Genomic DNA, 100,478 nt, shown 5'->3' with positions numbered 1-100,478 from the left:
AGACTTCCTCCACACCTACAACCACCACCGCTGCCACACCGCACTGGGCGGACACCCACCCATCAGCCGCGTTAACAACCCTGCGGGTCAATACACCTAGGTCGCGCCTTCGGGCGAGCGGCTGCGGCTTCCGGATCGGGCCGGATCGGGCCGGATCGGGCCGGATCAGGCCGGATCAGGCCGGATCAGGCCGGATCAGGCCGGGCGCTCGCGGAGGTAGGGGCTGATCATGTCGAGGAAGCGGATGTCGAAGTCCGTCTGCAGGTACTCCATCCGCCGCTCCCAGAAGTCCTGCATGTGCGGGAGGGCGAGGTGGGCCTCCAGGTCCGCCTCGGAGCGCCACGCCTCGTAGAAGACGAAGACGCCCGGCTCGGCCCGGTCCTCGTGGAAGTGGTACTCCAGGCAGCCCGGCTCCTCACGGGTGGGCTCGACGAACGAGGCCAGTACGGTGCGCAGTTCGTCGACGCGCTCGGGCTTGGGACGGGCGAAGCCGACCAGGGTGAACGGCTGGTCCATGGGTGTGGTCCCCCTTCTCCACAGGTAAGATCGTTTTCGTACCTGGTGGACGCTACAAGGCACCCAGGTACGACGCAAGCCATACCTTGAGGAGATGTCAGATGCCCGACGAGGACGGCCACCCGGCTCCGGAGGAGATCGAGCTCGGCGCGGTGCTGGCCGCGCTCGCCGATCCGCTGCGCCGCCGCGTGGTGCGGGACCTGGCGGCCGCACCGCAGGGGACGGCGCGGACCTGCAGCTCCTTCGCACTGCCCGTTTCGAAGGCGACGACCACCCACCACTTCCGGGTGCTGCGCGAGGCCGGCCTGATCCGGCAGGTCAACCGGGGCAACAGCCGGATGGCGAGCCTGCGGCGGGAGGACGTCGAGGGCCGCTTCCCCGGGCTGCTGGCGCTGGTTGCGGCCGAGGCGGTGTAACGGGGGCGGGTCCGGTGGGGCCGGGGCGGGCGCCGGGGCGGAAGCGGTGGCACCCGTTCGAGGGATTACGCTCCGTAATCGCTTTGGCTACCTTTGGTGACGTGAGCCGGGAGGGTCCCGGCCACCCACCCGAGGAGAACGCCATGCGCAAGACCCTGGCCGTACGCCGGACCCTGCCCCTGCCCCTGTCCCTGCTCAAGGCCGCGACGCTCGTCGCAGCCGCCGCAGTCACGGGAGTGCTGGCGGCCGGCGCGCCGGCCTCGGCCGGACCTCCGCCCGCCCCGTCCGCCTTCTCCGCCCCGTCCGCCTTCTCCGTGCCGTCCGCCTTCTCCGTGCCGGCCGGCTTCGAGGAGGTCGTCCACGAGTGCCGGGAACGGGGCCGCGCGGCGCTGGGGCTGGGCGCGCCCTGCACGGCGTACTTCACGGAGGGGGACGGAGCGGTCTGGCTGTCCCAGAGGTTTGCCGAGCTGGACGCCGAATACGCCGCCCTGCTGGACGGGCTCCGGAGGCGCAGCCCCGGGGCGAAGGCGGCTCTCACCGGATATCCGGCCCTCGCGCAGCCGCCCGACGGCTGCCCGGTGCGGGCGTACGGCCCGGTGGCCAGAGCGGACCTGCCGTGGCTGGGCGCGCTGGGGAGACGGCTGAACGACCTGATCGGAGACCAAGCCGCCCGGCACGGGGCGGACTTCACCGTGCCGGGCGGTGGCTACGGGGGCCGGACGGTGGGATTCGGGGACCGGCGGCGCGACGGATGCGATCAGCGGACGGGCCTGCCGGTCCCGGCGCTGTTCACCGGTCCGGGCGCGGCTTTTCCCACTATCGGGTGACACGCTCCGGCCCGCAACCGGGAGCGGACGGGCTGTGAGCGGGCCGCGGGCGGGCCCGGGGCGGCGGTGGACTAGCGGTCGCCGAGGCGGCGGTCGGACTCGGCGATCGGGATGTCGTTGATGCTGGCCTCGCGCCGTCGCATCAGGCCGTCGTCCGCGAACTCCCACTGCTCGTTTCCGTGGCTGCGCCACCACTGGCCCGCGGCGTCGTGCCACTCGTACTCGAAGCGCACCGAGATGCGGTTGTCGGTGTAGGCCCAGAGCTCCTTGCGGAGCCGGTAGTCGAGTTCGCGCTCCCACTTCTCCGCGAGGAAGGCGCGGATCTCCTCGCGGCCCTGGAGGAAGCGGTCCCGGTTCCGCCACCGGGAGTCCTCGGTGTAGGCGAGCGCGACGCGTTCGGGGTCGCGGGAGTTCCAGGCGTCCTCGGCGGCCTGGACCTTGGCCCGGGCGGTCTCTTCGGTGAAGGGGGGCAGCGGCGGGCGGGTCACGGTCATGGTTCCGTCCTTCGAGCGTGAGGGATACACGGTTCACGGTTCAGTGCACGGTTCACGGTTCACGAAGCGAGAACGGGCGTTCTCGCCACGGGGGTGACGATACGAGAACGGGCGTTCTCTGCACAAGGGGATTCGGGCTAGGCTGCCTTCATGGACGACGAAGAGGCGCGGACCCGACTGCTCGACACGGCCGAGGAGTTGTTCTACGCGCACGGGATCCAGGCCGTCGGCATGGACCGCATCCGCACCGCCTCGGGGGTGCCGCTGAAGCGGCTGTACCGGCTCTTCCCCGCGAAGGAGTCCCTGGTCACCGCGTACCTGGAGCGCCGGGACCGGCGGTGGACGGACTCCCTGCGGGCAGCGGCCGGCCGGCCCGCGGAGCCCCGGGAGCGGGTGCTCGCGGTCTTCGACTGGCTGGCGGACTGGTTCACCGAGCCCGGCTTCCGCGGCTGCGCCTTCGTCAACACCCATGGCGAACTGGGCGCGGCGGCACCGGAGGTGGTCCGCTCCCACAAGGCGGAACTCCGCTCCCTGCTGCTGGACCTGGCGGACGGCAGGGCGGACCTGGCGGACCGGCTCCTGATCCTGGTCGAGGGCGCGACGGCGGTGGCCGCCCTCTCCCCCGGACCCGACCCCGCCCTCCGGGCCCGCGAGACGGCGGAGTTGGTGCTCACCCACGCGGGCCTCTGACGCACGGCGCGCCCCGCCCCGGGTGACGGAGCAGGGCACGGTGCGGGACCGAGCGGGACGGGAGCGGTCAGTCCGTCCCGAGGCCGAAGGTCTGCGTGTTGACGTTGCTGCCGTTCGGGCTCTGCACGTTGTTGTTGATGCTGATGTTGTTGAACATCGGCAGGACGCCGTTCAGGTTGATCGGCAGGATCGAACCTCCGCCGCCGTCGCCGTCGCCGTCCCCGTCGCCGTCGCCATCGTCACAGGTTCCACCGGTGACCGTGGTCGGGTCGTCCGCGGTGTCGGAGGCGCTGCCACCGCCCGAGACGGTGGCCGTGTTGTTGAACGAGCACGCGGCTGCCGCGCCGACGCGGACGGTGGCGGTGATCTGCGGGTAGCTGCTTCCGGCCGGGAGCGCGTCGGTCCGCACGCAGCTGAAGGTCTGCGTGCCCGGCGTGCATTCCCATCCGGTGCCGGTGGCCGACTCGAACGTGACGCCGGCGGGCAGGGAGTCGGTGACGGAGACCTGGCCGCTCGTCGGCCCCGCGCCGGAGGCGTTGGAGACGGTGATCGTGTAGGGGAGGGTGCCGCCCTGGGTGGCGTTCCCGGAGTGGGTCTTGGTGATGCCCAGTTGCGCGGGGACGGGGTCGGGCGTGTCCTCGACCGGAGTGCTGATGATGTGGTCCTGGGCCGCGGGGCCGCCACCGCCCGTGACACGGACGCCGTTGGTGACCAAGCCCGGGGCGTCCTGGGCGATGTTGACGTCAAGGACGATGACCGGGTAGCTGGAGCCCGCGCCGAGCGCGTCACTTCTCGTGCAGGTCAGCGTCACGAGCGTGCAGTCCCAGCCCGAACCGGCGAGGGAGGTCGCCGTTTGGCCGGGGCCCAGGGAGTCCATGACGGTGACCGTGCCCGAGCTGGGGCCCGCACCGCTGTTGCCCACGGTGATGCCGTAGGTGCCGGTACCCCCTTGGGCGAAGGCGCCCGCCGCCTCCTTGACGACGTACATCTGGGGGTCCCCGGGAGGCTGGGCATGCGCGGACGCGGCGCCCGCGGTGATCGGCAGCGCGAGACCCAACCCCAGCACCGCGGCAGAGCCCACCGCTCTCCGTCTCAGTTGTCCGAATCTCATGCGCTGCCTTCTTCCGTCGTCTGGAGGGGCCGGTGTTCGCCTGGCGACCCTGCCAGGACGACGGGCGCGCTCCCGCGGAAAGGGGGACCGACGCAGCGGAATTCACCGGGATCCCCGGCAGAACGCACCCGTACGGCGCAGGTGGTCGCGGACTCCCCGTGCGCCCGCCGGTGTCGACCCTGCGCCCCCCGGGCGCCGGTATGACTGGTTCCGCTTACGGGCACACCAGCGATGTGCTCCAGCGAATCGTGCAGAGGCTCCGCCCCCGCAAGACGTCCCAAGTTCCCGTCTTCACCGCTGACTTCGGCTCGGAGAGCCAGTGGGTCGCGGGCCGCTCCTGGGCCTATCCGAACGGCGGCCCGATCAATCCGGGCGACAACAAGTTGGACTATCTGGTCTCCGATCCCGCCTACAGCCGCAGTGGCGTCTTCCGTGCCACCCGCCGCCCCGACGGCAAATGGAACGCCGGCCTGCTCACCACCGAGGGGAGCGCCGAGTCCTTCATGGTGCAGACCGAGGACGTGCTGGAGGCGCGGGTCCGGCTGCCGGAGGAGATCGGCGCCTGGCCCGCCATCTGGACCTGGCGGGACGGGGGCCAGGAGATCGACGTCTTCGAGTACCACCCCGACAACCCCGACCTGCTGGAACTCTCCAACCACGTCCGCCAGGCAGGTCACTACCACCGCGACGCGGCCGTCGTGTCGCCCGGTGCGTGGATCGACCTCAAAGTGCAGTTCGGGGCGCGGTCGGTGACCTGGTGGGTGAACGGCAAGCGGGTGTTCGACGACCGGCGCGGAGTCGGCCGCCGCTGGCGGGCCCATCTGATCGTGAACCTGTCGGTCAGCGCCGGCCGCTACCACCCCGCCCCGGAGCCGGACTGCGAGGAGATGTCGTACGAGGTGGCCGCGCTGCGGGTGTACCGGACGGCGGTGAGGTGACCCGGGCCGGACGGCTCCGGGGCAGGGAAACAGAACGGCCCCGCCGTCCCCGATCGGAGAGATCGGGGACGGCGGGGCCGGCCGCTTGCTGCAGGTACCGCTCGACCGGAGTCGGCGATCACTTGATCTGCGGCGCCACGGTCTTCGAGTACCAGCTGTACTTCACGAAGACGGGGTAGGAGCCCTTGGCGGTGCAGCCCAGGCCCGAAACGAAGGAGTTGATGCCGACGACGCGGCCGTTGACGACCAGCGGACCGCCGGAGTCACCGTTGCAGATGGTGTTGGTCATCGCGTCGCTGCCGGAGGCCGGCTTGCCCGCGCAGACCATGTGGCCCTTGATGTAGGTGTTGCCCCAGTACTTGTTCTTGCAGGTCCAGTCGGACTGGATCGGCAGGTCGACCTTCTTCAGCCACGGCGACAGCGGCGAGTTGGCCTTGCCGCTGGTGCGGCCCCAGCCGAGGGCGGTGGCCTTCGTGCCGGGCTTGTAGGACGCCGTGTCACCGGACCAGGTGGTCTTGATCGGCTTGGCGGCGGTGGCCTTCGACAGCGTGACGACCGCGATGTCGTTGTCGATCTTCTTGGCGTTGTACGCCGGGTGGACCCAGTGCTTGCTGGCCGCGTACAGCTTGCCGCCGTAGAGGCTGCTGGAGTCGGCACGGTGCTTGGCACCGGTGACGACGACGGTCTTCTTCGCGTCCCGGCCGGCCAGGCAGTGCGCGGCCGTCAGGATCTTCTTGGGACCGACGACGGAGCCGCTGCAGAAGTACCCGTTGCCCTTGGAGTCCTGGGTGAAGATCTGGGCCATGTACGGGTACTGCTTGATGTCGGCGTAGGCCCCGCCGATGATCAGCGAGTCCTTCTCCGGTCCGGTCGGGTTGGCGTCCGCGTAGCTCTTGATGACGCTGAGCATCTCGGCTTCCGTCATGTCACCGGACGCGGTGGCGGCGTTGGCCGGCGCCGAAACGGCGGCGAGCATCGCCGCAGAGAGCACGGCACCCGCGATGGCGGCCGGACGGCTACCCACGAACTTCTTGAACTGCATTCAGTCTCTCCCCGTAGAGAAGTCGGATCGGACACGCGCAGGGGGAGGCTGTGGAAACGCGGAATTGCGCGGAAACAGTCACTGCACAACAGCAGGACCGGCATCAGATGCCGGCCGTGGTCCCCCGACGTGTGCGATGTGAAGATCCTATGACATGGGTACGACAACGCCGATCGAGTTGAGCGCCGTTATCGACAACCTGTTACAGAGCACGAACAACCCGGGCCCGCTGTTCTGCGTGAGGCCCAAGGGGCTTGGAAACACGCTCGGTTCATCCGTGCAGACCGGTGGGCCGGCGGTCCGGGGCGGGCCGGGAGGTGGCGGCCAGCGCCGCGCCCACGGCGACCGCCGCCGCGCCGATCAGCGGCAGGGCCGTGCGGTGGTCGACGGCGCCGACCAGTGCCGGGCCCAGGGCGAGGGCCAGCGCGTTGGGGGCGTAGAGGAGGGTGTTGGCCCCGGCGGCGGCACGGCCGACGAGCGCTCCGGGTACGTCCTGCTGTACGGCGGTCAGCGCGGCGATGATCACGCAGGGCAGGCCGGCTCCGATGGCCGCGCTGCAGGCCAGGGCGGTGGCGTCGTACGGGAGGGACCGCAGGGCGACCGCCGCGCCGAAGAGGGTGATGCCGGCGGCCGCGTAGCGGCGGGGCGGGTACCGGTGCATCAGGGTTCCGGCCGCTGCTCCGGCGGCGATGGAGCCGATGCCCTGGGCGGTGTAGAGGAGGCCGAGGAAGGCGGGCGAGTGGTGCAGGCCGTCGTCGACGAGGGCGTAGAGGAAGGAGCTGCCCAGGCCGGCGCAGGCCATGGCGGCTCCGGCGGCGAGGGTGAGGGCGCGGAGGTGCGGACGGCCCCAGAGCGCGCGGACCCCCTCGGCGGTGTCGGCGCGCCAGGACTGTCCGGCGCGGCATGCGGGGCTCGGCTCGCCGACCTTGACCCGGCTGAGGATGCAGGCGGCGAGGAGGAAGGTGACGGCGTCGAGCACCGCCACCCATCCCCCGCCGAAGCGGACGCAGAGCACGGCACCGGCGAGCGGCGCGAGCAGCTTCATCCCCTCGTGCGCCGCCATCCGCAGACCGTTGAAGTCGGCCAGCAGCCGCCGGTCGACGGCAGCGGAGACGAGTGCGGCCTCCGCGGCGTCCTGCACCACACCGGCGGCGCCGTAGGCGAGGAGCACGGCGAAGAGGATCCACAGGCTGTCGGCGGAGCCGACGGCACCCAGGGCGGTCAGTACGGCGGCGAGGGCGAGGTTCAGCCCGATGAGCAGCGGCTTGCGCCGGACCCGGTCGGCGATCGTGCCCAGCAGCGGGCCGAAGGGGGTGGCCGCCCACATCGCGAGGAAGGTGAGCGCGGCGAGGCCGTCGGAGCCGGTGAGGGTCTTCACCCACACGCCGGCGGCGAGCCAGAGCGCCGACGTACCGAATCCGGACACGAGGGCGGCGCCGAGACAGAGCCGCGCGTTCCGGTCGCGCAGCACCGCCCGCCGCCCGCCACGACCGCGCCCGTGGCCGTGGCCGTGCTCACCACCGCCGCCGCTGCCGTTGCCACCACCACCGCTGCCGCCCGTGAGCCCGGCTTCCGTGTCGCGTTCAGTCACCGTCTCACGATGCGGAATAAGGCCCCCGCTCCGGATCGGTCAGCTGCCTTAGATGGCGTCTCATGTGTACCGGCTCCGCTGCCGCCGGCGAAGGCGAGCAATCCGCCCCGGGGCGCCGCAGGAGCGGCTAGCGTGCGCAGGTATGGGTGAGCTGATGGTGATCAGGCACGGCCAGACCGAGTGGAGCCTGTCCGGCCGGCATGCCGGCCGCACCGACGTGCCGCTGACCGACGCCGGTGAGGCGACGGCCAGGGCCCTCGCGCCGAAGCTGGCCGGCCGTCCGCTGGTCGCCGTGTTCAGCAGTCCGCTGGGCCGCGCCATGCGGACGGCGGAGTTGGCGGGCCTGACCGGCGTCGAGCCCGATCCCGACCTGCTGGAATGGGACTACGGCGGCTACGAGGGCCTGACCGCCGAGCAGATCAGGGCGTCGAGACCAGGCTGGGACCTGTGGCGCGACGGAGTCGTTCGCGGCGGTGCCGATCACCCCGGCGAGCAGCTCCGGCAGGTGGCCGCGCGCACGGACGCGGTACTGGACCGCATCCGTCCGCTGCTGGACGACGGCGACGTCGCCGTCGTCGCCCACGGCCACCTCGCCCGCGTGCTCACCGTGCGCTGGCTCGGGCTGGACCCGTCCGCGAGCCGACTGCTCGGTCACCCCCATCCGGGCACCCTCGGCTTCCTGGCCACCGAGGACGGGCAGCCGTTCATCTCCGCCTGGAACGTCCCGTAGCGCCGGACCGCTCCCTCACTGCGGACACGGGCGACGCCGGAAGCACACGAGCGCTACGGCTACTGCCGGGGTGCTTCGGCGGCCAGGGCGTCGAGATGGGCCGCGACCCGCTGGAGCAGTTCCATCAGCACCTCGTGCTCGCCGGTCGAGAGGCACTCCATCATCCGGATCCTCAGCGCCCCGGACCGCTCGGAGACCTGCCCGTAGGCACCTCGCCCCTCCTCTGTCAGCGTCACTTCGCCGTCGTCCGCCGGCTGCGCCCAGCCACGCTCGACGAACCGCTCGACGTGCGGCCGCATGGTCGGCTCGTCGGCGGACAGGAACGCCGCCATGGTCTCGTCGAGCGCGGCGATGGTGGTCGGGCCGTACGAAATCGTGTTCAGCACCTGCCAGGTGCGCCGGTTCAGGCCGTCCTCGGCGAACAGCCGGCCCAGGCTCTCGGTGATGGCTCCGTCGATGTGCTTCAGCCAGTAAAAGCCGGTCGACCCCACGCTGTTCGGCGTTCTGGACGCCATCGACGCCCGTGACCGGGACCGGGCATGTGCGGTCAGCGATGTCGCCGCCCTCGGCGTGGACCAGCCCAGGGCGAGCCGTCTGGTGCTGCGCGCCAAGGAGGAAGGGTGGATCACACGTCGCACCGACCCTTCCGACGCCCGGCGCACGCTGCTCAGCCTGACCGAAGAGGGCCAGGAACAGGTGAACCGCGCACACCGGTTCCGGCAGGAGGTCTTCGCCCGCGTGATGGAGGAATGGCCGGACGCCGACCGCACCGAATTCACCCGGCTCATCACCGCGTTCGTGAACTCGTTGGCGGAGGTGGCCACCGACGCCGGGTGACGGGGACCAGGGGGTGGGCTTCGCGGGGTCGGGGCAGCAGACGGACATCCAGTGCAGGTGTGGCCGGCAACAGCCCGCTGCGCCGTCCCGGTCGAAGAGGTCCTCGTCCGCCCGGAACGTCCGAGGGCGGCAACCCGACCGCCACCGGCATGTTCCACACCGCCCTGGACGCGGCCCTCCCGGAGGAACGCGACCCGGCGGGCAGCGCCCTGGTCACCGGCGAAGCCATGCCTCTGGCTGGCCGTGATCGGGATCGCCTCCCCCTACCACTGACCCCAGGGCGGATCAGGGGGCGGTGAGCTTCGCGAGGTCGGGGCAGTAGACGGTCATCCAGTGCGGGTGCAGCCGGTAGTAGACCACTTCGTTGTCCCAGTCGAAGAGGTCCTCGCCGTAGAACTCCTTGAAGTACGCGAGCAGGTACGGCCAGTCCGCCGACGGTTCCCCGCCCTCGGGGTTGAGGACCTCCACGCTGCCGTGGGTGAACACGCCGAGGTCCTCGCCGCGCAGGTGGGCAACGCTGGCGGCCGGCCGCGCGGCGAGGTGCCGGGCCTTGGCCGCACCGCGCGCCGTACCGAAGTGCCACTTGCCGTGCAGGAAATGCCCGTCCACGCCGCTGATGCGCGGCTCGCCCTTGGCCGTCACGGTGGACAGGGCGAGCGTGCACATTCCGGTGAGGACCCGGGTGACCTGCTCCGCGGTCAGGGTGCGCTCGGTGTTGATGATCGAGCGGAGGTGCGCGGTGGAACGGGAGAGGGAAGCGTCGAGAAGGGCCTGGAGTTCCTTGAGTTCTTCCGGCGTTTCACGCATCCCGCCACCCTAGCCACCCGTGCCGTGTTCCGGCCGCTGCTTTCAGCCGGGCAGGCTGACCCAGCTCCGGTTCCCGCCACCGGGCTCCCGCGAGGGCCCGAACCCCCAGTTACCGCCATGGTCGCGCACCACTGCGGCCAGCACCCGGAGGGTGGCCCGGCGGCGGGCTTCGCAGTGCGCGGCGAGGCGGGGGTGGGCGTGTTCGGGGTGCCCGTCGTAGGAGATCAGGCGGAGCGAGCCGTCGCGGTAGCGGACGGACAGGTAGAGCTCCCCCTCGGGATCCATCCGCCAGGCGGAGCCGACGAGTTCGGAGGCGGCCTGTACGGCGGCCGGTTCGAGCGGGGCGAGTGCGTAGGCGTACAGCGCGGCCCGTACGGTCTGCCGCGCGACGGCCGCGGCGCGGGGCCCGGCGGGCAGGGTCACGCTGCACGTGAGCTGGTCCGGCGACGCGGCCGGCGGCACGGCTCCGGTGTCCCGGGCGATCGGGCACAGGGTGGCGGCGGGGTGGGTGAAGGGCAGGATCATCTTCGGCTCCCAGGGGTCGTCTGCGGTGACGGCGTTGACGGTTCGGTGCGGAAGCTCGACGCGCACAGGGGCCTACGCGGACCGGTTCGTGTGCGGCATGGCGGCGAGTGTGGCCTGTCTCCCCTTGCGCGGACCCGCCCCTCCGGGGGAGGGAGCGTGCGGGCAGGACAGCGCGATGCACTTCAACTCGCCGTGCGTAAGCAGTGCGCTACCGACTGTAGGGGGTTGGGTGGTGTCATTGCCACCCTTACGGTGACATCCGCGCCCCGCTGGACCGTGCGCGTGGGTTGCGGGCAGACTGCCCACATGCCACCGAGGACGTCGCCGACCTACCGCCAGACCAGGCTGGGCGCCGAACTGCGCCGAATGCGCCTGGACGCCGGGGTCACCGCGGAGTTCGCGGCCGGACTACTGGGCCTGGACCGCGGAAAGATCCCCAACATCGAGTCGGGCGTGCGGACTTTGAGCCCCGAACGCCTCCGCGCACTGACCGACCACTACGGCTGCGACGACGAGACATACATCGCCGAGCTCATCGCCATGACCGGACAGCGCAAGCGCGGCTGGTGGGACGAGTTCAGGGGCAAGCTGGCAGCCGGAATGCTCGACATCTCCGAACTGGAATGGCACGCAAGGGGGTTGCAGACGGTCCAGACCGTGCACATTCCCGGCCTGCTCCAGACCGAGGAGTACGCGCGCACCATCTTCAGCGCGATACTGCCGGACCCGCCCAGGCTGGACATCGAGCTGCGCGTGGCTCATCGGATGGGCCGACGGCGCGTACTGGACCAACCCAAACCCCTGCCGTACATCGGATACGTCCACGAGGCCGCCCTCCGAATGCAGTTCGGCGGACGCGCCGCCACTCGCGAGCAGTTGGACTACCTCTGTGAGCGCAGCACCGAGGAGCACATCACCATCCGCGTACTGCCGGTGTCCGGCGGGATCTTCCCGGGCGCAGGACACGCTTTGCTGTATGCCGAAGGACCCGTGCCGCAGCTCGACACTGCTCAAGTCGACTCGGTTCACGGACCGGACTTCATGCATTCGACCGACCAACTGGGGCGATACCGTCGACTGCTCGAATGGATGAGCAAGAACGCGCTCGACGCCGCCGCCTCCCGCGACTTCATCCACCGCATCCGCGGCGAACTGTGAGGAGCCCGAGTCGATGACGGACATCCGCTGGGAAGAGCCCTACTGCCAAGAGGGCAACAACTGCTACCGGATAGGCGTGGACGGTGACGGCAACAGCTACATCGCCGTCGCCGGGCAGGAAGACCGCCCGCTCACGGACAGCCTCGCCGCCCTCCAGACGCTGATCCGCGACATCAAGGCCGGCAAGGCGGACCACCTGCTCTAGGCGCCGCGTGCACGGCGTCCAGCACCAGATCCAGCAGGAGCTCCGGCTGTCCGATCCGGTCGCTGTGGGCGGTGGAGAGCGCGATCCCGACGACGAGCTGGAGGAGGTCGTCGGCGGTCAGGTCGGCGCGCGCCGTTCCGTGTCGTTGAGCGCGGACGAGCAGGCCGTCCGCCATGTCCAGGATGCGCCGATGGCAGTCAAAGCCCAGCTCGCCGGCTGATTCCACCAGCAGGGCGCTGCCCATGCCCTGGTTCACGCGGGCATGGGCTAGGAAGGCGCGCAGCCATTCCTCCAGGGCGTCGTCGGCGTCCTCCGAGGCGAGCAGCCGGTCCGCGTGCGCGCCCAGCGTCTCGATCCGGTCCCCGAGCACCGCGGTCAGCAGGGCCGAGCGGTTGGGGAAGTGGCGGTACAGGGTGCCGGGGCCCACCCCTGCCCGGCGGGCGATCTCGTTGAGGGACGCGCCGGGCCCGGATTCGGCGAACACTTCCCGCGCAGCCGCCACCAGACGTTCCCGGTTGAGTCGGGCGTCCGTGCGTCGCGGAGCATCGGCCGGGGTGTGCGCATGCCCGTTCGTCATCGTTCCGCCCTTCGATCGGCTTCCGGGATGGCAAACCGGAGAGGTTCTCCGTATCCTACGCGACAAGGAAACGGAGAACCTCTCCGGAAAGCTGCCCGAGGAGTACGTACGGATGACTGAAAACACGCGGACCGGGCTCGGCCGGGTCGGGATCTGGACCTTCGCCTACGAGGGACAGCCCGCCGGACGCGTACGCGAATCGGCCGCGGAGCTGGAGGAGTTGGGTTACGGAGCGATCTGGTACGGCGAGGCGTTCGGCCGCGACACGGTGGGCCAGGCGTGGTTACTGCTGTCCGCGACCCGCCGGATCACGGTCGCGTCCGGTATCGCCAACATCGCCTACCGGGAACCGATCGACATGGCCAACGCGACGCGCACGCTCGGTGAGGCGTTCCCCGGACGCTACCTGCTCGGCCTGGGCGGACACCGGGTGGACGACACGGTGCATGTGGTGGACGGCTATCCCGTCCCGGCCCGGGGCAGGGCGCTGACCACGATGCGCGCCTACCTCGACGCCATGGACGCCGCCCCCGCCCACGGTCCCGTACCGGACCCGGCACCCCGCCGCGTCCTGGCCGCCCTCGGCCCGAAAATGCTCGGACTGGCCGCCGAACGCACCTGGGGCGCGCACCCATATTTCGTGCCCGTCGAGCACACCGCGCGGGCCCGGACGATCATGGGACCGGACGCGTTTCTCGGGGTCGAGCAGGCCGTCGTCCTGGACACCGACCCGGGCCGGGCCCGGGAGGTCGCCACGGCGCACGTCGCCGGATACGTCGCCATGGCGCCGCACCAGCAGGCGAACGTCCGAAGGCTCGGCTTCGGCGACGAGGACATCACGGGCGGCCCGAGCCGCCGACTGGTGGACGCGATCGTCGCGTACGGCGACACGGAGGCGATCCGCCGCCGCGTACAGGAGCACCTCGACGCCGGAGCCGACCACGTCTGCCTCCAGGTACTGAGCGCCGATCCGGCCGCGCTGCCGGAGCGGGAGTGGCGCGAACTCGCCCCCGCCCTCATTGCGCCTTCTCCCTGAGTGGATCCCGCTGTCACATGGCTCCGCGTCTCTCCTCACGTTAACTCGGGGGTTAACCGTCGTTGCGGGCTTCGCCGTTGTTCCACGTCGCGCCTGGGCCAAACATGGGCGAGGGACCAATCCGACGAACCTGGAGTGACGACATGACCCACCTGACCGGTAAGACCGCGCTGGTGACCGGGGCCTCGCGAGGGATAGGCCGCGCCATCGCCCTGCGACTGGCAGCCAGTGGTGCGCTGGTGGCAGTGCACTACGGCAGCAACGATGCCGCCGCCGCCGAGACGGTGCAGCTGATCGAGAAGGACGGCGGCCAGGCATTTCCGGTGCGCGCCGAGTTGGGGGTGCCCGGCGACGTCGACACCCTGTTCGCCGCCCTGACGGCCGGCCTGGAGGCCATGAGCGGCCGGGCGCGGCTGGACATCGTGGTCAACAACGCCGCCATCAACACCGGCGGAACGGTCGAGGCCATCACCCCCGAAGCCTTTGACCGGCTCGTCGCGATCAACACCAAGGCTCCGCTGTTCATCCTCCAGCGAGCCCTGCCCCTGCTGAACGACAACGGCCGCATCATCAACGTGACCTCGGCAGCGACCCGGATCGCGATGCCGGAGGCGCCGTACGCGATGACGAAGGCTCCCGTGGAAGTGCTCAGCCGCTCCCTGGCCCAGACCCTGGGCGCACGCGGTGTCACGGTCAACGCCGTGGCGCCGGGGCCGACGGTCACCGACATGAACCCCTGGATGCTCGGCAACCCCGATGTCCAGGAGATGGTCGGTTCCGGCAACGCGATTCCCCGCATCGGTCAGCCCGACGACATCGCCGGGGTGGTGGCCTTCCTGGCGTCCGAGGCCGGCCGCTGGGTGACCGGACAGGTCATCGACGCCTCCGGCGGCTGCTTCCTCGGCCCGCGCATCTGACCTCCACCTCCGAAAGGAGCCGGCGCGGGCCGGCGCGGTGCTCGATGCGGCTGGGGCTGGGGCTGGGGCAACAGGGTCCGGGAACGTTCCGGCGGGCCGTCCCGTTGAGCCGGGGCCAGTGCTTCTGCTTCGCACACGAGACGAGGAGTACCTTGCCCGTGCCCGAAACCGGTTCCGTTGACGCCGTCACCCCGCTTCCGCCCCTGCCGTCTCTCGCCGCCCAGGCCGAGCGCCTGATCGAGCTCGGGGTGCCCGAGCTCGCCGGCATCTCCGCCGCCGAGCTCCGGGCTTTCGCCGAGGGAGCCGGTGGCGGGGACGGCCTGGACGGCGGGGACGGCGGTGTCCTGCTCGCCGTCCACCCGGACCGGGCGCCCGCCTCCGCCCTTGCACCGCTGCTCCGCCGCGAGGGCAAGCCCGGCTTCGTCGTCGTAGACATGACGGACGTCGACGAGTTCGTGCCCCATGGCATCGAGCTGCCCGACGCGCCCCTCTACCTGGTCACCGGACTCGACCGCGGCGACCACATGGCCAACTGGAGCCCGGACGAGGCACTCCCGGCCCTCACCAAGGAGGACCGCACCCCGCTCGTGCTCACGGAAGGCATCCACTGGCTGCTCCAGCAGCCCGCGGTGCTGGAGCAGAACCACTGCTTCATGACCATCGGCTCACGGCTGCGCAAACCCAACGGGACCCTGGACGCCCGCACCCCGGCGATCTGGATCAGCAACGGCACCGGCCGGGACGGCCGCGAGCGGCGCGGCGCCCCCAAGGTGGGCTGGTGCTGGTGGAACAACCGGCACACATGGCTGGGCTTCGGCTCGGCGACCGGTCGACGCGGGTAGGGCGGGTCCGGGTCATGACCACGTACGAGACGATGCCCTTCCACCTGGAGACCGAGCGGCTGGTGCTGCGGCCGTGGGCCGAGTCGGACGCCGCCGAGCTCCGCGCCCTGAAGTCCGAACGCGGCGGGGGGACGCCGACGCCAACACTCGATGACACCCGGGCACTCATCGCGAAGCTGCTCACCGCAACGGCGACGACGGGGATCGCCCTGCTGCCCGTCCAGCGCCGGGACGAGGGCGACTTCATCGGCTACTGCGGCTTGATCATCGGCCGCTCCTCTCTGGAGGAGCCGGAGATCGCGTACGAGCTGTTCCGCCACGCGCACGGGCGCGGCTACGCGACCGAGGCGGCCGGCGCTGTACTCGAAGCCGCCGCGGCGACCGGGCGGAAACGGCTCCGGGCGACCGTCGACGCCGGGAACACCCCATCGTTCCGCGTCCTGGAGAAGCTCGGGTTCGCGCGGGACCACGTTTCAGTAGAGGACAGCGGGGAGATCGTCTGGCTCACGCGCTCTCTGCGGTAGCCCGACCAGGCCGAGCACTAATCCCACTCCGGCGGAATCAGCGTGAAGTCGGGGATGGTCCGCTCGGGCTCCGCTTCCTTCCAGCTCCGCACCTTGCCGGCCTTCGGCCTGATGGCATTCCCGAAGGCGATGCCGTGGAGGCACGCACCGCACCAGAGTGCGGCCATGACCTTCTCGCCGAACGTCTCCCACTCCGTGAAAGCCAGGTTGAGGCCGGCTCGTCCGCACTCCGGGCACAGCCGTCCCGCCAGGGTGGTCTCGTCCCTCCAGGCGTCCTCGTAGATGTCGTCCCACTGCGTGAAGCTCACCGAACCCACCTTTCCTTCTCGACCTCGCCGAGACGGTTCCCTGTCAAGCCCCGACTTTCCGTCGCTTGGAAATTCCCTACGGAGGGGCGATGGTCTCAAGAACGACTATTCGGTTCCGGGGAACGGGACCATCGACCGGAAAGGGAGAACATCATGTCGATGACAACCCTGAAGCACATATCCAAGATCGCCGGCATTTCTGTTGCCGCCGCGCTGCTCAGCGGCGCCGTGGGAGCGGTGAGTGCTCAGGCGGCTACACAGGCGTCGGCGTCTGCGGTGGCATCACCCGAAAGCGGGGGAAAGCAGTGCTATGCGAGGCAAGATCCCGTGACCGGCAGGTTCGTCAGTTTCCCCAATGACTGCACGACCAGCTCCATCCTTTTCGTGGATGCGCATGGTCACATTCTGAAGAATCAGAACAGGCCGTATACCCCGAACACTCCCAACACGCCGAACAGCCCGAACACCCCCGCCACCCCGGCCACGCCCGCGACCCCCGGTGGCGGCAACACCCCGAACACGCCGAACACCCCGAACTGAGGAATCCGCGAGCGTTTCCGTCTTTTGCGGGTGAAGCCCCTGGCGAACGGCCTTCTCGACCTGGAGATCCGTCTTCGCCAGGGGCTTACGCGTGGGCCACGAGCACCGCGCTAGTTGGTCGCGCCGCGCGGGAAGGTGATCTCTACGCGGCGGTTCTTCTTGCGGCCTTCCTCGGTCTTGTTGTCCGCGATCGGGTAGTCCTCGCTGTAGCCGCGGATGTCGAAGGTGACGGAGGGGTTGGTGACCGTCTTGGCCAGCTCGCGCTGGACCGAGTCGGCGCGCTTCTTGGAGAGCACCTTGCCGTGCTCGTAGCTGCCCTGGTCATCGGTGAAACCGAAGACTCGGACCTGGACGGCCTTCTGCTGGTTGATCTCCTGGCCGATGGCCTGGATGCGGGCGGCGGCCTGCGCGTTGAGGACGTCGCTGTCCTCGGGGAAGAGCACCTCTGCCTGGAGGGCCATCATCACGTTCTGATTGGTCTCCTGGCGCCGCTCCTCACCGCCGAGGTCTTCGACCACTTCGGCGATGTCCAGCACTTTGGGCGCCGCGAGGATGCCGCCCTGGGGCATCTTGAGCCCCGGCGAGTTCGAGTCGATTTTGACCGGCGCGACGGTCGATGGCTCTGTGCCGGGCGGAACGGAGGGCGGCGGGTCGTCGGCGTATGCGCTCGTAGCCCCGATGAGGTGTGCCCCGGCGATAACCAGGCCGGCTATGGCCGTGACAGCAGCTGCGCGGTGGCGTGTGGTCATGGGGTCATCACCCGGAGATCTTGACGTTTACCGAGGCGAAGGTCGGCAGACCGAAGTCGACCTCCGTGGTGGTCGCCGGCGGCGACGGGAACTGGGCCATGATGGATACGGTCTTCCCCACGCCGATCGGAGGTAGGTCGGTCGTGCACAGGCAGCGTCCTTCCGTGTCCCGCAGCACGTAGTAGCGCTTCTTTCCGGCGCGGTCGACGAGCGTGGCGCCAGCAACCGACCCAGGGCTTGCGTTCTTCTCAGTTCCACGTAGTACGGCAACACCGCCGAAGACGCCTGAGCCGTTGTTCTTGATCTGACCGCTCACAGTGACGAACCCGCCAGAATCACGAACGACCGAGTTGATCACCAACACCGTGTTCGCCGGGCCGTTCGAAGTACCAAGCGTTTCAAGAGGTGTTTGGGCCGACGGCGCTGGGCCTGTCGCCGAGCCCTGCGGCGGAGCGGTCTGGCTCGCTGCCGTTTGCTTCGGCTGCTCCCCCTTGGGCTTCTCATCATCGCCCATGCCACATCCGGCCAACGTCAGGGCCAAGACCGCCGCCATCGCTGCCCCACTGACCTTCACCGTCTGCCGAACACTCATGTGCGCCGCTTCCTCATCTCTCGTCTCGCCGTTAGTCGTCCAGCCGCACCTTGAACAGTTGGCGAGCCAGATCTCTGAGCTCACCAGGGTGCATGGGGTCCAGCTTGATCGTTCTTGCGTCGTCGCACTCGAAGTTGACCGGTTCGGGATCTGTCTTGTCCGAACCGTCATCCGGCGGTGATGTAGGCGAGGGCGTCGGAGTGGGATCTGAGGTAAGCCAACAGGCGCCTTCAATCACGGCTGTGGCTCTGGCGGTGGCGTGTACCTGGTCTGTGCCTGCGACTACAGAGCTACCGACTACGTCATCCGTCTGCAGAGCAACGGTGAAGCGCGGCAGGTCAGCCCCGCACTCGACACCACCCTCAGCAGAGGCATTCAAACCAGCAAAGGTCTGGGCTGCGCGGCACCCGGCTTCAGCGTCAAAAGAGCCGCCTTCGAGGATCTTCTGCCAGTCTTCGCGTTTAAGACCCTCCAGGTCGATTCCTTCGAAGACTCGATCTCGGGCATCACGGGCTGCCGCCAACGCTGCGGCATCGGCGGCTCCCTGGCCCTGACTGCGTGTGGCTCCAGCCATGCCAACGGCGACAAACGCGAACGCAGCGAAGAGCAGGATGGCGACCATGCCAACGTAGAGAGGAAATGCCTGCCCCTGGTCTTCGCCCGCTTTCAGGCTCAGCTGCCGCCGCCACCCGTGATGTTCCCGACCGCGGTCGTAATCGCGGTAGCGATCATGCCGGCAACTCCTGAGCCAACGATCGCGCCAATGATCAGCACGACCACGACGATAATGCCCAGGTACTCGAAGGCCGTCTGGCCTTCGTCTCTTCCCAACCGCCGTCGCCACTTGAGGTTCCGCATCTGGGTCCCCTCCCGGTTCGGTCCCGCTGTTGACTCGCGGACGGTACGGAACCCCACCCGCGGGTGCAAAGGGTCCGGGGACCCATCTGCGGACCCAGTGCGCACAGCCCCTACCCATGACCCGGCACCCCCGAACGGATCGTTCCCAGCCACCTCGCTATTGCCTCGCTGCGGCTCGCGCTCTGCAGCTTCGCGAAGATGCGGTTGATGTGGTTCTTGACCGTCTTCTCGCTGATGAAGCAGGTGGCGGCGATCTGCTGGTTCGACATCCCGGACGCGATCAGATTCATCACCTCCGCCTCCCTCGAACTCAGGCCGAAATCACGGTGGTTGGTGACCCCCTCCGTCGACTGTGCCACAATTCGTTGCGGTTGCGAAGACCCTCGGGTGCGGAGGTCCGCCAGCAGGGCACTCGCTGCCGTCGGCGTGAAGTAGGCAAGGCCCGTGCAGACCTCGCTGATCGCGCGGGCCAGGTCGTCCGGCGTGAATTCGCCGTGCACGAGGTAGCCGTTCGCGCCCAGGAGTAACGACTCGCGGATGACCTCCTGCTCTCGGCTGTAGGTGAGCATCAGGACAGTGGTCAGCTGCACGAGGTGGGGCAGTGCCGAGATGCCGTCCACGCCCGGCAGGCGGACGTCCAGCAGGACCACGTCAGGACGGTGCCGTCGGGTGAGTGCCAGGGCCTCGCCGCCGTTCGTGGCCTGGGCGATGACCTGGAGGTCGTCGTACCGGGAGAGCAGGGCTGTCAGGCCGGCTCTGATGACCGGGTTGTCGTCGGCGATCAGTACACGGATCATCAGCCGCCTCCGAGCAGTGCGCCGAAATCGATGTCCGCTCCGTAGATGAATCCGCCGAGGAGCAGGATCACCGTGCCCGGGAGCATGAAGGTGGTCACCACGAATGTGGCTTTGGGGATGGCGCGGGCTGCGCGGCGGCGTGCGTTCTGGGCGTCCGTGCGGCGCATGTCTTCCGCGATGGCGATGAGGGTTTCCACGATCGGGGAGCCGAGTTCCTCACCTTGCTGGAGGGCCGTGACGAACTGGGCCACCTGTTCGCTGTCGTTGCGGCGGCGGAGTTCGGCGAATGCCTCACGGCGGCTCACGCCCATGTCCATCTGCTGGAGGGTGATGCGGATTTCGTCCGACCAGGGCCCCTTATAACGGTCCGCGACGCGTTCCAGGGCCTGGCGGAAGCCCAGGCCGGCGCTGACGACGACCGCCAGGACGTCCAGGAAGTCCGGCAGGGTGCGTTCGATGTTGTCCCGACGGATCCGGATCGCGGACCACAGGCCCGCTTCAATCCAGAACAGGCCGAAGGCGACCATCAGCAAGGCGAGCAGGAGTTGGCCGTTGATCAGCGTCGCGAAGGCACCGACCGCGCCGAGGAAGCCGTATACCGCGCGGCGCGCCGCATAGCGGTCGATGGTGAGTCCCGAAGGGTTCCCTGCGCGGTCGATCTGGAGGCGTTTCGCCGCGACCCGCTTGGGCCCCATCAGGCGCAGGACCAGAGGGGCGTAGCGGATGCCCATGCGGTCGACCACCGAGCCGACCGCGGTGGTGCGGGTGGAGCCGACCTCCAGGGCGAGGGCCAGGTCCGGGGGCAGGGCGACCTCGGCGCGGTAGAGGCGGATGCCGTGGAAGATGCCCAGGACGGAGAGGGACGCGGCGAGGGCGAGGGCGAGGAGGACCATCGGCTCACACCTCGATCTTCGAGAGGCGGCGGATGGTGACGAAGCCCAGGGCGAAGAGGCCCAGGGCGACGAGGACGGCGATCTGGCCGGGAATGGCTCCGGTCATGCGTTCCAGTGCGCCCGGCATCATCGCGTCGACCAGGAGGAGCGAGCCCAGGCCGATGAACGGCATCAGGTACGCGGTCACCGTCACCTGGGAGAGCTGGGTGCGGACCTCCCGCCGGGTTTCCTTGCGCTGTTCCAGCGTGATGGTGAGGTTGCGGAGGCTGCCCACGATCGCGCCGCCCGCGCGGGAGGAGAGGACGAGGGTGGAGACCAGGACCGAGAGTTCGCGGGAGGGGAGGCGGTCGGCCAGTTCGCCCAGGGATTCGTCGATGGAGTGGCCGACGGCGAGGCGGTTGGCCACGCGGGCCAGTTCCTCGCCCGCCGGGGCTTCGAGTTCCTCCGCCGCCATGCCGATGGCCGTACGGAGGGCCAGGCCGGCCTGGGTGGCGTTGGCGAGGATGCGGGCCAGTTCGGGGAGCTGGTTGATGAAGCGCTCGGTACGGCGGGCCCGCTGCCAGTTGAGGAAGGCGTTCGCCGACCACAGGCCGATCAGGCCGGCCACCGGGCCGAAGAAGGGGGCGAGGAGGGAGGACGCGACGATCCAGACGCCTGCGACCGAGGCGGCCATGTAGACGAAGAACTCGCCGGGGGTGAGGTCCAGGCCGGTCGTGGCCAGTTTCATTTCGATGCGGCGGCCCAGGGCGGTGCGGCGGAGGCGGCGGTCCACCCCGCGGAAGCGGCGACGGCGGCCCGTCGGCTCCTGTTCACCGGAGTCGGAGAGACGGTTGATCAGCGCGGTGCGTTCCGCGCGGCCCTTGACGTACGCGTGCAGGCCGTGGACCAGCAGTACGGCGGCCAGCAGGGCGGCGGTGAGGGTGAGGGCGACGGGAAGGGTCACAGGGCGGTCCGGGTGGTGAGCTGGTCGTCGGTGGCGGCGACTCCGAAGGCCGGCGGAATCGGCTGGTTGTTCATGTAGAGGCGTTCGGCGATGCGGCGCGGCAGCGGGAAGTACTGGAACCAGCCGTGCACCCGGCCGTCGGCGGCCACCGGCTGGGCCGCGAACCGGCAGACGGTGATGATCCGGAACGGCTCGCGGCCGTGCGAGTCGAGGACGGAGATCTCGGTGATGCGGCGCGTGCCGTCGGCGAACCGGGTGAGCTGGACGACGATGTTCACCGCGCTGTTGATCTGGTCCTGGAGGGCCTCGAAGGGGACCTCGACCTCCGACATGGACGCCAGGGTCTGGAGGCGCATCAGGGCGTCCTCGGCGCTGTTGGCGTGCACGGTGGCGAGGGAGCCGTCGTGGCCGGTGGACATCGCCTGGAGCATGTCGAGCGTCTCGCCGCCGCGGACCTCGCCGACGATGATGCGGTCGGGGCGCATGCGGAGGCTGTTGCGGACGAGGTCGCGGATGGTGATGCGGCCCTTGCCCTCGACGTTCGGCGGGCGGGATTCGAGGCGGATCACGTGGGACTGCTGGAGCTGGAGCTCGGCGGAGTCCTCGATGGTGATGATCCGCTCGCTCTCCGGGATCAGGGCGGAGAGGGAGTTGAGGAGGGTGGTCTTGCCGGTGCCGGTGGCGCCGGAGACGATCACGTTCATCTTGGCCTGGACGAGGCCGGAGAGGAGCAGGAGCATCTGCTCGTCCAGGGTGCCGAGGGCGATCAGCTCGGGGAGGGTGAAGGCCCGCGGGAACCGGCGGATGGTGAGGGTGGCGCCGGTGAGGGAGAGCGGCGGAATGATGACGTTGACGCGTTCGCCGGTGGGGAGGCGGGCGTCGACCATGGGGTTGGCCTCGTCCACGCGGCGGTTGACGGCGGAGACGATGCGCTCGATGGTCTGCATCAGCTGCTCGTGGCTGGCGAAGCGGAGCGGGAGCTGTTCGACGCGGCCGGCCCGCTCGACGTAGATGTGGTCGGGGCCGTTGACCATGATCTCGGAGATGGTGGGGTCTTCGAGGAGGGGTTCGAGGACGCCCAGGCCGAGGGCTTCGTCGACCACTCGGCGGATGAGCGCGGTGCGTTCGGTGGTGGAGAGGACCGGGCCCTCGCGGCTGATGAGGTGGCCGAGGACGCGTTCGAGACGGGCGCGGCGTTCGGCGGGCGCGAGCGCGGACATCTCGGCGAGGTCGATCTCTTCGAGGAGCTTGGCGCGGTAGGAGGAGACGAGCCGGCCGTCCTCGCCGGGGCGGGGGGTGTGGCGGTCGTCGGGGGTGTGCACGCGGCTGCGCAGGCTCATGGGCGTGCTGCCTCGCTTCGGCGGGTGGGGGCGGGTCGGCCTGCGCCGCGCGGGGGTTCCGGGGCGGGACGGCCCTCGCCGCGCGGGTGTTCTGGGGCGGGTCGCCCCGGTACGCGGGTCATGGGTCAGGGTCCCTTCTTCCGGTCGGTGGGCATGGTGGCGGTGCGTATGCGTGGGCCGACGTCGAGGCCGGGGATGAGGGAGTTGACCCGGATGGTCACGGTGGCCGTGGTGGTGTCGGCGCCGGTACCGACCTGTACGTCGGTGGCGCCGCGGATGCTCGCGCGGACGGCTGCCTCCCCGGCCGCGATGCCTGCGGCTTCCGGGCCGTCCGCCCACTCCGTACGGGCGGCGACGCGCGCGGCGGTGCGGGCGGCGGTTTCGGCTTGCTGCTCGCAGTAGGCGGTCCAGCCGAGCTGGATGCCGGCGAGGCCGACGAGGAGCAGGATCGGCAGGAAGCCGAGGTACTCCAGGGCGACCTGGCCGCGGTCCCGGGCTCGGCCCTGGCCCCGGCCCTGGTGCCGGCTCCAGTCCGCGTCCTGGTCTCGGCCCCGGTCCGGGTCCCGGCGGGCGTTGGGTCCCTGCGGGGCCACTTCCCCTCCCCGCCCCTTCCCGAAACCGGGGCTCCGCCCCAGCCCCCGTCGGGGCTCCGCCCCGGACCCCTCGGGGCTGCGCCCCGGACCCCCCTGGGGCTCCGCCCCACCCTCGGGGCTGCGCCCTGCGCCTCCGGCCGGGCTCGGCCGGACACCCGTGTTCGCGTCAGCGTGTTCCGGGAGGGCGGTCATCGGTCCTCCTCCTTTTCCACGGCTGCGCCGGCCTCGCCGGTGATTTCCAGGCCCGTGTTGAGGCCGGGGACCAGGACCGGGATCCTGAGGGTGACCCTGGCCCGGTAGAGGTTGCCTTCCTGGCCACAGACCGGGGTGCCGACGTTCCAGCCGCCTCCGATGTGCTGCGTCGCGGCTGCGCCGCAGTTCCCGCCCACCGCGCCCGCCCGCGCACCCTCGTCCGCCGCGTTGCCCGCCAGGGAGAAGGCGTAGCCGATCAGGACGCACTCCCAGACCGCTGCGATCAGGAGCAGGATCAGCGGGAGCATGCCGGCGAACTCGATCGCCACCTGGCCCTGGTCGCCCTTGCCCCGGCGGGCTTCGCGGCGCATGCCTCAGCCCTCCCGGGAGCCGCGGCGGGAGCGGAGGCGGGTCGCCTTGCCCGGTGTGCGGAGGGCCAGGCCGGTGCCCGGGGCTCCCGCCGTCGTGGCTTCGGCGGCGTCCGTCGGCGCGCGGAGGAGGTCCAGTTCGGCCGCCAGTTTCCACAGGGCTTGTTTGACGGAGGACTTCGCGTCCAGGTCCTGGACCCGGCCCGCGTCCAGGACCGGGGCCAGTTCCTTGTAGTTCGCCGGGACGGGGGTGCGGGTGGGGCGGGTGCGGGTGATCTTCTCGATGAGGGAGGGGCTTATCTCCGTGGTGCGGGACCAGCGGTTGACCACCATCGCCGTGTCCTCGGGCTTGCGGACCTGGAGGCGTTCCCACATCCGGACCATGCGCTTGGCGGCGCGGACCGCCACCACGTCCGGGGTCACGACGAGGGCGGCCGTGTCCGCGAGTTCCACGGCGGTGGCGTTGGCGCCGGTCATCTGGGTGCCGCAGTCCACCACGACCAGTTCGTAGCGGTGGCGGAGGGCGGAGAGGACCAGGCGGGTGGTGCGTTCGTCGACCTCCTCGCCCCGTTCGCCGTCCGAAGGGGCGAGGAGGAGGGCGAGGCCCGTGGGGTGTTCGTACACCGCGTCGCCCAGGACCCGCGGGGAGATGTCCTGGATGCCGGCCAGGTCCACCATCGAGCGGCGGAACTGCACGTCCAGGTAGGAGCCGACGTCCCCGGCCTGGAGGTCCAGGTCCACCAGGGCCGTACGGCGGCCCGCCGCGGCCGCCGCCAGGGCGAACTGGACGGCGCAGAAGGTGGTGCCGACCCCGCCCTTGGCCCCGGTGACGGTGACCACCCGGCCGTTGCCCCGGCCGGTGAAGCGGTCGTCGGCGGCACCGCCGGCCGGGCCGCCGGCCCCGCCCAGGTGGCGGCGTACGCCCGTCGCCCACTGGGCCACGGCCTGGATGCGCGCGGCCAGCTCGTCGTAGGAGAGGGGAAGTCCGACCAGGCCGCGGGCGCCTGCGTCCATCGCGGCCGAGAACAGGCCGGGGCCGGTGTCGGAGGTGGCCAGGACGACGCCCACCGCCGGGAAGCGGAGGGCGATCTCCCGGATGAGTTCGAGGGCGGGGAGCGGGCCGATCCGTTCGTGGACCAGGACCACCTCGGGGAGGTGGTCGACGGATTCGGCCGCCAGGCCCGCCAGTACGTCGAGGAGGGTGGCGGAGTCCGCGACCGGACGGGCCGGCTCGACGGACGGGAGCTGGCTGAGCAGGGTGACGGCCGTGCGGGCCGCGTCCGGATCCCCGGTGGCGGGGAGGATTCGGGTGGTGGTCATGCCGGCCTCACTTGTCCCCGTCGAGGGTGTACCAGCGGTCGGTGCCCGGGGGTGCCGTCTCGGTGCCGGGGGCGACCAGGGCGAGGCGGACGTGCTCGGCGAAGGACTCGGAGAACGCGACGCGCTGGGCGTCCTTGGCGTTCACGGCGAAGGTGATCGGGACGGCGTCCACGGTGCCGGTGCCCTTGCGCTCGCCGGACTTCTCCACCGGGGTCAGCCGGCCCACGTCGATGACCCGGGCGTTCGACACCATGATCACGGAGCGGTCGGGGTCGGTCGGCCGCTTGCCCTTGAAGGTGCCGAGGATGTTGACCTTGTCTCCGGAGCGGACCTTGCCGGCCACCCCGGTGGACGCGTCGATCATGATGGCGATCTCCTGCTCGCCGGGCTGCAGCCGGGGGCGGTCCACGAACATGTCCGTCTGGAGCAGCGAGCCCTTCTTGAGCGTGGTGAGGGTGATCTTGCCGTTGACCGCGCCGAGGTCGGTGACGGCGGTCGTGGGGCGCCAGCGCTCGGGGATGGTGACCTTCTCGAACTTCCCGGGGTCGAGTGCGGTGTGCGGAGCTATGTCGGCCTTCACGCGGTACGCCTCCACCTCGGGCCCGACCTTGGAGTTGACGTCGCCGACCACCGCGGCCACTCCGGCGAACGCGCCGATCGCGCACAGGACGGAGAGGAGCAGCAGGATGACGCCGCGGCGCTGGCGTGAGTTCATGAGCCGTGGGACCTCGTCGTTCGGAACGGATCGGGGCTGGGAGGTGTCGGGGCTGGGAGGTGTCGGGGCCGGGAGGTGCTGGGGGCGGGAGGTGCTGGGGGCGGGGCGGCGGGTGCTCCGGTCAGGGGCGGGCGGCCGCCGACGGGGCGCCCGAGGGCGATGCCGCCGGTGAGGGCGAGGCGGCCGCCGACGGGATCGGGGTGGCGCAGAAGCCGCAGCGGTCGCCGATGAGTTCGAGGCCGCACCAGCGGCACTCCTCGCGGCGGACGGAGGCGACGAGCTGGTAGAGGACGCCGATGTCGGGGATGGCCGCGGCGAACTCGATCAGCTTGGGCGTGCCCCACCAGGCGGGTGAGCCGGCGGGCAGGGGGTGTTCCATGACGCCCTGGACCTGCCAGGCGGGGCCGAGTTCGGCGGCGGGCCAGTCCCCGGCGAGTTTGCCGCGGGCGAAGGCGAGGTGGGTGCCGAATCCGGGGCCGGGCGGCGGTTCGGCGGTGGGGCCGAGCCGGGCCAGGTGGGGTGTGGGGTTGGCCAGTACGGAGAACTGGGCGCTCGGCGACCAGGAGCGGGCGTGTGCCTTGAGGTCGACGGGGACCCGGTCGAGCCGGGCGACGGTGCCGAGGACCGCGCCGGCGTAGATGTAGTGGGAGAGCAGCCGGGCGGCGGACGCGATGACGCCGGGGCTGAAGTCGCAGACGGTGAGCTGGCTGAGCTGACGGGCCAGCAGGGCGGTTCCGAGCGGCGGGAGATCGACCGGGAGCAGCGCGATCCGGTCGGATTCCAGAAGGGCGCGGACGGTGTGCAGCCGGCGGGCCGTGGGTGCGGGCAGCCAGTCGGGGAGGAGGACCAGCAGGTGTCCGTGCCGGTCCAGCAGGGCGGTGGTGTCGGCGAGGGTGCGTTCCAGGTCCTGCCCGTCGGGCGGGTGCAGGACGGCGGCCGGCGGGGTGTGCCGGTCGGGGGCGGGCAGCACCAGGTCGGCGCTGGTGACGGCGATGGCGGTCGGCACGCGAATCCCCCTGTTCCCCTGGCCCGCGGGCGTGTCCGGCGGCCGTACCCGTACGGGCACCGCACGTGCCCGACGGCGCGCACGCGCAGCGCGACCGCGAGCGGCCGACGCTCCCCCAGCTGCCGCTGGAGGTGCCCCCATCCCTCCTGCGCAGCACCATAACCGCGTCTTCCCCGGTCAGGCAGGGCCTTGCCGATTCCCATGCCGGGAGCACATGTCACAGGTGGCCGGAAAACCGGACATCCGGGAAGGCTCCTCCGATCGTTTCCGGCCACTTTGCGCAGACTCTTGACACCGCGATTGGTCTGGACCAACCCTGGAGCAACTCGGCTGCGGGATCCCCCACTTGCTCCCCCGCGCCGCCTGCTCCACCCCCCTCCCCCTCCCCCCACGGAGCCCTCGTGAACCGCATGCGCCCGCTCGCCCTCCCGGTCGCCGCCGCCCTCGCCGCGGCCGGCCTGACGGCCTTCGCCACCGGCACCGCACAAGCCGCCGACGTGAACAACGTCCGCAACGGCGGCTTCGAATCCGGCCTCGCCGACTGGACCTGCTCCGGCGGCACCGGCGCTCCCGTCTCCTCCCCGGTGTACGCCGGGGCGGGCGCGCTCAAGGCCACCCCGGCCGGGCAGGACAACGCCCGCTGCAGCCAGACCGTCAAGGTCAGGCCGAATTCGACGTACACGCTGAGCGCCCAGGTCCAGGGCTCGTACGTCTACCTCGGCGCGACCGGCACCGGCACCCAGGACGTCTCCACCTGGACCCCCGGCTCGGGCGGCGGCTGGCAGAAGCTGTCCACCACCTTCACCACCGGGGCGAACACCACCGAGGTGACCGTCCACACGCACGGCTGGTACGGGCAGCCGGCATTCCTCGTGGACGAGTTCAGCGTGTTCGGACCGGACGGGGGCGGGGGCACCGGACCCGGCCCCTCCGTGCCGGGCGCACCGGCCGGACTCACCGTTTCCGGCCAGTCGGAGACCGCGCTCACCCTTTCGTGGAACGCGGTCGGCGGAGCCGACGGCTACCACGTCTACAAGGACGGCACCCGGGTGGCCACGGTCACCGGGGCCACCGCGCAGATCACCGGGCTCAGCCGGGCCACCACGTACTCCTTCCAGGTGAGCGCGTACAACCAGGCGGGCGAAGGCCCGAAGTCGGCGCCGGTCGGCGGCACCACGACGGGCGGCGGCAACCCGGACCCGGGCAATCCGTCCGTGCCGCGGCACGCGGTCACCGGCTATTGGCAGAACTTCGACAACGGCGCGACCGTCCAGCGGATCTCGGACGTCCCGAACGCGTACGACATCATCGCGGTCTCCTTCGCCGACGCCACCACCACGCCGGGCGGGATCACCTTCAACCTGGACTCGGCCGGCCTCGGCGGCTACACCACGGCGCAGTTCAAGGCGGACGTCGCGGCGAAGAAGGCGGCCGGGAAGTCGGTCGTCCTCTCGATCGGCGGGGAGAAGGGGACCATCACGGTCAACGACTCCGCCTCCGCGAACAACCTGGCGAACTCGGCGTACGCGCTGATGCAGGAGTACGGCTTCAACGGGATCGACATCGACCTGGAGAACGGGCTCAACGCCACCTACATGACCCAGGCCCTGCGGTCGCTGTCGCAGAAGGCCGGGCCCTCGCTGGTCCTCACGATGGCCCCGCAGACCATCGACATGCAGTCGACCTCGAACGCGTACTTCCGGACGGCGCTGAACATCAAGGACATCCTCACCGTCGTCAACATGCAGTACTACAACAGCGGCTCCATGCTGGGCTGCGACGGCAAGGTGTACTCCCAGGGCTCGGTGGACTTCCTGACCGCGCTGGCCTGCATCCAGCTGGAGGGCGGGCTCGACCCGTCGCAGGTGGGGCTGGGCCTGCCGGCCTCGCCGAGCGGGGCGGGCAGCGGATACGTCTCCCCGAGCGTGGTGAACAACGCGCTGGACTGCCTGGCCCGGGGCACGGGCTGCGGATCGTTCAAGCCCTCGAAGACCTACCCGGGGCTGCGCGGCGCGATGACCTGGTCGACGAACTGGGACGCGAAGGCGGGCAACGCCTGGTCGAACGCGGTGGCGCCGAAGGTCCACGGGCTGCCGTAGCCGGCCCGCCGGCCGCACGGGCCGGGTCCGCGGCGGGACGGCCGCTCCGCGACGGGCGGGGCGGCCGTCACCGGTTCCGGTGGGGCCTGCGCGAGCGGGACCGGTGGTGCCCGAGCCGGACCCGCCAGCCGCCAGCCGTCAGCCGTCAGCCGTCAGCCGTCAGCCGTCAGCCGTCAGGAAGTTTCGTCGCGTCAGGAAGCTTCGTCCGCACGGGCGTAGTGCCTCCGGGTCGCGGTGTGGTTTCCGGATAGCGGGCATGTGTGGGGATGGCCGGTTGGCGTTCTTGACCGGGCCATGTCAGGAGCGCACGCTGTGCGCGTCCGCACGGCTACCCCCACCTCCCGACCCAGGAGATCGCATGCGGCTACACACCCGTCGGAGGTCCGTCGTCACGGCGGCCCTGCTGGCGCTCGCGCTCGGCGCACCCGCCTACGGCATGAGCGCGACGGCCTCGCCACCCCCGACCCCGTCCACAGCCACCCAGGACGAGGCCATCGTCCAGTACCGGATCCACGGCCCGTCCACCCCGGCCGACCGGACCGCGCTCCTCCGCCACGGCGTCTCGATCGACGAGGTGGACGACCACACCGTGGTCGTGAGCGCCGACACCGTGCAGGCCAGGACGCTGCGCTCGCTCGGCTACAAGCTGGAGGCCCTGGCCGGGCCCCCGGACCGTTCGCTGCCCGGTATCGCGGCGAGCCCCATGGACTTCCCCTCGGCCGACTCCCGCTACCACAACTACGCTGAGGCGAGCGCCGAGATCGACCAGCGGATCGCGCAGTACCCGAACATCATGAGCAAGCGCGTGATCGGCAAGTCGTACCAGGGCCGCGACCTCGTCGCGATCAAGATCAGCGACAACGTGGGGACCGACGAGAACGAGCCCGAGGTCCTCTTCACCGCCCACCAGCACGCCCGCGAGCACCTGACCGTGGAAATGGCCCTGTACCTGCTGCGCGAGTTCGGCGAGGACTACGGGACCGACGCCCGCGTCACCAACATGGTCAACGGCCGCGAGATCTGGATCATCCCCGACCTCAACCCCGACGGCGGCGAGTACGACATCGCCACCGGCTCCTACCGGTCCTGGCGCAAGAACCGGCAGCCGAACTCCGGCTCCTCCTACGTCGGCACCGACGAGAACCGCAACTGGAACTACAAGTGGGGCTGCTGCGGCGGCTCCAGCGGCAGCAAGGGCTCCGAGACCTACCGCGGGGCGGCCGCCGAGTCGGCGCCCGAGGTGAAGGTGGTCTCGGACTTCGTCCGCAGCCGGGTGGTCGGCGGCAAGCAGCAGATCAAGGCCGCCATCGACTTCCACACGTACAGCGAGCTGGTGCTCTGGCCGTTCGGCTGGACGTACAACGACACCGCGCCCGGCCTGACCGCGGACGACCTGGGCGCCTTCAAGGCGGTCGGCCAGAAGATGGCCGCCAGCAACGGCTACACCGCCGAGCAGTCCAGCGACCTGTACATCACGGACGGGACGATCGACGACTGGCTGTGGGGCAACCAGAAGATCTTCGCCTACACCTTCGAGATGTACCCGACCGGCTCGGGCGGCGGCGGCTTCTACCCGCCCGACGAGGTGATCGACCGCGAGACCGCCCGGAACCGTGACGCGGTGCTGCAGCTGCTGGAGAACTCGGACTGCATGTACCGCTCGATCGGCAAGGAAGCGCAGTACTGCACGTGACACGGACCGGGCGCCCCTCCGCCGGAGGGGCGCCCGCCGCCGCACCTCAGCCCAGGACGGCCAGGGCGTCGATCTCGATCAGCAGGCCGGCGGGCAGGCCCACGTAGACGGTGGTGCGGGCGGACGGCGCGTCCGGGTACTCCTTGAGGTGCTCCGCGAAGTACGCGTCGTAGATCTCGTTCAGCTCGGCGAAGTGCGCGGTGTCGGTGAGGTAGACGCGGATCATCACCACGTCGTCCCAGCCCGCGCCGCCGGCCTCCAGCACGGAGCGGACGTTCTCCAGGGTCTGGAGGGTCTGCTCGCGCAGGGTGGGACCGGCGACGGCCGGCGGCCGCCCCCCGGCCGCGGGCAGGTAACCGACCTGGCCGGCGACCTGGAGGATGTTCCCCCTGCGCACGCCGTGCGAGAACCGGGCGGGCGGGGCGGGATGGGTGGCGGGGCTGATGGCCCTCTTCTCGCTCATGCTTCTCTCCTGGAGTCGGGGCAGTGCCGGTCCTGGGGCAGCAGAGCCGGGCGTTGACCGGGTGTCAGCCGGATGTTAGACAGCATGGCACCGGCACCGGAAACAACCGTTGCCCCGGGGCAGCCACCGTTGCCGCGGGCGACACCTACGGAGGACACCCATGGGCAGCGAAGCGACCCGACGGCTCGCCGACGAGCCGGTCGACCACCGGTTCAAGGGCCTTCCGCCGGACGCACAGGCCGCCGGGCTCACCGTCGGGCAGCTGGCCGCCGAGCGGCGGAACCTCCACGACGGCGGGTTCACCACCCCCGTGCTCACCCTCGACGCCGAGGCGCTGGAGCACAACCTGAGCGCCCTCGCCGCCTTCTGCGACCGGCACGGTCTCGGTTTCGCGCCGCACGGCAAGACCTGTATGGCCCCGCAGCTGTTCGAGCGGCAGATCGAGCTGGGCGCGCTGGGCATCACCGTCGCCATGCCCCACCAGGCCCGGGTCTGCCGCGCCTTCGGCATCGAGAAGATCTTCCTCGCGAACGAGCTCGTCGACGCGCCCGCCCTGCGCTGGGTCGCCGCGGAACTCGCCGCCGACCCCGACTTCCGCTTCGTCTGCTACGTCGACTCCGTACGCGGGGTCGAGCTGATGGACGCCGCCCTGCGCGGCCACACCGGGCGCCGGGTCGACGTGGTGGTCGAGCTCGGCGCCGGCGAGGAGGGCCGGACCGGGGTGCGGACCGAGGCCGAGTGCCACGAGATCGCCGCCGCCGTCGTCGCCACCGACACCCTGCGGCTGTCCGGTGTGGCCGGCTACGAGGCGACCATGCCGGGTGCCGACGCGGCGACGGTCCGGGCCTGGATGGAGCGGCTGGTGGCGCTCGCCGCCGACTTCGACAAGTCCGGCCTGTTCGCCGGGCGGGACCTGCCCGAGATCATCGTCAGCGCGGGCGGCAGCGAGTGGTTCGACGTCGTCGCGGACGTGTTCTCGGCCGTCCCGGAGCTCTCCCTGCCGGTCCTGAAGCTGCTGCGCTCCGGCGCGTACCTCTCGCACGACCACGGCTGGTACTCCGGCCTGACCCCCTTCAAGGACCGGATCCCCGAGGAGGGCGGCCTGCGTCCCGCCTTCCGGCTGTGGACCCAGGTCGTTTCCCGGCCCACCCCCGGCCAGGCGTTCGTCAACGCCGGCAAGCGGGACATCGCGTACGACCTGGGGCTGCCGCAGGTGCTGGCCGTGCGCGGGGCGGACGGCCGGGAGCGGCCCGGCACCGGCATCACCGTGACCAAGCTGTCCGACCAGCACGCCTGGCTGGAGACGGAGGAGGGCACCGCTCTGGAGGTCGGCGACCGGGTGGCCCTGGGCATGGCCCACCCGTGCACCATCTTCGAGAAGTGGCCGCTGATCCCCGTGGTCGAGCCCGACGGGACGGTCACCGACTGCATCCGGACGTTCTTCTAGCGGGCGGACGGGGGCGAGGGCGAGGGGCGGCCGGCCGGTGGACCTGGTGCTGCGCGGGGCCCGCGTCGCCGACGGGACCGGCGGGCCCTCGTACCGCGCCGACGTCGGCGTGCACGAGGGCCGGATCGCCGTCATCGGGCGGGACCGCCGGGTCCCGCCCGGACGGGTCACCGTCGACGCCGACGGGCTCGTCCTGGCGCCCGGCTTCATCGACATGCACGCGCACAGCGACCTGGCTCTGCTCCGCGACCCGGACCACGGCGCCAAGGCCGCGCAGGGCGTGACCCTCGAAGTGCTGGGCCAGGACGGGCTGTCGTACGCCCCCGTCGACGACCGGACCCTGGAGGGGGTGAGCGCCGCGATCGCCGGGTGGAACGGCGACACCGCCGGCACCGGCGACAGCGGCGGCATCGGCCTCACCCGCGGCGCCGGCCCCGACTGGCGGACCGTCGGCGAGTACCTCGACCGCCTCGACCGCGGCTTCGGCGGCCGGGGCATCGCCGTGAACGCCGCCTACCTGGTCCCCCAGGGCACCGTACGGGCCCAGGTGCTCGGCTGGGCGGACCGGCCCGCGACCCCCGCGGAGCTGGACCGGATGCGCGCGCTGGTCGCGGAGGGCCTGGCCGACGGCGCCGTGGGCATGTCCTCCGGCCTCACCTACACCCCGGGCATGTACGCGGACGACGCCGAACTGACCGAGCTGTGCCGGGTGGTGGCCTCGTACGGCGGCTACTACTGCCCGCACCACCGCTCGTACGGGCGCGGCGCGCTCGCCGCCTACGCCGAGACGGTCGCGCTGGCCCGGCGGTCCGGCTGCGCCCTGCACCTGGCCCACGCCACCATGAACTTCCCCGAGAACGCGGGCCGGGCCGGGGAACTCCTCGCCCTGCTGGACACGGCCCTGGCGGACGGCGCGGACCTCACCCTGGACACCTACCCGTACACCGCGGGCTGCACCACGCTGGCCGCGCTGCTGCCGGGCTGGGCGCACGAGGGCGGACCGGACGCGCTGCTGGCGCGGCTGGCCGACCCGGTGGCCGCCGGGCGGATCCGGCACGCCCTGGAGGTGACGGGCTCGGACGGCTGCCACGGGGTACCGGTGGACTGGTCGGCGGTGGAGGTCTCGGGCGTCGGGGATCCCGCGCTCGCCGGAGCGCACGTGGGCCGGCGGCTCGACGGCTGGGAGACGGCACGGCAGTTGCTGCTCGCGGACCGGCTGGGCACGGCGGTGCTGCAGCACGTGGGCCACGAGGACAACGTACGGGCGATCATGCGGCACCCGGCGCACACCGGGGGCTCGGACGGCATCCTGCAGGGCGCCAAGCCGCACCCGAGGGCGTACGGCACCTTCCCGCACTACCTCGGCCGCTACGTGCGCGAGCTGGGGGTGCTGGGCCTGGAGGAGTGCGTGGCCCACCTGTCGGGCCGCCCGGCGGCCCGGCTGCGGCTGCCCGACCGGGGGCTGGTGCGCGAGGGCTACCGGGCCGACCTGGTGCTCTTCGATCCGGAGACGGTCGCGGCGGGATCGACGTACGAGCGGCCCCGGCGGCTGCCGTACGGGATCCCGCACGTGCTGATCGACGGGCGGTTCGTGATCCGGGACGGGCGCAGGACGGACGTACTGGCGGGGCGTTCGGTACGGCGGACTCCCATCGCCCTTTCCCCCCGGGCCCGTTGAGCCGGCCGTCGGCCGTCGGCCGCCTGCCGTCGGGCCGACCGCCCGCCGGGGACGATTCGTAGGATTGGCACATGCTCGCATTCGTCCCGGCCGCGGTCCTGTTCCTCGTCTTCCTGGTGAGCGTGCGCGAGGACCGGCGCCGGTTCCGCAACGCGGTCCTGCTCGGGCTGGCCTTCCTCAGCCTGCTGCCGGCCCTGCTGTTCCAGTTGCGGCACCTGCCGGGGGCGGTCGCGGTCACGGTGGTGGTGCTGCTGTTCCTCGGGCCGGCCGTCGGGATCCTGGTGCTCGGCGCGCTGCTGATCGCCAACGGGCTCACCATGGTCCGCAAGGAGGGCCGGCGTCCGGCGAACCTGCTCTCCGGGCTGGTGGGCCTCGCGATCTACGGGATGGTCGCCCTGCTGGTGGTGGTCGGCACCCGGGGCTCACCGGCGCTCGACGCGGCGGTGCTGGCCCTGCTGCTGCTCTCGCTGTACGTCTCCTTCATCTTCGTGTGCTTCCTCGCGTACGCGTTCCTGTACGGCCGCATCCGGGTGCGGGGGGACGTGGACTACGTGGTCATGCTGGGCTCGGGCCTGATCGGCGGCGAGCACGTGCCGCCGCTGCTGGCGTCACGGCTGGAGAAGGGCCGCCGCATCCACGCCGCCCAGCTGGAGCGGGGCGGGCGGGTGCCGCTGCTGCTCACCTCGGGCGGGCGCGGGCCGGACGAGAAGGTCGCCGAGGCCCGGGCGATGGCGGACTGGCTGATCGCCCGGGGGGTGCCGGAGGAGCACGTGCGGGTGGAGGACCGGTCGCGGACCACCACCGAGAACATGATCTTCAGCAGGGAGATGATGGAGGCGGACCGGCCGGACTACCGGTGCGTGGTGGTCACCAACAACTTCCACGCCTTCCGGGCCGCCATGACCGCCCGCAAGGCGGGGGTGAACGGGCAGGTGCTGGGGTCGCCGACGGCCCGGTACTTCTGGCCGAGCGCGACGATCCGGGAGTTCGTGGCGGTGTTCTGGGAACACCGGGTGGTCAACCTGGGCATCTGCGCCCTGCTGGCGGGCCTGGCGGTCTTCGGGGTCCTGGGCGGCCTCGGCGCCTGAGCCGGCCACCGTCCGGGCCGCCGTCGCCTTCCGGCGTGCGTTCATGTCCACTCGGCCGGAGGATGGGGTTCCGGGGGGATCCCGGGGGACCCGATGGAGGTTCGAGATGACGAGTGAAGCGGACAAGCAGCCCGGCAAGGAGAGCCGCCCGGCCCATCTGTGGACCGGTGGAGAGCGGCCGTACGACCCCGAGGACCTCGTGATGGCCACGGGCGCCGACCCGACTCCGGAGCGGGTCGAGAAGGCCCGGAAGCTGATGGAGGAGAAGGGGATGACGGTCATCGAGCGCTACCTCCCGTAGCCGCCCGATCCGTCCCCGGGGCCCGGGTGCGGGGCCCTGCGCCTCCCCGCGCCCGGGCCCTCCCGGCGCTTGCTCCGCCCCGGCGGGGCCCGACCCCTGAGCGGGATCGGGGCGAAGGCACGCGCTGCGCGTCCGGCGCGGGCCGGCGTGCCGGCGTGCCGTGTGCCCACCCGTGCCGCCCGTGCCGCCCGTGGCACGTCTGCCCACACGGCGACGGCTTCGCGAACGCGCCGCCCGTCCCGCCGGGGCGCGTCAGCGCCTGGCGCGGAACGTGGCGCGGTATGCCAGTGGCGCCACGCCGATCGCCGCCGCCAGGTGCCGCCGCAGTGACGCCCCCGTCCCCATCCCGGACTCCGCCGCGATGCGGTCCACCGGCCAGTCCGTGACCTCCAGCAGCCGCCGCGCGTGCTCGACCCGCTGCCGGGTCAGCCACTGCCCCGGCGTCGTCCCCGTCTCCTCCCGGAAGCGGCGCGAGAACGTCCGTACGCTCATCCCCGCCCGCCGCGCCAGCTCCGCGAGCGCGATCGGCTCGCCGAGCCGGTCCAGTGCCCAGGCGCGGGCGGCCGCCGTACTCTCCGCCGACGGCTCCGGCACCGGCCGCTCGATGAACTGCGCCTGCCCGCCCTCCCGCCACGGCGGCACCACGCACAGCCGGGCCACCCGGTTGGCGACCGCGCTGCCGTGGTCGCGGCGCACCAGGTGCAGGCAGAGGTCCACCCCGGCCGCGACCCCGGCAGCCGTCAGCACGTCCCCGCCGTCCACGAACAGCACGTCCGCGTCCACGTCCACCTGCGGGAACGCCCGCCGGAAGCTCTCCGCCTCGTTCCAGTGGGTGGTGGCCCGCCGCCCGTCCAGCAGACCCGCGGCGGCCAGGACGTAGGAGGCGGTGCACATGGACACGATCCGGGCCCCGGCCGGGAGCCGCCGCAGGGCCTGCGCGAGCTCGTCCGGCAGCCAGTCGCGGGTGGTCGCGTCGGGGCCGACCCCGCAGGTGAACGGCGGGATCACCAGGGTGTCGGCGGTGCCGATCAGTTCGCCGCCGTGGTCGACGGCCACGCCGAAATCGGCGCTGGTGCGGACCGGCCGCCCGTCGAGACTGCAGGTGAGGACCTCGTAGAGCGGCGCGCCGGCCGGCCCCTCCACCGTCCCGAAGATCCGCACCGGGATGCTCATCTCGAAGGGGTAGACCCCCTCCAGTGCCAGTACGACGACCCGGTGCATGCGCTGCTCCCCCCGCTCCCCCGTCCGCGGCCGTCCGTGGCCGGATCTGTTCACATCGTGTCAGTCCGGCCACTGGCCGGGCCCGTCGGCCCCCGACAACCTTGATCACATGACGACGACGAAGACGGCAGAGACGACAACGAAGACAGAGACGGCGAAGACAGCGAAGACGACGAAGACAGAGAAGACGGCGAAGACCATGCTGGCCGTCACGCAGACCGGCTTCGGCGGGCCCGAGGTGCTCCGCGTCACCGAGACCGCCCGCCCCGAACCCGGGCCCGCCGAGGTCCTCGTGCGGGTCCACGCGGCCGCCGTCAACCCGACCGACGTCTGGCACCGCGCCACCGGCGGGCTCGCGGGCACCGGCGGGCCGCCCGTCCCGCTGGGCTGGGACCTCTCCGGCACCGTCGAGGCCGTCGGCATCGGCGTGACCCTGTTCCGGCCGGGCGACGAGGTGTTCGGCATGCCGCGCCACCCCGTCCCGGCCGGAGCGTACGCCGAGTACGCCACCTCCCCGTCCCGCCACCTCGCCCACAAGCCGGCCGGCCTGGACCACGTCCGGGCCGCCGCCCTGCCGCTGGCCGCCCTCACCGCCCGGCAGGCCCTGGTCGACACCGCGGACGTACGGCCCGGGCAGCGCGTGCTGGTCCATGCCGCGGCCGGCGGGGTCGGGCACCTGGCCGTCCAGATCGCCAAGGCCAGGGGTGCGTACGTGATCGGCACCGCGAGCGCCGCCAAGCACGGCTTCGTCCGGTCCCTGGGCGCCGACGAGGTGATCGACTACCGCACCACGGACTTCGTCACCGCCGCCACGGACATCGACGTCGTCGTGGACACCGTCGGGGGCGAGTACGGCCCGCGGTCGCTGCGCACCCTGCGGCCCGGCGGGATCGTCGTCTCCCTGGCCTCGCCCGCCGAGGCGGCACTCGCGGGCGAGGCGGAGCGGCTCGGCGTCCGGGCGGTGTTCATGGCGGTGGAGGCCGACCACGCGGGAATGGCGGAGATCGCCGCGCTGGCCGCCGACGGTCGGCTGCGCCCGCACATCGCAGGGACCTTTCCGCTCGCCGAGGCGGGCAAGGCGCACGAGCTGTCCGCCTCCGGCCGGACCGTCGGCAAGATCGTCCTGACCACCTCCGGGCCGACCGGCCCGTGAGCCGGGGATGGCCGGGCATACAACCCGACGACCGCACAAAATGGAATGATTGACGTTACTCCGGACGTTGCCTGTCGTTAACCGCGCAAGTCGCCCCCCGCGGAGAGAGGCATCACCCATGTACGAGGCCGATGTGGACTGGGACCACCCCAGGGACCCCCAGCCGGGCGGGCAGCTGGACCACGTGCGCGAGTACGTGGGGACGGGCGGTGCCGGAGGACATCTCTGGCGGGGCGTCCCCACCCTCCTGCTCACCACCGTGGGGCGCGTTTCCGGGCGGGCGGTCCGCACCCCGCTGATCTACGGCCGGGACCCGGACGACGGCTCCTACGTCCTGATCGCCTCGAACGGCGGCGCCGACCGGCACCCCGACTGGTACCTGAACCTGGACGCCGACCCCGAGGTCCGCCTCCAGGTCGGCCCGGCGGTCTTCCAGGCGAAGGCCCGTACGGCCACCCCGGAGGAGCGGGAGGCGTACTGGCCCCTGATGACCGGCCTCTGGCCGGCGTACGACGACCACCGGGAGCGGACGACCCGCGAGATCCCCCTGGTGCTCGTCCACAGCTGACCCGCAGCCGATCCGGATCCCCCGCCGGGGGATCCGGGTTGACCGGGGTCGGCATCCATGCATTAATAAATGCACAGTCATTCATTAATGGCGACGGGACACGACGGGGAGGTGCAGGGGCATGGCAGGACGTCCACGCAGGATCGAGGACGCCGTCATCCTGCGGGCGCTGGTCGAGGTGATGGGACGCGTCGGGCCCGCCGGGCTCACGCTGGCCGCGGTGGCGCAGGAGGTCGGGCTGGTCCCGGGGACCCTCGTCCAGCGCTTCGGCTCCAAGCGCGGCATGCTGCTGGCGCTCGCCGAGCACAGCGCGCAGGACGCGCGCGGCCATGCCGAGCGGGCCGGGGCGGAGCACACCTCGCCCCTGGACGCCCTCGAAGCACTGGTCGCCGAGACGCACGCACCGCTCGCCTCCCCGACCGCCTTCGCCAACCACCTCGCTTTCCTCTGCGCCGACCTGGTCGACCCGGAGCTGTACCGGCTCGCGCTCGCCGCCCAGCAGGCGCAGACCGAGGCCGTACGGACCCTGCTCGACCGGGCCGCCGACTCGGCCGGGCTCCTCCCGGGTACCGACACCGCCGCCCTGACCGCCGCCGTCCAGGCCGCCGTGAACGGCGCGGCGATGCTGTGGGCGGTGGACCGCGAGGGCACCCTCGCCGACCGCCAGCGGCAGGCGCTCCACTTCACGCTCGCCCCCTACCGGAAGGACACCCCGCGCACATGACCACGATCCCGGCCACGACCGCCGACACGACCACGGCCACTGCCGCCGCCACGACCCCGGCCACCTCCGCCCCCGCGGGCCGCTCCTTCCGCACCGCCACCACCCTCGGCGTCAGCCTGGACGGATACATAGCCCGCCCCGACGGCGACATCGACTGGCTGACCGAGCGCGGCGCCGAGGCCGGCGACACCGGCTTCGAGGAGTTCATGGCGGGCATCGACACCCTCGCCATGGGCCGCAACACCTACGAGAAGGTCCTGACCTTCGGCTTCTGGCCGTACGAGGGCAAGCACGTGGCCGTGCTCAGCACCACGCTGGAGGCCGACGACCCGCGCATCAGCGTCCACCGCTCGCTGCCCGAACTGCTGGCCGCCCTCACCGAGCGGGGCGCGGAGAACGTCTACGTGGACGGCGGCGTCACCGTCCAGACCTTCCTCCGCGAAGACCTCCTCGACGAGCTCACGCTCACCACCGTGCCCGTCCTCATCGGCTCGGGACTGCCGCTCTTCGGCGAGCTGGACCGGGACGTGGACCTCACCCTCCGCTCGGCCCGCACCCTGGGAGCGGGCTTCACCCAGGCGACGTACGCCGTCACCCATCGAGCGTAGGGTGGAGTGACGAGGGCAACACCGGCGCCCGCGGTCCCGGCCCTGTGCACCCGTTCCGCAGGTCGGAGCGGTGGTCGGGCCGGTCAATCCAAGGGCAGCCGGGGCCCCCGCCTCCCCATCCCCCGAAACCGGACATAACGCCGCACCGGACCGGGCCGCAAAGCACGGGCGGGCGCGGCGGCGGACCCGTAAGCTCCCGTCATGCAGGTGATCCAGTCAACGAAGCTCGCCAATGTCTGCTACGAGATCCGCGGCCCCGTGCTCGAAGAGGCCATGCGACTCGAAGCAGCAGGTCATCGCATCCTCAAGCTCAACACCGGCAACCCCGCGGCCTTCGGCTTCGAGTGCCCGCCGGAGATCCTTGAGGACATGCTCCGCAACCTGGGCACCGCCCACGGCTACGGGGACGCGAAGGGGCTGCTCTCCGCACGCCGGGCAGTGATGCAGCACTACCAGACCAAGGGCATCGACCTGGACGTCGAGGACATCTACCTCGGCAACGGCGTGTCCGAGCTGATCCAGATGGCCATGCAGGCCCTGCTGGACGACGGCGACGAGGTGCTCGTCCCGGCCCCGGACTACCCGCTGTGGACGGCGTCCGTCTCGCTCGCCGGCGGCACCGCCGTGCACTACCGGTGCGACGAGCAGTCCGACTGGATGCCGGACCTCGCCGACATCGAGCGCAAGGTCACCGACCGCACCAAGGCGCTGGTGATCATCAACCCGAACAACCCCACCGGCGCCGTCTACGACGACGAGATGCTGCGCGGCCTGACGGACATCGCGCGCCGCCACAACCTGGTGGTCTGCTCGGACGAGATCTACGACCGGATCCTCTACGACGGCGCGACCCACACCAACACCGCCGCCATCGCCCCCGACCTGCTCTGCCTCACCTTCAACGGCCTCTCCAAGAACTACCGCGTGGCCGGCTACCGCTCCGGATGGATGGCCGTCTGCGGCCCCAAGAAGAACGCCGAGTCCTACATCGAGGGCCTCACCATCCTGGCGAACATGCGCCTGTGCGCGAACATGCCCTCGCAGCACGCGGTCGCCACCGCTCTCGGCGGACGGCAGTCGATCGACGACCTGGTGCTCCCCGGCGGACGGCTGCTGGAGCAGCGCGACACGGCGTACGAGCTGCTCACCCAGATCCCGGGGATCAGCTGCGTGAAACCCAAGGGCGCGCTGTACCTCTTCCCGAGGCTCGACCCGTCCGTCTACAAGATCAAGGACGACCGGCAGATGGTCCTGGACCTGCTCCGGGCCGAGAAGATCATGGTGGTCCACGGCACCGGCTTCAACTGGCCCGAGCCCGACCACTTCCGCATCGTGACCCTGCCCAACGCCACGGACCTCGCCGACGCGGTGACCCGCATCGGGAAGTTCCTCGACGGGTACTCCCAGCACTAGCCGGACACCGGCCCGGTTCGGACCCCTTCCGGGGGACCCCGAACAGGATCAAGCTCAACTTTAGACCGAATCCAATGTAGGATGGCCTCCTGACCACGCAGGAGGCCATCCTCATGTACGAGCCGACCCGGACCAAGCCGGCGGCTGCGGTCCGCACGGACCGTGGCCGCAAGGACATCCCCCACCGCAGCCGCGCCGAGGAGCTGGACATCCAGCTCGCCGGACACCTGACGACCCTGCTCTCCGCCACCGACGAGCTCGGCCTGGACGAAGCCGCCGAGCGGATCGCCGTCCAGGTGGCCCGCCTCCGCGGCACCCCGCCGGCCCGCCACGCCGCGCTCGGCGGCGAGGACCGGAACACCCTGCACCGCCGCGCCCACGAGCTCGCCGCCCGGGTCCTGCTCGTGGCCGCCTCGCGCGCCGACACCGCCGTCGCGATCCTCGCCGCCCAGCAGATGGACGCGCACACCGCAGCCCTCGCCGAGCACGACCTCGCCGGGGCCCGCTGACCGGCCCCGGCCCGGGGCCGCGGAGGCCCCGGGCCGGGCGCCATGACACTCCCCTTACGGGGGCGCCGTACGGACACCGCGCGCCCCCGCGCGCAAGACGTACGGACGCCTACGGGGTGCTCACCCCGCGCCCGTGAACCGCGCGCCCGCCACCCCGCACCACGGCGCCACCCCGGCCGGCCACACCGGGCCGACCGCCTCGCCGCGCACCGTGGCGCCCGGCTCGACCCCTTCCAGCCGTACCAGCGCCTGCACCGTGCCCACCGGCGGCTCCTGGCGGAACTCGACCGTCAGCACGTAGGAGCCCGGAGCCGGAGCCCGGCTCGTGACCTCGACCTCCGCCAGCAGCCGCCTGCTTGCCGGATCGATTCGGCAGCCGGACACCGCCGCGTCCCGGGCCGGTTCGTACGCCGCACCCGGCGGCGCCGACGCGTCCCCCGCCCACACGTACAGGGCCAGCGGGGCGAAGACCAGCAGCGCCGCCACCCCCACCAGACCGGTGAACCACCCCTGCCACCGCGGCGGACCTGACGGATCCGGAGGATCCGATGGATCCGATGGATCCGATGGATCCGATGGATCCGATGGATCCCGTGCACCCGCCGCATTCGACGTACTCATGGGCCCATCCTTCCCTGTTGAAGTGGGACCACCTCGTCACCGGGTGTTCATTCACCCCACCGCGGAATGTGGGTTTCCGCGAGCACGCTGCCCCCGTGAGACGCATCCTCGGAATCGTCCTGGCAGTCCTGCTGATCGGCGGCGTGGTAGCCGTCATCCTCGCAGGAGGCGGCCCCCAGGACCCTGAACACACGGCAACGAAGACCGTGCACGGCGTGATCGGCTCCGAAAAGGCCGAGTTCTTCGCCGACCCCGACGTGGTCAAGGCCCTCGCCGCCAAGGGCTACACCGTCAAGACGGAGACGTCCGGCTCCTGGGCCATGGACCAACTCCCCCTGAAAAACTACGACTTCGCCTTCCCGAGCAGCAGCGAACCGGCCAAGGAGGTCAAGGCCAAGTCCGGCACGCAGGGTTCCCAGACCGTCCCGTTCTTCTCCCCGCTCGTCGTGGTCGCCCGTACGGGCACCGCACAGGTGCTCGCCGACAACGGCCTGGCGAAGCTCACCGGGAAGAACACCGGCACCCTGCTGATGGGCGAGTTCGTCAAGGCCGCCCGCGAAGACCGCACCTGGCAGCAGCTGAAGGGCTCCGCGGCCCACCCCGAGCTGCTCGGCAAGGTCCTCATCCGGTCCACCGACCCCGCCTCCTCCAACTCCGGCGCGCTGTACCTCGCCGCGCTCTCCAACGTCGCCAACGGCCACACCGTGGTCTCCGACGACCAGGGCGTCGAGGCGACCGCACCGCTGCTCAACAAGCTGACCGCGCCGCAGGGCCAGCAGCCGCCCAGCACCGACGCCCCGTTCCGGGAGTTCATCAGCGGGGCCGGACAACCCCTGGTCCTCGTCTACGAATCCCAGGTCGCGGCCCTGCTGCTGCGCGGGCAGCCGGCCGGGGACACCGTCGTCCTCTACCCGGACACCACCGTCAACAGCGACCACACCTTCGTCCCGCTGAACGACACGGCCAAGGAGCTCGGCGAGCTGCTCGCCACCGACCCCGCCCTGCGCGAACTGGCGGTCCGGCACGGCTTCCGCCCGCAGAACGGCGTCCGGGAGTTCACCAGCGCGACCGCGCCGCACACGAACTACCTCAACCAGAACCTGGCCGGCATCAACCAGGTCGGCACACCCACCGTCAGGATCCTGCAGAAGCTCGCCGAGCGGGCCAAGGGCTAGGGGACGTACGCACATGACACTCACGCCACCCGAGGACGCACCCCTGGTCCTCACCGCGCCCGAGCCCGTCGCCCCGGTCCGCCGGGAGCAGGCCGCCGGCCTGGTCCCGCTCCAGGACGAGGTGCGCGAGGAGATGGCCCGGAAGGCCGGCGAGTACGTCGGCTCCCTCGCCGGACTCGACACCCGCTCGCCCGAGTTCGCCGGCCGGATCGGCGAGATCACCGCCCTGGGCACGGCCGACATCCGCACCGCCGCGCAGCAGTCCAACCGGATGCTGGACCGGGCCGTGCGCTCCCTGGGGGACGGCGGCGGCGACGCACAGGGCCGGGTCGCCGGGTCCCTGGTCGAGCTGCGCCGGACCGTGGAGGACCTGGACCCGAAGGACACGCCCGCGAAGGGCGCCCGCAAGCTGCTGGCCAGGCTGCCCGGCGGCAACCGCTTCCGCGACCACGTCGCGAAGTACGCCTCCTCGCAGGCGACGCTGAACCGGATCGTCGGCGCACTGCGCGGCGGCCAGGACGAACTGCGCCGGGACAACGCGGCGCTGCACACGGAGCGGACCCGGCTGTGGGAGACCATGGGCAAGCTCCAGGAGTACGCGGTGCTCACCGAGGCGCTGGACGCGGCCGTCGGGCAGCGGGTGGCCGAGCTGGCGGCGGCCGATCCGCAGCAGGCGGACGCCATGCGGGCGGACGTGCTGTTCCCGGTCCGGCAGAAGCACCAGGACCTGCTGACGCAGCTCGCGGTGTGCGCGCAGGGCTACCTGGCGATGGACGTGGTCCGGCGGAACAACGACGAGCTGATCAAGGGCGTGGACCGGGCCGCGACGACCACGGTGTCGGCGCTGCGGATCGCGGTGATGCTCGCGTCGGCGCTGGACAACCAGCGGAAGGTCGTCGAGCAGGTCAACGCGCTGCGGGGGACGACGGAGGACCTGATCCGCGGGAACGCGGAGATGCTGGGCTCGCAGAGCGGGGAGGTCCAGCGGATCGCCGCCGATCCGGCGGTGGGGGCGGAGACCCTGCGGGTGGCCTTCGGGGAGATCTACCGGACGCTGGACGCGATCGACACGTACAAGGTGCAGGCGACGGAGTCGATGGCGGCGACGGTGGAGTCCCTGACGGGCGAGCTCCGGGCGGCGTCGGCGTACCTGGCCCGGACGCGGACGTCGGGCGCGCTCGAAGGGGGTGCGACGCCGTGAGGGCGGCCCGGCTGGTCGCCGGCCTCGCGTGGGTGACGCTCGTCGGCGTCACCGGGTGCTCCTCCGGGGCCGAAGGGCCCGGCGAGGAGAAGAGCGTCTACAAGGAGGGCACGCTGCGGGTGCTGGCCTCCAGTGAACTGGCCGACATGGAGCCGGTGCTGAAGGGGGCCGAGAAGGCCACCGGGGTGCGGGTGGAGCTGACCTGGAGCGGGACGCTCGACGCCGTCGAGACGGTCGCCTCGGGGAAGGCCGACGGGCGCTACGACGCCATCTGGCTGGCCTCCAACGACTATCTGCGGCTGCGGCCGGAGGCGGCGGGGAAGCTCAGCTCCGAGACCTCGGTGATGTCCTCGCCGGTGGCGATCGGGGTGAAGGCCGACGCGGTGGCGCGGCTCGGGTGGAAACCCGAGGAGGTCACCTGGTCCGCCGTGCACGAGGCAGTGGCCGCCGGCCGGCTGGGGTACGGGATGACCGACCCGGTGCGGTCCAACTCCGGTTTCGCCGCGCTGGTGTCCGTGGCCTCCGGGCTGTCCGGGGCGCAGGCCGCGCTGTCCGCGGAGGACGTCGGCAAGGTGACTCCGCGGCTGAAGGAGTTCTTCGGCGGGCAGAAGCTCACCTCCGGCTCCTCCGGCTGGCTGGCCTCCGCCTATGCCCGGCGCGGCGACGTCGACGCGCTGGTCAACTACGAGTCCGTACTGCTGTCGATGAACCGGGACGCCAAGGCCGGACTGGCCGTGATCCGGCCCCGCGACGGGGTGGTCACCGCCGACTACCCGCTGACCCTGCTGACCTCGGCGCCCGCCGGGGCCCGCGAATCGGGCCGGGCGCTCACCGAGCACCTGCGGGGCCCGGCGGCGCAGAAGGAGATCACCGACCGGACGTTCCGGCGCCCGGTGGCCGCCGGGGTGGCCCTCGCCCCGGGTCTGGCGGCCGAGCCGCGCCGGGAGCTGCCGTTCCCCGGCACCCGGACCGTCGCGGACGGGCTGCTGGCCTCGTACGAGCACCAGCTGCGCCGCCCGTCGCGGACGGTGTACGTGCTGGACACCTCCGGATCGATGGCGGACGGCGACCGGATCGGGCGGCTGAAGAAAGCGCTGACGGAACTGACCGGCACGGGCGGCTCCCTGACCGGCCGGCGGTTCCGGGACCGCGAGGAGGTCACCCTGCTGCCGTTCGGTTCGCAGGTGAAGGAGGTGCGGACGCACGTGGTCGAACCGGGCCGGGCGGACGCCGCGCTGGACGCGATCCGCAAGGACGTCCAGGGGCTGGAGCCGGAGGGCGGTACGGCGGTCTACAGCAGTCTGGAGGCCGCGTACGAGCAGCTCGGCAAGGGCGGTGCGGACGGCTTCACCTCGATCGTGCTGATGACGGACGGGCAGAACACCCAGGGCGTCGGCGCGGAGCACTTCGACCGGTTCTTCGCCGGGCTCCCCGAGACACGGCGCCGGACGCCCGTCTTCGCGGTGCTGTTCGGGGACTCGGACCGCAAGGAGCTGTCGCACATCGCGGAGCTCACCGGGGGCCGGGTGTTCGACGCCACCGACGGGAACGGCTCGCTGAACGGCGCCTTCGAGGAGATCCGTGGCTACCAGTAGGGCACCGATGGCCGGCCGGGCACTGACGTACCTGGAGTCGAAGAAGAACCTGGCCGGCAGCGCCGGCGGGCTGCTCGGTGTCGGGCTGGCCCTCACCGGGGCGGCCGGTGCGTTCTGGCCGGCCGTGGTGGCCGGGCTGTACGCGGCGGGGGCGCTGATCGCCCCGCCCGAGCGGACCCCCGTACCGGACTTCGACCCGCGGGAGCAGCTCGGCGTGCTGCGGGAGGACTTCGGGCGGCTGCGGGCCTACCTGGCCGAGGTGGAACTGCCGCCGGCGGGCGGCGGGAAGCTGACCGAACTGCTGGGGCTGTACGAGGCCCTGCTCGACCCCGGCTGGGTCGCGGACGTGCTCCGGGCCGAGCCGGAGGCGGTGCACGCGCTGTCCCGGGCGGTCCGGCAGGACGTGCCGGAGTGCGTGGACACCTACAACCGGGCCCGCTGGTGGAGCCGGCTGCAGCCGGGGTCGGTGCCGCCCGAGCGGCACCTGGAGCGGCAGCTGGGGCTGCTGTTCGAGGAGGCGGAACGCCTGACGGCGGGCCTCCAGGACAGGGAGGCCCGCCGTCAGCAGACGCACACGACCTATCTGGAGGAGCGCGGACGCTCTTCCTGACAGTTGGACAGGCCGGGTGCTGCGGTGGGAACCGCTTGGTCGGGGGTTCCCACGTTCAATCCGCGCAGTGCGGAGGTCTCGGCGGACGCCGACCGGCTGGTCACCGGTCGGCGAATCGTTCAGCCGAGGCGCTCCACCAGCGCGTGGTACTGGTCCCACAGCTCCTTGGGAGTGTGGTCGCCGTAGGTGTCGAGGTGCTCGGGGACCAGGGCGGCCTCCTCGCGCCAGACCTCCTTGTCGACGGTGAGGAGGAAGTCCAGGTCGGCGTCGGAGATGTCGAGGCCGTCCAGGTCCAGGGCCGCCTTGGTCGGCAGGACGCCGATCGCGGTCTCCACGCCCTCGGCGGTGCCGTCGAGCCGGCCGACGATCCACTTCAGGACACGGGCGTTCTCGCCGAAGCCCGGCCAGACGAACTTGCCCGCGTCGTTCTTGCGGAACCAGTTCACGTAGTAGATCTTCGGGAGCTTCGCCTGGTCCTTGTCGGCCGCGACCTTGACCCAGTGGGCCATGTAGTCGCCCATGTTGTAGCCGCAGAACGGCAGCATGGCGAACGGGTCGCGGCGCAGCTCGCCGACCTTGCCCTCGGCGGCGGCGGTCTTCTCGGAGGCGATGTTCGAGCCGATGAAAACGCCGTGGTTCCAGTCGAAGGACTCGGTGACCAGCGGGACGGCGGAGGCGCGGCGGCCGCCGAAGAGGATCGCGGAGATCGGGACGCCCTTGGGGTCCTCCCACTCGGGGGCGATCGTCGGGCACTGGGCGGCCGGGACGGCGAAGCGGGCGTTGGGGTGGGCCGCCGGGGTCTCGGACTCCGGGGTCCAGGCGTTGCCCTTCCAGTCGATGAGGTGCGCGGGCGCCTCTTCGGTCATGCCCTCCCACCAGACGTCGCCGCCGTCCGGGGTCAGCGCGACGTTGGTGAAGACGGTGTTGGCGAACATCGTCTTCATGGCGTTGGCGTTGGTGTGCTCGCCGGTGCCGGGGGCGACGCCGAAGAAGCCGGCCTCGGGGTTGATCGCGTAGAGGCGGCCGTCCTCGCCGAAGCGCATCCAGGCGATGTCGTCGCCGATGGTCTCGACCGTCCAGCCCGGGATCGTGGGCTCCAGCATGGCCAGGTTGGTCTTGCCGCACGCGGACGGGAACGCAGCCGCAATGTACTTGGGGGCCTCCGCCTCGCCCTGCGGCGGGGTGAGCTTGAGGATCAGCATGTGCTCGGCGAGCCAGCCCTCGTCACGCGCCATGACGGAGGCGATGCGGAGCGCGTAGCACTTCTTGCCGAGCAGGGCGTTGCCGCCGTAGCCGGAGCCGAAGGACCAGATCTCGCGGGTCTCGGGGAAGTGCGAGATGTACTTGGTGGTGTTGCACGGCCACGGGACGTCGGTCTCGCCCTCGGCGAGCGGAGCGCCGAGGGTGTGCACGGCCTTGACGAAGAAGCCGTCGGTGCCGAGCTCGTCCAGGACCGCCTGTCCCATGCGGGTCATGGTGCGCATGGCGACCGCGACGTAGGCGGAGTCGGTGATCTCGACGCCGAGCGCGGAGAGCGGCGAGCCGAGGGGGCCCATGCAGAACGGGACGACGTACATCGTCCGGCCCTTCATCGAGCCGCGGAAGATGCCCTTCTCGCCGGCGAAGAGGTCCTTCATCTCCGCCGGGGCCTTCCAGTGGTTGGTCGGGCCGGCGTCCTCCTCCTTCTCGGAGCAGATGAAGGTGCGGTCCTCGACGCGCGCGACGTCGGAGGGGTCGGAGGCCGCGTAGTAGGAGTTCGGCCGGAGAGCCGGGTCGAGCTTCCTGAAGGTTCCCTTCGCGACGAGCTCCTCGCACAGGCGCTCGTACTCGGCCTCGGAGCCGTCACACCAGACGATCCGGTCGGGCTCGGTCAGGGCAGCGATCTCGTCGACCCAGGTGATCAGTTCCTGGTGGGAGGTGGGAAGGGAGGTGGAGGGAGCCGCGTTGTCGCGCGCCACGATTGCTCCTTGTAGAGGGGTTTTTGATGTCTGCCCCGTGGGGGCCGCGACCCGGACGCTTCGCGCTCCGCTCATCCGGTGCCGGCAACACTCATCTGATCATCCGGTGCGACTGCGCATATGTCCAGGGGGCCTCTCACGTGAGCATCGCCACTCGATTCAATCTTCGGTAAAGCCGACGATCTACGCCAGATTCAACGGAAGCTCAAGGGGGCCAGCCCCATAATGACCCTACGGACCCGTAGGTAGCATGTTCGCCATGACTGCAGAAGCCCTGGCCAAGCCGGTGATGCGCGGCTGGCTGCACGCCGGGATGTTCCCCGCCGTGGTCGTCGCCGGCCTGGTCCTGATGGCGTTCACCGACTCCACCCGGGGCCGGGTGGCGTGCGGGGTCTACGTCCTCACCGCGTGCCTGCTCTTCGGCGTCAGTGCCGTCTACCACCGGGGCACCTGGGGGCCGCGCGGCGAAGCCGTGCTGCGGCGCCTCGACCACGCCAACATCTTCCTGATCATCGCGGGCACCTACACACCGCTGACCGTGCTGCTGCTGCCGCCCTCCACCGGGCGGACCCTGCTCTGGGCGGTCTGGCTCGCCGCCGCCGCCGGCATCGCGTTCCGCGTGTTCTGGGTCGGCGCCCCGCGCTGGCTCTACACCCCCTGCTACATCGCGATGGGGTGGGCCGCGGTCTTCTTCCTGCCCGACTTCCTGCGGACCGGCGGCATCGCCGTCCTCGTCCTGGTGATCGTCGGCGGCCTGCTGTACAGCGCGGGAGGGGTCATCTACGGGATGAAGCGACCCAACCCCTCCCCGCGCTTCTTCGGCTTCCACGAGGTCTTCCACTCACTGACCCTGGTCGCCTTCATCGCCCACTACGTGGGCATCTCACTCGCCGCCTACCGGGCTTAGGGCCTGGGGGAACCGCCCCGGCCGCCGACGATCACGCGCCCCACGCGGTTCCCGAGCAGCTCCGTGAACCACATGTTCCCGTCGGGCCCCCTGGCGATGTGGAAGGGGGTGTTGTCCGGGTTCGGGGTCGGGATGTCGAACTCGGTGACCTTCCCCCGCGGGGTGATCCGGCCGATCCGGTTGCGGTTGGCCTCGGCGAACCACAGGTTCCCGTCCGGGCCCGCCGCGATGCCTACGGGCCCGGTGTTCTGCGGCGAGAGCGGGAACCGGGTGACCTCGCCGCGCGGGGTGATCCGGCCGATCTCGTGGTCGAGGCCGCCACTGTCGGTGAACCAGAGGTTCCCGTCCGGACCGGCGGCGATGTTGAACGGGGCACCGTTCGGGTTCGGCAGCGCGAACTCGGTGACCTTGCCGCGCGGCGTGATCCGGCCGATCTCGTTGCTGAAGGGCAGCGTGTACCAGAGGTTGCCGTCCGGGCCCGCCGTGATCCGGTACGGGAGGCTGTCGGCGGGCAGCGGGAACTCCTTGATCTTCCCCTTCGGGGTGATCCGTCCGATCCTGGCGGCCCCGTTCTCGGTGAACCACACGTTCCCGTCCGGCCCGCGGGTGATGCCGAACGGAAAGCTGTCCGCCTGCGGCAGCGGGAAACCGGTGAACCTGCCCCGCGGCGTGATCCGCGTGATCCGGTTGCCGAAGGGCTCGGTGAACCAGAGGTTGCCGTCGGCACCGTCGGTGATGTCGTCCGGGAAGCTCTCGGGATCGGGCAGGGGGAACTCCCTGATCGTGCCGCGCGGAGTGATCCGGCCGATCTTGTTGGCCCCGACCGCCTGCACGGTGAACCACACGTTCCCGTCGGGGCCGCCGGTGATGCCGACCGGGTTGGCGCCCGCGGTCGGCACCGCGAACTCCGTGATCGTTCCGACGGCGGCACTGTCGGTCCGGTCGGTCCGGTCGGTCCGGTCGGTCCGGTCGGTCCGGTCGGTCGCGTGCGGCCCGGCGAACGCCGGCGCGGGAACGGCGAGCAGACCGACGGCGAGCAGGACGGCGAGGCGCCGCCACCGGCCCGGAGGTCGGTGGCGGCGCGGGCTGGGCAGGGCGGTCTCGGGCATGCGCCCAGACTAGGAGGAACACCCCATCCCGGACGGTGGTGACGAGCCGTCAAACGGGTGCTGTCCCCGCCCCGTCCGGGTGCGGATCAGCAGGCGCGGCCGTCCCCGTCCGGGTCCAGCCGGAGCGGATCGCTGCCGTTGACCTTCATCCGCTGCGGGTACTTGTGCGCGGCCAGCCACGCGCAGCGGGCCTTGCCGCTGTTCCCGACCTCCGCCGGGAACACCGTCGGCACGCACACCGTCGCCGTGCCGTAGTGCCGGTCGCAGCCCGCCACCCCGGGGCTGACCGGGGCGGCATCCCGCTTCGCCGGGTTCTTCTTGGCCGGGCCCAGCCTGTCGGCGAACGTGTGCTGGTGCGCGGACGGCTGGTCCTGCCCGCCCGAGAGTGCGGCCATGGCGGGCGCGCCGCCCAGGTGCACCCACTGCGCGATCGACGGGACGCCGTTGGCGTCCACCGCGAAGAGCATGTACCAGCCGGGCGGGGCCAGGTTCGGGTTGCTGGTGACGTTGAGGTCCACCGTCGTGCCGTTCACCACGGTCAGCGGCAGGTCCACGAACCGCTGGTTCGGGTCCGAGGAGTGGGTGACCGCCGCCGGGCGGATCAGCTCCGCCTTGGCGACCGGCCGGTTCACGGTGATCCGCTGCGTGTCCCCGTACACCCACTGGTTGTCGATCACCGAGGTGATCTGCGGCCGCGGGCCCTTGAACAGGTACGGCGGGGTGTAGATCGACACGTTGTGGTTGTACGTGCCGTTGCCCGGGTTGTCGCCCACGGACATGACCCGGCCGTCGGGCATCAGGAACGCCGACGAGTGGTACGTCCGCGGGATCGGGTCCGTGGCCAGCCCCGGCTCGTACCGGTTGGTGACCGGGTTGAAGAACGACGCCTCGTACACCGGGTCGGCCCGGTCGTGCAGCCCGCCGCCCGTCTCGAAGACCTTCCCGTCCGGCAGCAGCACCGCCGACACGTACATCTTGCCCTCGGCGCCGGTCTGCGGCCGCTTCCCGGCTCCCTGGTCGACCAGACCCTGTGGCAGGTCCGGGCCGGCCGTGTACGCCGGGCTCGGCTTCTTCAGGTCGATGACGTCGGTGAGCCGGTTCGCGGCCGGGTTCGACTCGTTGTTGCCGCCGCCGACGGTCAGCACCCGCTGGTCCTGGGCCGGCGGCAGCAGCACGCTCGCCGACTCGTCCCGCTGGTCCTTGTTGCGCAGGCCGGGCACGTCCGTGACGGTGTTCGCCGCGTAGTCGTAGACCGAGGCGCCGGAGCCCGGGGTGCCGTTGCCGAAGGTGTGGCTGCCCGAGTAGAACAGCCTGCCGTCCTGCATGAGGATCATCGACGGGTACAGGCCCCAGTACGACCAGGTCTGGTTGACCTCGTTCATCGGCAGCCACTTGTTCTGCGCCGCGGAGAACTTCTCCGCGGTCACGTTGCCCGTGGAGTCCTCCTTCAGCCCGCCGAAGGAGATCACGTCACCGTTGCCGAGGATCGTCGCCGACGGGTACCAGTGCCCGCCGTTCATGTCGTTGGTCTTCGTGTACTTCTCCGTCGCCGGGTCGAAGACGTAGGAGTCCTTCAGCCCCTGGTAGCCGATCTTGCCGTCGGCCGACGGATAGCCCTTGTTGCCGCTCATCACCAGCACCCGGCCGTCGGACAGCTGCACGTGGCCCGCGCAGAACATGTCCACCGGCGTCGGGACGGTCTTGAACGAGCCGTTCGCCGGGTCGTACACGGCCGAGGTGAAGGTGCCCGCGTTGAACTGCGCGATGTCGTTGCCCGAACCGGCGATCAGCAGCACCTTGCCGTTCTTCAGCACCACCGCGTGCATCGACCGCGTCGGGTTCTTCGCCGGGATGACCTCCCACTTGCCCTTGGCGCACTCCTCCGCGGTGCCGGTGCAGGTGGGCGTGGGACCGGTGGCCCCGACCTCCTCCATCGCGTAGTCGTCCGTGGTGAGCGTGCCCACCCCGTACACCGAGATCCCCCACGCGATCTTGTCCGTGTTCGGCGGGACCACCGGCGTACGGACCTCCGTGCGCGCCCAGGCCGCGCTGACCGGCGGGTTCTGCAGGTCGGTCCAGTACTGCCAGGTCCCGGTCGTCGACTCGCGCCGGAACACGGTCACCGACACGTCCGGGGTGTTGGACTTGTACCAGGCCGACAGGTCGTACTGCTTGCCCGGTACGACGGCCGGCGCGCAGGCCGTGTTCTCGGTGACCAGGGCCTTGCGGTCGCCGTCCACCCGGCGGGTCAGCGTCACCCGCATCGCCTTGGTGCCGGAATGCGCGTCGGCGACGGTGGCGAAGGTGAAGTCGTTGTTGCCCCAGCCGGACTTCGACCAGCAGGAGGGCATGTCGGAGCCGGCGGCTCCGGCGGTCTCGAAGCCGGGGTTGGTGAGCAGGTTGGGCGGGCCGGCGGTGGCCTGCTGCGGTGCGGTCAGCAGCAGGCCGCCGGCCATCGCCCCTACGGCGAGCAGGGCGGCGCGTCGCCGGCCCCGCCGCACCCGTCGTATCGGGATGCGCATGGTTCCGTACTCCCTTGTCTCTCGTGCGGCTCGGCCCGCGTCAGCGGCGACACGGGCCGGATTCGACTCGGGTCAGTGGGCCGCGCGGCGCTCGGGGGAGCCCTTGCGCGGCAGGTAGACGAGGGCCTCGGTGGCCGCGAACCGCAGGACGAACGTGGTCACCAGCGCCAGCGCGGTCGCCGGCAGCACCGCCAGGCCGGCCTTCCCCACGAACAGCGCGATCAGCGGGATCCGCAGCAGCAGATCGGCATTGGCCAGCAGCGCGAAGCGGCCGATCCGGTCCGCCCAGTGGCGGTGCCGCCGCCGGTCACGGAAGAGCAGCAGCTCGATCAGCGCGAAGTTCCACAGCACCCCGGCCTGGTTCGCCACGATCTCGGCCGGCAGGTAGTGCATCCCGGAGCGGGTCAGCAGCCACAGCGCCACCAGGTTGGGCACGAAACCCGACAGCCCGATCAGACCGAAGCCGATCATGCGGGCCAGAGGGCTGGCGGCCCGCAGCGACGCCAGGTGCGTCAGGAACCGCATGCCCTCCTTCGCCGTGGACTTGGACTCCCCCGCGAACCGCTCCTGGAACACGAACGGCACCTCGGCCACCTTCGCCGGACGGCAGCGCACCGCCAGCTCCAGCAGGATCTTGTAGCCGAGCGGGCGTAGCGCCTCCGCCGTCACCGACGGGCGGCGCATCGCGAAGAAGCCGCTCATCGGGTCGCTGATGCCGCGCAGGACCTTCGGGAACAGCCCCTTGGTGAGCCAGGTCGCGCCCCGGGACACCGCGATCCGGTAGTTCCCGGCCAGCCCGGCCCGGCTGCCGCCGCTGATGTAGCGGGAGGCGACGACCAGTTCGGCACCGGTGCGCTCCCCCTCGCCGACCAGCTCGGGCACCAGGTGCGGCGGGTGCTGGAGGTCGGCGTCCATGACCACGACCCAGTCGGTCGCCGCGCGCTTCACGCCCTCGACGACCGCGCCGCCGAGGCCGCCGACCGCCTCCTCGCGGTGCAGCACGGCCACCGGGAAGGGGCAGTCACGGGCCGCCTTCTCGATCACCTCCGGGGTGTCGTCGGTGGAGTCGTCCACGAACAGCACCTCGACCGGCAGCCGGGCCGGAAGGGAGTCGGTCAGCCGGCGCAGCAACTCCCGTACGTTCCCGGACTCGTTGAAGGTCGGGATGATCACGGTGACGCTGCCGGGCGCCTCCGATGGCGCCGCCTCCAGGGTCGGATCGGGTACGGCGGAGGTCCACAGGTCTTCACTCATGGCGCGCCTCAGCTCCCGCTCGGGGTGGTCGTCCGGCCGCTGTTGCTCCCGCTGTTGCCGCTGTTGCTGCTGTTCCCGCCGTTCCCGCTGTTCCCGCCGTCCTCGCGGTTCGTCCTGCGGATCTCGACGCGGTCCTCACCGCTGCCGAAGACGGCCACCGGTGTCGAATGCTCCAGCGCCGCCTTGACGTTGGGCAGGTCGCGGGCGTCCCGGCGCACCGTCGGCGAGGACACCACGTAGTCGATGTCCCGCCAGCCGCGCGGCAGGGTCTTGGTGACCGCGGGGTCGAGGTCGGCCTTGTAGAACCAGATGGCGCCCAGACCCGGCCGGAAGCCCGCGTGCACCGCGTCCAGCCAGAGCGCGTCGTCGAGCAGCACCCGGGTGTGCTCCGGGGCCTCGACCTCGGTGCCCAGCCAGGCCGCGGCCTGCCGGTAGGGGGCGTTGGCATCGACCGTGAGCGCCGTACGGTTCCCCTCGTACCAGCGCGGGACGACGTACACCGCGGCGGTCACCGCGAGCACGGCGAGCACGGCCCGGCGGGCGTAGGTGATCCGCCACCGGCCGCGGCGGAGCACGGCGTGGGTGATGCTGGCCGCGCCGCCGGCCAGCACCAGCGCGAGGAAGGGCAGGGCCTGGATGACGTACATGGCCGGCAGGTAGCCGGACGGGCGCATCGCGACCAGGGCCAGGATGACCGCGGCCAGCGCGGGACCGGCCAGCGCGCGGGCGGTCACCGACCAGCGGTGGGTGAGCAGCAGCAGGACGGCGCCGGCCAGGCCGCCCAGCGGCAGCACCGTGTCGTAGTACAGCCAGGACTCGAAGACGCCGTTCGAACCGGAGCCGGCGTCGAGGATGAAGCCCGAGCCCTCGCGGCCCATCTGGTACGTGATCCCGCCGATCAGCGAGACATGGCCCTCGCCGGGGAACAGCTCGCCGTTGAGCAGCGCGTACAGCGGGTACGACAGGCCGATCAGGGCACAGGCGGTGACGGCGCCGGTGACGGCGAACTTGCGGGTGTCACGGTGGCTGTGCCGCCACATGGTCACCAGCAGCGCCGGCAGCACCACCAGCATCGTCTCCTTGGTCAGCACCGCCGTGGCGGCCGCCAGACCGGAACCGAAGTGGTGCCACAGGTGGCGGCTGGGCGACGCGGCCAGGCAGAACGCCAGCAGCATCCACATGACCGCCAGGTTGTCCAGGAAGATCTCCCGCTGCAGCACCACCGAGAGCGGGGACAGCCCGAACAGGGCCATCGCCAGGCCGGACGCCCAGCGGGGCAGCCACAGCCGGCGCGCGAGCACGTAGAGCAGGACGGCGCTCGCCGCCGACACCACGAGCATCACGAAGCGCATCGAGGCGACGGTCATCGACTCGGGCACGAAGAGGGAGGGGAGGTAGGTCAGGCCGGCGACCTGGATCCAGCCCAGCGGCGGGTGGTCGTACCAGTACGTGTAGTGCGCCAGGCCCTCGCCCTGCTGGACCGCCCACGCCTGGGCGAGGTACGTGCCCTCGTCGTCGGAGAGCGGCGGGAAGGCGGTGATGTTCCAGCCCTGCACGACCAGGATCGCGAGCAGCAGCACGCCGCAGAGGAGGAGGTCCGGGCGCGAGCTCCGGAACCGGACCTGCGGACGGACCCAGGCGGGCGATGCGCCGGGCCCGCCCGGGCCGGGACGGGTGGTGGTGGAGGAGACGGCGGCGGCGGACCGGGGTTCAGTGGCCGGGGCCGTCGCCGTGGCGGAGGCCGGGGGCAGGGTGGCGGTCACTGGAGGCTGTCCTCTCGGGTGAGATGGGCGCCGGTGTGGCTGGTGAGTTCCCACTCGTTGCGGCCGCGCTGCTCGCGCCAGACCGCCCGGATCGCCGCGCCGGCCAGCATGACCTGGTAGAACGGGCCGCCCACGACGAGCTTGAGGTAGTGCACGAAGCGGACGCGCAGACCGTACTGGCGGCCGAAGTCGTGCAGCCCGACGATCTCGAAGACGAACGTCACCATCGCGGTGATCATCGGGAGGAAGGTGATGATGGCGATCCCGACGGGCACGTCGAGGAAGAGCGCGACCGCGGCGTTCACCGGGATGATCACCCCGGAGGCCGCCTGCATGAACGGCGTCATCAGGGTGTAGCGGGCCAGCCAGCGCTGCCCGCGGCCGGGCAGCTGCCGCCAGTCCTTCTTCCGGTAGACCTGGAGGAAGCCCTGGTTCCAGCGGGTGCGCTGCTTGAGCAGGCTGAGCAGCGACCCGGGGGTCTCCTCACGGGTGACCATGTCGGAGTCGTAGGCGACGACCACCTTCTTGCCGACCGAGGACAGCCGTACGCCGAGGTCGCAATCCTCGGCCAGACAGTTCTGGTCCCAGCCGCCGGCCTCGCGGAGCACCTCGGTGCGGACGAACACGGTGTTGCCGCCGAGCGGGATGAACCCCTTCTGCGCGTGCAGGTGCAGCCGGGAGCGGAACCAGAAGAAGTACTCCAGGCAGTTGCGCAGGCTGTACCAGCTGGAGTGGAAGTTGATCAGCTGGACCCCGCCCTGGACCACGTCTGCGCCGGTGGAGCGGAACGCGTGGTCCACGTGGGCCAGCAGCTCCGGGTGCACCTGGTCCTCGGCGTCGAACACCCCGACGATGTCGCCCCGGCAGTGCGGCAACGCGGTGTTCAGGGCCTTGGGCTTGTTCTTCGCCTCGTGGTGGTCGACGACGACCCGCACCCGGTCGGGCGCGCGGCCGGCCGCCCGCTCGGCGACCTCCGCGGTCTCCGGGTCGTCGTGGCCGACGATCACGATGATCTCGTAGTCGGTGTGGCCGGATTCGAGCAGCCGGTCGATGGTGTGCTCCAGAACGGCCTGCTCGTGCCGGGCCGGCAGGAGCAGCGAGAAGGACAGCCCGCCCTCGCCGTCGGGCCGGTCGAAGCGGGTGGCCGCGAGCGTCTCGGGCGTGCGCCAGGCGTGCATCTGCCACCACAGCGTGAACGCGGCCATCCAGAAGAGCGCCAGGGAAATGGCAGCAATGAAGACGGACGTGAACAAAAAGATCCCCCCACGGGCAGGCCGCGGCCGGCCCTTGGCCGGACCGCGGCGAGCTGAAAACCCCCCTGGGGGAACCACCGGCAGGCCCCCCGGCCCGCCGCCCCCGCAGCCATGAGACTAGGCAGCGGAGGTGAAACCCAGACACTCTTCAGATAAAAACCACGTTTCCGAACTGAGCCATCATCCAGTGGAGTTGACGGCACTCCGGGATCTTCAGGGACGAACCCCACCCAACTGGCGGGCCAATTCGACCGGATCCGTCGTAGGCCGCGCGCAGACGAAGTGGCGGCACACGTACGCCGTGGGGAGGTCGTGCACGAGTGTGCGCTCGGCCAAAAGTGGGAACTCCCCGTCACCCGCCCCCTCACCCTGCGGCATGCCCACCGCCACGACCGCCCCGGGAGCCGTCCCCAGCAACGCCGCCCGGTGCAGCTCGGCCGTGGCCGGGTCGTCCGGGTGCCCGGCCACCGCGACCTCCCGCGGACCGTCGAGCAGCGCCTCCGCCACCGCCAGCCCGTGCCCGATGAAGCGCGGGGCGCGCGGACCCAGCGCGTGGACCACGCCCAGCGCCCGCTCGGCGGCCGTCCGGTGCGCCTCCGACCCGGTGTGCGCGGCGTACGAGAGCAGCGCGCCGGCCGCCGCCGTCCAGCCGGACGGGGCCGCGTTGTCGGTCGGGTCCTGCGGCCGGCGGATCAGCCGCTCCGCGTCGTGCGCGGTGTCGTAGAGGGTGCCGTCCTCGGCGGTGAACCGGTCCAGCACCAGGTCCACCAGCAGACCGGCGAAATCCAGCCACACGCCCTCGCCGGTGACCGCGGCCAGCGCCAGGAAGCCCTCGGCGACGTCGCCGTAGTCCTCCAGCACCCCCGCGTTCGCCCCGGCCCTGCCGTCCTTGCTGGTCCGGGTCAGCCGGGCCCGCCCGGCGGCCGCGTCGAAGTGCACCCGCACCAGCAGATCGGCCGCCTCGGTGGCCCGCTCGACCAGATCGGGCCGCCCGAAGTACGCCCCGCACTCGGCGAGCGCGGCGATCGCCAGCCCGTTCCAGGCCGCCACCACCTTGTCGTCCCGGCCCGGCGCGGGACGCTGCCCCCTGGCCTCCAGCAGCCGGGCCCGGATGCCCTCGATCCGCTCCCCGTCCACCACCGGCCCGTCCTGCGGCAGCTGCAGCACCGAGGTCCCGTGCTCGAAGGTGCCCCCCTCGGTCACCCCGAAGTACTCCGCCGCCAGCAGCCCGTCCTCCTCGCCGAGCACCTCCCGCAGCTGCTCCGGCGTCCAGACGTAGTACGCCCCCTCGACGTGCTTCCCACTGACCGGGTCCTCGCTGTCCGCGTCCAGCGCCGAGGCGAACCCGCCTTCGGAGGTCCGCAGCTCCCGCACCATGAAGTCCGCGGTCTCCACCGCGACCCGCCGCGCCATCTCGGACCCGGTGGCCCGCCACAGGTGCGCGTAGGCCCGGCAGAGCAGGGCGTTGTCGTAGAGCATCTTCTCGAAGTGCGGGGTGACCCACGCCCGGTCCACCGCATACCGGGCGAACCCTCCGCCCAGCTGGTCGTAGATCCCTCCCCGCGCCATGGCCTCACAGGTGTCGGCGGCCATCTGGAGCGCGCCCTCGGCGCCGGTGCGGGCGTGGTGCCGCAGCAGGAACTCGATCACCATGGACGGCGGGAACTTGGGCGCCCCGCCGAACCCGCCGTGCGCCGCGTCGTACTCCCGGGTGAGCTGGAGCAGGGCCCGCGCCATCTCCTCCGGCCCGGGCACCCCGGCCCGCCCGTAGTCCAACTGCCGCCCGGCGAGGTCCCGCACGATCCGCTTGGCCACCTCGGCCACCTCGTCGGGCCGCCCGGTCCAGGCGGTCCGCACCCCTTCGAGCACCTGCATGAAGGAGGGCATCCCGTGCCGCGGCTCCGGCGGGAAGTAGGTCCCGAAGTAGAACGGCTCGGCGTCCGGCGTCATGAACACGGTCATGGGCCACCCTCCCTGCCCGGTGGCCGCCTGCACCGCCTCCATGTAGACGGAGTCGACGTCGGGCCGCTCCTCGCGGTCGACCTTGATGTTGACGAAGTGCTCGTTCATGAAGGCGGCGGTCGTCTCGTCCTCGAACGACTCGTGGGCCATGACATGGCACCAGTGGCACGAGGAATAGCCGACGCTCAACAGCACCGGCACGCCGCGCTCCCGCGCCTCCTCGAACGCCCCGGACGCCCAGGGCACCCAGTCGACCGGATTCTCCGCGTGCTGGAGGAGGTAGGGGGAGGTCTCGTTCGCGAGGCGGTTCGGCATACGGCCATCCTGCCGCAGGAAGCCCACCGGCACCCGCAGGGACCGCAGCCGGTCCGCCTGATGGACGTCGAGGCGGCCCCCGGCCGGACGAGGCGGGTCTGATCAGGGCGTGTTCCGGATGCCATGCGCCCTGAGCGTCAGGCGCGGGTGCAGACGTGGGTGGTGGTGCTGCCGGAGCGTTCGACGTGGCGGATGGTCAGGGTGTTGCCGGCACAGGTGACGGACAGGCGCTGGTCGTCGGCGGGGCGGCGGGTGCCCGGAGGCTGCCAGGGCAGGGTGAGTTCGAAGCCGTCGCCCACCGTTTCGGGGACCTGGTGGGCCTGGGTGCCCGTTTCCCTGGTGAGGGCCTTCGGGCCTTCGTGGACCTCGATCGCGAGGACACCGCCGCCGTGCAGCCGGTGGGCACCGCGCCACGCGCCCTCGCCGCCCTCCCATGCGATGGACCAGAAGGCCAGGTCGACCGTGGCCTTGCCACGGACCACGTCGCCGCCCGCCATGGTGGATTCGATGGTCCAGGCGCCCTTGAGGAAGGCTTCGAGAGCCCGGGTCAGCACCGTGCGCGACGGCGTGGGGACGACGGCCCCGGTGGGGGATCCCGCCGGAGTGCCGGTGCCGGTGCCGGTGCCGGTGCCGGTGCCGGTGGCGGTGCCGGTGGCGGGTGCGGAAGTCGCGGACCGGGCGGCCGGGTCCTTCTTGCCCGCGCAGGCGGCCAGCAGGGTGGCGCCGGCGCCGATGGCGAGGTAGCGGAAGGCGTTGCGCCGGCCTATCAGGCGTGCCGCCGCTCTGATGTCACGCACCGTCATGTCAGCCCCCGTGTAGGTGAGTTGGATCAAGAAGGTTGAGTGTAGGTGCCCGTTCTTCCCTCTGATCTAGCTCAGATTCTCTCGCCAAGGAGGGGGGTGGGCAGGACACTGGGGAGCCCTGTCGGGACGCTCGGAGGGAATTGCTGATGCGGGACGTCCATCGGAGCGAGGCCGAGCGGCTGTTGGCGCGGGCGGTCGACGAGGAAGTGCGGCGGTCGGGGACCGGGGCGGCGGCGGTCGACGGGGCGGTGCTGCTGGCGCGGGGGCGGGAGGCGCTGGACGCGCTGGCCGCGAGCGCGGCGGAGGAGTACGGGGCGTACGTACGCGCGCTGGACGGGGCGGCGGCCGGGGAGGAGTCGCTCGGCGAGGCGTTCCGGCGCGGGAACACGGCGACGGCGCTGCTGGTGACGGCGGTCGGGGCGCTGGCGGCGTTCGGGGCGGACATGGCGCTCGGGGTGGATTCCGGTACGGCGCTGGGGGCCGGGGCGGTGGTGGGTGCGGCCGGGGCGGTCACGGCGGTACTGAAGGTGACGGCGACGCACCTGCCGGCCGCGCACCGGCGGGCGGGTGCGCTGGGGCAGCCGGGCGGGCCGGAGCAGCTGCGGCTGCAGTGGCTGTCGGCGCTGGAGGTGCGCGGGATCCGGCCGTTCCTGGAGCAGCAGCGGAAGGTGGCCGTGGCCGCGCGGGTGCCGCGCCGGGCGCCGGGCACCGGGCCGCAGCTGCGCGGGGCGGACCGGAGCGCCGAGGCGCGCAGGCGCCGGGTGCTGGAGCAGAGCTTCGGGCAACTGCCCGAGCCGGCCGGGGACTTCGAGGGGCGACGGGCGGAGGTCGCGCGGATCGGGCAGTGGGTGCAGGCGGCGCGGGCCAGTACGGAGACCCGGCCGGTGGTGGTGGTCCTGCACGGCGAGCCGGGGGTGGGGCGGACGACGCTGGCGCTCCGGGTGGCGCACCGGCTGCGGGACCAGTACCGGGGTGCGTGCGTGGTGGACCTGCGGGGCGGGTCGGCGCCGCAGGGCGGGAACTCCCCGTCGCCTGGCGGGGAGTCCGCGTTGCCCGGCGGGGAGGCCCCGCTGCCGACGCGGGAGGCGCTGCTGCACCTGCTGAACCGGCTGGGGGCGCCGCGGGAGCAGTTGCTGTTCCGGGAGCGGGCCTCGACGGAGCAGCAGGTGCGGAAGCTGGGCGAGCTGTACCACCAGCACGTGCAGGGGCTGCCGGTGGCGGTGGTGCTGGACGACGCCGTGGACGCGGAGCAGGTGCGGCTGCTGGTGCCGGAGCGGTCGGACTCGCTGGTCCTGGTCACCGCCCGCGAGCCGCTGGCCCTGCCCGCGGACACCCCGGCGTGGGTGCACCACCTGGAGGTGGCGCCGCTGGCCGGGGAGGAGGCTGTCCGGCTGCTGCTCGCGGGGGCGGGCGGGCAGGCGGAGTCCGGTTCCATGGAGTCCGCTCCCGTGGAGTCCGCCGGGCTGGCACGGGAGGCCGGGGGGCTGCCGCTGGCGTTGCGGGTGCTGGGGCCGCTGGTGCCGCGGCTCGGGGCCGGGCCGCTGGCGGAGGCCGTGCGGGCGGCGGCCCTCCCGGACGTCCCCCGCGGCGCGGGCGTGGCGGGTGGTGCGGATGGTGCCAGGGGTGCCGTCGGTGTCGGTGGTACGGGCGGGCCGGCCGCGCGGGCGCTCCGGGTCGCCGGGCGGGAGCTGCCGGAAGGGGCCGCGCGGCTGCTGGTGCGGTTGCCGCTGGCCGGGCGGGCCTCGCTCGGGGCCGCGGCCGCCGCCGCGCTGCTCGACGTACCGGAAGAGGAGGCGCTGGCCACGCTGGAGGAGCTGTGGCGGGCCGGGCTGGTCGACCGGGTGCGCGGGAACCGCTTCCGGATGCACGACGTGGTGCGTGCCTACGCGGCGGCCCGGCAGCGTGAGACCCCCGGCCGGGAGGTGCTGGCGGCCGCGCACGAGCGGCTGATCCGCAACTACGCCCAGCTCGCCGACTCGGTGATCCGGCTGGTGGACGGGCGGACCTCGACCCGGGCGAACCAGTTCGGCGGGCACGGGTTCGCCTCCGTGGAGGCGGCGCTGGGCTGGCTGGACGAGGAGTCCTCCTTCATCACGGCGGCGCTGCGGCACACCGAGGGGGTGGACCAGCAGGCGGTGCTGGACCTGCTGGGTGCGCTGTGCGACCACTGCCTGCTGCGCGGGGACCTGTACCGGCTGGGTGAGATCAACGAGCTGACGCAGGCGGTGGCCGGGACGGCCGACGGGCCCGGGTCCGACCGGCCCGGGTCCGACAGCCCCGATTCCGACAGCCCCGATTCCGTCACGTCCGACGGCAAGTCCGGCGTCGGTGGTGCCGGCGACAGCCGGGCCGTGCTGGTCCGCTCGGTGCAGTGGCGTACGGGCATCGCCGCGCGGCAGCTGGGCGAGTTGGACCGGGCGCGTACGACGCTGAGCTCGGTGGTGGACCAGTTCAGGGAGGCGAACCAGCAGGCGGGGGCGGCCCGTGCCCTGGTGTCGCTGGGCATCACCCTGCACCACCAGGGACATCTGGCGGAGGCGGCCGCGAAGATCCGCGAAGCGGTCGCGATGCAGGAGGCGCCGGAGCTGACGGGCGACCGGGCGTGGGCGCTGCACGCGCTGGCGGCGGTGGAGCGGGACCTGGCGCACCTGCCGGAGGCCCTGTCGCTGCTGGAGGTGTCCCTCGCCCTGCACCGGGAGAGCGAGAGCGTGCACGGGGAGGCGTGGGCGCACTTCCAGCGGGGTCAGGTGTACCTGAGGACGGACGCCGTGGAGGCGGCGGAGGAGGACTTCCACCGGGCGCTGGACCTGTACGGGCGGACCCGTGACGCCCGGGGCGAGGCGTGGGCGATGACCCAGCTGGGCCGGTCACGGCTGGTGGGCGGAGACCCGTCGGCCGCGGCGGGCCGGCTGCGGGAGGCGCACGTACGCCACCGGGAGGCGGAGGACGTCCGCGGGGAGGCGTGGTCCCTGTACTACCTGGGGCAGGCGCTGGAGGAGCTGGGCGAGCGGGACCGGGCGGTGCGGGAGCTGGAGCGGGCGCGGACGATGTTCTCGCGGATGCGGGACGTGTACGGGCTGGCGTGCGCGCGGCACCATTCGGGCCGGGTGACCCGCGACCAGCGGGCGGCGCAGACCGGCAACCTGCGGAACTCGGGCTTCGCCCGGCAGCTGCTGGTGGACGCTCGGGCGGACTTCCGCCGGATCGGGCTGGCGCACGGGGAGGCGTGGACCTGCCTGGAGCTGGCGGTGGTGGACGCGGGGAACGGCCGGCTGGCTCAGGCCCTGTCGCTGTGCGAGGAGGCGCTGGCGCTGTTCGTCTCGTACGGCGACCTGCGCGGGCAGGACTGGGCGCGGTTCCTGCGCTGCACGGTCCTGCCGTACGCCGGGGGTGCCGGGGGTACGGGGGACGCGGAGGCGGCCGGGGCGGAGCTGGAGGCGCTGGCCGGGGCACCGCACCCGGCGCGGGACGCCCGGCTGGAGGACTGCGTGGAGGCGTACGCGGCGGTGCTGGCGCGCGGTGCGGACCCGGCGGAGGGCTGGCAGGCATGGCGCCTGCAGATGGTCCCGAACCGGCACTCCCGCGAGATCATGGGCGTCCCGGTGACCTAGCGGCACCAGCGGCGGCGCCCCACCGGTTTCCGGGGAGGGACCGGGGCCGGGGCGGGCCCGTGAACCCGCCCCGGGCCCGCACCGGACGCACCCCGGACCCGCCCCCGGAACCCGGCGGGCGGTCCGGGCCGCTACGGGCGGTCCGGGCCGCTACGGGCGGTCCGGGCCGCTACGGGCGGTCGGTGTCCTTCGGGGCCGTGGCACCGGCCGGTGCCGGGGCGGGGGCCTCCTCGAAGTTCACCCGGCCCATGTGCCGGCTCATCGACTTCATCAGGCCCCACACGCCGAGGGCCAGGGCCGCGAACACGATGAAGCCGAGGATGCCCGGCGTCACCTTGTTCTTGTCGAAGGTGTCTGCGGCCAGCGGGAGGAACTGGGTCACGACTGCCTGGGAAGCGCTCATGTCTACGCATTCTCCCGGATGCCCGCGAAGAGGTCGTCCTCGGGGATGGCGGTGTCGACGAGCGACTTCGCCAGCTCGTACTCCTCGGTCGGCCAGACCTCCTTCTGGATCTCCAGCGGGACGCGGAACCAGCCGCCGTCGGGGTCGATCTGGGTGGCGTGGGCGATCAGGGCCTTGTCGCGGATCTCGAAGAACTCCGCGCACGGAACGTGCGTGGTCAGGGTCCGCTCCTTGCGCTCGAACTCCTTCCAGCGCTCCAGCCACTCCCCGTAGGGGGACTCCAGGCCGCGGTCCAGCAGCGCGTGGTGCAGCGCGAGGGTGCGCGGCTTGTTGAAGCCCTGGTTGTAGTACAGCTTCTGCGGCCGGTAGGCCGGGCCGAACTCGGCCTCGGGGTACTTCTCGGTGTCCGACGCCCCGTCGAAGGCCACCATCGTGATCTTGTGGGTCATGATGTGGTCGGGGTGCGGGTAGCCGCCGTTCTCGTCGTACGTCGTGATGACCTGCGGCCGGAACGCGCGGATCTTCCTCACCAGGCGGCCGGCCGCCTCGTCGACGTCCTCCAGGGCGAAGCAGCCCTCGGGCAGCGGCGGCAGCGGGTCGCCCTCGGGCAGGCCGGAGTCGACGTAGCCGAGCCATTCCTGCTCGACGCCGAGGATCTCCCGGGCCTCGTCCATCTCCTTGCGGCGGACCTCGTGGATGTTCTCCTCGATGTACTTGTCGCCCTGGAGCTTGGGGTTGAGGATCGAGCCGCGCTCGCCACCGGTGCAGGTCACGACGAGGACCGGCACCCCCTCGGAGACGTACTTGGCCATCGTGGCCGCGCCCTTGCTCGACTCGTCGTCGGGGTGGGCATGGACGGCCATCAGTCGAAGCTGCTCGGTCAAAACAGGATCCTCTGTGATTCGGCACCGTCGAGGGGTGGCGGTCGGCTGGCGGTGGGGCGGCTTCTATAGTGACCGAATCGGGGGGCGGAAAAATTCCTGGCCCCCGGAGAGAGGAACGATCATGGGCTCGGTGCGCGAGGGACTGCCCGGAGGGCTGCCCGAGGGGCGCTACGGCCGTTCCGCCGACGAACGCGCCGACCGCAAGCTCAAGATCGTCGGATCGGTGCTCGGGGTCGCCCTGCTGGGCGTGGTCGGCTGGATCGGCTGGGACTACGTGGCCGGGCAGAGCGTCAGCGCCGAGGTGATCAAGTACGACGTGGTGTCCGACTCCGAGGTGCAGGTGCACCTGGAGGTCCGCAAGGAGGCCGGCGTCACCGGAGTCTGCACGCTGAGCTCCCAGGACAAGGAGCACAGCGAGGTCGGCCGGGCCGACTTCACCTTCGCCCAGCCCGGGAAGCGGATCGACGAGATGGTCACGCTCAGGACCACCGGCCGGGCGACGATGATCGAACTCGTGGGCTGCCAGCCCGCCGGCTGACCCCTCTCCCCCGCTCCTTTCTCCCCCGCTCCTCGCTCCCCGCCCCTCCTCCGCACACGCCCGGCCGGAGCAGCGGAGCAGCCGCGGCAGGATCGTGCCGAGGGTGCCCGGCGCGGCGGGGCGGTGACCCCGTACGGGCCCGGTGTCACGGGGCCGGCACGGCCCCGGAACGGGCTCCGGGAGCGCCGCGGCACGACCGCGGCGGACCTGCAATGACACACTTCATACACACGGTGTCCTCCCCCTTTTCTTCCCGAATTGTTAGGCTCGTGGTTTCGCCCGCACCGCTGCGACGGCTGCGCGGCCATGAAGTCCCCTGTACCGACGAGGAGCACCTGTGACCCAGACGAGCGAGAGCGTCACCTGGCTGACCCAGGAGGCGTACGACCAGCTCAAGGCCGAGCTGGATTACCTGTCTGGTCCCGCCCGCACGGAGATCGCCGCCAAGATCGCGGCCGCCCGCGAGGAGGGTGACCTCCGTGAGAACGGCGGCTACCACGCGGCCAAGGAGGAGCAGGGCAAGCAGGAACTGCGCGTACGCCAGCTGACCCAGCTGCTGGAGAACGCGAAGGTCGGCACCGCCCCCGCGTCCGACGGCGTCGTGGCGCCCGGCACCGTGGTGACCATCGCCTTCGACGGCGACCCGGACGACACGATGGAGTTCCTGCTGGCCTCGCGCGAGTACGCGTCCTCGGCCTTCGAGACGTACTCGCCGCAGTCCCCCCTGGGCTCCGGCGTGATGGGCAAGCAGATCGGTGAGGACGCCGAGTACGAGCTGCCGAACGGCAAGAAGGCGTCGGTCCGCATCCTCGGTGTGAAGCCCTTCACCGGCTGACCGGACGAACGCACCCGGAACGCACGTGCGGAAGCCCCCCACCGGCCGGTGGGGGGCTTCCGCACGTCCGGGACCCAGCCGTACGCCGGCCGGGCCGCAGCCGTACGCCGCCCGGAGCGCAGCCGTACGTCGGCCGGGCCGACGTCTCAGGCGGTGGCCGAGCGGTACTTGCGCACCGCCAGGGTGCGGAACGCCACGATGATCAGCACCGACCAGACGGCGGACGCGATCACCGGGTGCTGCATCGGCCAGGCGTCCGGCGCCTGGTACCCGGGCGGCAGGTTCCCGAACAGCTCGCGCGTGGCCTGCACGGTCGCGCTGAACGGGTTCCACTCGGCGACCGTCTGCAGGAAGGACGGCATGTTGTCCGAGGGCACGAACGCGTTCGAGATGAACGTCAGCGGGAAGAGCCAGATCAGGCCGCCCGAGGTGGCCGCCTCCGGGGTGCGGACCGACAGGCCGATCAGTGCGCCGATCCAGGAGAACGCGTACCCCATCAGCATCAGCAGGGCGAAGCCGCCCAGGACCTCGCCGACGCTCGTGTGGGTGCGCCAGCCGACGATCAGCGCGACCACCGCGAGGACCGCCACCGTCAGCGCCGTCTGCACCAGGTCCGCCAGGGTGCGGCCGGTGAGGACGGCGCCACGGGCCATGGGGAGCGACCGGAACCGGTCGATCAGGCCCTTGTGCATGTCGTCCGCGATGCCCGCACCCGCGCCGGCGGTGGCGAAGGTGACCGTCTGCGCGAAGATGCCCGCCATCAGGAACTCGCGGTAGGCGGCGGGCGAGGTGCTGCCGCCGACGCTGATCGAGCCGCCGAAGACGTAGCTGAACAGCACGACGAACATCACCGGCTGGATCAGCCCGAAGATGATCATCTCGGGGATCCGGGACATCCGGATGAGATTGCGCTTGGTGATGACCAGGGAGTCGCCGAGCGACTGCAGGACCCCGCCCCGCGGCCGCGGCGCGGCGAGTCCCCCGGCCCCGGTCGTTCCGTTCGCGATGCTCACTTGACCGTCTCCTTCCGCGCCTTCCGGCCGCCCTTGGCCCGGTCCGCCGACCCGGCGGCCCCCGCACCGCCGTTCTCCTGCTCCGCCAGCTCGGCCGTGTGGCCGGTGAGGGAGATGAAGACGTCGTCGAGGGTGGGTCGGCGCAGCCCGATGTCGTCGATCTCGATCCCGCGCCCGTCCAGCTCGCGGATGACCTCGGCGAGCAGCCTGGCGCCGCCGGTCACCGGGACGGTGAGCTTGCGCGTGTGCTCCTCGACGGTGGCCTCGCCCTTCCCGAAGGCGGCCAGCACCCCGCGGGCGGCCGGAATGTGCACGGGGTCGTGGACCACGACCTCGACGCGTTCGCCGCCCGTCTGCGCCTTGAGCTGGTCGGAGGTGCCGCGGGCGATGACCCTGCCCTGGTCGACCACGCAGATGTCGTGGGCGAGGTGGTCGGCCTCCTCCAGGTACTGGGTGGTGAGCAGCAGGGTGGTGCCGCCGGCCACCAGTTCCTGGATGACCTCCCACAGGGCCTGCCGGTTGCGCGGGTCCAGGCCGGTGGTCGGCTCGTCCATGAACATCACGGGCGGCCGGACGACGAGCGCGGCCGCGAGGTCGAGGCGGCGGCGCATGCCTCCGGAGTAGGTCTTGGCGGTGCGGTCGGCGGCGTCCGCCAGGTTGAACCGCTCCAGCAGCTCACCCGCGCGGGCCTTCGCCGCCCTGGCACGCATCTGGTAGAGCCGGCCGACCATTTCGAGGTTCTCACGGCCGGTCAGGTATTCGTCGACGGCGGCGAACTGTCCGGACAGGCCGATCGCCCGGCGGACCTCGTTGGGGTGCTTGAGCACGTCGATCCCCGCGACCACGGCCCTGCCGCTGTCGGGCTGCAGGAGGGTGGTCAGGACACGCACGGTCGTGGTCTTTCCCGCACCGTTGGGGCCGAGCAGGCCCAGCACGGTGCCCTCGGGGACATCGAGGTCCACGCCGTCCAGGGCTCGTACGTCGCCGAAGGTCTTCACCAGACCTTCGGCGTGGATCGCGCCTGGCATATGGAGTCTCCCAGTATGAATCGGGTGTTACCCATGTTTCGCACGCAAATCGTATGAGCAGAGCGGTCGACACGCCCATACGAGCGACACGGACTCCACGCTAACGCGCTATATCGCGTCCCGCCCGGGAGTTTCCACAGGTCTCACCCGGGAGATTCCGGAGCTCCCGCCCCAGGGGGCCCGCAGCCCTCACCCGGAGGTCCGGCAACCCGACACCAAATCCGGCGGGCATCCGGCGGTCCGGCCGCCCCGGCGCTCCGGCGCCCCGTGGTCAGCCCAGCACCCGGTAGCCCGCGTTGTGCAGGGCCCGCGCCACCTCCGTGCAGTGCTCCGGCCCCTTGGTCTCCAGGTGCAGCTCGACCTCCACCTCCGTGAGCCCCAGCCGCGGGTCGGTCCGTACGTGGCTCACGTCCAGCACGTTCGCGTCGGCCACGGACAGCACCCCCAGCAGACCGGCGAGCGCCCCCGGCCGGTCCGCCACCTGCAACCGGAGCGAGAGGTAGCGGCCCGCCGCCGCCATGCCGTGCCGCAGGATCCGCTGCAGCAGCAGCGGGTCGACGTTGCCGCCGGACAGCACCGCCACCACCGGCCCGTTCCCGTACAGCTCCGGCTCGCTCAGCAGCGCCGCCACCGGGCTGCACCCGGCCGGCTCGACCACCAGCTTCGCCCGCTCCAGGCACAGCAGCAGCGCGCTGGACAGCTCGTCCTCGGAGACCGTGCGGACGTCGTCCACCAGCTCCCCGATGATGCTGAACGGCACGTCGCCGGGGCGCCCCACCCGGATGCCGTCCGCCATCGTGGTCGGACTGTCGATGGAGATCGGGTGCCCGACCGCCAGCGAGGGCGGGTACGCCGCCGCACCCGCCGCCTGCACGCCCACGACCCGCACGTCGGGCCGCAGCGCCTTCACCGCGACCGCGACCCCCGCCGCCAGCCCGCCGCCGCCGATCCCGACGACGATGGTCCGCACCTCCGGGCACTGCTCCAGGATCTCCAGGCCGACCGTGCCCTGCCCGGCGATGATGTCCCGGTGGTCGAAGGGGTGGATGAACACCGCGCCGGTCCGGTCCGCGTAGTCCTGCGCGGCCGCCAGGGTCTCGTCCACCACCTGGCCGTGCAGCCGCACGTCGGCGCCGTACTCGCGGGTCGCGGCCACCTTGGGCAGCGGGGCCCCCACCGGCATGAACACCGTGGCGCGCACCCCGAGCAGCGAGGACGCCAGGGCCACGCCCTGCGCGTGGTTCCCGGCGCTGGCCGCGACCACCCCCGCCGCCCGCTGCTCCGGACGCAGACCGGCGATCCGCACGTACGCGCCGCGCAGCTTGAACGAGCCGGTCCGCTGCAGGTTCTCGCACTTGAAGTGGACCGGGGAACCGGTGAGCGCGGACAGGTGCCGGCTGCCCTCCATCGGAGTCACCCGCGACACCCCGGACAGCATCTTCTGTGCCCCCCGCACGTCGTCGAGGATCACCTGGGGTACGGGTCGGGGCACGCGGTAGCTCATGCCGCAAGTCTTGCAGCCCGGGCCCTTTCCGGCGCAAAGAGATCCACGGGAGCCCGGTCGGCACGGGTCTCGCCATGCGGAACGCCGTACGCGGCATGCGCCGCCTGCCCCACACTTGCCCCCGGTACGGCCCCGGACTCGGCGAGCCTGCCTCCGTCGCCGTATCCGGTGACCCAGTTCCCTCACGACGCGTACGGGCCACAGTCCATCCGCGTACGCTGTCCCCCATCCCTGTCGGCCCCACGCGAAGAGAGCCCACGGCCATGCCCTCCATCCCGGCCAATCCCGACCTGCCGGCACAGGCCGCGCACGAGCGCGTTCCCGCCGGAGCCGGCCTGCTCGACGCGCTGCAGCACCAGGTCGCGCTCTTCGCCCGCCGGGCGGAACAGACCCGCCTCGGCGGTGTCGGCCAGGCCCGCAACTCGATGGACCGCGCCGCGTACCTGCTGCTCAACCGGCTGGACCTGGAAGGCCCGATGGGCGTCAAGGCGCTGGCCTGCGGGATGGGCATCGACTCCTCCACCGTGACCCGGCAGGTCGCCCCGCTGGTGGAGACCGGCCTGGTCAAGCGGACCTCGCACCCCGAGGACGGCCGCGCGGTCGTCCTGGCGCTGTCCCCGCGCGGACTGACCCGGCTGGAGGAAGTACGGTCCTCGCGGCGCGAGCTCATGGCCCGGGTGACGGACGGCTGGAGCGAGGACGAGCGCGAGACCTTCGCGACCCTGCTCACCCGCTTCAACCTCTCGCTGTCGGATCTGATGGGCGCGGCGTCCGAGGGCGGCCCGACCTCCTGACCCCGTCCGGCCCGGCCCGGTCCGGCTCCTTTCGTCCCGTCCGGCCCTTCCGGACCGTCCGGCCCCCTGACCTGACACGGCCCGGCCCGGTCGGGCCCGCCGACCTGACACGGGCGGCGGTCCGGCCGTGAACCGCCCCGTCCCGCCTCTTGACCCGACCGGCCGGGCTGCCCGCACCATAAGCACGTGGACGACCGGGGGTTCGGCGGCTTCGGGTATTCCGGCGGGTCCGGGGACCCCGTGGAGCTGGAGGAGTTCAAGGCGTTCGTCGCGGGGGCGGCGGGCCGGCTGCTGCATGTCGCCACCCTGCTGACCACCGAGCCGGAGGGCGCGAACACCGCCGCGCGGGCCCTCCTCTCCGGCGCCCTGGCCCGTACGTTCGCCGACTGGCCGCGGCTGCGCGGCGACGACCCGTACGACCACACCCGGCAGGAGCTGTGCGCCGCCTTCGCGCGCACCGCCTGGCGGCACCCCCGCGGCCGCGGCGGACCGCTGTCCCGGCTGCGGCCGCAGGCCCGCCTGGTCGTCGTGCTCCTGGTCCACGAGGGGGTGGCCGAGCCGCAGGCGGCCGCGCAGCTGGGGCTGCCGGTGGAGCGGGTCAGGGCGCTGCGCGCCCGCGCGATCTCGGTGCTGCGGCGCCCGCGGCAGGGGGCGGCGGCATGACCCCGCCCGACCGCAAGGAGCTGGACGTCCGCCGGATGCTGGCCGGGCCGCTCCCGGCCGTCCCGGCGGACCTGGCCTCGCGGGCCGCCGCCCGTGGCGGGGTGCTCCGCAGGCGCCGCCGGGCGCTGCGCCGGCTGGGCTGGTGGCTGCTGCTCACCGCGGCGGTGGCCTTCCTGGTGTGGGCCTCGCTCGCCCGCCCCTGGGTGGTCCCGTCGGAGTCGGTCGCCCCGCCGCTGGAAGGCTGGTAGCGGGGGCGCGTCGGGCGTGCGGGCCACGGCGTACGCGCACGGCATACGACGCACGGGCACGACTCACGGCGTACCACGTACCGCGTACGGCACGGCGTACGAGCCTGCGCGGTCCCGTACGGCACGGGTGGTGCCGTACGGGACCGCGGAACGCGTCAGCCCAGGGCCTGGGAGAGGTCCGCGAGCAGGTCGTCCACGGCCTCGATGCCCACCGAGAGACGGACCAGGTCGGACGGCACCTCCAGGGCCGAACCGGCCACCGAGGCGTGCGTCATCCGGCCGGGGTGCTCGATCAGCGACTCGACGCCGCCGAGGGACTCGCCCAGGGTGAACAGCTTCGCGCGGTTGCAGACCTCGACCGCCGCCTCCTCGCCGCCCGCGACCTGGAAGGACACCATGCCGCCGAAGGAACGCATCTGCTTGGCGGCGACCTCGTGGCCCGGGTGCTCGGGCAGACCCGGGTAGAGGACCTTGGTGACCTTCGGGTGCCCGGTCAGCATCTCGGCGACGCGCGTCGCGTTCTCGCTGTGCCGGTCCATGCGGACGGCCAGCGTCTTGATGCCGCGCAGCACGATCCACGAGTCGAACGGGCCGGCCACCGCACCCATCGCGTTCTGGTGGTACGCCAGTTCCTCGCCGAGCGCCGCGTCGGCGGTGACGAGTGCTCCGCCCACCACGTCCGAGTGGCCGCCCATGTACTTGGTCAGCGAGTGCACGACCACGTCCGCGCCCAGCGCGAGGGGCTGCTGCAGGTAGGGCGAGGCGAAGGTGTTGTCCACGACCAGCTTGGCGCCCGCGGTCCGCGCGATGTCCGCGACCACCGCGATGTCGGTGATGCCGAGCAGCGGGTTGGAGGGGGTCTCCACCCAGATGACCTTGGTCTTGGGGGTCAGTGCGGCCCGCACCGACGCCGGGTCGGAGGTGTCGGCCACCGACCACTCCACGCCCCAGCGCGAGACCACCTTCGCGAACAGGCGGAACGTGCCGCCGTAGGCGTCGTTCGGGATGACCACGTGGTCGCCCGGGGAGAGCAGGGTGCGCAGCAGGCAGTCCTCGGCCGCCAGGCCGGAGGCGAAGGCCAGACCGCGGCGGCCGCCTTCGAGCGCGGCGAGGTTCTCCTCCAGCGCGGTCCGGGTCGGGTTGGCGCTGCGGCTGTACTCGTAGCCCCCGCGGAGGCCGCCGACGCCGTCCTGCTTGTAGGTCGACACCTGGTAGATGGGGGGCACGACCGCGCCGGTCAGCGGGTCGGCCGTGTTGCCCGCATGGATGGCGCGGGTCTCGAAGCTCTGGTGCTCGTGGCTGTGGTGGCCGTCGTGGCTGTCGTGGCTCATGCAGCAGAGCCTATTCGCCTCCGGGCCGGTCCGTCTGGTTCGCTGGAGGCATGGAGATTCTCTGGTTCCTGATGACGGCCGCCCTGCTGCTGGTCATCGTCAGGGCGTGGATACGGCGCCGCCGCGGCGGTGTCGGGCCGCAGCTCGTCGCGCCCGGCAGCCCGGACGCGGCGGACCCCGCGGACTACGGCTTCGTCCGGCAGGAACAGCTCGACATCCGGGTTCCCGGACCCGACGAGGACCTGATGGACGCCCTCGCGGTGGTCCAGGGCACCCAGCAGTGGAAGGCCGCCTCCCGGCTGCTGGCCGGCACCCCCGCGGAGGGCGAGCAGCGCTGGCAGCGGGTGCAGGCGTTCGCGGGCGCGGCCGCCCTGGAACTGGCGCAGCAGCCGGGCAGCGGGGCGCGCTGGCTGAAGGCGTGGCGGCTGGAGGCGGAGGAGGACCCGGGCGGCGCCCAGGTGCACGCCGAGTTCCTGGTGCAGCAGGCCTGGCGGCAGTCCGGCGGGGTCGGCTCCACCGACCACCGGATCATCCTGGAGGAAGCCCGCGAGGCGTGCGCCAAGGCCGCGGCACTGGCCCCCGACGACCCCGTCCCGTACATCACGGAGCTGGCGGTCGCGCGCGGACTGGCGTACCCGCCCGCCGAGTTCGACGTGCTGTGGGCGAAGGTGATCGACCGGGCGCCGGCGCACATGGGCGCGCACATCGCGGCCCTGCACTACCTGTGCGCGAAGTGGCACGGCTCCCGCGAACAGGCCGACGCCTTCGCGCAGGCCGCGGCCGCCCGTGCCCCGCAGGGCTCCCTGCTCGCGGCACTGCCGCTGTTCGCGCTGTACGAGCACCTGCCCGACATGGCGCTCGTACAGGACTTCTTCGGGACCGCGGTGGTCAGCCGTGCCGTGGAGGGCGCCATGTACGCGGTGCGGGGCGCCCGCGCGGACGACCCGATGCTGCCGCACGTCCGGCACCTGCTGGTGTTCTTCCTCGTCAACGGCGAGCGCTGGACGGAGGCGATCGAGCAGGTCGGCCACGTGGACGGCTACGTGGGCGCGCTGCCCTGGTCGCACGATGCCGACCCGGCGCACATGTACGCGGTGTTCCGCGCCCTGGCGGTCGGCGGGTACGAGGCCAACGGCGGGTCCCCGGCGACGCTGCCGCATTGACCTACCCGGCAGTACAACCTCCGGGTCCCCCCACTCGTCACACCCTGCGTACTTCAGCAGGCTTCGCATCAGCACCATCCCGTGGGGGGACCCGTCCGAATGGGCGCATATCTGCGCGCCTTGCGCGCTCTCGTACTTCTCGCCGGCTTCTACCTGCTCGGCCTCGTCCTGATCGCCGTCCTGGCCGGCCTGGACTGGGCCCTGATCACGCGGACCGACGCCGGACCGCTCGCCGCGAAGATCGTCATCGTGTCGGTGGTCCTCGCCGTCCCGATCCTCCGCGGCATGACCATGCTGCGCACCCCCGCGCCGGAGCCGGCGCCCGGTGTCCGCGTCACCGACGCGCAGGAACCCCGCCTCTGGGCCGCCGTACGCGACATCGCCGACGGGGTCGGCACCCGCGCCCCCGACGAGATCGTGCTGGTCGACGAGGTCAACGCGGCCGTCCGCGAGGAGGCCCGGATGCTCGGCCTGCGCGGCGGCAAGCGCACCCTCCTCCTCGGCCTCCCCCTGATGACCGGCCTCGACGAGACCCAGCTGCGCGCCGTCCTCGGCCACGAACTCGGCCACTACAGCAACTCCGACACCCGGATGATGCCGCTCATCGTGCGCGGCCGGACCCAGCTGGTCCGCACCATCGGCCACTTCCTGGAGCGCGCCGACACCAAGGTCGCCAAGGAGACCGCCAAGCAGGAGAAGGCCGCCGAGAAGCGGCTCGCCAAGGGCCGGAAGGCCAAGGCGGTCGACACCACCGGTGTCGGCGTCACCTACCGCGCCATGGCGAAGATCTACACCGGCTACGGCAACTTCTACCTGCGGGCCACACTGTCCGCCGCCCGCCGCCAGGAGTTCGCCGCCGACCTCGCCGCCGCCCGCATCTGCGGCCGCGACGCCCACGCCGCCGCGCTGCGCGAGCTCAACGTGCTCACCCCCGCCCACGACTTCTACATGAGCTCCTACGCCACCCTCGGCGTGGGCGCCGGACTCCTGCCCCGGCACGGCCAGTTCTTCGGCGGCTTCGCCGAGCTCCTCGCCGCCCACACCGAGGACCTCGAAGGGCTGCGCGCGGACCTCCCGACCGAGCCGTCCTCCCCGTACGACTCTCACCCGCCGCTCGCCGAGCGCGTCGCCCGTGTCGAGGCCCTCCCCGACGACGGAATGCCCGCCCGCTCCGGGCGCCCGGCGCTGGGGCTGCTGACCGACCCGGCCGCCTCGTTCGCCGCGCTGGAGCGGGAGGTGCTCACCCCCGAGGCCCTGGCGATGCCCCGCATGGACTGGGAGGACCTGGTCCACAGCAGCATGAGCCAGTACGTCGCCCAGGGCGCGGAGGACATCCGCGGCGCCCTGACCTCCGAAGGCACCGACGGCACCCTGTCGTCCCTGCTGGACGCGATCGACGCCGACCCGGCCGTGCTGTGGCGGATCGCCGAGCACTTCCCGAAGTCGGAGGAGGCCGCGGCGGCCACCGGCCGCGCCGCCCGCGCGTTCGCCCGCCCGGCCGTCCGGCGCGCCCTGAACCAGCTGGTCACCATCGAGCTGACGGCCCGCGGCACCGCCCGCTGGCAGCTCTCCTGGTCCGACTCGGCCTCGGTCCGCTACCCGGCGGACGGCTTCGCCGACCAGCTCGCCCTCGCCCTGGACGCGGCGGTCGCCGACCGCCCCGACACGTCCCTCCTCCGGAAGCTGGTGACCGCGCCGTGAGCATCGTCGCGGGCATCGCACTGCTCGTCCTCCTGTACCGGCTGGGCCGGGCGCTGCAGCGGCGGCGCAAGGCCATCGGCGTACTGGTGGGCACCCCCCGCGGCCGGGAGAAGGCCGCCACCGCGGTCGTCGCCCTCGGCTACGTCCCCCGCGAGGCGCTCGACACCGGGGAACGCGCCCCGGTACCGGCCGAGGTGACCGCCGTGCTCGACGCGGTCCGCTCCGGTGACTGGGAGACCGGCGCGGCCTGGATCGAGGCGGCCGGCACCGACTGGGACGAGCGGCGCCGGCGGATCGGCCGGGTGGGGCGGATGGCCGTCGACGACGACGGCTGGCTGGTGGCCTGGCGGACCGCCCGGCCCGAGGACCCCACGGGCGCGGCCGTGGACGCCGATGCCGCCGTGATGCTCGCCTGGGAGGTGCGCGGCTCCAAGAGCGCCCGGGACACCACCCGGGAACAGTTCCAGGTCTTCGTCGAGCTGCTGCGCAAGGCCCAGGAACTGGTGCACGAGGCCCAGCGGGTCGCGGACCCCGCGGACCCGGTCCCGTACGTGCTGGAACAGCCGGTCGCCATGGCACTGGCCTACTCGCACCGGCGGTACGAGGCCCTGTGGGCGGAGATCGTCGGGCGCGCCCCGAAGCTGCTGGCGGCGCACACCGGCGCCCTCCAGTACTGGTGCGCCAAATGGTGCGGCTCCCATGAGCTGGCCGAGTCCTTCGCCCGGCGGTCGGCGGCCGCGGGTGCCCCCGGGGACCTGCTGTCCCTCCTCCCCCTCCAGGCGTTCTTCGAGCACGAGATTTCGGACGGCGGGCTCGACCGGAACGAGTACTACAAACGGCCGGAGGTCGTCGAGGCGGCGGACGCGGCCCTCACCGACGCCGGGGCGGCCGACCCGGACGACCCGCGCACGGTCCTGCTGCGGCACATGCTCGCCTGGGTCCTGTACTGGCAGGACCGGTACCCGGCGGCGGTCGAGCAGTTCCGGGCGGTCGACGGGTACATCGGCGCCGCCCCGTGGACGTACACGACCGAGCCGAAGCGGCAGTACCAGGAGCTGCGCGACTACAGCGTGCGCCGGGCGGCACCGGGCCCGTGACGGCACCCTGACGGACGGCTCCGGGCCGGGCCTTCGGCGATGAGGGCGGTGGTGGGGGAATCCCGGGCCCCCCTCCGGCGTTGTCGGGGTACACAAGGAGGCCCCATGTTCACGTACCGCCGTACGCCCGAGCTCCCCACGCCCGAGCAGGCCATCAAGGGCCGCCCGGAGCCCCTCTTCACCCTGCCCGCCCGCCACACCGTCCTCGGCAACCCCCTGGCCGGGCCCTACCCGGAGGGCCTGGAGGTCGGGGACTTCGGCCTGGGCTGTTTCTGGGGCGCGGAGCGCAAGTTCTGGCAGACCCCCGGCGTGTGGACCACGCTGGTCGGCTACCAGGGCGGCTACACGGAGAACCCCACGTACGAGGAGGTCTGCTCGGGCCGCACCGGCCACACCGAGGTCGTCCGTGTGGTCTTCGATCCTTCCCGGGTCTCCTACGAAACCCTCCTGAAGGTCTTCTGGGAGGCCCACGACCCCACCCAGGGCTTCCGCCAGGGCAATGACGTCGGCACCCAGTACCGCTCGGCGGTCTACACCCACTCCGAGGCCCACCAGGCCACGGCCGAGGCGTCCCGCGCCGCCTACCAGCAGGTCCTGACCTCCTCCGGCTACGGGCAGATCACCACCGCGGTCCTCCCCGCCGCCGAACGCCCCTTCTGGAACGGCGAGGAGTACCACCAGCAGTACCTCGACAAGAACCCCGCCGGCTACTGCGGCATCGGCGGCACGGGCGTGAGCTGCCCCATCGGCGTGGCCCCGGCGCCCGGGCAGTGACCGCCCCGCTCACCGATCCCGCACACGCGCGGCTGACCCGGCTCTGGCAGGACCGGACGCCTGCCGGTCCGGTGCTGCCCTGGGAGCTGAAGACGGCGTACGCCGACAGCTGGGTGCGCTTCCACAGCCTGCCGGAGTCGAAGCGCTACGCGGAGGACGAAACGGAGTACGCCGTCCTCCTCGGCCGCTACAACACGGTTCTCGACGAGCTCTTCGGGGGCGGCGAGGTGTACGTGGTGACCACCGACTGGGCCGACCCGTCCGAACCGACGCAGTGGTCGGCCCACCGGGCCGCCCTCCACCCGGAGGGCACCCTGTGGACCACCCTGGACGTCACCGACGACCCGGACCCGGCATTCCACACGCGCTGGTACTTCCACGCCGACCGCCGCCCCTGGCGGCCCGGCTGCCTCGACCGACTGCTGCGCGCCGTCGCGGACGACACCCTGCCCGGAGTCTTCGTCACGGATCCCGGGTTCACCCGCATCCACCACCCCTACGACGGCGGCGCCGACGTCATCCTCCCCACCCCCGAGGAGCGCGACCGCCTGCGCGACCGCCACTCCGCCTGGCTGTCCGCGCACGCCTCGGGGTACTGATCACGACAGCTCGTGGCCGTGGACGCGCTTCGCGTCCAGGTGGAGTTCGTACGGGCCGAAGCAGTCGGCGGCCAGCGTGGCCACCCGGGCGCCGCAGGGGCAGGCACGGTTGAGTCCGCTGTCTCCGGACGGACCACAGCATCCACCACTGTTCTCCCAGTCCGGCAACGGCCGGAGGGCGGGAGCGTCCTCAGGGTGGATCACGATGTTGCCACGCGGCCCGGCCGAGAGCACGGTCACCCCTTGGTCAACCGTCCAGTGCCCGCGCGGCTGCCGGGGCCCCGTGTACCCCTGGTCCGGATGCGGCACGTACGGAGCGCCCCAGGGTTCGGTCTCGATCGCGTAGTGCCCCTGCGGCAACGTGGCCGCTGCCATGCGAGTCTCCCTGTCCCGTTCCTGAAGGTCGGGCACCGGTGGAACGGCAGGCAGTCGCATCAGGTCCGGGGTGAGGCCGGCACCGCACTTGGCACACAGAAAAACGGTCACCCCGCCGTTGTAGCCGCCGCCTGCACCCCGACGCACCCTCGTTTCCGTCCCGCGCTGGGTTCGCGCATCATCTAGTCGAGCCGGTCGCGGTTCGACAGGAGGCCCTGGGCCAGGGCTGTGACGACGGCGTGGGTGCGGTCGCTGACGTCCAGTTTGGCGAAGACGCGGAGGAGGTGGGTCTTCACCGTGGCTTCGGCGATGACGAGGCGTTTGCCGATGTCGGCGTTGGAGAGGCCGTCGGCCACGGCGTTCAGGACGTCCTGTTCGCGGGCGGTCAGGACGACCGGGGCGGGGCGGCGCATGCGGGCGACCAGGCGTTCGGCGACGCGGGGGGCGAGGACGGTTTCGCCTCGGGCGGCGGAGCGGACTGCCTCGGCGAGCCGGTCTGCGGTGGTGTCCTTCAGGAGGTAGCCGATCGCGCCCGCCTCGACGGCCCGTTCGATCTCCACGTCGGTGTCGTACGTGGTGAGGATGAGCACCCGGGTGGGGGCCGGGCCGGCGGTGATCGCGGTGGTGGCGGCGACCCCGTCCATGACCGGCATGCGGAGATCGACCAGGGCGACGTCCGGTGCCGGGGACATGCTCCCGACGAGTTCCACCGCTTCGCGGCCGTCGGCGGCCTCGCCCACGACCTCGATGTCCGGGACGGGGGCCAGGAGGGAGATGACCCCCGCCCGCATGACCGTGTGGTCGTCGACGACCACCACGCGGATGGGGCCGGCCGTGCGGTCCGTGGTGTCAGGCATGGTGGGGAGTTCCCGTCGTGTGGAGGGTGGCCAGGATGCGGGTGCCGTCGCCGACCGAGCTGGTCACCGTCAGGTCGCCGTCGAGCTCGGCGAGGCGTTTGCGCATGCCGTCCAGGCCGAAGCCGTGGGATTCGGCGACCACGAAGCCCCGCCCGTCGTCGGTGATTTCGAGTTCGATGGCGTGCGGGTGCTGGGTGAGGACCACCAGGACCGTGCTCGCGTCGGCGTGTTTGCGTACGTTGGCCAGGGATTCCTGGGTGCAGCGGAGGAGTGCGATCCGGGTCTGCTGGTCGCAGTCGACGTCCTCGGGGAGGTCGGCGTCCACCGTGATCCCGGTGTCCTGGGCGAAGCGCTCCAGGGTGCGGCGGAGCGTGGGGACCACGGAGCCGGGGGTCAGGCCGCCGTGCGGGGTGGCGCCGACCAGGGACCGGGCCTCGGCGAAGTTCTCGCGGGCGGTCTGCTCGATGGAACGGAGCTGGCGTGCCGTGCGCTCCGGGTCGTCGCCCAGGCCGGTCCGGGCCGCTTCGGCCAGGACGATGATGGAGGCGAAGCCCTGGGCGAGGGTGTCGTGGATCTCCCGTGCCATCCGTTCCCTTTCGTCGGCGGCCCCCTGGCGGCGGTGCGCCTCGGCCAACTGGTCCTGAGTGAGAGTGAGTTCGGCCGCCAGGGCGGTGGCGCGGGCTTCGGTGTCCGAGAGCAGGCGGGAAAGGAGGAGGCCGGCCGCGACGGACACCAGGTAGCCGGCGAGGGCGGCGGCGGCGTTCCCCGGCGAGTCGATCCAGAGGCTGCCGGCCGCGGTGGCCGCGGCGGCGCAGCCGCCGAGGAGCAGGGCGGTCCGGGGGCCGCGGGTCTGGAACCAGAACTGCGGGAGGGCGGCGACGAAGAGGGCCGCACCGCCCCCGGGGAGGGCCGCCATCACACCGAGCCCGAGGGCCAGCACCCACAGGTAGGCGAGGGAGTGGTCGCGGGCGCGGTGGACGGCCGCGTAGGCGAAGGCGGCGCCCACCAGGACCAGGGAGGCCGCCTTCGCCGGGCCCGAGTCGTCCCCGGTGGCGATGGCCGAGGGGACCAGGCCCAGCAGCAGCCAGGCGGCGGTGTACCAGCGGTGGAGGTCCCTGAAGCCCGCTCGGCGGTCGGTCATGCGATCAGCCCCCTGTGCTCGGTCCGGTGCGCTCGGTCCGTGTGCCCGGTCCCTGCGCCCGGCGCCCTGCGGTCAGCCTACGGAGACCGGCTGACGGTCCGTCGGCCCGGGGCGGGCGGTACGGAGCCTTCCGCGTGCGGGCCACCAGTTGGCCTCGCCGAGCAGCAGCATCAGGGAGGGCAGGACCAGCACGCGGATCACGAAGGCGTCCAGCAGGACCGCGACGGCGAGGCTGAAGCCGATCTGCTTCATCTCGATCAGGTGCAGGGCGGCGAAGCTCGCGAACACCGTGACCATCACCAGGGCCGCGCTGGTGACCACTCCGGCGGAGGAGGACAGGCCCTCGATGACGGCCTGCCGGGTGGGGGTGCCGGCCAGGCGGGCTTCCCGGATCCGGCTGATCACGAACACCTGGTAGTCCATGGAGAGCCCGAAGAGGATCACGAAGAGGAACAGCGGGACGCGCGAGCCGATCGATCCGGTGGACTCGAAGGCGAGGAGCCCCTCGGCCCATTCGTTCTGGAAGACCAGGACCAGCAGGCCCAGCGAGGCGAAGGCGGACAGCAAGTTCAGCACGATGCCGACGAGGCCGAGGACCACGGACCGGAACGCCCACACGGTCATGGCGAAGGTGACCAGCAGCAGTGCCCCGACGATGAGCGGCAGCTTGCGCTTCTGGTGGGCGGGGTAGTCGGCGTACCGGGCGACCTCGCCGGTGACGGCGACCTCGGTGCCGGCGATCCGGCCGACGGTGTCGGGGACGAAGTCGGTGCGGAGGCGCTCCAGGGAGTCATGGGCCCGGGGGCTGCTCACCGAGTGCGGTACGGCCATCTCCAGGAGGGTGACGCGACGGTCCGCGGAGACCCGCAGGACGGGCGTGCCGCCGATCGCCGGGTCCTCGGCGGCGGCCCGGTCGGCGAGGGTGCGCAGGGCCCCGGCGACCTCCTCGGCCCGCTCGGCGTCGGAGCGTACGACGACCTGGTGCATGGCCTTCAGCTCGGGGTAGGCGGCCATCAGCCGGTCGTAGGTCTTCATGGCCGGGATGGCGCGGGAGTGCGTCTCGCGGCTCATCTCGGTGATGTTGATGTTCAGGACGGGCAGGGCGAGTGCGACGAGGGCGAGACCGGAGACGGCGAGGGTGGCGGCGGGGTGCTTGGCGACCGGGCGGAGCACGGCGGCGGTGATCCGGCCGCCGCCGGTGCGCGGGGCACGCCGGCCGCGCAGGGTGCGTCGTACGGGCTTGCCGGCGGCGGCGCGGGCCGCGGCACGGGCCTCCCGGCGGGCCGTACGGCGTTCGGCGCGCTCGCCGAGCTTGGCGAGCACCGCGGGCAGCACGGTCAGCGAGCTGAGGACGGCGACCAGGGTGACGACGACGGCGCCGGTGGCGATGGAGGAGAAGATGACGTCGTCGGCGAGGTACAGGGTGGCGCTGGAGACGGCCACGGCCAGCCCGGAGACGACCACGGCCCGGCCCGAGGTGGCCGCGGCCAGTTCCACGATCGCGCCGGTGGTCAGGCGGCCGCCGGCCCGGGCCCGTTCCTCGCGTTCCCGCTTGAGGTAGAAGAGCGTGTAGTCCACACCGACGGCCAGGCCGATCAGCAGGATGACGTTGGTGCCGACGCCCGCGTCGGGGAAGACGTGCGAGGCGAGCATCGACAGGCCGACGGCGGCGACGATCGAGGAGAGCGCCAGCAGCAGCGGTACGACGGCCATCATCAGGGAGCCGAAGACCAGCAGCAGGGTGATGAGCGTGACGGGCAGGGCGATGACCTCGGTGCGGGAGAGGTCCTGGCCGCGGAGCTTGTCGACTCCCTTGCCGATGGAGGGGCTGCCGACCTCCTCGACGGTCAGCCGGGGGTGTGCGGCCCGGACCTCGGCGGTCTGCGCGAGCAGCGGGTCGACGTGCTTCTTGCCGTCGAGCTCGGCGCCCTTCATGGTGACGTCGACGCGCAGGGCGGTGCCGTCGGCATTGGCGACCGGGGCGGCCACCGACAGGACCTCGGGGAGCGCCCGCATCCGTGTGCCGATCTCCCGCGCGGCGGCGTCGGCCTCGGCCCGGTCGAGCGGGCCGGTGCCGGGCGCGGCCTGGACGATGACCCGTTCGAGGGGCTTCTGCTGGAGCCCGCCGGAGGCCGCGAGGGCCTCGGCCCGGCCGGCCTCGCCGATCCGGAAGTCCTCCGAGGTGGCCGGGTTGGAGCCGAGGGCGATGCCCGCGCCCAGGCAGAGGACGACGAAGAGCAGCCATCCGGTGATGGCCTGCCAGGGGTGCCGGGCACTGTGCCGGGCCATGCGTACGGTGAGGTTCTTCATGGTGTTCAGCCTCGCCGTCGGGGGCGTTCCGCCGACAGGACCGGCCGGTTGGACCCGTTGTCCACCGGCCGGTGGACAACGGGCCGGTGGCGAGCGCCGCCGCCGGGCCCGGTTCCGGCGCGCAGGACGGTCGGCTCAGGCGCGCAGGACGGTCAGCCAGGGCTCGGCCCAGGAGGTGTGGTCGAAGGCCGAGTTGCCGTTGGCGTCCTCGACCACGAGGTGGAGCAGGCGTATGCCGCGTACGTCGAGGTCGATGCGGGCCGGGCCGCCCGCCCCGGTGAGCACCCCGCTGGTGAACAGGGTGCGCCCGTCTCCGACGATCCGGGCCCGGGTGGCACCGGCCGCGGACTGCGCGGTGGAGAAGTCGTCGATGCCGACCAGGGCCGTGAAGCGGTCCGCCCGCGCGCCCAGGTGGTAGACGATCTCCGACGGTGCGTGCACGCCCAGGCCCTTGGCGTACGTGCGGCCGCCGAAGGCGATGGCGGTACCGTCGCCGGCCGGCTTGCGGCCGTTGGAACGGTCGAGCTCGACGGGCCCCCAGCCGTTGGCCGCGGAGACCCGGGGGAGGTCGCTGAGCCAGGAGTCACGGGTGGGCGGGGCCGGCAGGACCGTCCACGGGCGGGCCGCGGTGAAGGCGTACGGCGCGGTGGCGGCCTCCGCCGTGAGGGCGTGGGTGGTACCGGGGAGGGCGGTCGCGGGAGGGGTGATGCGCCAGGTGGTGGTGAGCGCGGCCCCCGGTGCCAGGGAGGCTGCGCCGGCGGGAGTGGTGGCGGTGACGGTCCAGCCGGCCGGGGCGCGGAGCGTCACCGCGGCGTCGGTCCAGGGCCGGGCGGTGCCGTTGGCGAGGGTGGTGGTGACGGTGCCCGCCGACGGGTCGGCCGTGGTGGTCAGGCCCCAGGGGCGGCGGGCGTGGGTGTCCGCCCAGGAGGCGCGCAGGAGGGCGGTCAGCGAGGTGACCACGGCGGGGTGGGCGGCGGCCACGTCGCGGGTCTCGCCCGGGTCGGCGGCCAGGTCGTACAGCTCGAAGGCCCACTGTGCGTCGGGGACGGTGCGGTCCCGGGCCGGGGCGAAGCGGACGGCCTTCCAGTCGTCCCTGCGGACGGCCTCGGCGATCTGCTTGGCCCGGCCGCCGTCCTGGGCGTTGGCACGGCTGGTCACGCCCTGCTCGTCGCGGTACCAGTACAGGTGCGCGTGCCGGGGGGCGAGGTCGGCGCGGCCGTCGAGGACGGGCCGGGCGGACAGCCCGTCGATGTCGGCGGGGGCGGGGGCGCCGGCCAGATCGGCGAGGGTGGGCAGCAGGTCGTGGAGCGGGGTGGGGCGGGAGCTGGTGGTCCCGGGGGCGATGCGGCCGGGGGCCCAGGCGAGCAGCGGGACGCGGATGCCGCCCTCGTAGAGGTTCCGCTTGTAGCCGCGGAGGGGCCCGTTGGCGTCGAACAGGTCGGGGTTGACGCCGCCTTCCTCGTGCGGCCCGTTGTCGCTGGTGAACAGCACGACGGTGGAGTCGGCGACGCCGAGTGCGGTGAGCCGGTCCACGATCGTGCCGACCTGCTGGTCGAGTCGGGTGATCTGGGCGGCGTGCCCCTTGTTCTGCGCGCTCCAGGAGCGGGAGGCGTACGGGCCGGGGTCGGGGACGTCGGAGGGGGCGTGCGGGAGGGTGGGCGTCAGCAGGAGCAGGAAGGGGTCGGTGCCGCCGGCGTGCTCGTCGAGGAAGGCGAGGGCCCTGGAGAGGATCAGGTCCGGGGCGTAGGTGCCGGCGGCCACCGGCTCGGTGGCGCCGTTGTGCCAGAGCCGGGACGGGTAGTACTCGTGGGCGTGGGAGTGGTCGATGTAGCCGTGGAACTCCTCGAACCCGCGGGAGTTGGGGTGGCTCTCCTGGTCCGCGGCCTCCGGCCCGAAGCCCCACTTGCCGAAGAGGCCCGTACGGTAGCCGCGGGCGCGGAGCACCTCCGCGAAGGTGGTGTCACCGGCCCGGAGGGAGCCCTGGCCGCCGCTGCCGGGGTTGGCGCGGACGGCCGAGTGCCCGGTGTGCAGGCCGGTCAGCAGGGAGGCCCGGGACGGTGCGCAGACGGCGGCCGCGGAGTAGGCGTCGGTGAAGCGCAGCCCCTCGGCGGCGAGCCGGTCCAGGCGGGGGGTGGCGATGAGCTTCTGGCCGTACGCGCCGAGGTCGCCGTATCCGAGGTCGTCGGCGAGGACGACGACGAGGTTGGGCGGGCCGGAGGCGGTGGTGGAGGTGGTGTCGGTGGCGGCCCGCGCCGGGGCGGTGCCGGGCAGGGCGGGCAGCGCCGCGAGGCCGGCCGCCGCCGCGGATCCGGCGAGGAAGTGACGGCGGCTCGGCATCGCGGACTCCTGTGCACTGGGGGCTGAGGGACTGACGGCCCTGCGGCCCTGCGGCCTGACGGGCAGTGAGCCGATCATGCGCGGCGGGTCCGGCCCGGTCCATGCACGGAGTGTTAAGGCGTTGTGACGGCTTCCGCGGGGCTAGATCGTGGAGTTGTCGATGACGAAGCGGTAGCGGACATCGCCGGCGACGACCCGCTCGTACGCCTCGTTGACCTGGTCGGCGCGGATCAGTTCGATCTCCGCGCCGAGCCCGTGCTCCGCGCAGAAGTCCAGCATCTCCTGGGTCTCCGCGATGCCGCCGATCATGGAGCCGGAGAGGGACTTGTTGCCGCCGATGACGGAGAACAGGTTGAGGGTGACCGGCTCCTCGGGGGCGCCGACGTTCACCAGGGTGCCGCCGGTCTTCACCAGGCCCAGGTACGCGGTGAAGTCGAGCGGGGCGGACACCGTGGAGACGACCAGGTCGAAGCGGCCGGCCAGGGCCTCGAAGGTCGCCGGGTCGGAGGTCGCGTGGAAGTGGTCCGCGCCCAGGGCCAGTCCGTCGTCCTTCTTGCGCAGGGTCTGGGAGAGGACGGTGACCTCGGCGCCCAGCGCCTTGGCTATCTTGACGCCCATGTGGCCGAGGCCGCCCAGGCCGACGACGGCGACCTTCCTGCCGGGGCCCGCCTGGCCGCGCTTCAGCGGGGAGTACAGGGTGATGCCGGCGCACAGCAGCGGGGCGGCGACGTCCAGGGACAGGGCGTCGGGGATGCGGACGGCGTAGTTCTCGTCGACCACGACATGGCTGGCGTAGCCGCCGTACGTCGGCTCGCCGTCACGGCCGCGGGCGTTGTACGTGAAGACCGGGCCCTCGGCGCAGAACTGCTCCTCGCCACGGAGGCAGTACTCGCAGGTGCGGCAGGAGTCGACGAGGCAGCCGACGCCGACCCGGTCGCCGACCGCGAAGTGCGTGACCCGCTCGCCCACCTCGGCGACCACACCGGCGATCTCGTGGCCCGGCACCATCGGGTAGATGCCCTCGCCCCAGCCGTCGCGGGCCTGGTGGATGTCGGAATGGCAGATGCCGGCGTACCTGATCTCGATGAGGACGTCCTGCGGGCCGACCGCGCGGAGCGGGACGGTGGTCCGCTCCAGCGGGGCCTTGGCGGCGGGGACGGCGTAGGCGGCGGCCTCGGTGACGGTGGCCCGGTACATGGGGTGACTCCTCCGGTCGTGTCCGCCGGCGGATCGTGTCCGTCGGCGGTGCCGGCGGCGTGCCGGCGGACCCCACGATGCCGGGGCGGGGGCGGGCCACCCAGCCCCCTGCTCTGCCTAGGACCGGCGAACCTACCACCGGCAGGGTCAGGATCGGCCCCGGGCCGGGGCCGGTCCGGCGGTGATACTGGCGGGATGGACCAGCTTGATCAGCGAGCCGAACTGGGCGAGTTCCTGCGTTCCCGGAGGGCCCGGCTGCGGCCGCAGGACGTGGGCCTGCCCGATCACGGGCGGCACCGGCGGGTACCGGGCCTGCGCCGGGAGGAACTGGCGCAGCTGGCCGGGGTGTCGGTGGCGTACTACACGCGGCTGGAGCAGGGCCACGGGCAGAACGTCTCGGTGGAGGTGCTGGACTCCATCGCGCGGGCGCTGTGGCTGGACGAGGTGGAGCGGGAGCACCTGCTGCACCTGGCCCGTCCGAAGGGGCGCGGGCGGATGTGCCGGCAGAGCTACCGGCCGGAGCGGGTCCGGCCGGAGCTGCTGACGCTGCTCGACGCCATGGAGGGCGTACCGGCGTACATCGTGGGCCGGCGGCAGGACGTGATCGGCTGGAACCGGACGGCGCGGGCGGTGTTCGGGGACTTCGAGGCGATGCCGGCGGCGGAGCGGAACCTGGTCCGGCTGGTGTTCCTGGACGAGGCCACGGCGGCGCTGTACCAGGACTGGGACTGCCGGGCCTGCGAGGTGGTCAGCAATCTGCGGCTGTACGCGGGACTGCACCCGGAGGATCCGCAGCTGGCGCCGCTGGTGGGCGAGCTGTCGGTGAAGAACGAGGAGTTCCGGCGGTTGTGGGCGGCGCACACGGTCGCGGACAAGGCGCACGGGGTGAAGCGGCTGCGGCATCCGCTGGTGGGTCCGATGTCGCTGTCGTTCGAGACGTTCCGGGTTCCGGACAATCCGCAGCAGGCCCTGGTGACCTTCCACGCGGAGCCCGGCTCGCCGTCCGCGGAGGCGCTGGCGCTGCTGAACTCCTGGGGCGTCCCCGAGCCGGGGCGGCCTGAGCCGAGGCCGGAGCGGCACGGGCCGCGGGAGCAGCCCGAGCGGCCGGGTGCGCAGCCGGAACGGCCGGATGCGCAGCCGGACCGGGGAGCGGCACGGCGAGCGGACCGGGCCCCGTAGGGGACCGCCCGCCCGCCGCGCCACCCCTTCCGGGCGGTCAGCAGCGCGGGCAGGCGTCGCGGATCACGCGCCAGGTGAACGAGGTGCTGCCCGAGTTGCCGGCCGAGTCGGTCGCGGTCACGGTGACCGTACGGGTCCCGGAGCCGCGCAGGAGGCCGAGGATCGTGCCGGTGGCGGCGTCGATCCGGGTGCCCGTCGGCAGGTTGACCGCCGACCAGGTGTAGGGCGTGGTCCCGCCGGTGGCGGTCATCCGCAGGCTGACGCTGTCGTACTGGTAACCGGTCTGCGTACCGGGGTTGGCGACGGTGATCGCGGCCGCTGCGGTGCTCCTGGCGATCGCCGGTCCGCCCTCGTGGGCGGGGGCGGCCGCGTGGGCCGGTGCGCCGGCCAGGGCGAGCATGACGGCGAGGCCGCCGACCAGGGCGGCCGACCGGCCGCGGCGGACAGTGGGCCGGGAACGGGAAGAGCTTCTCAAGAGGACCCTCCGGGCTCTACGGGGGCCGGCCGCGTCGGCGGACGGCCCGGACATGCGCACGCGCACGCCGGCGGCGTGCGCGTTCGAAGTTCGGTCGTGCGTGTCCGGATTGCGTTGAGCCCCGGCAGCATAGGCGCGGCGGGTACGGAGCACCAGTGCGCGGCACCGGGCGCCGGAAACGCGTACGGCGGGGAGCGGTGGGCGGTGGGCCCTGCTGCTCCCCGCCGTACGCGGGATTCCGGTGGTGGACGGCGTGCGGTGGGTCAGCGGGTCAGACCGCCGAGCCGGCCTTCCATGCGGCCCAGTCCATGTTCCAGCCGTTCAGACCGTTGTCGGGCTTGATGGTCTTGTCCGGGGAGTTGGTGACCGTGACGACGTCGCCGATGAGCGAGTTGTCGAAGAACCACGCGGCCGGCTGGTTGGGGTCGCCGGCGCCCTTGACGTCGTTCAGGCCGACACAGCCGTGGCTGGTGTTGACGTTGCCGAAGACCGAGTCCGAGCCCCAGTAGTTGCCGTGGATGAAGGTCCCGGAGGTGGACAGCCGCATCGCGTGCGGGACGTCCTTGATGTCGTACTCGCCCTTGCCGTCGTCGTCCGTGAAGCCGACGGTGGCACCGTTCATCCGGGTCTCCTTGAACTTCTCGGAGATCACCATCTGGCCGTTGTACGTCGGGTTGGCCGGGGCGCCCGCGGAGATCGGGATGGTCTTGACGACCTGCCCGTCCCGGGTGACCGTCATCTTCTTGGTCTTGGCGTCGACGACCGAGACCTGGCTGCGGTCGATCTTGAAGGTGGCGGTGCGGTCCTGCACGCCGACGACACCGGGCGCGCTCTGGACGCCTTCCAGCTTCATCTTCAGCGTGACGGTGGAGTTCGCCTGCCAGTACTGCTCGGGGCGGAAGTCCAGCCGCTGGGCGCTGAACCAGTGGCCGACGACCTCCTGACCGCTGCTGGAGCTGACGGTGATCGCCGACTGGACGGCCTTCTTGTCCTTGATCGGCTTGTTGAAGGTGATCGAGACCGGCATGCCGACGCCGACCTTGGAGCCGTCCTCCGGGGTGAACGAGCCGACGAAGCTGTTCTCCGGGGAGACGGTGGTGAAGGAGGCGTTCTCGTGCGCCTCGCGGCCCGCGTCGTCCGTGGCGGTCGCCGAGAGGGAGTACTTCGCGGAGCGCTTGAGCGCCGCTTCGGGCTTCCAGCTCTTGCCGTCGGCGGAGATCTTGCCGGAGACGGCGCCGCCCTCGGAGGACTTCATCTCCACCTTGGTGAGCTTGCCGTCACTGACCGTCACGGTGGTGGAGTTCAGGCCGACGTTGGTGGCGCCGTCCTTGGGGGTGATGGCTATTCGGGCCTTGGACGTGTCCTTGGCCGCGGCGGCGTCGACGTCCGCCTGCGAGTTCCCGCTCGCCGCGCCATTGCCCGCGGGCTTCCCGTCGCTGCCGCCGTCGTTGCAGCCCGCGAGCACCAGTACCCCGCCGAGCAGGGCGGATACGGCCGCCAGGCCTCTCCGCCGCTTGCTGTTCGTCCTCACACTCACTCCATCGTTGCCGGAACCCCGAGGATGGAACCTGAGCTTCGGTCCCACGGCAGGGGACACCGGCCCCCTCCCGGGACAGACAACGCAAGCGGCGGGGGGATCGGTTCCACATCCCGTTCGGATGTGGGCCACCCCACTGTCAGGCGCGGTCGTCCTCCTCGTTGAAGACCCCATCTTCCTCGTCGATGTCCCACTCCAGGGAGTCGGGGTCGTAATCGACCGGCTCGGTGCTCCAGGACGCCTGCGCGAGCTCCACTCCGGGGACCTCCGCGACCAGGTCGGTGGGGTCGATGAGGTAGGCCAGCGCCTCCGCCTCGTCCTCGCGGACGGTCGCCTCGGCGTGCGAGCGCTCGTCGTCGGGCATGTACTCGTCGGCCTTGATGTGCTCCAGTGCCGCTCCGGTGAGTGCATCCGGATCCGGTACTTCCAGTACCAGATCGACACGGAGCCGGATGAATCTCATGGTCTCTGATGTCTCCATGAGACGGAGAGTAAGCCTGCGGACGGCCCGGACTTTCCCACGACCCGCCCCTTTCATTAGCATCGGCCCACACGGCCAATTCGCTGCTGCCACAAGGGGGATCGAACCGTGTCCGCACGTCGACCGCTGCTCACCGCCCTCGGGGCGACCACCCTCCTCGGCGCCTTCTGGTTCGTCCCTTCGGCCAACGCCACCGCTCCGGAGCAATCCGGCCCGCCCGCCTCCGGCACCACCCCGGTGAACGGGAACACGGCCGTGCGCACGGCCGCCGGGACCACCGGGGCCGCCGGGGCGCAGCCCGCCGCGCCCCGGCTCGCGCTCGCCGACACCGGCGGCCCGGACACCACCCCGTACGTCTTCGGGGGCGTGGCCTGTCTGGGCGTCGGGGCGGGCTTCGTGGTCCTCTCGGCGAGTCGTACGCGCGGCCGGTAGCCGCCGTACGCGCGACCGTAGCCGCCGTACGCGCGCCCGCCGGCTGCGTACGCGCCCCCGCCGGCCGGGCGCGGGCGCCGGCGCCCCGGAAACGCCCGAAGGGCCGCCCCACCGTGGTGGGGCGGCCCTTCGCCGTCGGGAGGGGACGTCAGGCCAGCGGCCCGGTGACGCTCTCCACCGCCGCGACGAGGGCGCCCGTACGGACGAACTCGTGGGCGGCGGCCAGGTCGGGGGCGAGGAAGCGGTCCGGCCCGGGGCCGCCCACACCGGCCGCCCGCGCGGCGGCCACGGCCGCCTGCGAGGCCGGTGCCGGGACCAGCCCGGTGCGCAGCTCGACGGCGCGGGTGGCGGCGTACAGCTCCACGGCGACGATGCGGGTCAGGTTGTCGATGGCGGTGCGCAGCTTGCGGGCGGCGGACCAGCCCATCGACACGTGGTCCTCCTGCATCGCGGAGGACGGGATCGAATCGGCGGAGGCCGGGACGGCCAGCCGCTTCATCTCGCTGACCAGGGCGGCCTGCGTGTACTGGGCGATCATCAGGCCGGAGTCCACGCCGGCGTCGTCCGCCAGGAAGGGCGGCAGGCCGTGGTTGCGGTTCTTGTCCAGCAGCCGGTCGGTGCGGCGCTCGGCGATGGAGCCGAGGTCGGCGGCGGCGATGGCCAGGAAGTCCAGGACGTACGCCACGGGCGCGCCGTGGAAGTTGCCGTTGGACTCGACGCGGCCGTCCGGGAGGACGACGGGGTTGTCGACGGCGGAGGCCAGCTCGCGGGAGGCCACCAGGGCGGCGTGCGCGATGGTGTCGCGGCCGGCGCCGGCCACCTGGGGGGCGCAGCGCACCGAGTAGGCGTCCTGCACCCGGGGGGCCTCGTCGTCCTGGAAGTGCCCGGTGAGCCCGGACCCCTTGAGTACGGCGGCCATGTTGGCGGCGGAGTCGCCCTGCCCGGGGTGCGGGCGGATGGCGTGCAGCTCGGGGGCGAGCACCCGGTCGCTGCCGAGCAGCGCCTCCAGGGAGAGCGCGGCGGTGATGTCGGCGGAGGTGTAGAGGCGGCGGAGGTCGGCGAGGGCCATGCAGAGCATGCCGAGCATGCCGTCGGTGCCGTTGAGGAGGGCCAGGCCCTCCTTCTCGCGGAGCTCCACGGGGGCGATGCCGTGCTCGGCGAGCAGCTCGCCGGCCGGGCGGAGGATGCCGTCGGGGCCCTCGGCGTCACCCTCGCCCATGAGGGCGAGCGCGCAGTGGGAGAGCGGCGCGAGGTCGCCGGAGCAGCCCAGGGAGCCGTACTCGTGGACGACCGGGGTGATGCCGGCGTTGAGCACGTCGGCCATGGTCTGGGCGACCTCGGGGCGGACGCCGGTGTGGCCGGAGGCGACGGTCTTCAGCCGCAGGAACATCAGGGCGCGGACCACCTCGCGCTCGACCCGCGGACCCATGCCGGCCGCGTGCGAGCGGACGATGTTGCGCTGGAGCTGTGCCCGCAGGTCATGCGAGATGTGCCGGGTGGCGAGGGCGCCGAACCCGGTGGACACCCCGTAGACGGGCTCGGGCTTGGCGGCCAGAGCGTCCACGATCGCGCGGGCTCGCCCGAGCGCGTCGAGGGCCTCTGCGGACAACTCGACCCGCGCGTTCCCGCGGGCCACGGCGATGACGTCCTCGGCAGTGGTGCCGGACGTCCCCACCACGACAGTGTGCATATCCATATTCAGCACCCTACGGACTGAATCTCAATATGTCACTAGTGTCCCGGGGCACGTCCCCGGGACACCCGGTAACGGATGTGGGTGACCTCGTCGGTGCCCACGGTCCGCTCGGGGGTGAGGGCGATCTCCGGGTCGACGCCGTCGAGCAGCCGGACCCCGGAGCCCAGCACCAGCGGGGCCAGGTGCACCTCCAGCTCGTCCACCAGGCCGGCGTTGAGGTACTGCCGGACGGTCTCCGCCCCGCCCGAGACCTGCACGTCCTTCCCGTCCGCCGCCTCCCGGGCGCGCTCCAGGGCCTCGTGCGGGCCGTGGGTGACGAAGTGGAAGGTGGTCCCGCCGTGCCGCTCCCAGGGCGGGCGCGGGGTGTGGGTGAGCACGAAGACGGGTGCCCGGAAGGGCGGCGGGTCGGGCCAGTCGGCCTCGCCCTCGTCGAACATCCGGCGGCCCATGACATAGGCGCCCGCCCGCGCGAAGTTCTCCTCGACGATCTCCCCGGAGGCGTTGCGGCCGCCGCCGCCCAGGCTCTGCCGCTCCCGCCACGCCTCCACCCCGTACAGCCAGCGGTGGATCTTCATCCCGCCGTCGCCCAGGGGGTTGCCGGGACGGGCGTTCGGACCGGCGACGTACCCGTCGAGGCTCATCCCGATCGACACGAACACCCTGCCGCCCATCAGTGCTCCTCCTCGGTGAAGAACCCGGCCAGCACGGGCGCCATGGCCTTCGCCGCCACGCCGTGGTCCTGCCCCTCCAGGGTGCGGCGTACGGCGTCCGGCAGCACCCCGGCCAGCGCGTCGGCGGCCGTGCGGATCCACGGGAAGCTCTCGCCGCCGTCGGCGACCAGGACCGGCACGGACACCGGGGCCCAGCGCCGGCCGTCCAGCGGGCGGCCGCGCATGGTGTCCCCCATGGCGGCGGCGTCGTGCGGGAGGGTGTGCGCCACGGACTCCATGAAGGCCCACGACGGGTCCTGGCGCATCCCGCCGAGGTATTCGGCGGGCACCCCGACCGCAGCCGTCATGAAGTACTCGACCATGGCACCGCGGGAGCCGTCCGCCAGCAGCGCGACCAGCCGGTCGGAGTACTCCTCGGGGACCGGCGGCCGACTGCCGTCCACCACGAACGGCGGCTCGTACAGGGCGAGACGGGTGACGGCGGCACCGCGGGCGACCGCCTCCAGCGCGAGCGCCGCACCGGAGGACAGGCCGAACACGCACGCCGTCCCGCCCACGGCGGCGATCACCGCGGACAGGTCGTCCACCTCGTCCTGCACGTCGTAGCGCCGGCCGCCGTCGCCACTGTCGCCGCGGCCGCGGCGGTCGTACGCGACCACGGTGAAGCGGTCGGCGAGCTCCTCGCCGAACTCGCGCCAGCGCGGGTCCTCGCGCACCCCGAACGCGCCGCTGACCAGGACCAGCGCCGGGCCGGTGCCCTGCCGGTCGAAGGCGATGACGGTGCCGTCCGCCGAAACCGCGGTCTCGAAAGCCATGGGATCCCCCTCAATGTGTACGCTGTTCACATCCACTGCCCGAAGAATAGCCACAGGATGTGGACGCCGTCCACATCAAAGTCCGGCACCCACGTCCCGCGCCGCACCGTGAACTCACCGAAGGAGCACGCCAGATGGCAGCCACCCCCGACCCGGCCCCGCCCAGACGCGCCACCTACCGCCACGGGAACCTGCGGCCCGCCCTGCTCGACGCGGCGGTCGGACTCGCCGCCGAAGGCGGGCCCGCGGCCGTCTCGCTGCGCGAGGTGACCCGGCGGGCCGGGGTGGCCCCCAATGCCGCCTACCGGCACTTCGCCGACCGGGACGCACTGGTCCACGCCGTGTCCATGGCGGCCATGGCGGAGGTCGCCGCCCGCATGGAGGCCGAGCAGGCGGCCGTCCCGGCGACCGCGGACCCGGCGACCCGCGCGCGGGCCCGGTTCCGGGCCGTCGGCACCGGCTACCTCGGCTACGCAGTGGCCGAACCGGGGCTGTTCCGGGCCGCCTTCCACACGCCGGCCGACATGACCCACGCGGCCGACGACACGGCCGCGGGCGAGCAGGGGCTGACGCCCTTCGAGATCCTCGGCGCCGCACTGGACGGGCTGGTGGACGCCGGCCTGCTCCCCCCGGAGCGGCGCCCGGGCGCCGAGTTCCTCGCCTGGTCCGCGGTCCACGGCCTCGCCGTCCTGATGATCGACGGCCCCCTCCGGGGCATCACCCCGGCCCAGGCCCACACGGCCGGCCAGGACGTCATCTCCATGGTCGAACGCGGCCTCTAGCCGCCGCGCGGGTGTGCGGCCGGATGCCGCCGCCTCCGCCGAGCGGTCAGCCGCGGCCGCGGAAGCGGCGGCGTTCGGCGGGGGCCGTGGGGTGGGCGGCGTCGGCGAGGCGGACCACGGCGGTGTCCCGCCCGGCGACCACCGGCTTCGCCGAGCGCGCCGCCTTCGCCTTGTACTGCGCCGCGTCCGCCAGCCGGAACAGCCGCCGCGAGGACTTCACCTGCCCGATGTCGTCCCCCGTGGAGGCGACCCCGCAGGCCACCCCCTCGCCGAGCTCCAGCTCCCCCGCCCGCTCGCACACCAGCTCCGCCACCCGTACGACCTCGTCCGCCGCCGGACCGACGGAGACCACGCAGAACTCGTCCCCGCCCAGCCGCGCCACCAGCGCGCCCGGCAGCATCGCGCCGCACAGGCTGAGCACCGACCCGAAGCGCTCCAGCAGCCGGTCGCCGGTCGCGTGCCCGAGGGTGTCGTTGACCCGCTTCAGGCCGTTCAGGTCGCAGACCACCAGGCTGACCACCGCCCCGGCCGTCCGGTGCGCTTCCAGCGCCTCGTCCAGCCGCATGTCCACCGCGCGCCGGTTCGCGAGCCCGGTGAGCGGATCGGTGAAGGCCAGCCGCCGCGCCTCCTCCAGCCGCTCGTTCTGCGCCAGCCCGGCCGCCACCACGGCCGCCAGCACCGCCGCGAACTCCGCGTCGTCCGGGTCGAACTCCGGCAGCCCCTCGTCCCGGGCGACGTAGAGCTCTCCCCAGGCCCGCCCGCTCAGCACGACCGGCGCCACCACGCAGGACCCGCGGCGGCGCCGGCGCAGCGCGTCCCCGCGCCGTCCCGGGCGGCCGCTGGCGGCGTACTCCACCCAGGCGTGCGGGCCACCGCCCCCGGCCCAGCGCTCGTGCAGGAACTCGGTGATCTCCGGGAAGTCGTGCACGGGATAGGACTCGTCCTCGGGGAACTCCTCCTCGCCGGGCCGCCGCGCACCCTCGTTCACCAGGACCCGCAGCCGGCCCCGCTCCCGCTCCCATGCGGAGATCGCGGCGAACGACCCGTCGAGCGCGGTGCGCGCGCCGTGCGCGGCCGCCCGTACCGCATCCCGCGGCGTGTGCGCCGCCGCCATGGCCTGTGCCAGGCTCACCACGGCCCGCAGCCGCCCGTCCACTCCCATCACCCCAGCGTAGGGAGTTTTGTCCGATTCAGTGATGCGTGATCCGCCCGATGCGGCATTCGGCCGCCGCCCGGGCAGGCAGTGCCGTCGGCATCACGGCGGCCACCGGGGTCACGGCGGCCACCGGGGTCACGGCGGCCACCGGCGGCACTGCGACCACCGGCGGCACGACGGCCCCCGGCCTCACGACGGCCCTCGCCGTCACAGCGGCCGGCGGCATCACGGCAGCCGGCCGCGTCACGGCAGCCGGCGGCCGTAGCCGTCACGGCAGCCCTCGCCGTCACGGCGGTCAGCGGCCCGGCCAGTTCGGCTTCCGCTTCTCGTTGAACGCCGCCACGCCCTCCGCCCGGTCCCCGGAGAAGGCGACCGTGCGCCAGGCGGCGTCCTCGATCTCCAGCCCGGCCGTCAGGTCCATCCCGTGCCCCAGCCGCAGCGCCTTCTTGGCCGCACGCAGCCCCACCGGGGAGTTCGCCGCGATCGTCCCGGCCAGTTCCAGCGCCCGCTCCCGGTCGCGGCCCGCGCCGACCAGCTCGTCCACCAGGCCCAGCGCCAGGGCGTCGGGGCCCTCCACCCGCCGCGCCGTGAAGATCAGCTCCGCGGCCCGCGCCGCACCCACCCGGCGCGGCAGCAGCTGCGTACCGCCGCCGCCCGGGATCACGCCGACCGAGACCTCCGGCAGGCCCACCACCGCGGTCTCGTCGGCCACGATCAGGTCGCAGGCCAGCGCGAGCTCGAAGCCGCCGCCCAGGGCGAAGCCGTGCACCGCCGCGATCGTCGGCATCGGCAGCTCCAGCACCCCGCCGTACGCGCCGCGCGTGGTGGGCCGCTGCGCGACCAGCTCGGCGTCGGAGAGCGAGTTCCGCTCCTTGAGGTCCGCGCCCACGCAGAAGGCCCGCTCGTGCGTCGAGGTCAGCACCACCACCCGGGCCTCCGGGTCCGCGGCCAGCGCCGCGCACGCAGCACCGATCGACCGGGCCATCTCCGTGGACACCGCGTTCATCGCCTTGGGCCGGTCCAGCACCAGCTCCACGACCCCGGTCGCACCGCCGCTGCCGCCGTGCCGGCGCACCTCGACGAACTCCCCGAAGCGCTGACCCTGATCCAGCCGACCCTGATCCATCCGACCCACCCGACCCTCCCGGTTAACGAGCGTTATCGCCCTGTCAACCGGGGATCTTAGGCGTACGCCGGGTCAGCGACCAGGGCTCCACGACTCCCAGCCCGCGCACCGGCCGCTGCCACATCGGCTGCAGGGCGAAGCGGTACGACCCGCCGCCCTCCTCCGACTCGGCCTCCTTCTCCGAGACCGGCGCCGCGCCCGTACGGCCGAGCTCCTCGGCCATCGCCCCGTCCACCAGCACCGCGTCCTTGGGCGCTATCGAGGTGAGCCGGCTCGCCAGGTTCACCGTGGTGCCGAAGACGTCGCCCATCCGGGTCGTGACGGTCCCGAAGGCGATGCCGACGCGCAGCTCCGGCATCTGCGGGTCGGCCTCCATCGTCTCGATGAGCCGGAGCGCGATCTCCGCGGCCGTCCCCGCGTCGTCCGCGGCGAACAGCACCTCGTCGCCCAACGTCTTGATCAGCCGTCCGCCGTGCGCGGCCACCAGGTCCGCGCAGGTGGTCTCGAAGGCCTCGACCAGCTCGCCGAGCTCCTCTTCCTCCAGACGCCGCGTCAAACGGGTGAATCCCACGAGGTCGGCGAAGCCGACGGCCAGCCGCCGGTCCACCATCTCCTCGTCGTCGGCGGCCTGCACCACGCGGCCGGTGGCGGCGGCCAGCTGCCGCCGCCACACGTAGACGAGGAACTCCTCCAGCTCCGGCAGCAGCAGCTCGACCAGCGGGTACGTGACCTCGGTCCGGGTCATCCCCGGCTCCGGCGGCTCCGTCAGCCCCTCCAGGAAGGAGTCGATCTGCCATTCGGCCAGCCGGGCGGTGGTCTGTCCGGTGGACCGGGCCACCTGCACCGCCATCGGCTCGCTCAGCAGCCCCGCCTCGACCAGACCCGCCAGCCGGCGCAGCGCCAGCACGTCCGCCTCGGTCAGCGCCTTCGCCTGGCCGATGTCCGCGAAGCCCATCGCCCGCCAGAAGCGGGAGGCCAGCTCCATCGACACACCCGCGCTGCGTGCCGCCTGGAAGGGCGTGTACCGGCGCTCCGCGCCCAGGATCAGCTGCTCCAGCCGGATGGCGAGGGGATCCGCGGTCGGCTGGGCGGTGTGGTCCACCTCGTGGTGCGGGTGGTGCTGCTCGCGCCCGATGGGCATCACATGGCTGCCGCTGGGGGACACCGCGCCGGAACCAGCGTCGTCGACGGTCAAGGGCCGCCTCCTGTCCATTCCGTGCGCACTGCCCTGCGAACCGGTTGATCACCGGGAGCACCGGGATCGCCTAAACCATACGGCAGGTGTGCCGTAGCTCACTCCTCCACCTGGGGCCCGGTTTCGCTCCGGCACGCATCCGGCCCGCCCCGGGCCGGCTTCCGGCCCGTGCCCGGCGCGCCCCGGGCCCCCTTCCGGCCCCGCCGGCGCCGTGCTCAGTGCCCCCGGAGGTGGATGACGTCGCCCGCGGAGACCGCCTCCCGGGCGCCTTCGGCCGTACGGACGACCAGGCGGCCGTCCGCGTCCACCGCCTCGGCCGTACCGGTGAGCTCGCGGCCGCCCGGCAGCTCGGCCCGTACGTGCCGGGCCAGCGTGGCGCAGCCCGCCGCGTACGTCTCCTGCAGGCCGGACTCGGCCGCGTCGCCGCCCGCCGCGATCCAGCGCCCGTACCAGTCCTCCATCGACCGCAGCACCGCCTTGAGCACCGGCTCGCGGTCGGTGACGGCGGCCTTGGCCAGCGCCAGCGAGCCCGCCGCGGGCACCGGCAGTTCGTCCTCGGTCAGGGTGACGTTGAGGCCGATGCCGATGACGAGCCCGTCGTCCACGCGCTCGGCGAGGATGCCGCCGGCCTTCCGCTCCTCCCCGTCCACGGTGACGAGCAGGTCGTTGGGCCACTTGAGCGCCGTGTCCACGCCGGCCGCCTGGGCCACCCCGGCTGCGGTGGCGACCCCGGCCAGCAGCGTGAGCCAGCCCCACTGCGCGGCCGGCACCCGCTCGCCGGGCTTGAGCAGCACCGAGAAGAACAGTCCGGACCGGGCGGGCGCGACCCAGCTGCGGTCCAGCCGCCCGCGGCCGGCGGTCTGCTCCTCGGCGACCAGCACGGCCCCCTCCGGCAGGGAGCCGGCCCGCGCCGCGAGGTCGGAGTTGGTGGAGCCGGTGGAGTCCACGACCTCCACGGAGGTCCACAGGCCGCCTTCGGCGAGGAGGGAGCGCCGCAGCGCGGCTTCGGAGAGCGGCGGCCGGTCGAGGCGCGACCAGCGTCCGGATGAGGCATCGGATGGCGTCATGCAAGCCACATTAGGTGTGTCAAACGCCGCACTGCCGTGCGCCATGCCCGCCGATACGCTACGCACCAGTAGCCAGCAGCTGTCAATCACTTGACCAGGCAGTGGACACCACTGAAGTTCACCACTCAGGGAGCCGCGACCCCGATGTCTCAACCCTCAGAGCCCATCGACATCCACACCACCGCGGGGAAGATCGCGGATCTGCAGCGCCGTATCGACGAGGCCACGCACGCCGGATCCGCGCGGGCGGTGGAGAAGCAGCATGCCAAGGGCAAGCTGACGGCGCGTGAGCGGATCGCGCTGCTCCTGGACGAGGGCTCGTTCGTCGAGCTCGACGAGCTCGCCCGGCACCGTTCGACCAACTTCGGGCTGGAGAAGACCCGCCCCTACGGCGACGGCGTCGTCACCGGTTACGGCACCGTGGACGGCCGTCCGGTGGCCGTGTTCTCGCAG

At 72.3% G+C, this 100,478-nt stretch carries 101 protein-coding genes and 1 pseudogene (1 of these 102 cut by a window edge); 46 read left to right on the top strand and 56 right to left on the bottom strand.

Annotation, left to right across the window (positions count from 1 at the left end; all coding sequences use genetic code 11):
* Nucleotides 1–100 (top strand): annotated as a pseudogene (locus tag AB0O36_RS06060) (IS481 family transposase); the annotation flags it as partial.
* A 95-nt stretch (nucleotides 101–195) separates the two neighbouring features.
* Here AB0O36_RS06060 and AB0O36_RS06055 read toward each other — a convergent pair.
* The gene (locus tag AB0O36_RS06055) at nucleotides 196–516 is read right to left on the bottom strand and encodes a putative quinol monooxygenase (protein ID WP_365104644.1); all 321 of its coding nucleotides are present in this window, start codon (nucleotides 514–516) and stop codon (nucleotides 196–198) included.
* 101 nt (nucleotides 517–617) lie between these two features.
* Between AB0O36_RS06055 and AB0O36_RS06050 the strand changes: the two genes are divergently transcribed.
* The gene (locus tag AB0O36_RS06050) at nucleotides 618–932 is read left to right on the top strand and encodes a helix-turn-helix domain-containing protein (RefSeq protein ID WP_365104641.1); all 315 of its coding nucleotides are present in this window, start codon (nucleotides 618–620) and stop codon (nucleotides 930–932) included.
* 101 nt (nucleotides 933–1,033) lie between these two features.
* The gene (locus tag AB0O36_RS06045; RefSeq protein ID WP_365104639.1) at nucleotides 1,034–1,759 is read left to right on the top strand and encodes a hypothetical protein; all 726 of its coding nucleotides are present in this window, start codon (nucleotides 1,034–1,036) and stop codon (nucleotides 1,757–1,759) included.
* 71 nt (nucleotides 1,760–1,830) lie between these two features.
* On the opposite strand, the gene AB0O36_RS06040 is transcribed toward AB0O36_RS06045, so the two are convergent.
* The gene (locus tag AB0O36_RS06040) at nucleotides 1,831–2,253 is read right to left on the bottom strand and encodes a nuclear transport factor 2 family protein (protein ID WP_365104636.1); all 423 of its coding nucleotides are present in this window, start codon (nucleotides 2,251–2,253) and stop codon (nucleotides 1,831–1,833) included.
* 150 nt (nucleotides 2,254–2,403) lie between these two features.
* Between AB0O36_RS06040 and AB0O36_RS06035 the strand changes: the two genes are divergently transcribed.
* Entirely contained in the window at nucleotides 2,404–2,943 is a 540-nt protein-coding gene (locus tag AB0O36_RS06035) for a TetR/AcrR family transcriptional regulator (protein ID WP_365104633.1), read from the top strand.
* Between the two features lie 67 nt (nucleotides 2,944–3,010).
* On the opposite strand, the gene AB0O36_RS06030 is transcribed toward AB0O36_RS06035, so the two are convergent.
* The gene (locus AB0O36_RS06030; protein ID WP_365104631.1) at nucleotides 3,011–4,054 is read right to left on the bottom strand and encodes a hypothetical protein; all 1,044 of its coding nucleotides are present in this window, start codon (nucleotides 4,052–4,054) and stop codon (nucleotides 3,011–3,013) included.
* A gap of 200 nt (nucleotides 4,055–4,254) precedes the next feature.
* On the opposite strand from AB0O36_RS06030, the gene AB0O36_RS06025 reads away from it, so the two are divergent.
* A complete protein-coding gene (locus AB0O36_RS06025) occupies nucleotides 4,255–4,992 on the top strand; it encodes a beta-glucanase (protein ID WP_365104629.1) in 738 nt (245 codons plus the stop codon).
* Between the two features lie 118 nt (nucleotides 4,993–5,110).
* On the opposite strand, the gene AB0O36_RS06020 is transcribed toward AB0O36_RS06025, so the two are convergent.
* Nucleotides 5,111–6,034: a serine protease gene (locus AB0O36_RS06020; protein ID WP_365104627.1), complete on the bottom strand. Its 924-nt coding sequence runs from the start codon at nucleotides 6,032–6,034 to the stop codon at nucleotides 5,111–5,113.
* Nucleotides 6,035–6,305: 271 nt separating this feature from the next.
* Nucleotides 6,306–7,505: an MFS transporter gene (locus AB0O36_RS06015; RefSeq protein ID WP_365104721.1), complete on the bottom strand. Its 1,200-nt coding sequence runs from the start codon at nucleotides 7,503–7,505 to the stop codon at nucleotides 6,306–6,308.
* A gap of 262 nt (nucleotides 7,506–7,767) precedes the next feature.
* Here AB0O36_RS06015 and AB0O36_RS06010 point away from each other — a divergent pair, with 262 nt between their 5' ends.
* A complete protein-coding gene (locus AB0O36_RS06010; RefSeq protein ID WP_365104624.1) occupies nucleotides 7,768–8,355 on the top strand; it encodes a histidine phosphatase family protein in 588 nt (195 codons plus the stop codon).
* A 59-nt stretch (nucleotides 8,356–8,414) separates the two neighbouring features.
* On the opposite strand, the gene AB0O36_RS06005 is transcribed toward AB0O36_RS06010, so the two are convergent.
* Nucleotides 8,415–8,846, bottom strand: a complete 432-nt coding sequence (locus AB0O36_RS06005; protein WP_365104621.1) for a MarR family winged helix-turn-helix transcriptional regulator — start codon at nucleotides 8,844–8,846, stop codon at nucleotides 8,415–8,417.
* Between the two features lies 1 nt (nucleotide 8,847).
* Between AB0O36_RS06005 and AB0O36_RS06000 the strand changes: the two genes are divergently transcribed.
* Nucleotides 8,848–9,192, top strand: a complete 345-nt coding sequence (locus tag AB0O36_RS06000; protein ID WP_365104718.1) for a MarR family transcriptional regulator — start codon at nucleotides 8,848–8,850, stop codon at nucleotides 9,190–9,192.
* Nucleotides 9,193–9,477: 285 nt separating this feature from the next.
* On the opposite strand, the gene AB0O36_RS05995 is transcribed toward AB0O36_RS06000, so the two are convergent.
* On the bottom strand, nucleotides 9,478–9,999 hold the full coding sequence (locus tag AB0O36_RS05995) for a pyridoxamine 5'-phosphate oxidase family protein (protein ID WP_365104619.1): 522 nt from the start codon (nucleotides 9,997–9,999) through the stop codon (nucleotides 9,478–9,480).
* A 42-nt stretch (nucleotides 10,000–10,041) separates the two neighbouring features.
* A complete protein-coding gene (locus tag AB0O36_RS05990; RefSeq protein WP_365104616.1) occupies nucleotides 10,042–10,590 on the bottom strand; it encodes an ATP-binding protein in 549 nt (182 codons plus the stop codon).
* A 240-nt stretch (nucleotides 10,591–10,830) separates the two neighbouring features.
* Here AB0O36_RS05990 and AB0O36_RS05985 point away from each other — a divergent pair, with 240 nt between their 5' ends.
* Together AB0O36_RS05985 and AB0O36_RS05980 are read left to right on the top strand one after the other, a co-directional pair.
* The gene (locus AB0O36_RS05985) at nucleotides 10,831–11,682 is read left to right on the top strand and encodes a helix-turn-helix transcriptional regulator (protein WP_365104613.1); all 852 of its coding nucleotides are present in this window, start codon (nucleotides 10,831–10,833) and stop codon (nucleotides 11,680–11,682) included.
* Between the two features lie 13 nt (nucleotides 11,683–11,695).
* Nucleotides 11,696–11,887 (top strand): hypothetical protein, encoded by a 192-nt coding sequence (locus AB0O36_RS05980; protein ID WP_365104610.1) that lies wholly within the window; start codon nucleotides 11,696–11,698, stop codon nucleotides 11,885–11,887.
* Here the strand turns inward: AB0O36_RS05980 and AB0O36_RS05975 are convergent.
* Nucleotides 11,856–12,464 (bottom strand): TetR/AcrR family transcriptional regulator, encoded by a 609-nt coding sequence (locus tag AB0O36_RS05975; protein ID WP_365104607.1) that lies wholly within the window; start codon nucleotides 12,462–12,464, stop codon nucleotides 11,856–11,858. The two genes, AB0O36_RS05980 and AB0O36_RS05975, sit on opposite strands and share 32 nt — an antisense overlap.
* A 112-nt stretch (nucleotides 12,465–12,576) precedes the next feature.
* On the opposite strand from AB0O36_RS05975, the gene AB0O36_RS05970 reads away from it, so the two are divergent.
* From AB0O36_RS05970 to AB0O36_RS05955, 4 genes are all read left to right on the top strand, one after another.
* Entirely contained in the window at nucleotides 12,577–13,500 is a 924-nt protein-coding gene (locus AB0O36_RS05970; RefSeq protein WP_365104604.1) for a TIGR03620 family F420-dependent LLM class oxidoreductase, read from the top strand.
* A gap of 143 nt (nucleotides 13,501–13,643) precedes the next feature.
* On the top strand, nucleotides 13,644–14,417 hold the full coding sequence (locus AB0O36_RS05965) for an SDR family oxidoreductase (RefSeq protein WP_365104601.1): 774 nt from the start codon (nucleotides 13,644–13,646) through the stop codon (nucleotides 14,415–14,417).
* A 158-nt stretch (nucleotides 14,418–14,575) separates the two neighbouring features.
* Entirely contained in the window at nucleotides 14,576–15,259 is a 684-nt protein-coding gene (locus tag AB0O36_RS05960) for a DUF5701 family protein (protein WP_365104598.1), read from the top strand.
* A gap of 14 nt (nucleotides 15,260–15,273) precedes the next feature.
* Complete coding sequence (locus AB0O36_RS05955) at nucleotides 15,274–15,783, top strand: GNAT family N-acetyltransferase (protein ID WP_365104596.1); 510 nt, start codon at nucleotides 15,274–15,276, stop codon at nucleotides 15,781–15,783.
* Between the two features lie 17 nt (nucleotides 15,784–15,800).
* On the opposite strand, the gene AB0O36_RS05950 is transcribed toward AB0O36_RS05955, so the two are convergent.
* The gene (locus AB0O36_RS05950) at nucleotides 15,801–16,091 is read right to left on the bottom strand and encodes a hypothetical protein (RefSeq protein ID WP_365104594.1); all 291 of its coding nucleotides are present in this window, start codon (nucleotides 16,089–16,091) and stop codon (nucleotides 15,801–15,803) included.
* Nucleotides 16,092–16,244: 153 nt separating this feature from the next.
* On the opposite strand from AB0O36_RS05950, the gene AB0O36_RS05945 reads away from it, so the two are divergent.
* Nucleotides 16,245–16,631, top strand: a complete 387-nt coding sequence (locus tag AB0O36_RS05945; protein ID WP_365104591.1) for a hypothetical protein — start codon at nucleotides 16,245–16,247, stop codon at nucleotides 16,629–16,631.
* A 110-nt stretch (nucleotides 16,632–16,741) separates the two neighbouring features.
* On the opposite strand, the gene AB0O36_RS05940 is transcribed toward AB0O36_RS05945, so the two are convergent.
* From AB0O36_RS05940 to AB0O36_RS05880, 13 genes are all read right to left on the bottom strand, one after another.
* Nucleotides 16,742–17,380, bottom strand: a complete 639-nt coding sequence (locus AB0O36_RS05940; RefSeq protein WP_365104588.1) for an OmpA family protein — start codon at nucleotides 17,378–17,380, stop codon at nucleotides 16,742–16,744.
* Between the two features lie 7 nt (nucleotides 17,381–17,387).
* A complete protein-coding gene (locus tag AB0O36_RS05935) occupies nucleotides 17,388–17,972 on the bottom strand; it encodes a hypothetical protein (protein ID WP_365104585.1) in 585 nt (194 codons plus the stop codon).
* Nucleotides 17,973–18,003: 31 nt separating this feature from the next.
* Complete coding sequence (locus AB0O36_RS05930; protein WP_365104715.1) at nucleotides 18,004–18,642, bottom strand: pilus assembly protein TadG-related protein; 639 nt, start codon at nucleotides 18,640–18,642, stop codon at nucleotides 18,004–18,006.
* A gap of 2 nt (nucleotides 18,643–18,644) precedes the next feature.
* Nucleotides 18,645–18,830, bottom strand: coding sequence for a hypothetical protein (locus tag AB0O36_RS05925; RefSeq protein ID WP_365104584.1), 186 nt, complete (start codon nucleotides 18,828–18,830; stop codon nucleotides 18,645–18,647).
* A 110-nt stretch (nucleotides 18,831–18,940) separates the two neighbouring features.
* Nucleotides 18,941–19,627 carry a response regulator transcription factor gene (locus AB0O36_RS05920; protein WP_365104581.1) on the bottom strand — a complete coding sequence of 229 codons (687 nt, stop codon included), beginning with the start codon at nucleotides 19,625–19,627 and terminating at the stop codon, nucleotides 18,941–18,943.
* Nucleotides 19,627–20,520, bottom strand: coding sequence for a DUF5936 domain-containing protein (locus AB0O36_RS05915; protein ID WP_365104579.1), 894 nt, complete (start codon nucleotides 20,518–20,520; stop codon nucleotides 19,627–19,629). The genes AB0O36_RS05920 and AB0O36_RS05915 overlap by 1 nt, the downstream gene beginning before the upstream one ends.
* Before the next feature lie 4 nt (nucleotides 20,521–20,524).
* Nucleotides 20,525–21,463, bottom strand: a complete 939-nt coding sequence (locus AB0O36_RS05910) for a type II secretion system F family protein (protein WP_365104577.1) — start codon at nucleotides 21,461–21,463, stop codon at nucleotides 20,525–20,527.
* Nucleotides 21,460–22,803, bottom strand: coding sequence for a CpaF family protein (locus AB0O36_RS05905; protein WP_365104574.1), 1,344 nt, complete (start codon nucleotides 22,801–22,803; stop codon nucleotides 21,460–21,462). The genes AB0O36_RS05910 and AB0O36_RS05905 overlap by 4 nt, the downstream gene beginning before the upstream one ends.
* A gap of 125 nt (nucleotides 22,804–22,928) precedes the next feature.
* Nucleotides 22,929–23,396, bottom strand: coding sequence for a TadE/TadG family type IV pilus assembly protein (locus tag AB0O36_RS05900; RefSeq protein ID WP_365104572.1), 468 nt, complete (start codon nucleotides 23,394–23,396; stop codon nucleotides 22,929–22,931).
* Nucleotides 23,397–23,584: 188 nt separating this feature from the next.
* Complete coding sequence (locus AB0O36_RS05895; RefSeq protein WP_365104569.1) at nucleotides 23,585–23,959, bottom strand: TadE/TadG family type IV pilus assembly protein; 375 nt, start codon at nucleotides 23,957–23,959, stop codon at nucleotides 23,585–23,587.
* A gap of 3 nt (nucleotides 23,960–23,962) precedes the next feature.
* Complete coding sequence (locus AB0O36_RS05890; protein ID WP_365104567.1) at nucleotides 23,963–25,276, bottom strand: AAA family ATPase; 1,314 nt, start codon at nucleotides 25,274–25,276, stop codon at nucleotides 23,963–23,965.
* A 7-nt stretch (nucleotides 25,277–25,283) separates the two neighbouring features.
* Nucleotides 25,284–25,991: a Flp pilus assembly protein CpaB gene (gene cpaB / locus AB0O36_RS05885; RefSeq protein WP_365104564.1), complete on the bottom strand. Its 708-nt coding sequence runs from the start codon at nucleotides 25,989–25,991 to the stop codon at nucleotides 25,284–25,286.
* Between the two features lie 121 nt (nucleotides 25,992–26,112).
* On the bottom strand, nucleotides 26,113–26,997 hold the full coding sequence (locus AB0O36_RS05880; RefSeq protein WP_365104561.1) for a hypothetical protein: 885 nt from the start codon (nucleotides 26,995–26,997) through the stop codon (nucleotides 26,113–26,115).
* Between the two features lie 410 nt (nucleotides 26,998–27,407).
* On the opposite strand from AB0O36_RS05880, the gene AB0O36_RS05875 reads away from it, so the two are divergent.
* Complete coding sequence (locus AB0O36_RS05875; protein WP_365104712.1) at nucleotides 27,408–29,096, top strand: glycosyl hydrolase family 18 protein; 1,689 nt, start codon at nucleotides 27,408–27,410, stop codon at nucleotides 29,094–29,096.
* A gap of 358 nt (nucleotides 29,097–29,454) precedes the next feature.
* Nucleotides 29,455–30,789: a M14 family metallopeptidase gene (locus tag AB0O36_RS05870; protein ID WP_365104558.1), complete on the top strand. Its 1,335-nt coding sequence runs from the start codon at nucleotides 29,455–29,457 to the stop codon at nucleotides 30,787–30,789.
* Nucleotides 30,790–30,835: 46 nt separating this feature from the next.
* Here AB0O36_RS05870 and AB0O36_RS05865 read toward each other — a convergent pair whose 3' ends face one another.
* Nucleotides 30,836–31,252 (bottom strand): RidA family protein, encoded by a 417-nt coding sequence (locus AB0O36_RS05865; protein WP_365104555.1) that lies wholly within the window; start codon nucleotides 31,250–31,252, stop codon nucleotides 30,836–30,838.
* Between the two features lie 160 nt (nucleotides 31,253–31,412).
* Here AB0O36_RS05865 and AB0O36_RS05860 point away from each other — a divergent pair, with 160 nt between their 5' ends.
* From AB0O36_RS05860 to AB0O36_RS05845, 4 genes are all read left to right on the top strand, one after another.
* On the top strand, nucleotides 31,413–32,699 hold the full coding sequence (locus AB0O36_RS05860; RefSeq protein ID WP_365104553.1) for an amino acid deaminase: 1,287 nt from the start codon (nucleotides 31,413–31,415) through the stop codon (nucleotides 32,697–32,699).
* Between the two features lie 37 nt (nucleotides 32,700–32,736).
* Entirely contained in the window at nucleotides 32,737–34,377 is a 1,641-nt protein-coding gene (locus AB0O36_RS05855) for a D-aminoacylase (RefSeq protein WP_365104550.1), read from the top strand.
* A 71-nt stretch (nucleotides 34,378–34,448) separates the two neighbouring features.
* Nucleotides 34,449–35,465 (top strand): YdcF family protein, encoded by a 1,017-nt coding sequence (locus AB0O36_RS05850; protein ID WP_365104547.1) that lies wholly within the window; start codon nucleotides 34,449–34,451, stop codon nucleotides 35,463–35,465.
* A gap of 106 nt (nucleotides 35,466–35,571) precedes the next feature.
* Nucleotides 35,572–35,766 carry a hypothetical protein gene (locus tag AB0O36_RS05845; protein WP_365104544.1) on the top strand — a complete coding sequence of 65 codons (195 nt, stop codon included), beginning with the start codon at nucleotides 35,572–35,574 and terminating at the stop codon, nucleotides 35,764–35,766.
* Between the two features lie 252 nt (nucleotides 35,767–36,018).
* Here the strand turns inward: AB0O36_RS05845 and AB0O36_RS05840 are convergent, their stop codons facing one another.
* Nucleotides 36,019–36,987, bottom strand: coding sequence for a helix-turn-helix domain-containing protein (locus tag AB0O36_RS05840; protein WP_365104541.1), 969 nt, complete (start codon nucleotides 36,985–36,987; stop codon nucleotides 36,019–36,021).
* 199 nt (nucleotides 36,988–37,186) lie between these two features.
* Between AB0O36_RS05840 and AB0O36_RS05835 the strand changes: the two genes are divergently transcribed.
* The 6 genes from AB0O36_RS05835 to AB0O36_RS05810 all read left to right on the top strand — a co-directional run bounded on the left by AB0O36_RS05835 (nucleotide 37,187) and on the right by AB0O36_RS05810 (nucleotide 41,962).
* The gene (locus tag AB0O36_RS05835) at nucleotides 37,187–38,140 is read left to right on the top strand and encodes an NADP-dependent oxidoreductase (protein WP_365104710.1); all 954 of its coding nucleotides are present in this window, start codon (nucleotides 37,187–37,189) and stop codon (nucleotides 38,138–38,140) included.
* 118 nt (nucleotides 38,141–38,258) lie between these two features.
* Nucleotides 38,259–38,708, top strand: coding sequence for a nitroreductase family deazaflavin-dependent oxidoreductase (locus tag AB0O36_RS05830; protein ID WP_365104539.1), 450 nt, complete (start codon nucleotides 38,259–38,261; stop codon nucleotides 38,706–38,708).
* 121 nt (nucleotides 38,709–38,829) lie between these two features.
* A complete protein-coding gene (locus AB0O36_RS05825; RefSeq protein WP_365104536.1) occupies nucleotides 38,830–39,432 on the top strand; it encodes a TetR/AcrR family transcriptional regulator in 603 nt (200 codons plus the stop codon).
* Nucleotides 39,429–40,040 carry a dihydrofolate reductase family protein gene (locus tag AB0O36_RS05820; protein ID WP_365104534.1) on the top strand — a complete coding sequence of 204 codons (612 nt, stop codon included), beginning with the start codon at nucleotides 39,429–39,431 and terminating at the stop codon, nucleotides 40,038–40,040. Before AB0O36_RS05825 ends, AB0O36_RS05820 begins: the two co-directional genes overlap by 4 nt.
* A 201-nt stretch (nucleotides 40,041–40,241) precedes the next feature.
* Nucleotides 40,242–41,453, top strand: coding sequence for a pyridoxal phosphate-dependent aminotransferase (locus AB0O36_RS05815; RefSeq protein WP_365104532.1), 1,212 nt, complete (start codon nucleotides 40,242–40,244; stop codon nucleotides 41,451–41,453).
* A 113-nt stretch (nucleotides 41,454–41,566) separates the two neighbouring features.
* Complete coding sequence (locus tag AB0O36_RS05810; protein WP_365104529.1) at nucleotides 41,567–41,962, top strand: hypothetical protein; 396 nt, start codon at nucleotides 41,567–41,569, stop codon at nucleotides 41,960–41,962.
* A 120-nt stretch (nucleotides 41,963–42,082) separates the two neighbouring features.
* On the opposite strand, the gene AB0O36_RS05805 is transcribed toward AB0O36_RS05810, so the two are convergent.
* The gene (locus AB0O36_RS05805) at nucleotides 42,083–42,454 is read right to left on the bottom strand and encodes a hypothetical protein (protein ID WP_365104526.1); all 372 of its coding nucleotides are present in this window, start codon (nucleotides 42,452–42,454) and stop codon (nucleotides 42,083–42,085) included.
* Between the two features lie 224 nt (nucleotides 42,455–42,678).
* Between AB0O36_RS05805 and AB0O36_RS05800 the strand changes: the two genes are divergently transcribed.
* From AB0O36_RS05800 to AB0O36_RS05785, 4 genes are read left to right on the top strand one after another with little or no spacing between them, the layout of a single operon-like run.
* On the top strand, nucleotides 42,679–43,758 hold the full coding sequence (locus AB0O36_RS05800) for a substrate-binding domain-containing protein (protein WP_365104523.1): 1,080 nt from the start codon (nucleotides 42,679–42,681) through the stop codon (nucleotides 43,756–43,758).
* Nucleotides 43,759–43,771: 13 nt separating this feature from the next.
* Nucleotides 43,772–44,959, top strand: a complete 1,188-nt coding sequence (locus tag AB0O36_RS05795) for a toxic anion resistance protein (RefSeq protein ID WP_365104520.1) — start codon at nucleotides 43,772–43,774, stop codon at nucleotides 44,957–44,959.
* A complete protein-coding gene (locus AB0O36_RS05790) occupies nucleotides 44,956–46,554 on the top strand; it encodes a substrate-binding and VWA domain-containing protein (protein ID WP_365104517.1) in 1,599 nt (532 codons plus the stop codon). The genes AB0O36_RS05795 and AB0O36_RS05790 overlap by 4 nt, the downstream gene beginning before the upstream one ends.
* Nucleotides 46,555–46,561: 7 nt before the next feature.
* A complete protein-coding gene (locus AB0O36_RS05785; RefSeq protein WP_365104707.1) occupies nucleotides 46,562–47,164 on the top strand; it encodes a hypothetical protein in 603 nt (200 codons plus the stop codon).
* Between the two features lie 119 nt (nucleotides 47,165–47,283).
* On the opposite strand, the gene AB0O36_RS05780 is transcribed toward AB0O36_RS05785, so the two are convergent.
* Entirely contained in the window at nucleotides 47,284–49,122 is a 1,839-nt protein-coding gene (locus AB0O36_RS05780) for a phosphoenolpyruvate carboxykinase (GTP) (RefSeq protein WP_365104515.1), read from the bottom strand.
* A 250-nt stretch (nucleotides 49,123–49,372) separates the two neighbouring features.
* Between AB0O36_RS05780 and AB0O36_RS05775 the strand changes: the two genes are divergently transcribed.
* Nucleotides 49,373–50,029 carry a hemolysin III family protein gene (locus AB0O36_RS05775; protein WP_365104512.1) on the top strand — a complete coding sequence of 219 codons (657 nt, stop codon included), beginning with the start codon at nucleotides 49,373–49,375 and terminating at the stop codon, nucleotides 50,027–50,029.
* Here AB0O36_RS05775 and AB0O36_RS05770 read toward each other — a convergent pair.
* The 7 genes from AB0O36_RS05770 to AB0O36_RS05740 all read right to left on the bottom strand — a co-directional run bounded on the left by AB0O36_RS05770 (nucleotide 50,026) and on the right by AB0O36_RS05740 (nucleotide 61,040).
* Entirely contained in the window at nucleotides 50,026–51,138 is a 1,113-nt protein-coding gene (locus AB0O36_RS05770; protein ID WP_365104509.1) for a hypothetical protein, read from the bottom strand. The two genes, AB0O36_RS05775 and AB0O36_RS05770, sit on opposite strands and share 4 nt — an antisense overlap.
* Before the next feature lie 86 nt (nucleotides 51,139–51,224).
* Nucleotides 51,225–53,660 (bottom strand): galactose oxidase-like domain-containing protein, encoded by a 2,436-nt coding sequence (locus AB0O36_RS05765; RefSeq protein WP_365104506.1) that lies wholly within the window; start codon nucleotides 53,658–53,660, stop codon nucleotides 51,225–51,227.
* A 72-nt stretch (nucleotides 53,661–53,732) separates the two neighbouring features.
* Nucleotides 53,733–54,914: a glycosyltransferase family 2 protein gene (locus tag AB0O36_RS05760; protein ID WP_365104503.1), complete on the bottom strand. Its 1,182-nt coding sequence runs from the start codon at nucleotides 54,912–54,914 to the stop codon at nucleotides 53,733–53,735.
* 8 nt (nucleotides 54,915–54,922) lie between these two features.
* Nucleotides 54,923–56,494 carry a phospholipid carrier-dependent glycosyltransferase gene (locus tag AB0O36_RS05755; protein WP_365104704.1) on the bottom strand — a complete coding sequence of 524 codons (1,572 nt, stop codon included), beginning with the start codon at nucleotides 56,492–56,494 and terminating at the stop codon, nucleotides 54,923–54,925.
* A 179-nt stretch (nucleotides 56,495–56,673) separates the two neighbouring features.
* A complete protein-coding gene (locus AB0O36_RS05750; protein WP_365104500.1) occupies nucleotides 56,674–57,930 on the bottom strand; it encodes a glycosyltransferase in 1,257 nt (418 codons plus the stop codon).
* 213 nt (nucleotides 57,931–58,143) lie between these two features.
* On the bottom strand, nucleotides 58,144–60,207 hold the full coding sequence (locus AB0O36_RS05745) for a thioredoxin domain-containing protein (protein ID WP_365104497.1): 2,064 nt from the start codon (nucleotides 60,205–60,207) through the stop codon (nucleotides 58,144–58,146).
* A 137-nt stretch (nucleotides 60,208–60,344) separates the two neighbouring features.
* Nucleotides 60,345–61,040, bottom strand: a complete 696-nt coding sequence (locus AB0O36_RS05740; protein WP_365104495.1) for a hypothetical protein — start codon at nucleotides 61,038–61,040, stop codon at nucleotides 60,345–60,347.
* A 116-nt stretch (nucleotides 61,041–61,156) separates the two neighbouring features.
* Between AB0O36_RS05740 and AB0O36_RS05735 the strand changes: the two genes are divergently transcribed.
* On the top strand, nucleotides 61,157–64,621 hold the full coding sequence (locus AB0O36_RS05735; protein ID WP_365104492.1) for a tetratricopeptide repeat protein: 3,465 nt from the start codon (nucleotides 61,157–61,159) through the stop codon (nucleotides 64,619–64,621).
* Between the two features lie 169 nt (nucleotides 64,622–64,790).
* On the opposite strand, the gene AB0O36_RS05730 is transcribed toward AB0O36_RS05735, so the two are convergent.
* The gene (locus tag AB0O36_RS05730) at nucleotides 64,791–65,024 is read right to left on the bottom strand and encodes a hypothetical protein (RefSeq protein ID WP_365104490.1); all 234 of its coding nucleotides are present in this window, start codon (nucleotides 65,022–65,024) and stop codon (nucleotides 64,791–64,793) included.
* Between the two features lie 2 nt (nucleotides 65,025–65,026).
* Nucleotides 65,027–65,908 carry a mycothiol conjugate amidase Mca gene (mca, locus tag AB0O36_RS05725; protein ID WP_365104488.1) on the bottom strand — a complete coding sequence of 294 codons (882 nt, stop codon included), beginning with the start codon at nucleotides 65,906–65,908 and terminating at the stop codon, nucleotides 65,027–65,029.
* 121 nt (nucleotides 65,909–66,029) lie between these two features.
* Here mca and AB0O36_RS05720 point away from each other — a divergent pair, with 121 nt between their 5' ends.
* Entirely contained in the window at nucleotides 66,030–66,446 is a 417-nt protein-coding gene (locus AB0O36_RS05720) for a DUF4307 domain-containing protein (protein WP_365104485.1), read from the top strand.
* A gap of 337 nt (nucleotides 66,447–66,783) precedes the next feature.
* Nucleotides 66,784–67,281, top strand: a complete 498-nt coding sequence (gene greA / locus AB0O36_RS05715; RefSeq protein ID WP_365104482.1) for a transcription elongation factor GreA — start codon at nucleotides 66,784–66,786, stop codon at nucleotides 67,279–67,281.
* A 146-nt stretch (nucleotides 67,282–67,427) separates the two neighbouring features.
* Here the strand turns inward: greA and AB0O36_RS05710 are convergent, their stop codons facing one another.
* The 3 genes from AB0O36_RS05710 to ilvA all read right to left on the bottom strand — a co-directional run bounded on the left by AB0O36_RS05710 (nucleotide 67,428) and on the right by ilvA (nucleotide 70,826).
* Nucleotides 67,428–68,288 carry an ABC transporter permease gene (locus AB0O36_RS05710; protein WP_365104702.1) on the bottom strand — a complete coding sequence of 287 codons (861 nt, stop codon included), beginning with the start codon at nucleotides 68,286–68,288 and terminating at the stop codon, nucleotides 67,428–67,430.
* Nucleotides 68,289–68,290: 2 nt separating this feature from the next.
* Nucleotides 68,291–69,322 carry an ATP-binding cassette domain-containing protein gene (locus AB0O36_RS05705; protein WP_365104479.1) on the bottom strand — a complete coding sequence of 344 codons (1,032 nt, stop codon included), beginning with the start codon at nucleotides 69,320–69,322 and terminating at the stop codon, nucleotides 68,291–68,293.
* Between the two features lie 271 nt (nucleotides 69,323–69,593).
* Entirely contained in the window at nucleotides 69,594–70,826 is a 1,233-nt protein-coding gene (gene ilvA, locus AB0O36_RS05700; RefSeq protein ID WP_365104476.1) for a threonine ammonia-lyase, read from the bottom strand.
* Between the two features lie 263 nt (nucleotides 70,827–71,089).
* Here ilvA and AB0O36_RS05695 point away from each other — a divergent pair, with 263 nt between their 5' ends.
* The 3 genes from AB0O36_RS05695 to AB0O36_RS05685 all read left to right on the top strand — a co-directional run bounded on the left by AB0O36_RS05695 (nucleotide 71,090) and on the right by AB0O36_RS05685 (nucleotide 72,531).
* Nucleotides 71,090–71,620: a MarR family transcriptional regulator gene (locus AB0O36_RS05695; protein ID WP_365104473.1), complete on the top strand. Its 531-nt coding sequence runs from the start codon at nucleotides 71,090–71,092 to the stop codon at nucleotides 71,618–71,620.
* Nucleotides 71,621–71,860: 240 nt separating this feature from the next.
* The gene (locus tag AB0O36_RS05690; RefSeq protein WP_365104700.1) at nucleotides 71,861–72,283 is read left to right on the top strand and encodes an RNA polymerase subunit sigma-70; all 423 of its coding nucleotides are present in this window, start codon (nucleotides 71,861–71,863) and stop codon (nucleotides 72,281–72,283) included.
* Nucleotides 72,280–72,531 carry a hypothetical protein gene (locus AB0O36_RS05685; protein WP_365104471.1) on the top strand — a complete coding sequence of 84 codons (252 nt, stop codon included), beginning with the start codon at nucleotides 72,280–72,282 and terminating at the stop codon, nucleotides 72,529–72,531. Before AB0O36_RS05690 ends, AB0O36_RS05685 begins: the two co-directional genes overlap by 4 nt.
* Nucleotides 72,532–72,686: 155 nt before the next feature.
* Here AB0O36_RS05685 and AB0O36_RS05680 read toward each other — a convergent pair whose 3' ends face one another.
* Nucleotides 72,687–73,862, bottom strand: coding sequence for a cystathionine gamma-synthase (locus tag AB0O36_RS05680; RefSeq protein ID WP_365104469.1), 1,176 nt, complete (start codon nucleotides 73,860–73,862; stop codon nucleotides 72,687–72,689).
* 50 nt (nucleotides 73,863–73,912) lie between these two features.
* Here AB0O36_RS05680 and AB0O36_RS05675 point away from each other — a divergent pair, with 50 nt between their 5' ends.
* The 5 genes from AB0O36_RS05675 to AB0O36_RS05655 all read left to right on the top strand — a co-directional run bounded on the left by AB0O36_RS05675 (nucleotide 73,913) and on the right by AB0O36_RS05655 (nucleotide 79,196).
* Nucleotides 73,913–75,025: a hypothetical protein gene (locus AB0O36_RS05675; protein ID WP_365104466.1), complete on the top strand. Its 1,113-nt coding sequence runs from the start codon at nucleotides 73,913–73,915 to the stop codon at nucleotides 75,023–75,025.
* Between the two features lie 99 nt (nucleotides 75,026–75,124).
* Nucleotides 75,125–76,726 carry a M48 family metalloprotease gene (locus AB0O36_RS05670; protein ID WP_365104463.1) on the top strand — a complete coding sequence of 534 codons (1,602 nt, stop codon included), beginning with the start codon at nucleotides 75,125–75,127 and terminating at the stop codon, nucleotides 76,724–76,726.
* A complete protein-coding gene (locus AB0O36_RS05665) occupies nucleotides 76,723–77,823 on the top strand; it encodes a hypothetical protein (protein WP_365104460.1) in 1,101 nt (366 codons plus the stop codon). The genes AB0O36_RS05670 and AB0O36_RS05665 overlap by 4 nt, the downstream gene beginning before the upstream one ends.
* A 105-nt stretch (nucleotides 77,824–77,928) precedes the next feature.
* Nucleotides 77,929–78,597 (top strand): peptide-methionine (S)-S-oxide reductase MsrA, encoded by a 669-nt coding sequence (gene msrA / locus AB0O36_RS05660; protein ID WP_365104457.1) that lies wholly within the window; start codon nucleotides 77,929–77,931, stop codon nucleotides 78,595–78,597.
* Entirely contained in the window at nucleotides 78,594–79,196 is a 603-nt protein-coding gene (locus tag AB0O36_RS05655; RefSeq protein WP_365104454.1) for a hypothetical protein, read from the top strand. The genes msrA and AB0O36_RS05655 overlap by 4 nt, the downstream gene beginning before the upstream one ends.
* On the opposite strand, the gene AB0O36_RS05650 is transcribed toward AB0O36_RS05655, so the two are convergent.
* The 6 genes from AB0O36_RS05650 to AB0O36_RS05625 form a co-directional block, all read right to left on the bottom strand.
* Nucleotides 79,197–79,571 carry a hypothetical protein gene (locus AB0O36_RS05650; RefSeq protein WP_365104451.1) on the bottom strand — a complete coding sequence of 125 codons (375 nt, stop codon included), beginning with the start codon at nucleotides 79,569–79,571 and terminating at the stop codon, nucleotides 79,197–79,199. It lies immediately after the preceding gene.
* 182 nt (nucleotides 79,572–79,753) lie between these two features.
* Complete coding sequence (locus AB0O36_RS05645) at nucleotides 79,754–80,428, bottom strand: response regulator transcription factor (RefSeq protein ID WP_365104448.1); 675 nt, start codon at nucleotides 80,426–80,428, stop codon at nucleotides 79,754–79,756.
* Nucleotides 80,421–81,569: a sensor histidine kinase gene (locus tag AB0O36_RS05640; protein WP_365104445.1), complete on the bottom strand. Its 1,149-nt coding sequence runs from the start codon at nucleotides 81,567–81,569 to the stop codon at nucleotides 80,421–80,423. Before AB0O36_RS05640 ends, AB0O36_RS05645 begins: the two co-directional genes overlap by 8 nt.
* Nucleotides 81,570–81,641: 72 nt before the next feature.
* Nucleotides 81,642–83,879 (bottom strand): MMPL family transporter, encoded by a 2,238-nt coding sequence (locus AB0O36_RS05635; protein ID WP_365104442.1) that lies wholly within the window; start codon nucleotides 83,877–83,879, stop codon nucleotides 81,642–81,644.
* Nucleotides 83,880–84,014: 135 nt separating this feature from the next.
* Nucleotides 84,015–86,216, bottom strand: a complete 2,202-nt coding sequence (locus tag AB0O36_RS05630) for a sulfatase-like hydrolase/transferase (protein ID WP_365104440.1) — start codon at nucleotides 86,214–86,216, stop codon at nucleotides 84,015–84,017.
* Between the two features lie 141 nt (nucleotides 86,217–86,357).
* Nucleotides 86,358–87,413 carry an NAD(P)-dependent alcohol dehydrogenase gene (locus AB0O36_RS05625; protein WP_365104438.1) on the bottom strand — a complete coding sequence of 352 codons (1,056 nt, stop codon included), beginning with the start codon at nucleotides 87,411–87,413 and terminating at the stop codon, nucleotides 86,358–86,360.
* 195 nt (nucleotides 87,414–87,608) lie between these two features.
* Here AB0O36_RS05625 and AB0O36_RS05620 point away from each other — a divergent pair, with 195 nt between their 5' ends.
* Entirely contained in the window at nucleotides 87,609–88,592 is a 984-nt protein-coding gene (locus AB0O36_RS05620; RefSeq protein WP_365104435.1) for a helix-turn-helix transcriptional regulator, read from the top strand.
* Nucleotides 88,593–88,629: 37 nt separating this feature from the next.
* On the opposite strand, the gene AB0O36_RS05615 is transcribed toward AB0O36_RS05620, so the two are convergent.
* From AB0O36_RS05615 to AB0O36_RS05605, 3 genes are all read right to left on the bottom strand, one after another.
* Entirely contained in the window at nucleotides 88,630–89,067 is a 438-nt protein-coding gene (locus tag AB0O36_RS05615) for an Ig domain-containing protein (RefSeq protein WP_365104432.1), read from the bottom strand.
* A gap of 271 nt (nucleotides 89,068–89,338) precedes the next feature.
* Nucleotides 89,339–90,598 (bottom strand): Ig-like domain-containing protein, encoded by a 1,260-nt coding sequence (locus AB0O36_RS05610; protein ID WP_365104429.1) that lies wholly within the window; start codon nucleotides 90,596–90,598, stop codon nucleotides 89,339–89,341.
* A 145-nt stretch (nucleotides 90,599–90,743) separates the two neighbouring features.
* Nucleotides 90,744–91,085 carry a hypothetical protein gene (locus tag AB0O36_RS05605; RefSeq protein WP_365104426.1) on the bottom strand — a complete coding sequence of 114 codons (342 nt, stop codon included), beginning with the start codon at nucleotides 91,083–91,085 and terminating at the stop codon, nucleotides 90,744–90,746.
* Nucleotides 91,086–91,193: 108 nt separating this feature from the next.
* On the opposite strand from AB0O36_RS05605, the gene AB0O36_RS05600 reads away from it, so the two are divergent.
* Entirely contained in the window at nucleotides 91,194–91,517 is a 324-nt protein-coding gene (locus AB0O36_RS05600; RefSeq protein ID WP_365104423.1) for a hypothetical protein, read from the top strand.
* A 148-nt stretch (nucleotides 91,518–91,665) separates the two neighbouring features.
* Here AB0O36_RS05600 and hutH read toward each other — a convergent pair whose 3' ends face one another.
* Genes hutH through AB0O36_RS05585 form a run of 3 tightly spaced genes read right to left on the bottom strand, consistent with a single transcriptional unit; the run spans nucleotide 91,666 to nucleotide 94,699 of the window.
* Entirely contained in the window at nucleotides 91,666–93,207 is a 1,542-nt protein-coding gene (gene hutH / locus AB0O36_RS05595; RefSeq protein WP_365104698.1) for a histidine ammonia-lyase, read from the bottom strand.
* 41 nt (nucleotides 93,208–93,248) lie between these two features.
* The gene (locus AB0O36_RS05590) at nucleotides 93,249–93,884 is read right to left on the bottom strand and encodes a dihydrofolate reductase family protein (protein WP_365104421.1); all 636 of its coding nucleotides are present in this window, start codon (nucleotides 93,882–93,884) and stop codon (nucleotides 93,249–93,251) included.
* A complete protein-coding gene (locus AB0O36_RS05585) occupies nucleotides 93,884–94,699 on the bottom strand; it encodes an alpha/beta fold hydrolase (RefSeq protein WP_365104418.1) in 816 nt (271 codons plus the stop codon). The genes AB0O36_RS05590 and AB0O36_RS05585 overlap by 1 nt, the downstream gene beginning before the upstream one ends.
* Nucleotides 94,700–94,833: 134 nt before the next feature.
* On the opposite strand from AB0O36_RS05585, the gene AB0O36_RS05580 reads away from it, so the two are divergent.
* Nucleotides 94,834–95,481: a TetR/AcrR family transcriptional regulator gene (locus AB0O36_RS05580; protein WP_365104416.1), complete on the top strand. Its 648-nt coding sequence runs from the start codon at nucleotides 94,834–94,836 to the stop codon at nucleotides 95,479–95,481.
* 46 nt (nucleotides 95,482–95,527) lie between these two features.
* On the opposite strand, the gene AB0O36_RS05575 is transcribed toward AB0O36_RS05580, so the two are convergent.
* The 4 genes from AB0O36_RS05575 to AB0O36_RS05560 all read right to left on the bottom strand — a co-directional run bounded on the left by AB0O36_RS05575 (nucleotide 95,528) and on the right by AB0O36_RS05560 (nucleotide 100,025).
* Entirely contained in the window at nucleotides 95,528–96,643 is a 1,116-nt protein-coding gene (locus AB0O36_RS05575; RefSeq protein ID WP_365104414.1) for a sensor domain-containing diguanylate cyclase, read from the bottom strand.
* Between the two features lie 289 nt (nucleotides 96,644–96,932).
* A complete protein-coding gene (locus AB0O36_RS05570; RefSeq protein WP_365104411.1) occupies nucleotides 96,933–97,763 on the bottom strand; it encodes an enoyl-CoA hydratase-related protein in 831 nt (276 codons plus the stop codon).
* A gap of 43 nt (nucleotides 97,764–97,806) precedes the next feature.
* Complete coding sequence (locus AB0O36_RS05565; RefSeq protein ID WP_365104695.1) at nucleotides 97,807–98,904, bottom strand: adenylate/guanylate cyclase domain-containing protein; 1,098 nt, start codon at nucleotides 98,902–98,904, stop codon at nucleotides 97,807–97,809.
* Nucleotides 98,905–99,173: 269 nt separating this feature from the next.
* Nucleotides 99,174–100,025 carry a biotin--[acetyl-CoA-carboxylase] ligase gene (locus tag AB0O36_RS05560; RefSeq protein ID WP_365104410.1) on the bottom strand — a complete coding sequence of 284 codons (852 nt, stop codon included), beginning with the start codon at nucleotides 100,023–100,025 and terminating at the stop codon, nucleotides 99,174–99,176.
* Between the two features lie 144 nt (nucleotides 100,026–100,169).
* On the opposite strand from AB0O36_RS05560, the gene AB0O36_RS05555 reads away from it, so the two are divergent.
* Nucleotides 100,170–100,478: the 5' end (the start) of an acyl-CoA carboxylase subunit beta gene (locus AB0O36_RS05555; protein ID WP_365104407.1), read on the top strand. Its footprint extends 1,287 nt past the window's final position; 309 of the gene's 1,596 nt are visible here — the first part of the coding sequence; the start codon lies at nucleotides 100,170–100,172; its stop codon lies off the right edge, out of view.

The organism is Streptomyces sp. NPDC089799 (assembly GCF_040684755.1).
Classification (GTDB): domain Bacteria; phylum Actinomycetota; class Actinomycetes; order Streptomycetales; family Streptomycetaceae; genus Streptomyces.
The sequence above is the reverse complement of the archived record's forward strand: the minus strand, read 5'-3'. Positions and strand labels throughout refer to the sequence as shown.

What these genes read in the sequence shown, in the direction of transcription:
- AB0O36_RS05810 (WP_365104529.1), top strand. Translation starts at nt 41,567, where the DNA reads ATGTACGAGCCGACCCGGACCAAGCCGGCGGCTGCGGTCCGCACGGAC.
- AB0O36_RS05730 (WP_365104490.1), bottom strand. Translation starts at nt 65,024, where the DNA reads ATGAGCGCTTCCCAGGCAGTCGTGACCCAGTTCCTCCCGCTGGCCGCA.
- AB0O36_RS06055 (WP_365104644.1), bottom strand. Translation starts at nt 516, where the DNA reads ATGGACCAGCCGTTCACCCTGGTCGGCTTCGCCCGTCCCAAGCCCGAG.
- AB0O36_RS05815 (WP_365104532.1), top strand. Translation starts at nt 40,242, where the DNA reads ATGCAGGTGATCCAGTCAACGAAGCTCGCCAATGTCTGCTACGAGATC.
- AB0O36_RS05770 (WP_365104509.1), bottom strand. Translation starts at nt 51,138, where the DNA reads ATGCCCGAGACCGCCCTGCCCAGCCCGCGCCGCCACCGACCTCCGGGC.
- AB0O36_RS05825 (WP_365104536.1), top strand. Translation starts at nt 38,830, where the DNA reads ATGGCAGGACGTCCACGCAGGATCGAGGACGCCGTCATCCTGCGGGCG.
- AB0O36_RS05760 (WP_365104503.1), bottom strand. Translation starts at nt 54,914, where the DNA reads ATGAGTGAAGACCTGTGGACCTCCGCCGTACCCGATCCGACCCTGGAG.
- AB0O36_RS05645 (WP_365104448.1), bottom strand. Translation starts at nt 80,428, where the DNA reads ATGCCTGACACCACGGACCGCACGGCCGGCCCCATCCGCGTGGTGGTC.
- AB0O36_RS05850 (WP_365104547.1), top strand. Translation starts at nt 34,449, where the DNA reads ATGCTCGCATTCGTCCCGGCCGCGGTCCTGTTCCTCGTCTTCCTGGTG.
- AB0O36_RS05985 (WP_365104613.1), top strand. Translation starts at nt 10,831, where the DNA reads ATGCCACCGAGGACGTCGCCGACCTACCGCCAGACCAGGCTGGGCGCC.
- AB0O36_RS05870 (WP_365104558.1), top strand. Translation starts at nt 29,455, where the DNA reads ATGCGGCTACACACCCGTCGGAGGTCCGTCGTCACGGCGGCCCTGCTG.
- AB0O36_RS06010 (WP_365104624.1), top strand. Translation starts at nt 7,768, where the DNA reads ATGGGTGAGCTGATGGTGATCAGGCACGGCCAGACCGAGTGGAGCCTG.
- AB0O36_RS06025 (WP_365104629.1), top strand. Translation starts at nt 4,255, where the DNA reads ATGACTGGTTCCGCTTACGGGCACACCAGCGATGTGCTCCAGCGAATC.
- ilvA (WP_365104476.1), bottom strand. Translation starts at nt 70,826, where the DNA reads ATGAGCTACCGCGTGCCCCGACCCGTACCCCAGGTGATCCTCGACGAC.
- AB0O36_RS05795 (WP_365104520.1), top strand. Translation starts at nt 43,772, where the DNA reads ATGACACTCACGCCACCCGAGGACGCACCCCTGGTCCTCACCGCGCCC.
- AB0O36_RS06030 (WP_365104631.1), bottom strand. Translation starts at nt 4,054, where the DNA reads ATGAGATTCGGACAACTGAGACGGAGAGCGGTGGGCTCTGCCGCGGTG.
- AB0O36_RS05975 (WP_365104607.1), bottom strand. Translation starts at nt 12,464, where the DNA reads ATGACGAACGGGCATGCGCACACCCCGGCCGATGCTCCGCGACGCACG.
- AB0O36_RS05980 (WP_365104610.1), top strand. Translation starts at nt 11,696, where the DNA reads ATGACGGACATCCGCTGGGAAGAGCCCTACTGCCAAGAGGGCAACAAC.
- AB0O36_RS05720 (WP_365104485.1), top strand. Translation starts at nt 66,030, where the DNA reads ATGGGCTCGGTGCGCGAGGGACTGCCCGGAGGGCTGCCCGAGGGGCGC.
- AB0O36_RS05670 (WP_365104463.1), top strand. Translation starts at nt 75,125, where the DNA reads ATGGGCGCATATCTGCGCGCCTTGCGCGCTCTCGTACTTCTCGCCGGC.
- AB0O36_RS05675 (WP_365104466.1), top strand. Translation starts at nt 73,913, where the DNA reads ATGGAGATTCTCTGGTTCCTGATGACGGCCGCCCTGCTGCTGGTCATC.
- AB0O36_RS05940 (WP_365104588.1), bottom strand. Translation starts at nt 17,380, where the DNA reads ATGACCACACGCCACCGCGCAGCTGCTGTCACGGCCATAGCCGGCCTG.
- AB0O36_RS05735 (WP_365104492.1), top strand. Translation starts at nt 61,157, where the DNA reads ATGCGGGACGTCCATCGGAGCGAGGCCGAGCGGCTGTTGGCGCGGGCG.
- AB0O36_RS05995 (WP_365104619.1), bottom strand. Translation starts at nt 9,999, where the DNA reads ATGCGTGAAACGCCGGAAGAACTCAAGGAACTCCAGGCCCTTCTCGAC.
- AB0O36_RS05945 (WP_365104591.1), top strand. Translation starts at nt 16,245, where the DNA reads ATGTCGATGACAACCCTGAAGCACATATCCAAGATCGCCGGCATTTCT.
- AB0O36_RS05580 (WP_365104416.1), top strand. Translation starts at nt 94,834, where the DNA reads ATGGCAGCCACCCCCGACCCGGCCCCGCCCAGACGCGCCACCTACCGC.
- AB0O36_RS05965 (WP_365104601.1), top strand. Translation starts at nt 13,644, where the DNA reads ATGACCCACCTGACCGGTAAGACCGCGCTGGTGACCGGGGCCTCGCGA.
- hutH (WP_365104698.1), bottom strand. Translation starts at nt 93,207, where the DNA reads ATGCACACTGTCGTGGTGGGGACGTCCGGCACCACTGCCGAGGACGTC.
- AB0O36_RS05560 (WP_365104410.1), bottom strand. Translation starts at nt 100,025, where the DNA reads ATGACGCCATCCGATGCCTCATCCGGACGCTGGTCGCGCCTCGACCGG.
- AB0O36_RS05865 (WP_365104555.1), bottom strand. Translation starts at nt 31,252, where the DNA reads ATGAGCGAGAAGAGGGCCATCAGCCCCGCCACCCATCCCGCCCCGCCC.
- AB0O36_RS05895 (WP_365104569.1), bottom strand. Translation starts at nt 23,959, where the DNA reads ATGCGCCGCGAAGCCCGCCGGGGCAAGGGCGACCAGGGCCAGGTGGCG.
- AB0O36_RS05830 (WP_365104539.1), top strand. Translation starts at nt 38,259, where the DNA reads ATGTACGAGGCCGATGTGGACTGGGACCACCCCAGGGACCCCCAGCCG.
- AB0O36_RS05585 (WP_365104418.1), bottom strand. Translation starts at nt 94,699, where the DNA reads ATGGCTTTCGAGACCGCGGTTTCGGCGGACGGCACCGTCATCGCCTTC.
- AB0O36_RS05640 (WP_365104445.1), bottom strand. Translation starts at nt 81,569, where the DNA reads ATGACCGACCGCCGAGCGGGCTTCAGGGACCTCCACCGCTGGTACACC.
- AB0O36_RS05680 (WP_365104469.1), bottom strand. Translation starts at nt 73,862, where the DNA reads ATGAGCCACGACAGCCACGACGGCCACCACAGCCACGAGCACCAGAGC.
- AB0O36_RS05935 (WP_365104585.1), bottom strand. Translation starts at nt 17,972, where the DNA reads ATGAGTGTTCGGCAGACGGTGAAGGTCAGTGGGGCAGCGATGGCGGCG.
- AB0O36_RS05570 (WP_365104411.1), bottom strand. Translation starts at nt 97,763, where the DNA reads ATGGATCAGGGTCGGCTGGATCAGGGTCAGCGCTTCGGGGAGTTCGTC.
- AB0O36_RS05785 (WP_365104707.1), top strand. Translation starts at nt 46,562, where the DNA reads ATGGCCGGCCGGGCACTGACGTACCTGGAGTCGAAGAAGAACCTGGCC.
- AB0O36_RS05890 (WP_365104567.1), bottom strand. Translation starts at nt 25,276, where the DNA reads ATGACCACCACCCGAATCCTCCCCGCCACCGGGGATCCGGACGCGGCC.
- AB0O36_RS05860 (WP_365104553.1), top strand. Translation starts at nt 31,413, where the DNA reads ATGGGCAGCGAAGCGACCCGACGGCTCGCCGACGAGCCGGTCGACCAC.
- AB0O36_RS05905 (WP_365104574.1), bottom strand. Translation starts at nt 22,803, where the DNA reads ATGAGCCTGCGCAGCCGCGTGCACACCCCCGACGACCGCCACACCCCC.
- AB0O36_RS05625 (WP_365104438.1), bottom strand. Translation starts at nt 87,413, where the DNA reads ATGTACCGGGCCACCGTCACCGAGGCCGCCGCCTACGCCGTCCCCGCC.
- AB0O36_RS05955 (WP_365104596.1), top strand. Translation starts at nt 15,274, where the DNA reads ATGACCACGTACGAGACGATGCCCTTCCACCTGGAGACCGAGCGGCTG.
- AB0O36_RS05695 (WP_365104473.1), top strand. Translation starts at nt 71,090, where the DNA reads ATGCCCTCCATCCCGGCCAATCCCGACCTGCCGGCACAGGCCGCGCAC.
- AB0O36_RS06040 (WP_365104636.1), bottom strand. Translation starts at nt 2,253, where the DNA reads ATGACCGTGACCCGCCCGCCGCTGCCCCCCTTCACCGAAGAGACCGCC.
- AB0O36_RS05575 (WP_365104414.1), bottom strand. Translation starts at nt 96,643, where the DNA reads ATGGGAGTGGACGGGCGGCTGCGGGCCGTGGTGAGCCTGGCACAGGCC.
- AB0O36_RS05635 (WP_365104442.1), bottom strand. Translation starts at nt 83,879, where the DNA reads ATGAAGAACCTCACCGTACGCATGGCCCGGCACAGTGCCCGGCACCCC.
- AB0O36_RS05620 (WP_365104435.1), top strand. Translation starts at nt 87,609, where the DNA reads ATGGACCAGCTTGATCAGCGAGCCGAACTGGGCGAGTTCCTGCGTTCC.
- AB0O36_RS05745 (WP_365104497.1), bottom strand. Translation starts at nt 60,207, where the DNA reads ATGCCGAACCGCCTCGCGAACGAGACCTCCCCCTACCTCCTCCAGCAC.
- AB0O36_RS05650 (WP_365104451.1), bottom strand. Translation starts at nt 79,571, where the DNA reads ATGGCAGCGGCCACGTTGCCGCAGGGGCACTACGCGATCGAGACCGAA.
- AB0O36_RS05590 (WP_365104421.1), bottom strand. Translation starts at nt 93,884, where the DNA reads ATGGGCGGCAGGGTGTTCGTGTCGATCGGGATGAGCCTCGACGGGTAC.
- AB0O36_RS05925 (WP_365104584.1), bottom strand. Translation starts at nt 18,830, where the DNA reads ATGCGGAACCTCAAGTGGCGACGGCGGTTGGGAAGAGACGAAGGCCAG.
- AB0O36_RS06035 (WP_365104633.1), top strand. Translation starts at nt 2,404, where the DNA reads ATGGACGACGAAGAGGCGCGGACCCGACTGCTCGACACGGCCGAGGAG.
- AB0O36_RS05565 (WP_365104695.1), bottom strand. Translation starts at nt 98,904, where the DNA reads ATGCCCATCGGGCGCGAGCAGCACCACCCGCACCACGAGGTGGACCAC.
- AB0O36_RS06020 (WP_365104627.1), bottom strand. Translation starts at nt 6,034, where the DNA reads ATGCAGTTCAAGAAGTTCGTGGGTAGCCGTCCGGCCGCCATCGCGGGT.
- AB0O36_RS05685 (WP_365104471.1), top strand. Translation starts at nt 72,280, where the DNA reads ATGACCCCGCCCGACCGCAAGGAGCTGGACGTCCGCCGGATGCTGGCC.
- AB0O36_RS05845 (WP_365104544.1), top strand. Translation starts at nt 35,572, where the DNA reads ATGACGAGTGAAGCGGACAAGCAGCCCGGCAAGGAGAGCCGCCCGGCC.
- AB0O36_RS05920 (WP_365104581.1), bottom strand. Translation starts at nt 19,627, where the DNA reads ATGATCCGTGTACTGATCGCCGACGACAACCCGGTCATCAGAGCCGGC.
- AB0O36_RS05775 (WP_365104512.1), top strand. Translation starts at nt 49,373, where the DNA reads ATGTTCGCCATGACTGCAGAAGCCCTGGCCAAGCCGGTGATGCGCGGC.
- AB0O36_RS05840 (WP_365104541.1), bottom strand. Translation starts at nt 36,987, where the DNA reads ATGCACCGGGTCGTCGTACTGGCACTGGAGGGGGTCTACCCCTTCGAG.
- cpaB (WP_365104564.1), bottom strand. Translation starts at nt 25,991, where the DNA reads ATGAACTCACGCCAGCGCCGCGGCGTCATCCTGCTGCTCCTCTCCGTC.
- AB0O36_RS05765 (WP_365104506.1), bottom strand. Translation starts at nt 53,660, where the DNA reads ATGCGCATCCCGATACGACGGGTGCGGCGGGGCCGGCGACGCGCCGCC.
- AB0O36_RS05915 (WP_365104579.1), bottom strand. Translation starts at nt 20,520, where the DNA reads ATGGTCCTCCTCGCCCTCGCCCTCGCCGCGTCCCTCTCCGTCCTGGGC.
- AB0O36_RS05605 (WP_365104426.1), bottom strand. Translation starts at nt 91,085, where the DNA reads ATGGAGACATCAGAGACCATGAGATTCATCCGGCTCCGTGTCGATCTG.
- AB0O36_RS05875 (WP_365104712.1), top strand. Translation starts at nt 27,408, where the DNA reads ATGCGCCCGCTCGCCCTCCCGGTCGCCGCCGCCCTCGCCGCGGCCGGC.
- AB0O36_RS05705 (WP_365104479.1), bottom strand. Translation starts at nt 69,322, where the DNA reads ATGCCAGGCGCGATCCACGCCGAAGGTCTGGTGAAGACCTTCGGCGAC.
- AB0O36_RS05630 (WP_365104440.1), bottom strand. Translation starts at nt 86,216, where the DNA reads ATGCCGAGCCGCCGTCACTTCCTCGCCGGATCCGCGGCGGCGGCCGGC.
- AB0O36_RS05970 (WP_365104604.1), top strand. Translation starts at nt 12,577, where the DNA reads ATGACTGAAAACACGCGGACCGGGCTCGGCCGGGTCGGGATCTGGACC.
- msrA (WP_365104457.1), top strand. Translation starts at nt 77,929, where the DNA reads ATGTTCACGTACCGCCGTACGCCCGAGCTCCCCACGCCCGAGCAGGCC.
- AB0O36_RS06050 (WP_365104641.1), top strand. Translation starts at nt 618, where the DNA reads ATGCCCGACGAGGACGGCCACCCGGCTCCGGAGGAGATCGAGCTCGGC.
- AB0O36_RS05820 (WP_365104534.1), top strand. Translation starts at nt 39,429, where the DNA reads ATGACCACGATCCCGGCCACGACCGCCGACACGACCACGGCCACTGCC.
- AB0O36_RS05835 (WP_365104710.1), top strand. Translation starts at nt 37,187, where the DNA reads ATGCTGGCCGTCACGCAGACCGGCTTCGGCGGGCCCGAGGTGCTCCGC.